Source organism: Streptomyces sp. NPDC085596, assembly GCF_044541565.1.
Classification (GTDB): Bacteria; Actinomycetota; Actinomycetes; order Streptomycetales; family Streptomycetaceae; genus Streptomyces.
On the sequence record NZ_JBITTC010000008.1, the window covers coordinates 54187 to 167873 of the forward strand.

Below are 113687 nucleotides of genomic sequence, written 5' to 3' on the forward strand. Positions count from 1 at the left end.
AGCAGCTCGCCGCGGCCATCGCCGGCAACCACCCCGAGTGCCGCCTGATGGTGCTGCTGCTGGACGAACGCCCGGAGGAGGTCACCGACATGCGCAGGTCCGTACGCGGCGAGGTGTACGCGTCCACCTTCGACCGCCCCGCCAAGGAGCACACCGCCCTCGCGGACCTCGTCGTGGAGCGGGCCAAGCGGCGGGTGGAGGCCGGGGAGGACGTCGTCATCCTGCTGGACTCGCTGACAAGGCTCTGCCGCGCGCACAACAACGCCTCGGCAGCGGGCGGCCGCACCCTCAGCGGAGGCGTCGACGCGGCCGCGCTCCTGGGCCCCAAGCGGTTCTTCGGCGCCGCGAGGCAGGCCGAGGAGGGCGGTTCGCTGACCATCCTCGCCAGCGCGCTGGTGGACACCGGCTCACGCGCCGACGGCTACTTCTTCGAGGAGCTGAAGGGCACCGGCAACATGGAACTCCGCCTGGACCGGGAGCTGGCGGGCCGCCGCGTCTTCCCGCCCGTCGACATCGACCGCACCGGCACCCGCCGCGAGGAACTCCTGCTCGACCCGTACGAGTTGACGGTCACCCGGGGCCTTCGCCGCGCTCTGCGCTCACAGGGGGACGCATCGCTGGAGACCCTGCTGCAACGGATGCGGGAAACCCCGGACAACGCCACATTCCTGCGCCGCGTCCAGCCGACCCTGCCGACGACCTGAGCGCCGTGCACGGCGAGTGGGGTGGCCGGCCGGGCCGTCACCCCGGACCCGCGTCAGAACTTGATGCTGCCGATCATGCTGGCGACGTTCGTGGTCAGCTCGCTGATCGTGGGTGCGATGGTCGAGGAGGCGAGATAGAAGCCGAGGAGCATGCAGATGGCGGCGTGCCCCCCCTTCAGTCCCGACTTCTTGATCAGCAGGAAGACGATGATCGCCAGCAGCACCACCGCCGAAATCGAGAGTGCCACGGCGGCTCACCTCCAATGAATCCCAGGGACACGGGGGGTTCGGACTATGGGGGTTGTGACTCGGTCCAGCCCCGGCGAACCGGCCCGAGAGCCAAGTCCACGCGGACGCCGCCAGGTTCATACCCACGCAGCGACAGTGATCATAACTATCCGTGCTCGCGCATCGCTCGGCGCACGGCCGCACAAGGGGGCGCATGGCCAATATGGTCGGGCCATGACGACCCAGACAGTCGACACCGACTCCTTCCCCCGGCGACACGCCCGGACCCAGCGCTTCTCGCTCGGCGCGCCGCGCGCGTTCACCGTGGCGCCCGACGGCTCACGTGTCGCGTTCCTCCGCTCGGGCTCCGGCACGGACCGCGCCAACTCCCTGTGGATTCTGGACACGTCGGACGGCACCGAGCGCCCCGCCGCCGACCCCCGCGCCCTCCTCGCGGGCGCGGACGAGGAGCTGTCACCCGAGGAACGGGCCCGCCGCGAGCGCACCCGCGAGGGCGGCGCCGGCATCGTCGGCTACGCCACCGACTCGGCCCTGGAACTGGCCTCTTTCGCCTTGTCGGGACGGCTTTTCACGGCCGAGCTGCGGGCCGGCACCGCGACCGAACTCACCGTGCCCGGACCGGTGATCGACCCCCGCCCCTCCCCCGACGGCACGCACATCGCCTACGTCGTCGGAGGCGAGCTGCGGGTCGTCGGCGCCGAGGGGGCCGACGACCGGCCGCTGGCCACCCCCGAGAACGACGCAGTGACGTACGGCCTCGCGGAGTTCATCGCGGCCGAGGAGATGGACCGTACGCGGGGCTTCTGGTGGTCCCCGGAGTCGGACCGGCTGCTGGTGGCGCGGGCGGACGACACGCCGGTGCGGCGCTGGTGGATCGCGGACACGTCACACCCCGACCGTGAGCCACACCACGTGCGCTACCCGGCGGCGGGCACCGCCAACGCGGAGGTGACGCTGTTCGTCATCGGTCTGGACGGCACCCGCACCGAGGTTCGCTGGGACCGCGAGCGCTACCCCTATCTGGCGCGTGTGCACTGGTCACAGGCAGGTTCCCCGCTGTTTCTGGTGCAGTCGCGGGACCAGCGCGGCCAGCTGATCCTGGCCGTCGACCCGGACACCGGCGTCACCCGGATGGTGCACGCCGACGAAGATCCAACATGGCTGGAACTTTTCGCTGGGGTGCCCGCCTGGACCCCCTCCGGACAGCTCGTGCGTGTCGCGGACGAGGGCGGCGCGCGGGTCCTCACCTTGGGCGAACGCCCGTTGACCGGGCCGCAGTTGCACATCCGCGCGGTACTGGACGTGTCGGCGGACGACGTACTGGTCTCGGCCTCCGCCGGCGAGGCTGCCCAGGACCCGGAAATCGGCGAGATCCATGTGTACCGGGTCAGCGAGCTGGGCGTGGAGCGCGTGTCCCAGGAGCCCGGCGTGCACTCGGCGGTGCGCTCGGGCGACGTCACCGTCCTGGTCTCCGCGACGCTGGACAGTCCCGGCGCCCGTGTCCAGGTGCTGCGTGACGGAAAACCGGCGCTCGGTGTCCGCTCGTACGCCGAAAACCCCGGTATGTCCCCCAGTGTGACCCTGACCGAGGGGGGCGCACGGCGAATTCCGTGCGCCGTGCTTATGCCATCGGACTACCCCGACGACACTCCCCTGCCCGTCCTGCTCGACCCCTACGGGGGCCCGCACGGTCAGCGGGTCGTCGCCGCCCACAACGCCCATCTGACCTCGCAGTGGTTCGCCGACCAGGGCTTCGCGGTGATCGTCGCGGACGGCCGGGGCACCCCCGGCCGCTCCCCCGAGTGGGAGAAGTCGATCCACCAGGACTTCACGCTTACCCTCGACGACCAGATCGACGCCCTGCACGACCTGGCCAAGCGCTACCCGCTCGACCTCTCCCGCGTGGCCATCCGGGGCTGGTCGTACGGCGGTTACCTGTCCGCGCTGGCGGTCCTGCGCCGCCCGGACGTCTTCCACGCGGGCATCGTGGGCGCCCCGGTCACCGACTGGCGGCTGTACGACACCCACTACACCGAGCGCTATCTGGGCGACCCCGAGGCCGACCCGGAGAGCTACGCCCGCAACTCCCTGATCACCGACGAGGGCCTGTCCGACGCCGCCGAAGCACACCGGCCCATGATGATCATCCATGGCCTGGCCGATGACAATGTGGTGGCCGCACACACTCTCCGGCTGTCCTCCGCCCTCCTCGCCGCCGGCCGCCCGCACGAGGTGCTGCCGCTGTCCGGCGTCACCCACATGACCCCGCAGGAACAGGTCGCGGAGAACCTGCTCCTCCTCCAGGTGGACTTCCTCAAGCGCGCCCTGGGGACCGGTGGGACGAACCAGCCCGAACGGCGTTAACGCACAGGCAACTTCACCGAAGTCGCTCCGATATAAGCACCCGCGAGTCTGATCCGCGTACGGCCGTGCGGGTGCCGTGAACGGGCCGGGATACGCCATGTCATCCCGGCCCGTTGCCGTGCCCCCCGTGCCCCTCCATGGCCCCCGGCACCACCCGCCGCTCCGCCGCGAACAGACACGCCGACGGATGCGCGCCCGGCCCCCCGGCCCCCCGGAACTCCTCCGGCACCGCCAGCGCCGGCACCTCCTTCGCACACCGCTCCTCCGCCTTCCAGCACCGGGTACGGAACCGGCACCCGGAGGGGATCGCGGTCGGCGAGGGCACATCACCGCTCAGGATGATCCGCTCCCGGTGCGCACGCGCCTCCGGATCGGGCACCGGCACCGCCGACAGCAGCGCCTGGGTGTACGGGTGCGTGGGGTGCTCGTAGATCTCCGCGTCCGTCCCGGTCTCCACGATCCGGCCGAGGTACATCACCGCGACCCGGTCCGCGATGTGCCGCACGATCGACAGGTCGTGCGCGATGAACACGTAGGACAATCCGAACTCCGCCTGGAGCCGCTCCAGCAGGTTGATCACCTGCGCCTGCACCGACACGTCCAGCGCGGACACCGGCTCGTCCGCGACGATCACCTCGGGGCGCAGCGCCAGCGCCCGCGCGATGCCGATCCGCTGCCGCTGGCCGCCGGAGAACTGGTGCGGGTAGCGGCCCAGGAACTCCGGGTTGAGCCCCACCACGTCCAGCAACTCCTGCACCCGGCGCCGCCGTTCGCCCTTGGGAGCCACCTCGGGGTGGATCTCGTAGGGCTCCCCGATGATGTCCCCCACGGTCATCCGGGGGTTGAGCGAGGTGTACGGGTCCTGGAACACCATCTGGATGTTCCGGCGGACCTCCTTCAGCCGGCGCCCGGACGCGCCCGTGATGTCCTCGCCCCGGAACCGGATCTCGCCCTCGGTGGGCCGCTCCAGATGGCAGAGCAGCTTGGCCACCGTGGACTTGCCGCATCCCGACTCGCCCACGATGCCGAGGGTCTCGCCCCGGCCGAGGGTGAAGTCGACGCCGTCGACGGCCTTCACCGAGCCGATCTGTTTGCGCAGGACGATGCCCCGGGTGAGCGGGTAGTGCTTGACCAGGCCGCGGGCTTCCAGGACGGGTTCAGCCATCGAGGCCATCGAGGCACTCCCTCCAGAAGTGACAGGCGCTCGCCCGGTCCGGGCCCGCCTGATACAGCGGGGGCTCGTCCGTGCGGCAGACGTCCCGTGCCATCGCGCAGCGCGGATGGAAGGCGCAGCCGGACGGGATGTGGGTCAGGCTGGGCGGCAGGCCCTTGATGGCGTACAGCTCGCGGCCCTTGTGGTCGAGGCGGGGGATGGAGTCGAGCAGGCCGCGCGTGTAGGGGTGGGCCGGTGCCTTGTAGATGTCGTGCACGGGCGCCGACTCCACGATCCGGCCCGCGTACATCACGGCGATCCGGTCGGCCACGTCCGCGACGACACCGAGGTCATGGGTGATGAGGACGAGCCCCATGTCGTACTCGCGGCGCAGCTCCGCGAGGAGGTCCATCACCTGGGCCTGCACGGTGACGTCGAGGGCGGTGGTGGGTTCGTCGGCGATGACGAGGGCGGGTTCCAGCGCGATCGCCATGGCGATCATGATGCGCTGGCGCATGCCGCCGGAGAACTGGTGCGGGTAGTCCCGCACCCGCTGGGCGGCGCCGGGGATGCGCACCCGGTCCATCAGCTCGACCGCCTTGGTCCGCGCGTCCTTGCGGGACATCCCCCGGTGGACGGTGAACATCTCCCCGAGCTGGTCGCCGACGGAGAGCACGGGGTTGAGGGCGGACAGGGCGTCCTGGAAGATCATCGCCATTCCGGCGCCCCTGATCTTCCGTCGTTCCTCCTCCTTCAGGTTAAGCAGGTCGCGGCCCTGGAAGAGGATCTGACCGCCGGTGATCCGGCCGGGCGGCATGTCGAGGATGCCCATCACGGCCTGCGCGGTGACCGACTTGCCGGACCCGGACTCCCCGAGCACCGCCAGGGTCTCGCCCGCGGCGACCTCGTACGACACCCCGTTGACGGCCTTGGCGATCCCGTCGCGGGTGCGGAACTCCACGTGCAGGTCGCGTACTTCGAGCAGCATGGGCGCCGTCACCTCAGCTTCGGGTCGAGGGCGTCGCGTACCGCGTCGCCGAGCATGATGAAGGCCAGGACGGTGATCGCCAGCGCCCCGGAGGGCCAGAGCAGGGCGTGCGGGGCGTTGCGGATGTAGGGGGAGGCGGCGGAGATGTCGATGCCCCAGGACACGCTGGGCGGCTTCAGGCCGACGCCGAGGTAGGACAGGGTGGCCTCCAGTGAGATGTAGGTGCCGAGCGCGATGGTGGCCACGACGATCACCGGGGCGACGGCGTTGGGCGCGATGTGCCGCAGCAGCAGCCGGGCGGGCGAGGCGCCGAGCGCGCGGGCGGCCTGCACGTAGTCGTTCTGCCGGGCGGTGATGACGGAGCCGCGGGCGATCCGGGAGATCTGCGGCCAGCCGAGCAGCACCATGAACCCGATGACCGGCCAGACGGTGTTGCTGGTGACCACCGACAGCAGCACCAAGCCGCCGAGGACGACCGGGATGGCGAAGAAGACGTCGGTGATCCGGGACAGCACCGCGTCCCAGGCGCCCCCGAAGAACCCCGCGAGCCCGCCGAGCACCGACCCGAGCAGCGCCACCCCGAGCGTGGCGCACACGCCCACGGTGACCGATGTGCGCGCGCCGTACACCGTGCGCGTGTACACGTCGCAGCCCTGGCCGTCGAAGCCGAAGGGGTGGCCGGGCGCGGAGCCGTCCTGGGCCTTGGCGAGGTCGCAGTCGAGGGGGTTGCCCGAGGTGATGGCCGAGGGCCAGACGGAGATGAAGACCAGGAAGACGATCACGAGCGCGGAGAGCAGGAAGACCGGGTTGCGCCTGAGGTCCCGCCAGGCGTCCGACCAGAGCGAGCGCGGCCTGTCCTGCGGGCCGCCGCCCTCCGGTTGGCCGGGCACCCGTTCCAGCGTGGCGGCCTCGCCGGTCGCCAGGTCCATCGCCCCGCCCATGCCGGTCCCGGCGATCGCCCCCCGCGGCTCGTACGACGACGGCTCAGGCATAGCGAATCCTCGGGTCGAGTACCGCGTAGAGCAGGTCCACCAGCAGGTTGGCGGCCAGGAAGACCAGGACCAGCACGGTGACGAAGCCGACCACCGTCTGTGTGTTCTGCCGCAGGATGCCCTGGTAGAGCTGGAAGCCGACGCCGTGGATGTTGAAGATCCGCTCGGTGACGATCGCGCCGCCCATCAGCGCGCCGATGTCGGTGCCGATGAAGGTGACCACGGGGATCAGCGAGGTCCGCAGCAGATGCCGGACGACGACCCGGCGCCGGGGCAGCCCCTTGGCGACGGCGGTACGGACGTAGTCGGAGCGCCGGTTCTCCGCGATGGAGGTACGGGTCAGCCGGGTGACGTAGGCCAGGGAGACCGACGCCAGCACCAGACCCGGCACGATCAGCTCGCCGAACGGCGCCTCCGGGGAGACCGACGGTTTGATCCACCCCCACTCCACGCCCAGCAGCAGTTGGAGCACCAGGCCGGTGACGAAGGTCGGCACGGAGATCACCACGAGGGTGAGCAGCAGCACGCCGGTGTCGACCGGCCGGCCCCGGCTCAGCCCGGTGAGCACGCCGAGGGTGATGCCGACGACCAGCTCGAAGAGGACGGCCACGATGGTCAGCCGGATGGTGACGGGAAAGGCCGCCGCCATCAGCTCGGTGACGGGCTGTCCGTTGAACGCCGTGCCGAAGTCACCGGTGAAGACGTTCCCCATGTAGGTCGCGTACTGCTGCCAGAGCGGCCGGTCGAGGCCGAACTCGCTCTTGAGCTGGGCGGCGGTCGCCGCGTCGCACTGCCGCTCGCCGCACAGGCCGGCGATGGGGTCGCCCATCACGTTGACCATCAGGAAGATCAGCAGGGTGGCCCCGATGAACACCGGCACCATCTGGAGCAGTCGCCGGACGACGTAGCGTCCCATGGCGGGTCAGCTGACCTTGATCTCGTTGTACACCGGCACGCTGAACGGGTTGAGCTGGACGCCGGTGAGCCGCTGGGAGTAGCCCGCGTTGCCGTTCTGGTACCAGAGCGGGATGGCGGCCATGTTGTCCCGGACGACCTCCTCGGCCTGCTGGAAGGTGGAGATGGCCTTGGCCGGGTCGGTCTCGGCGTTGGCCCGGTCCACCAGCTCGTCGAACTCGGAGTTGGACCACTTGCCGTCGTTGGAGGAGGCGCCGGTGAAGTACAGCGGCTGGAGGAAGTTCTGGATGAGCGGGTAGTCCATCTGCCAGCCGGCCCGGAAGGGGCCGCTCATCTTGTGCTGGCCGAGCTGGTTGCGGAAGTCGGCGAAGGTGCCGACCGGGTTGCCGACGCAGGCGTTGTCGTCGCCGAGGGCGTGGTTGACGGAGTTGCAGACCGCGTCGATCCACTCCCGGTGCGAGCCGGTGTCCGCGTTGTAGGTGAGCTTCAGGGTGCCGCCGGGGATGCCCCCGCCCTGCCGGACCAGCCGCTTGGCGGCCGCCGGGTCGTACGCGCAGGCGCGCCCGCACAGGCCCGCCTTGTAGCCGCCGTCGGTGCCGAGGACGGGTGAGGTCCAGTCGGTGGCGGGGGTGCGGGTGCGCTGGAAGATGGTCTTGGTGATCTGGTCCCGGTTGATGGCCATGGAGAGCCCGGTGCGCACCTTCTCCATGCCGGGCCGGTTCCAGCGCTCGTCGTAGTACGGGAAGGCGAGGGTCTGGATGATGCCGGCCGGGGTGTTGATGTACCGCTCGCCGAGATCGGTTCTGACGTTCTTCAGCTGGGCGGCGGGGATGTCGTCGGCGAGGTCGAGGTTGCCGGCCATCAGGTCGGTGTAGGCGGTGTTGTTGTCGGTGTAGACCTTGAGGATCACCCCGTCGTTGAGCGCCTTGTCGGCGCCGGGGTAGCCGTTCCACTTCCGCAGCGCCATCTGGGAGCCCTTGGTGTAGGAGTCGATGGCGTACGGGCCGTTGCCGACCGGGGTCTTCAGCCAGGCGGCGTGGTCGGTGAAGAAGGCGCGGGGCAGCGGGGCGAAGGCGGCGTAGCCGAGGGTGTCGGGGAAGCCGGAGAACTTCTGGTTGAGGGTGACGGTGAAGGTGCGGTCGTCGACGACCTTGAGCCCGGAGAGGGTGTTCGCGTGCTGGCTGCCCATCTCGGGGTGGACCTGGTCGTAGCCGTCGATGTAGCCGAAGAAGTAGGCGTTCTTCTGCTTGTTCTTCAGGCTCGCGCCGTAGTTCCAGGCGTCCGTGAAGGAGCGGGCCGTGACCTTCTCGCCGTTGGAGAAGGTCCAGCCGTCCTTGAGCTTCACGGTGTAGTGGCGGGAGTCGGTGGTCTCGATGGACTGGGCCAGCATGTTCTGGGCCTCGCCGGTCCTCGGGTCGTACCGCTTCAGGCCCCGGAAGACCATGTCGAGCACCTTGCCGCCCTGCACCTCGTTGGTGTTGGCCGGCTCCAGCGGGTTCTGCGGGTCGCCCCAGGAGGAGGTGAGCATCCCGCCGTCCGCGGCGCCGCTCGCTCCCCCGCCGCAGCCGGTGGCGGCGAGCGCCAGCGCGGCGGCGCCGGCGAACCATCGGGCGTGCCTGATTCCGCGCATGCGTGCCTCCTCAGCGATCACCTCACCGTTACCGGTCAATATCGGTCGGTACGGCGCATCCCGCATGCCCGGCGCCCGATTGCCTCGCCTTTCGAGGGACACGTCAGCCATATGCAGGCAGGTCCGGCATGGGCTCGGGTGACCTTGCGGACAAGACGCAATGGATCACCGCGCAACGTTGCCGAAACGTTGGATCGTGACGCGCCGGTGTACGCATTTCGACACCTCACCGTCCGCATATCGAACCCATTGGCCGATTGGCCCGAATAGTCCGAGGAGAAGCACGGATTGATTACGGTCGCGCTACACGCGTAGCTACGGATGCGTCAAGCAGAGGTAAAGAAGGTAAATAGAAGACCAAGTCGACCGAGAATTTATTGACCTTGAATGAATTGCGTTGAAAAAGTCCGGCGTAGCCCGTAGGGGAAGCGCCCTGCGGAGTCCTCAGACCCTCCCTCGGGCCAGGAGCACCAATGACCACCCCCACTCCATCGGCGGCTGCCCCGCTTGAGGTGACCGACGAGCCCGTCGAGAAGTCGGGTACTCCGGACGCCCCCAAGGGCAGCGAGAGCCGATCCCCCGGACGGCTCGCCTGGAAGCGCTTCAAGCGCGACCGCACCGGCGTCGTCTCCGCCTTCGTCGTCGCGTTCTTCTTCCTGATCGCCATAGCGGCGCCGCTCATAGCGAAGCTGTACGGCAAGGACCCGTACACCACCTACGCGAGCGAGCGGCCCGAGCTGCTGGACGCGTTCGCCTACCCCGTGGGCCCCAACGGCGGCATGAGCTCCGAGTTCTGGTTCGGCATCGAGCCCCAGCTCGGGCGCGACGTCTTCACCTTCCTGCTCTACGGCATCCGGACCTCGCTGGGCATCGCCCTCGCCGCCACGATCCTCACCACGGTCATCGGTGTCGTCGTCGGCGTCACGGCGGGCTACCTGGGCGGCAAGACCGACTACCTCGTCGGCCGGATCATCGACATCGTGCTGTCGTTCCCCTCGACGCTGTTCTTCATCGCCTTCATGCCGGTGGTCTACGGCATCTTCATCGCCGCCGACGACAACGTGCCCACCTGGCTGGTGGCGATGTCGCTGATCATCGTGCTGTCGGCGTTCGGCTGGGCGTCCATCGCGCGCCTCCTGCGCGGTCAGGTGCTGGGCCTGCGTGAGCGGGAGTTCGTCGAGGCGGCCAAGGTCACGGGAGCCTCCCCCCGGCGCATCGTCTTCAAGGAGCTGCTGCCCAACCTGTGGACGCCGATCCTCATCCAGTCCACGCTGATGCTCCCGGCCTATGTGACCGCGGAAGCCGGACTCGCCTTCCTCGGCGTCGGCATCACCGACCCGACCCCGGACTGGGGCGTCATGATCGGCCGCGGTGCCTCGTTCTACTCCCAGGACATCACCTTCATGCTCTTCCCGGGCATCTCCATGGTGCTCTTCGTCCTCGCCTTCAACTTGCTCGGTGACTCCGTGCGTGACGCTCTCGACCCGAAGTCGAAGCGGTAGCAGATCAGCTTCACCCGGCCCGGTTCGCAGACGTCCGGCTGGTTCCGATCGTCCGAAACTGACACTCACAGGCAGGCTCAGCATGGCTTTTTCTCGTAGGAACTTCCTGATCGCCACCGGTGTGGCCGCGGCCTCCACCAGCGTGCTGACCGCCTGCGGCAGCAGCGACAACAAGGGCTCCGGCCCCCAGGTCCCGTCCGTGAGCAAGGGCAAGACCATGAACATCCCGGTCGGCACCAAGGCCGACTCGACGGGTCCTGCCCCCGAGGTTCCGGGCGCGGTCAAGGGCGGGACGATCTACTCGCTCGACCAGTTCGACATGGACCACATGGACCCGGCCCAGATCTACGTCTCGACCGAGTCCGCCATCACGGTCCCGATCATGCGTGGTCTGACCGGCTACCGGATCGACGACAAGGGCGGCTGCACCCTCGTGGGTGACGCGGCCACGGACGCCGGCACCATGAAGGACGGCGGCCGCACCTGGTCCTTCACGCTCAAGGACGGCATCAAGTGGGAGGACGGTTCCGACCTCTCCATGGACGACGTCCGCCACACCTTCGAGCGCCTCTTCGCCTCCTTCATCGCCGAGGGTCCGCGCTACGTCCAGCAGTGGCTGGTGGGCGGCGACAAGTACAAGGGTCCCTACGACGGCAAGAAGCTCGACTCGATCGAGATCTCCGGCAAGACGGTCACCTTCCGCCTCACCGAGCCCCGCGCCGACTTCAACTACACGCTGGCCATGCGCGGCTTCTCCCTGGTGTCGAAGAAGAAGGACACCAAGGAGAAGTACGACAAGCGCCCGTTCTCCTGCGGCCCGTACCGCATCGAGAACCGCAGCATCGGCAAGTCGATGACCTACGTGCGCAACGAGCACTGGGACCCGAAGACGGACTCGATCCGCAACAACTACCCGGACAAGTACGTCTTCCAGTACGGCTTCCAGCCGGTCTCCTCGACCGACCGCTTCATGTCGGACCGCGGCAACGACCAGTACGCGATGTCGATCTTCAACGAGGTCGCCGCCGAGCGCGTCGCCCAGGTGCTGACCGACGCCAAGCTCAAGGAACGCGTCCTCACCGCGGTCGACACGGTCACCTACTACTGGCCGATCAACACCACCCGCATCAAGGACGTCAAGGTCCGCCAGGCCATCAACTGGGCGTGGCCGCACCAGCAGCTCCAGACCATCCGCGGCGGCCGCGCCACCAGCGAGATAGCCACCACCGTCCTCAGCCCGGTCACCCCCGGCTACCAGGACTTCGACCTCTACGGCGCGGAGAAGAAGCCCGGCGGCGACCCGGCCAAGGCCAAGGCGCTGCTGAAGGAGGCCGGCAAGGTCGGCCAGAAGTTGGTCATCGCCTTCCAGCAGTCGGACAACGCGGTGAAGCAGGCCGTCGCCATCAAGAACGCGCTCGAGGCGGCGGGCTTCGTGGTCGTCAACAAGCAGATCGACAAGTCGACCTTCTACACGCAGATCGGCAAGATCGACAACGACTACGACCTCTTCGCCGCCGGCTGGAGCCCGGACTGGCCGAACGGCTACTCCGTCTTCTACCCCTGCTGGAGCGGCAAGAACATCGGTGACGGCCGCAGCAACTACGCGCAGCTGAACGACCCGAGCGTGAACAAGGCGATCGACGCCGCCTCCAAGATCGCGGACGTCGAGGCCGCCAACAAGGCGTGGGGCGCCGTCGACCGCCAGATCATGGAGCTGGCCGCCGTCATCCCGGACTACCACTCCATCCGCAACTGGATGCACGGGTCCAAGGTCGGAAACGTCATCTACGACTCGGGCAACACCTGCGTCGCGCTCTGCAAGCTGTACGCCAAGAAGTAAGCGCGCACGACCCATCGGGGGCGGTCACGACCGGGCCGCCCCCTCCGGCCCCCCTCACCCCGGCGACGGCGCCCCGTCCGGAAAGTCACGCCCCATGCTCCGCTTCCTCGTCCGCCGAGTCTTCGGCGCGCTGGCGATTCTGTTGATCATCAGCGCCGTCACCTTCTGGCTCTTCTACGCCATCCCGCGTGACCCCGCCACGATGTCGTGCGGCAAGAACTGCACGCCCGACATGCTCGCGCAGGTGCGGCACAACCTGGGCATCGACCACCCGGTCCCGGTGCAGTACTGGTACTGGATCAAGGGCATCTTCGTCGGGCGCAGCTACGGCGACTTCGGCGACTGCAGCGCCCCGTGCCTCGGGTACTCCTTCGCCAACCGCGAGCCCGTGCTCGGCACGATCCTGGACCGGCTGCCGCTGACGCTCTCGCTGGCCTTCGGCTCGGCCGTCGTCTTCCTGGTCTTCGGTATCGGCGCGGGCATGATCGCCGCCGTGAAGCAGGGCAAGTGGCAGGACAAGCTGGCCAGTTCGGCCTCGCTGATCGCCTCCTCGCTCCAGATCTACTTCGTCGGCTACATCGCGATGTACTTCCTCGTCGCCAAGCTCGACGTCCTGGACAACCCGTCCTACACGCCGCTCACCGAGAACCCCGCCGCGTGGGCCTCGGGCCTGCTGCTGCCGTGGCTGGTGCTGGCGCTGATCTGGACCGCGAACTACACCCGTATGACGCGCTCGCAGCTGGTGGAGACGCTCAGCGAGGACTACGTCCGCACCGCCCGCGCCAAGGGCCTCTCCGCCCGCAACGTGTTCTTCCGGTTCGCCTGGCGCGGCGCGATGGGCCCGATCGTCACCATCTTCGGCATCGACCTGGCCACCCTCATCGGCGGCGCGATGATCACCGAGTACACCTTCAGCCTCCAGGGCGTGGGCCGGCTCGCGGTGGACTCGGTGGAGAAGAGCGACCTCCCCATGCTCATGGGTGTCACCCTGCTGTCGGCCGGCGCGATCGTCGTCTTCAACATCGTCGTCGACGCGATCTACGGCATGATCGACCCGCGCATCCGGCTCGCCTGACCTCCGTCCGTCCCCCTACCCCCCTCGCATCACCCCCAGGAGCGTCCCCGTGACGAGCACCCATCAGCAGCCGTTCCTCTCCGTCAAGGACCTCAGGGTCCACTTCTCCACCGAGGACGGCATGGTCAAGGCCGTGGACGGACTCAGCTTCGACCTGGCCAAGGGCCAGACGCTCGGCATCGTGGGCGAGTCGGGTTCCGGCAAGTCCGTCACCAACCTGACGATCCTGGGCCTGCACGACCGCGACCACACCTCGATCGAGGGCCAGATCCTGCTGGACGGCGAGGAACTGCTCGGCGCCCCGGACCGCACGCTGGAGAAGCTCCGCGGCAACAAGATGGCGATGATCTTCCAGGACGCCCTGGCCTCGCTGTCGCCGTACCACACCATCGGCACCCAGATCGGCGAGGTCTACCGCAAGCACACCGGCGCCTCCAAGAAGGCGGCGCGGGAGCGGGCGATCGAGATGCTGCGCCGGGTCGGCATCCCGCAGCCGGACCGGCGGGTGGACAACTACCCGCACGAGTTCTCCGGCGGTATGCGCCAGCGCGCGATGATCGCCATGGCCCTGGTCTGCGACCCGAAGCTGCTGATCGCGGACGAGCCGACCACCGCGCTGGACGTCACCGTGCAGGCCCAGATCATGGACCTGCTCAAGGACCTCCAGCAGGAGTTCGGCACCTCGATCATCTTCATCACCCACGACCTGGGCGTCATCGCGGACATCGCCGACGACGTGCTGGTGATGTACGGCGGCCGCTGCGTGGAGCGCGGCCCCAAGGAGGAGGTGCTGCGCACCCCGCAGCACCCCTACACCTGGGGCCTGCTCGGTTCCATGCCCAGCCTGGACGGCCCGGTCGACGTGCCGCTCAACCCGATTCCGGGCTCCCCGCCCTCGCTGCTGAACCCGCCCTCCGGCTGCCGCTTCCACCCGCGCTGCGCCTTCGCCGCCGAGGTCGAGGGCAACCGGTGCGCCACCGAGCGCCCGCCGCTCCAGATCGAGGACGGCCGCGGCAACGCCTGCCACCTTTCCGACGGCCAGCGCCGTGAGTTCCTCGCCGGCCTTGCCGCCAGCAAGGCCATCTGACGTACACGAGACGGGATTTCACCACCATGAGCAGCAACACTCCCCTCCTGGACGTCTCCGGGCTGACCAAACACTTCCCGATCAAGGGCGGCTTCCCGATCCGGCGCACCGTCGGCGCGGTCCAGGCCGTGGACGGGCTGGACTTCCAGGTGGCCGAGGGCGAGAGCCTGGGCCTGGTCGGCGAGTCCGGCTGCGGCAAGTCGACCACCGGCCGGCTGATCACCCGGCTGATGGAGCCGACCGCGGGCCGGATCGCGTACCGGGGCAACGACATCACGCACGCCGGCCGCAAGGAGCTGGCGCCGATCCGCTCCGAGATCCAGATGATCTTCCAGGACCCGTACGCCTCGCTGAACCCGCGGCACACGGTCGGAAAGATCATCGCCGGGCCGATGGAGATCAACGGCATCGAGCCGCCCGGCGGCCGCGAGAAGCGCGTACGCGAGCTGCTGGAGATCGTGGGTCTCAACCCCGAGCACTTCAACCGCTTCCCGCACGAGTTCTCCGGCGGCCAGCGGCAGCGCATCGGGGTCGCCCGCGCGCTCGCCCTGAACCCGAAGCTGATCGTGGCCGACGAACCGGTCTCCGCGCTGGACGTCTCCATCCAGGCCCAGGTCGTCAACCTGCTCCAGAAGGTGCAGCGGGAACTCGGCATCGCCTTCGTGTTCATCGCGCACGACCTGGCCATCGTCCGGCACTTCTCGCAGCGCGTCGCGGTGATGTACCTCGGCAAGATCGTGGAGATCGGCGACCGCGACGACCTCTACAACAACCCGCGCCACCCGTACACCCGCGCCCTGCTCTCCGCCGTCCCGGAGGCCACGGTGGACGAGACCCCGCGCGAGCGCATCCGGCTCGTCGGCGACGTGCCCTCCCCCATCGACCCGCCCTCCGGCTGCCGCTTCCGCACCCGGTGCTGGAAGGCGACGGAGAAGTGCGCGACCGAGGCCCCGCCGCTCGCGGAGGCCGAGGGCAACAAGCCCGGCCACCTCACGGCTTGCCACTACCCGGAGTCACAGGAGATCATTCCGGTCGCAAGCCTCTCCAAGACCCCCCAGGAAGCGGTCTGACACACCCCTTTACCGTCGACCGCCGCCTGCGGAACGGACTTTCACCGGCCCATTGACCCGAGCCCTGAACGTCCTGTTCCAGGGGACCGAAGGCCCGCGTCCACCCCGACGCGGGCCTTCCTCTCATCCCTGGCCGGAACCTTTCCCCGGCGCCCACGCGCGTACCGGCGACCGTGTGACACTGCCACGGTGACAACCCACCCGTTCAACGACCTCTCGCTCGCGGCGTTCTACGACACCCTCAACCCCTGGGGTCCGGGCGACGACTTCCACCTCGGCCTGATCCGGACAGCCGACTCCGTGCTGGACATCGGCTGCGGTACCGGGCAGCTGCTGCGCCGGGCCCGCGCCGAGGGGCATCCGGGACGGCTGACCGGACTCGACCCGGCCGCCGCGATGCTGGTCCAGGCCCGTAGGGGCACCCCGGACATCGAGTGGGTGCTCGGGGACACCCGGAGCGAGCGGTGGACGGGCGAGTTCGCGCTCGCGGTGATGACCGGGCACGCCTTCCAGCAGCTCGTCCTGGACGAGGAGATCCGGCAGTGCCTGGACGCCGTACGGGAGGCCCTGGCCGAGGGCGGCCGCTTCGTCTTCGAGACCCGCAACCCCGGGGCCCGCGCCTGGGAGCGCTGGACCCCGGACCGGGTGCACACCATCACCGGCCCCGACGGCGCCGAGATCCGGGTCCACCACGAGGTGACGCACGGCCCGGCGGACGGTGTGGTCGGCTTCTCCGAGACCTTCGAGTGCGAGAGCTGGCCGGCCCCGAGGACCGGCCACAACACCCTCCGCTTCCTCGGCACCGGCGAACTGGACCGCTTCCTCACCGAGGCCGGGCTGCGTGCCGTGGCCCGCTACGGCGACTGGGACCGAAGGCCGCTCACGCCTGACTCCCCGGAGATCATCACCATCGCCGAGGCGGCCTGATCCGGAAGAGAGGCCCGAGACACCCCCTAGTCCTTGGAGATGTCCTCCTCCAAAGCCACCAGCGCCGGGTCCAGGATGATGTCCTCGTCGCGGGCCTCGATCGTCGGCTCCTCGGGGAAGTGGCAGGCGGTCAGATGACCGGCTCGGTTCCCCGCGAGCTGGACCAGCGGCGGTTCCTCCGTCGCGCACTTGTCCTGCGCCTTCCAGCAGCGGGTGCGGAAGCGGCAGCCGGAGGGCGGGTCGATCGGGGAGGGCACGTCACCGGCCAGCCGGATGCGCTCACGCGCCGGGGCGTCCTCGCCCGCCACACTCACCTCGGGCACGGCGGAGAGCAGGGCGTGGGTGTAGGGGTGCCGGGGCCGGGTGTAGATGGAGTCGCGGTCACCTACCTCGATGATCTTGCCGAGGTACATCACCGCCACCCGCTGCGAGAAGTGCCGGACGATCGCCAGGTCGTGCGCGATGAACAGGAACGCGATACCCAGCTCCCGCTGCACCTTCTGCAGCAGGTTGACCACCTGGGCCTGGATGGAGACGTCCAGCGCGGAGACCGGCTCGTCCGCCACGATCAGCTTGGGCTCCAGCGCGAGCGCCCGCGCCACCCCGATGCGCTGCCGCTGACCGCCGGAGAACTCGTGCGGGAAGCGGTTGAAGTGCTCGGGGTTGAGACCCACGATCTCCAGCAGCTCGCGTACGCGCTTCTCGCGGCCGCCGGGCGGCTCGATGCCGTTGATCTCCATCGGCCCGGCGATGATCTTTCCGACCGTCTGGCGGGGATTGAGGGAGGAGTACGGGTCCTGGAAGATCATCTGGATCTCGGACCGGATCGGCGCCAGCTCCCGGCGCGAGGCATGGCTGATGTCCTTGCCCCGGTAGGAGATCGTGCCCGCGGTCGGCTCCATCAGCCGGGTGATCAGCCGGCCCGTGGTCGACTTGCCGCAGCCCGACTCACCGACCAGCCCGAAGCTCTCGCCCACCCGCACCGACAGGTCGATGCCGTCCACCGCCTGGACCGCGCCGACGGTCCGCCGGATCGGGAAGCCTCCCTTGACCGGGAAGTGCTTGGTCAGACCGGCGACTTCCAGCAGCGGTTCGCCACCCGCCTCGGCGCCCTCGTCCCGAGGAGCGGGCAGGAGCAGGTCCTTCGTCATGACGGTTTCTCCTTTACGCCCTAGCCCAGCCGGGGCTTGATCTCGTCCACGAAAATGTCCCGCTTCTGCGCCGGGGTCAGATGACACGCCGACTCCCCCTCGCCGAGCAACGGGCGCTCGGTCACGCACCGGTTGCCCTCGACCCGGTCCCGGAACAGGCAGCGGGGATGGAAACGGCATCCCGAGGGTGGGTTGAGCAGGGAGGGCGGGGCGCCCGGAATGGGGGTGAGCGCGATGGACGGGTCGGAGTTGAGCCGCGGCATCGAGTTCAACAGGCCCCAGGTGTAGGGGTGTTCGGGCGCGTGCAGCACGGTGTCGACCGAGCCGCGTTCCACCGCGCTGCCCGCGTACATCACCATGATGTCGTCGGCCATGTCCGCGATCACCCCCAGGTCGTGGGTGATGAAGATGATGCCCGAACCGAACTCCTGCTGCAGGTCCTTGAGCAGATCCAGGATCTGCGCCTGGACCGTCACGTCCAGCGCGGTGGTCGGCTCGTCCGCGATCAGCAGGTCCGGGTCGCAGATCAGGGCCATGGCGATCATCGCGCGCTGGCGCATACCGCCGGAGAACTGGTGCGGGTAATCGCCCGCCCGGGCCTTGGGGTTGGGGATGCCGACCTTGCCCAGCATCTCCACCGCGCGGTTCCACGCCTCCCGCTTGGAGGCGCCGGTGTGCTTCATGTACGGCTCGGCGATCTGCCGGCCGACCGTGTAATAGGGGGAGAGCGCGGTCAGCGGGTCCTGGAAGATCATGGCGACCTTGTTGCCGCGCAGCTTCTCCAGCTCCGACTCCCGCGCGGTCGTCAACTCCTGCCCCTCCAGCAGGATCTCGCCCTCGACGGTGGTGAACATCGGGTTGTGCAGGCCGAGGACGGTCAGGTTGGTGACCGACTTCCCCGACCCCGACTCCCCCACGATGCCGAGCGTCCTGCCGCGTTCCAGGTCGAAGGAGAGCCCGTCCACGGCTCGTACGATGCCGTCCTCGGTCTTGAAGCTGACGTGCAGATCGCGCACGGACAGCAGCGGACCGTCGCCCGCCGGGGCCGGAACACCGGCCTCCTTGGTCAAAGTGGTCACGACAGTGCTCCTAGGACAGCCGCACGCGCGGGTCGATGAAGGCGTACGCGGCGTCGACGACGATGTTGAAGAGCAGGATCATGGCGGCGGCGAACAGCATCACGCCGAGCAGCAGCGGCAGATCGCTGAAGTACACGGACTGCACGGACAGTTGGCCGAGGCCAGGCAGACCGAAGGTCCACTCGGTGATGATGGCGCCGCCGAGCAGGGAGCCGAGGTCGATGCCGAAGATGGTGACGATCGGGATCAGCGAGCCGCGCCAGGCGTAGCGGAAGAAGACGTACCGCCGGGACATGCCCTTGGCGCGGGCGGTGCGGACGTGGTCCTCCTGGAGCTGCTCGATCATCGAGGAGCGCGCCATACGGGTGTACTGCGCCGCGAAGATGGTGGAGAGGATCACCCAGGGGATGATCAGCCCCGTGAACCAGCTGATGGGGTTGGCGGTGAAGTCGTTGTAGGCGGGCTTGGCGAACCAGTGGGTCTGGTAGACGAGGAGCGCCAGGGCCAGCGGGCCGAGGAAGTAGATCTGCATCCCGCTGATGACCATCGCGCCGGCCGTGGCCAGCTTGTCGACCATGGTGCCGCGCCGCCAGGCGGCCAGCAGACCGGCGCCGATACCGAGGACGAGGAAGAACACCGCGCTGCCGATGGTCAGCGAGACGGTGGTGGGCAGCCGGTCGATCAGGGTGCCCCAGACCTGCTCGTTGGTGTGGTACGAGTAGCCGAAACAGGGCGCCGGGCACGGCCCCTGGGCGAAGCTGTCGCTGCCCATGGCGAGGTTGTGCAGGAAGATCAGGTACTGCTCGGGGATGGACTTGTCGAGGCCGAGCACATGGTGGATGTTCTCGATGGCCTCGGCGTTGCAGGTCTTGCCGCACATCAGCAGCGCCGGGTCGCGGGGCACCCCGAAGAACAGGACGAACGTGACGATGCTCAGCAGGAAGAGGATGACGACGGCACCGAGGGTCCGGCGGACGAGGAAGCGCAGCATGACAGGGGCAGCTCTCTGACGTCGGCGGTCCGGGGCCCGGCGCCCGGCGCACCCCGAGCGGGGCGCGCCGGATGCCGGGCGGGAGGCGGTTACTTGATGAAGAGGCGACGCGGGTCGACGCCGCTGAGCACGTCGTCGTAGACGAGTCCGCCGACCTTGGAACCGGCGATCTGGGTCTGCTTGTAGTACGCGGTCGGGACGACGTTGACGACGTCCTTCACGATGTACTGGTCGAGCTTCTCCCACTCGGACGCGGCCTTCGCCGGGTCGGTGATCTTGCCGATCCGGTCGATCTCGCTGTTGATCTTCGGGTCGTTGATCTGCGAGTAGTTCTGCGCGCCCTCGGCGATCACGCGGCCGTCGTACAGCGGCGGGATCACGGTCGAGGCGGACGGCCAGTCGGCACCCCACGCGGTGTGGAAGATGTCGTAGTTGTTGTCCAGCTTGGAGACCTGGTCGTAGAAGGTCTCGGCCGGGATCTCCTGCCGCTGGACGTCGAAGCCGGCCTTCTTCAGGCCCGCCGCCATGGCCGTGGAGTACTGCTGGCCCTCGGGGGTGTTGATGTAGCCGAAGGTCAGCTTCATGTTGAGCTTGCCGGCCTTCTTCAGCAGCTCCTTGGCCTTGGCCGCGTCACCGGCGGGCTTCTTCTTCTTGCCCCACGGGTCGAAGGCCGCGTCGTAGCCGGAGACGGTCGGGGAGATGAGACCGCCCGCGACCTCCATGGCGTCGGTGCCGCCGTAGGCACGGACGAACGGCGTGACCGGCAGGGCGTAGGCGATGGCCTCGCGGACCGTCTTGTCCTGCATGGGCTTGTGGCTCATGTTGATGTTCATCTGGCCGACGAACGACTGGTAGCCGGAGACCGTGCGGGACTTCAGCTTGGAGTCCTTGAGCACCGAGGACAGGTTGCCCGCGTCGACCTGGTTGTTGAAGCTGATGCCCGCCTGGTCCGCGCCGCCGTCGGCGAGCAGGGCCTTGGTGGACGCCTCGTACTGCTGGTTGAAGCTGAAGTTGAACCGGTCGATGTACTGGTGGCGGATCGGGTCCGTCTTCGGGTCCCAGTTGGTGTTCTTCACCAGCACCATCGACTTGCCGGACTTGAACGACTCGACCTTGTACGGGCCGGCCGACACGGGCGCCTTGTCGTAGCGCTCCTTGGTGTCGCCCTTCTGGGAGACGACTCCGTAGCCCGCCATGGCCAGCGCGTACGGCAGGTCGGCGTGCGGGGTCTTGAAGTGGAAGACGATCGTCTTGTCGTCCGGCGTCTCGAGCACCGAGCCGGGCAGGTGCTTGCCCTTGTACGGGCCGTCCTTGAGCAGCTTGCGGTAGGTAGCGCCCGGCGCGTCGGCCAGCCACTGCTGGAGGAAGGTCGGGCCCTGGTTGATGAAGGGCGCGAAGAGGCGCTCGACGGTGTGCCGGATGTCCTTGGACGTGATCGGCGTGCCGTCCTGGAACTTGATGCCGTCCTTGAGCGTGTACTTCCAGGTCTTGCCGCCGTCGGTGGTGGTGCCCGAGTCGGTGGCGAGGTCGCCGACGACCTCGTGCTTGCTGCCGTCGTCGCTGGTCGCCTTGTACCCGGTCAGCCCGCGGTGCAGCAGGGTGGCCAGCGAACCCTCGTCGGAGACGTAGATCTGCGCCGGGTCGAGGTGCGCGTAGCTGTCGCGCTGGAGCACTTCCAGGGTGCCGCCGGGCTTGGCCCCGGGCACCTCGGCGGCCGGTCCGGTGGACGCCTTCGCGTCACCGAACTCGATCAGCGCCTGCTGGCGCTGGGCGTTCTGCTGCTGCTTCTTGTCGTCGTCGCCGCCCTTGTCGCTGCCGCCCTTGCTGCAACCGGTGAGCACAAGCGCTCCGGCCGCTAGCACGGAGAGTGCGCCGTATGCGTGGCGTCCGCCCCTACTCATCACGAGGTTCCCACCCATCTCTGTGTCACCAGTGCGTTCTGTGTCACCAGTGCGGAGAAACTGCTGGTAGTGCTGTGCGTGAGGTGCTGTCGTGCTGTCGTACTGTGAAACGACCGGTCAGCGTGCGGTCTTGGGGTCGAACGCGTCCCTGACCGAATCCCCGAGCAGGTTGAACGCCACGATGAAAATGATCATCGAGATGCCGGGGAAGAACATGTAGGTGATGTCGTTCTGCATCACCAGCTCCGTGGACGCCTTGGAGAACATCTGTCCCCAGTCCGGCGTCGGTTCGACGATGCCCACGCCCAGGAAGGACAGTCCCGCCTCGGCGGTGACGAAGGCGGGGAGCAGGTAGGTCGCCTGCACCAGCAGCGGGGTGACCACGTTCGGCAGGATCTCCTTGCGGATGATCCGCCACGGCGAGGCCCCGCTGACCCTGGCCGCCTCGATGAACTCCCGCTCGCGCAGGGCGAGCGAGGTGCCGCGCAGGATACGGGCGAGACTCATCCAGCCGAGGAACCACTGGACGATGATCAGCGCGAGCACCCGGACGTAGGTGGGGGTCTCGTCGCGGGGGCTGACGAACAGCGAGACGACGACCGGCATGCTGGCGATGAAGAAGAGCTGCGCCGGGAAGGCGAGCAGGAAGTCGATGACCCGGCCGATGAAGAAGTCGGTGCGCCCGCCCAGGTATCCGGCCGCGACCCCGAGCAGGATGCCGGTGAGGACGACGGTCACGGTGACCGCGAGCGAGATCATCAGCGAGGTGCGGATGCCGTAGAGGAGCTTGGTGAAGACGTCGTAGCCGTTGCCGGGTTCGAGCCCGAACCAGAACTCGCCGCTGATCCCGCCGTTGGGCTGGACCGGGACGCCCGCACTGTCGAACAGCTCGGGACGCTCGTCCGCGTACACCGTGTACGGGTCCTTGCCGTACACCTTGGAGATCAGCGGGGCGAGCAGCCCGATCAGGAAGAAGAAGAGCACGACGCAGGCCGAGATCACGCCGGTGCGGTCACGCTTGAAGCGCGTCCACATCAGCCGGCCGGGAGAACGGCCTTCGAGCTGGACGGTCTCGGCCTTCGTCAGCGGCCCTGGTTCGCCGTCGACGACGACCGAAGTCCCGCCGCCCTCGATGTCGATAGGACTTGTCACGGTTCGTCCGTTTCACAGATATGAGTGCGGGAGGTTCCGGGAATGCTGGACAGCGCGAAACCGCAGCCGGACGCGCGTAGTTCTACGGCCGGATCACACCGCTGGAAGCGACGAACAGCTCCACCTGGCGCCTGTGACACCACGCATGGGGGTTCCTCCTCATGACTCCACGTGTTCACCAACAGGAGAGGGTTCCCGTCTTCCTCCCGACACCCCTGACGGAAGGTCAGACACCCCCTGGTGCTCGCGAGTCGGCACTGTCCCCACAGTGCGAGACCCATTGACCCGAGCGCTACGCGGCTAACTATCTGCCATGAGCCAAGTGGCGACCACTGTCTTTAAATCTCAATTCAGTCACGGCTGACGGGCGGAACTTCCAAAAACCGGACAAACAACTCCCCTACTGAAGGCCGCGAAACGGACGTGTTACATGGCTATCGGTCCGGGATCTCCGCGTTCCGGACACCGAGGGGACCGAAGCCGGGGAAAAACCGGTTGCGAAAAAGCCCGGCCGCCCCCGAGATGGGGACGGCCGGGCTCAACTACCCGGCGCTCAGGCCGGATTGTTCAGACGTCAGTTGTGCTTGGCACGGCTCGCGGTGCGGCCGCGCTCCTTCTGGTCGAGGACGACCTTGCGGATGCGAACGGCCTCCGGGGTCACCTCGACACACTCGTCGTCGCGGCAGAACTCCAGCGACTGCTCCAGGGAGAGCTTGCGCGGCGGGACGATCGCCTCGAACGAGTCGGCCGACGAGGACCGCATGTTCGTGAGCTTCTTCTCCTTGGTGATGTTCACGTCCATGTCGTCGGAGCGCGAGTTCTCGCCGACGATCATGCCCTCGTACACCTCGGTGCCGGGCTCGGTGAACAGCACGCCGCGCTCCTGGAGGTTCGTCATCGCGAACGCGGTGACGGCGCCGGAGCGGTCGGCGACGAGCGAGCCGTTGTTACGGGTCGTCAGGGTGCCGAACCACGGCTCGTGGCCCTCGTGGATGGAGTGGGCGATGCCCGTGCCGCGCGTACCGGTCAGGAACTCCGTACGGAAGCCGATGAGGCCGCGGGACGGGACGACGAACTCCAGACGGACCCAGCCGGAGCCGTGGTTCGACATGTTGTCCATCCGGCCCTTGCGGACGCCCATGAGCTGCGTGACCGCGCCCATGTGCTCCTCGGGGACGTCGATCGTCATGCGCTCGACGGGCTCGTAGGTCTTGCCGTCGATCTGCTGGGTGACGACCTGCGGCTTGCCGATGGTCAGCTCGAAGCCCTCGCGGCGCATCTGCTCGACCAGGATGGCGAGCGCCAGCTCACCACGGCCCTGGACCTCCCACGCGTCCGGGCGCTCGGTGTCGAGCACACGGAGGGAGACGTTACCGATCAGCTCGCGGTCGAGGCGGTCCTTGACCTGGCGGGCGGTGACCTTGCGGTCCTTGACCGCGGACTTGGCGTCCGCGCCCTTGCCCGTGCCACCGCGGCCGACCAGCGGCGAGGTGTTGGTACCGATGGTCATGGAGATCGCGGGCTCGTCGACCGTGATCAGCGGCAGCGCGACCGGGTTCTCGGGGTCGGCGAGGGTCTCACCGATCATGATCTCCGGGATACCGGCGACGGCGCAGATGTCACCGGGGCCGGCGACCTCGGCCGGCTTGCGGGTGAGCGCCTCGGTCATCATCAGCTCGGTGATGCGGACGTTCTGCACCGTGCCGTCGCGCTTGATCCAGGCGACCGTCTGGCCCTTGCGCAGCTCGCCCTGCTCGACGCGCAGCAGCGCGATACGGCCGAGGAAGTTGTCGGCGTCCAGGTTGGTGACGTGCGCCTGGAGCGGGGCGGCCTCGTCGTAGGTCGGGGCCGGGACGTGCTCCAGGATCGTGGAGAAGAACGGCTCCAGGCTGGTGGAGTCGGCGGGAACGGTCCCGTCCTCCGGCTTGGTCAGCGAGGCGACGCCGTCACGGCCGCACGCGTAGACGATCGGGAACTCGATCTGCTCCTCGTCCGCGTCCAGGTCGAGGAAGAGGTCGTAGGTCTCGTTGACGACCTCGTCGATGCGCGAGTCCGGGCGGTCCGTCTTGTTGATGCACAGGATGACGGGCAGGCGCTGCTGGAGCGCCTTGCGCAGCACGAAGCGGGTCTGCGGGAGCGGGCCCTCGGAGGCGTCGACGAGCAGGACGACCGCGTCGACCATCGACAGACCGCGCTCGACCTCGCCACCGAAGTCGGCGTGGCCGGGGGTGTCGATGATGTTGATCGTGATCGGGTCCCCGCCGTCCTTGGGGTGATACTTCACCGCCGTGTTCTTGGCGAGGATCGTGATGCCCTTCTCACGCTCCAGGTCGTTCGAGTCCATCATGCGGTCGTCGACGGAGTCGAGCTGATGGGCGGCGAACGCGCCGGCCTGCTTCAGCATGCCGTCGACGATGGTGGTCTTGCCATGGTCGACGTGGGCGACGATGGCGACGTTGCGGATGTCGTGGCGCGTGGCCATATTGCGGCGTACTCCCGGAGTGTGCGGACTGCCCTGCGCGGGATTCTGCTGCGCGGGACCTGCCGGGCTGGACACGCCACGGCCTCACCCCATGGTACGTGGCCCTGCGGGGGACGGCCTCCGCAGGGCCACGGGGCCCGCTTCCGGTCAGCTCCTGGACGGGCTCGGCGCGGCCTTCGCGCCCTTCTTCAGGAAGCCCATGTCCTCGTAGACGGGGGTCTGGAAGCCGAAGGCGCCCGCGTTGACCAGGGTCTTTCGGACGCCGACCAGCTGGGGGCGCTGGTAGAGCGGGATGGAGCCGGCGGCCGCCCAGATGCGGGTGTCGGCCTTGCGGATCAGGTCGCGCGACTCGTCCTCGTCCAGCGTCGAGGCGGCCTGGTCGAAGAGCTGGTCCACCTGGTCGGTGCCGACCCTGGTGTAGTTCTGCTCGACGTTCACCGAGCCGTCGGCGGCGGGCGCGGGCTTGGCGAAGATCGGGCGGGCGTCGGTGGCCGGGAAGGCGGAGGCGGGCCAGGAGTACAGGGCGAGGTCGAAGTCGCCGGCCGCGATGTGGTCCTTGAAGTAGCTCTCGTCCGGGACCTTGACGACGGTCGTGCGGATGCCGACCTTCTCCAGCATCGCGGAGATCCGCCCGGCGACGGTGTTCAGGGTCTCCGAGCCCGCACCGGTGGGAAGCACGAAGCGGAGGTTGAGCGCCTGGCCGTCCTTGGCGAGCGGGCCGTTGACCGCGCCCGCGGGGGCGGCGGTGCCCTTGGGTGCGTACGCGCCGGGGGCGCCGCCCTGGCCGGAGTACTGCTTGCCGTCCTGGGCGAGGTGGCGGCCACTGCCGTCGCCGTGCTCGTTCTTGTCGTCGCTCTCGCCGTCGTGGTTCTTGTCGTCCTCGCCGACGATGTACTCGCCGTCCTTGCCGCCCTCGGACTGCTCGTCCTCGTCCTTGGCGCTCTCGGGGCCGGCGGCCTTGTCGGCCTTCTTCTCCGCCTTGACCGGGCCGCCCGCCACCCAGCCCGCGTCGGCGAGCAGGGCCTGCGCCTCCTTGGTGTCCTGGCCGCCGAGGGCGCCGCTGTTGTCGGCATAGGCCGCCTGACCGGACAGCGCGAGGTGGCTGCCGACCGGCTCGGCGGGCAGGCCGAGCGGGGTGAGTACCAGCTTGGCCAGCTCCTTGCGGTCCAGCGCGCGGGCCACGGCCCGGCGCACCCGCTCGTCGGCGAGCAGCCCGCCGGCGCCGTTCAGGGCGAGCTGGGTGTAGGCGGGCTCCAGCGACTTGCGCACGTCGAAGGAGCGCAGCGCCTCCTGCTCCTCCAGGTACCGGGTGATGGCCTTGCGCAGCTTCTTCTGGCCCGCGTGCGCCACCTTCTCCGACTCCAGGCCGTGGGCGAGCGCCCAGGAGCGGAGCTTCTTGGCGGAGGTCTTGCCACCGCCCACGAGCGGGCTGCCGGCGCCCGTGCCGCCGGTCGCGGCGCCGATCCGCCCGGCCTCGGCCGCGTCGATGTCGGCGACGTCCACGGTCCCGTCGGCGAGCGCGGTGGCCCGGTTCTCGCGCGGGACGGTGTGCAGCACGAGCTTGTCGAGCTTGGCGGGCTGCCCCCACCAGCGCGGGTTGCGGGTGAGGACGACGTCCTTGGCGGCGGTGTCGACCTTGTCCACCCGGAAGGGGCCCGCGGTGGTCTTGAGCTTGCGCCGGGCGCCGTCGTTGAAGGCGTCCGGGGTGCCCATGACGTCCTTCGGGTACAGCGGGGAGAACAGCGACTTCCAGTCGGCGTACGGACGGGAGAAGGTGACCCGGACCTGGAGGTCGCTGGCGCCGCGCTCGATCTTGGCGATGCGGTCGTACCCGGCGTTGCGGGCGGTCCAGTAGGCGCTGTCCTTGCCGGACAGGGCGCGCCACTGGGCGACGAAGTCGGCGGCGCCGATCTCGCGGCCGTCGCTCCAGACGGCCTGCTGGTTCAGCTTGTACAGCACCACCTGGCGCGGCTCGGTCTCGATGACCTTGGCGGACTCCAGGTAGGCGGGGTTCACCGCCGGGCGGCCGTTCGCGTCGGGCTGGAACATCGAGGGGAGCACGGCCTGGGCGACCCGGGTGGTGCCCGCGTCGGCGTCGGCCTGGTAGGCGTTCAGGGTCTCCGGCAGCGCGTCCACGGCCCACTTGACGGTGCCGCCCTCGGCGACCTTGTCCCGGGTGACCTGGGCGATGTCCTGTCCGGCCAGCGGGCGGCTGGCCTTCTCGTCCGAGCCGCACCCGGTGAGGAGGGGCACCGCGAGGGCGCCCGCGGTGAGGAAGGCGGTCGCGCGCAGGACCGCACGTGAGCCGACGCCGTCGTGGGACATCTCTGCTACCTCCGGAAAGCCGCGGACGTGTTGATCACTTTTGGCGGTATATGGAGCTGATCAGATCTATGCACCCACTGAAAACGACCGCACCAGGGGAAACCGGGCGACGCGGCCGCGCCACGCGGCAAGCCCACCCATGCGGCGCAACCCCGCCCGCTCGCGGAGCCGCGAACCCGCCCATACGCTCCCAAAGGTGACGTCCTCCCTGGTCCGGGGCCGCCCCCGGCACGCCACGGCGCACATACGGGTGCGGGTCGCGCACGCGCTGGTGGGCGCGGTCGCCGGGGCGGGCTGGCTGGCGATCCCGGTCCTGGCGGCCCAGGAGCCGGCGACCGCTTCTCCGCCCCCGCGCACCGCCCACGCCGCCCCCTCTGTTCCTTCCGCTCCTTCCACTCCTTCCGCTCCCCGCGACGACGAGCCCTCCGCCGTCGACCTGATCCTCCCGGTCGCCGTGCTCGGCACCGCCGGGCTGCTGGCCGCGTACAGCTACGTACGCCGCGCCCGCCGCTCGCCCGGCGTCGTCTCCCCGGCGCCGGCCGCCCCCACCCCGGCCGAGTCCGACCGCCAGGCCCGTGCCGCCCTGGTCCAGGCCGACGACAGCGTCCGGGCGAGCGAGGAGGAGCTGCCCTTCGCGGCCGCCCTCACGGACGAGCGGACCCTCGCCCCGTTCCGCCGGGCGATACAGACCGCCCGCGCGGAACTGTCGGCCGCGTTCGCCCTGTGGCACCGGTACGAGGAGGGCGAACCCCAGGACCCCGGCGACCGGAGGCAGGCGTTGGCCGGGATCATCGGCCGGTGCGCGGAGGCGGGGCGGGTGCTGGACGCGCGGGCCGGTGAGCTGGACCGGCTGCGATGGGCGGAAGCGGGTCCGGCGCTGGGGGTGGCGGAGGGGACGTTCCGGCGGCTGGCCGCGCGGGCGGCGGGCGCGCGGGCCACGGCTTCGCTGCTGCGCGAGCGGTACGGGCCCTCGGTCGGCGCCCGGGTGGCGGGCCGCGTCGAAGAGGCCATGGACCGGCTGGTGTTCGCCACCTCACGGCTCAACGAGGCTCGCCGCGCCGCCGACTTGGGCGAGGACGGGCGCGCGGTACGTCGACTCCGGGCTGCCGAGGGCGCCATAGCCCAGGCCGGGATTCTGGTGGCCGGGGTGGATGACATGGCCCGTCGGCTGCGGGAGGCGGCCGCGCTGGTGCCGGCCGCGCTGACCGGGGCGGAGGCGGTGCTGGCGGCGGCGCGGGACGCGGGCACACCGGTGCCCTCCGCCGCCGACGACACCCTGGCCGCCGTACGCGAGGAGCTGACGGCGGGCCCGTACGACCCGCTGGCCGCACTGCGGCGCGTCACCCGCGCCCTGGCCCGGCTGCCGGGCGCCCGGACCGGGGTCCTGGACACCGCCGCCGGCCTGGTGGCGCGGGCCGAGGCCGGCGAGGCGGAGGACTTCGTCGCGGTGCACCGGGGCGCGGTGGGCGCCGACGCCCGCTCCCTGCTGGCGGCAGCGGTACGGACGCTCGGGGCACCGCACGCCGTCGAAGCGGCCGTACTGGCACGGCGGGCCCTGGAGTCGGCCGAGCGGGACGTACGGGCGCACGGCGTGCCGGAGACCGACGCCGAAGGGGTCGCCGGAGCGGTCCTCGGCGGCGTACTCCTCACCGGGGAACCGGACGGCGGCCCGCCGGTGGCCTTCGGCGGGCCGGGGACCCGCCGAAGGTTCAGAACAGACTGAGCAGCGCCTCCGCCGGGTCGGTGAGGGGGCTGTCGGCGCCGGGCAGCGGCAGCTCGAACCACACCGTCTTGCCGCGCGGCGTACGCCGGGAGCCCCAGGCCGCGCTGAGCAGCCCGACCAGTTGCAGCCCGCGTCCGCCCTCGTCGGTGTCCCGCGCGCGCCGCCTGCGGGGCTGGACCAGACCGGCGTCCCAGACCTCGCAGACCAGGGTGCGGTCCAGCAGCAGCCGGAGCCTGATCTCGCCCTCGCCGTACCGCAGGGCGTTCGTCACCAGCTCGCTGACCAGGAGTTCCGTGGTGTCGACCAGTGGCTCCAGGTCCCAGCTCAGCAGCTGCGCCCGCGCGTACTCGCGGGCCCGGCCCACACTGCGCGGCTCGCGCGGCAGCGTCCAGTCGCCGACCGACTCGGCGGGCAGGCCCTGGACGCGGGCCATGAGCAGGGCGATGTCGTCCTCGCCGTGCCGGGTGTCGAGACTGTTGAGGACGTGGTCGCAGACGTCCTCCAGCGGCCGGGAGGGGTCGGTGAGCGCCTGTACGAACGCCTGCAGCCCCTCGTCCAGCGGGTGGTCGCGGGACTCGACCAGGCCGTCGGTGTAGAGGGCGAGCAGGGCGCCCTCGGGCAGCTCGACCTCCACCTCCTCGAACGGCTCGCCACCCACGCCCAGCGGCATCCCCGGCGGCACGTCGAGCATCAGGGCGGGCTCGCCGGGCTCCACCAGCACCGGCGGCAGATGCCCGGCGTTGGCGAAGGTGCAGCGCCGGGTGACGGAGTCGTAGACCGCGTACACACAGGTGGCGAGGTAGACCTCGCACAGGTCGGCGTCGCGCGGCTGGCGGGCCGCGCGGGTGGCCTGCTGGACCCCGCCGGGGGTGCCGAGACCGCGGGCGATCTCGTCCAGCGCGGAGAGCACTTCGGCCGGTTCGAGGTCGAGCAGGGCCAGGGTGCGTACCGCCGTACGGAGTTCGCCCATCGCCACGGCCGCGCGCAGGCCGCGGCCCATCACGTCGCCGACCACCAACGCCGTGCGGTGGCCGGGGAGTTCGATGACGTCGAACCAGTCGCCGCCGACCTCGGTGGCCGCGTTGCCCGGCAGATAGCGGCAGGCGATGTCCAGGCCGGACGCCTCGGGGTCGCCGGGCGGGAGCAGGGACCGCTGGAGTATCAACGCGCGTTCGTGCTCGCGCCGGTAGAGCCGGGCGTTGTCGATGCAGACGGCGGCGCGCGCGGCCAGCTCCACCGCGAGGTCGCGGTCGCGGTCCCCGAACGGCTCGCTGCCCTTGGTGCGGGCGAACTGCACGATGCCGACGACCGTGTCGTGCGCGACCATCGGCACGGCAAGCGTGGACTGCACCAGCCCGCCCTCCTCGGCGGGCACCCGCTGCGGCCGGGCGGTGCGCAGGGCGTCCGCGCAAGGGGAGTTGAACGGGAAGCGGTGCACCGCGCCCAGCTCCACCCGTTCCTCCGAACCGCCGAAGGGCGCGTCGGAGACGGCACTGGCGAAGGCGACCCGGCGCAGTTCAGCGCTGCCGTCGGCCAGCTTGGGCGGGGCCTCGTCGCCGGTCAGCAGGGCCTGGTACAGGTCGACGGTGGCCAGGTCGCAGAAGCCGGGGACGACCACGTCGAGCAGTTGGCGGGCGGTCGTCTCCAGGTCGAGCGAGTTCCCTATGCGGGCGCCGGCCTCGTTGAGCAGGGCGAGGTTGCGCCGCGCGGAGGCGGCCTCACGGGCGGCCTCGCGCCGGGCGGTGATGTCGGTGCCGAGCCAGGCCACCCCGATGGGGCGCCCGCTGCCGCTGTGTACGCGGTAGAGGTTGATGGACCAGTGCCGGCGCTCGTCGGAGTCCGGTACGAAGCCGGTGACATGCATGTCCGTGATGGAGTCGCCGGTCTCCAGCACCCGGCGCATGGTGGCCGACACCCGGTCGGCCTCGGCGCGCGGGAGGAAGTCGTGCACGCCCTTGCCCCGGTGGTCTTCCGGGGTGCCGCCGAAGATCGAGGCGAACCGCGTGTTGGCCCGGCGCACCCGCAGATCGGTGTCGATCAGCAGGAACCCGAAGGGAGATTGGCCGAATATCGCCTGCGAGGCGGCGAGGTCGGTCTCGATGCTGCGCAGGGTCCGTACGTCCACCACGATGCAGACGGCGGCCTTGTCACCCTCGGCGGTGCGGGTGGGCATGACGTAGACCTCCGCCATGCCCTCCTCGCCGGGCGAGCCGTCCGGCGCGGCCGGCATCCGGAAGGGGACCACGCCGGTCCACTCCCGCCCGTCCAGGATCTCGGCCATCTTGCGCTGGCCGCGGCTGCGCAGGTCGGGGTCGACGAACGCCTCGATCGGGTCGAGCCCCACGGCCCGGCCGGCGGGGATGCCGAAGAGCTGTTCGGCGCGCAGGCTCCACTGCTCGATCAGCCCGCCGGGGCTGAGCGAGAAGGACGCGACCTTTATGTAGTCGTACATCGAGCCGGGCGGGCTGCTCTGCCACATGTCGGCGGGGGCCGCCTCTTCGGCGGCCCGGCCCCTCGCGCCGCCCGACGGGTCCTCGGACTCCGTGGCCTTCGCTGGTATCTCGCTCACGCGAACCGTCCCCTCCAGCTCACCGCGTCCGGCACCGGTCACCGGGGGCGGCTGCCCGCAGTATCCAGCACTACGGCGCCGCACAACACGGTGTTCACGATCACAGCTCGGTACAGGTGCCTTCCGGACCGGGCTGCGACAACACTTCCAGTCTTCTAACCAGGGAACACGGCCTCGAATCACGCGCCCGGCAACGCGCTTGCGCACCGGGGCACGAGCCGACCCACGCAGGGGCGCGCGCTCCCCCTCCGTACCCCCGGCTCACCCCGTCGTGCCCCTGATGCACCCGTCCGCGCTCCCGGCCACACGGGGACCGCGCGCATCATTCCGGGACCGTCAGCCGGGGACCGTCAGCTCGAACCAGACGGTCTTGCCCCGCCCGCCGGGCCGGGTGCCCCAGCGGCGGGAGGAGCCGGCGACCAGCTGGAGTCCCCGGCCGCTCTCGTCCTCGGGGCGCGCGACGCGCTCGCGCGGCGGGTCCGGCAACTGGTCGGAGACCTCCACCAGCAGGGCGCCGTCGAGCCCTTCGGGACGTACCAGCCGCAGCCCGATCGGGCCGTCCGCGTGCCGCAGGGAGTTGGTCACCAGCTCGCTGACCAGCAACGCCGTCAGATCGGCGAGGGAGTCCAGCTGCCAGCCGCCCAACTGGCCCCGGACAGCGGCACGGGCCGCGCGCGCGGCGCCGGGTTCCGGGGGGAACGTCCACTCGGCGCAGTCGCCCTCGGTGTCGAACACGCCGATCACTTCCCAGGCAAGCCAGCCCACCCATGTCCGATTTCATGGGGTTACTGGCCACATACCCGGTATCCAGGGAGCAGTACCGCGCGGGCCGGGGCACTGTGGCACGAACGGCGTACACGCCTCGAAGCCCGGCCCGGAGAACGCCCCGTACGCCGGGCGGCGCACCCCGTACGCCGGTCAGCGCGCCTGCGCGCCGAGGCGTGCGGCGATCTCGCGGACGGCCGGGACGTCCTGGTCGAGCCAGGGGACCTCCCAGAGGCGGTCGGGGGTGAGCCAGCGCAGCTCGTCGTGGTCCTGGAGGGCATCGGGCTCCGGGGAGCCCGGACGGAGCCGGGCCGTCCACACCCACAGCACGTAAGGGGACTTCAGGGGCCACTCCCCCGGCACGCGTTCGACCGCGTCGGCGTCGACGCCGAGTTCCTCGCGCAGTTCGCGTACGAGGGCGTCGTCGGGCCGTTCACCGGGCTCGACCTTGCCGCCGGGCAGCTCCCAGCGCCCGGCCAGCTCCGGGGGCGCGCTGCGCCGCGCGGCGAGCAGCCGGTCCCCGTCGAGCAGGGCGGCTCCCACCACCACGATCCGTTCGGTCATGGCCCGGAGCCTACGGGAGCGCACCCCTGGTCAGTCGCGTCAGTTGCGTGTGCTCTCGCCGTGCTGACTGACGCGCTCGACGCAGTAGAGCTGCCTGTGCCCGTGGCCGTCGAGACTGTCGGCGATCTTCTGGGCCTCGGCCCGTGTCGCGTACCGGCCGACCCGGTAGCGGTTGCCGTTGTCGTCCTGACGTATGACGAGCCAGGGCAGAACGACCGCACCCTCGTTCATCGCCCCCACCGTTTCCCTTCCCATGCCCCTTCGCACCCGCCCCACCCGCTTCCTGTTCCGGGGCCCCAAGGTGTCCCGCCCGAGGAAACCGCAATACGCATATGCCCGAGCGTACGCCCAACCTTCACACAGCGAATACGGCTTTTCACGAAGAGGTACGCAACCGGCCAGAACGCAGGGGGGCGCACGGAATCGAACGCGCCGCGTCCGGCGAGGCCGGGGAAAGAGGCGCGCGGACCGGGCCGACCCGCGGCCACCAGGCAGAACGGCCGGATCGCGGCGGGTCGGCGAAGTCAGGCGCGCGGTTCACACACCGGGGCGCACTCCAGGGGAGCGCGTCCCATGTGCGCTACCTCACCTAGGGGCTCTGTCGCGGCCCTATCGCACGGAGAGGTGGTACGCGACCTGATAGCGGTCGGCGGGGATGACGACGTCGGCGGTCTCCACCGGACGGCCCGAGGCGTAGTAGGTGCGCTGGATGACGAGGACCACATGGCCGGGGACGCCGCCGAGGAGGATCAGCTCCTCGGCGAGGCCGGGGCGGGCGCCGACCTCCTCGGTGACGTTGTCCACGATGACGTCGATGGCGCGCATCCGCTCGACGACGCCCATCCCGCCGAGCGGGCCCTCCTCGGGCAGCATGACCGGAGTGCGGCCGGTCACGGCGAGCGGCTCCCAGGAGGTGGAGAGCATCATCGGCTCCCCGGCGTCCCGGAACAGGTACTTGGTGCGCATCACGCGCTCGCCCGGCTTGAGACCGAGCCGCTCGGCGACCCCCGCCCCGGCCTCCGCCCGCTCACTGCTGGACTCCCAGGTGCCGCGTGCGGTCGCGTCGGCCTGCTCCTGCCGGAAGGGGGTGGCGCCGCCCGAGGGGCGGTACCCCGAGCGCGCCACACTGCGGGGCACCGGCCGCTCGCGCACGTACGTCCCCGAGCCGGACCGCCCCTCGACGAGCCCCTCGGCCATCAGCACCTTGCGGGCCTCCAGCGCGACCGTGTCCGAGACGCCGTACTCCTCGCGGATGCGGGCCTGCGACGGGAGGCGCGTATGGGGCGGCAGTGAACCGTCGACGATCTTCTGGCGGAGATCACCCGCCACACGCAGGTACGCCGGCTGCTCACCGAATGTCACTGGCCACTCCCATCAGGTTGTACAGACAGCAACAGCCTGGCAACCGTGGGTTGTGCCATGCAAGCAAAGGCCAGAGAATCACTCGATGTGATGACGGGGTGCCGCGCACACCTGCGTCCAGCGACTTTCTCCTGCGTCCAGCGACTTTCCCCTGCGGCCGGTGGCTTTCTCCTGCGGCCGGTGGCTTTCTCCGCCCATGACTCCCCCGTCCGGACGTGATCACACCTTGGCGTCCTCGTCCGCCGCGTCGTCACCCTCGTCCTGGACGCCGGGGCCGGGCGGGGTGGTCGCCAGCTTCAGCGCCTTGCGGGCGGGGACGGTGGTGTGCGGTTCGAGCAGGGTGAGACCTTCGTCGTAGGGCACGTAGAACGCGTCGGCGTCGGTGGCGCGGGCCGCCTTGTCCCAGAGGGCGCGGGCCTTGTCCAGGCGGGTGGCCTGGTCGGCCAGGGGCGTGCGGGCGGTGGCGGGCCAGGGGTGGGCGCGCAGGCTCCGTGAGCTGTCGGCCAGGGCGGTGGAGACGCGGTGGGCCCACGCCTTGTGGCCCGGCAGGTCGTCCTCGGCGTAGGTGGCGTCGGGCGCGGTGTCCATGGCCGCGTCGAGTACGTGAGCGGCCTTCAGATAGGCGACCTGGTCGGCGTCGAGGACGGACTCGTCGGCGCGGAGCGAGCCGGTCAGGGTGCCGCCCTCGGTGATGCTGCCGAGGACGCAGGTGACCTCGCGGTCGCCGAGCGACCAGGTCTCCTTCGACGGCGTCAGATGGAAGACGTCGACGTCGGCGGGGAGCGCCCAGTCGTCCATCGCGTAGGCGTCCCGCAGGCCGGCGCAGCGTTCGGCGGCGTCCGTCACGGCGTCGTCGTCGGGGTAGGCGCCGCCCTTGAGCGTGAAGGTGGCGAACACCTCGCCCTCATGCTTCCCGGAGCAGGGCACGGCGCGGATGCCGTCGACGGTGCCCTTCAGCTCGTCGTCGGCGTCGAAGCAGTCGCCCTTGGCCAGCGCGACGCTCACGCCGTCGCGCACGCCTTCCTTGACGTTCCGCCAGGCCCAGTCCGTGACCCCTGTGGTGAGTAGCAGTACGGCGAGGGCGAGACCGGTCCCGGAGAGGGCACTGCCGACGACGGCTGCGGCACGGCCGCGCTGGCCGCGCTTGCGGATCTGGGGGAGGGCGATGAGGCCGAGGAGGAGACCGACGCCGGGGAGACAGCAGAGGATGCCGGTGATCAGGGAGGCGACGGCGAAGGGGTTTACGGGGGTGGGGGTGCCGTAGGGGACGTGGGGGGCCGGGGGCCCGTAGGGGCTGGGCGACCCGTAGGGGTCTGGCGTCCCGTAGGGGTCCGGCGCTCTGTAAGGGTTCTGCGGCTCCTGCGGGTCCTGCGGGTCCTGCTGGGCCTCTTGGGGCGGGGCGTCCGGGGGCTGCGGGGACAGCTCTGACGGGCCCTCGGGCTCGCCGGGTGCGGAGGCAGGGGATATGGACACCGGTACCGTTTCTGGGACGAGTTGCGGCAGCGGGGGCGGACGAGGACTCTCGGCCGGGCTACCGTACGAATGCGCGCATGGTAAGCGGGTCCGGACAAGACCGGAAAACGGCCTGGGTCCTGAACGGGCGCCGCGCGGAACGGACATGGGGGCGGGCAAGGCGTGGGGGACGGAATGAGCGGCGCCGGCATACGGGCGGTCAACGGCCTCACCGCGCGGTGGGCGCGGACGGTCGCGGCGGACGACGGGACGGTGTTCTCGGCGGCCGGGGTGTGGCCGTTGCTGGCCTTCCTGGCGGACGGCGCGAGCGGCCAGGCGCGGGCGGAACTCTCGGAGGCGCTGGGCGCCCCCGCGGACGTGGCGGCCACGGCGGCCCGTCAACTCCTCGCCGAAATGGCCTCGGTGACCGGCCTGGACGCGGCACTCGGCCTCTGGACCCATCAGTCGCTACGGCTCCGGGACGACTGGCGGGCCGGGCTGCCCGCCGGGACGCAGGGCACCTTCGGGGACGACCTGGTCACCGCGCAGGAACGCCTCGACGCCTGGGCGGCCGAACGCACCGGCGGCCTGGTCGAGCGGATGCCGCTGAAACTGACGCGGGACGCCCAGGTGGTGCTGGCGAGCGCGCTGTCCCTGCGGACGACGTGGCGCCAGCCCTTCACCGAGCTGCCGCTGCGCCCGGAGCACGGGCCCTGGCGGGGACGTACCCTGCTCGGCCTGTTCCGCCGGTCGGTACGGCCGGACCGGGTGGGCGTGGCGGCGACACCGGACGGCCATGTCACCTCCCTGACCGTCCCCGGGGACAACGGCATCGACGTCCATCTGGTGCTCGGTGAGGAGGGCATGACGCCGGGGCAGGTCATCACGGCCGGCGTGGGCCTGGTGGAGCGCACGCTCCCGGTCACCGAGGGCGGCCGCCTGCCCCTGGGGCACGTGGGTCCGGGCCTGCATGTGGAGCAGCGCCCGTCCGCGACCCCGGAGCCGGTGGCCCTGGACGTCCGCACGGTGGCGTACGAGGTACGCGCCGACCACGACCTGCTGGCCGACCCGTCCCTCTTCGGCCTGGCCACGGCCCAGTACACCCCCGGCGCCCACTTCCCCGGCATGGCCGACGCGCCCCTGGCGATCGGCGCGGCCCGCCAGTCGGCGGTGGCCCAGTTCAGCGCGCAGGGGTTCCGGGCGGGAGCGGTGACGGCGGTCGCGGCCCGCCCAGGAAGCGCCCCGCAGCACACCCACACCACCACGGTCCTCAGCCTCACCTACGACCGCCCCTTCGCCTTCCTCACCACCACCCGCTCCCCCCGCCTCCTCCTCACCACGGGCTGGGTCACGAACCCGACCCCGTACCCGCCGATGCACCTCACCCCTGCGAGCACCTCATGAGCAAGCGACTGATCTCCCTGTACGCGGCGGTACTGGGAGCCCTGAGCATCCTGGCCGTCGTCCCCGTCGACGCGATCGCCCACCCCGCCATGACCGTCTGGACCCTGGCGGCCATGCCGTCCTCGGTGATGATGACCGTCGCCTGGATGGCCGCAGGCACCCTGTTCCCGTCCGGCTTCGAACCGGGCCCGGCACTCTCCGCCCTCCTCACTCTCACCGTCCACCTGACCGCGACCGCCCTCAACGTCAGCGCCCTGCTGCTCCTCAGGAAGGCATGCACCAAGTGCCGAGTCCTGGCCCGCGCATGACCCCCTCGGCCGCCCTGCTCCACCGCATCGAGCAGACCCCCACGCGGGCCGGCACCCGTACGACCTCCGCTTCGGCACCGTTCACCAGCCGAGCACCGCTATCCCTGGCCAAGGAACTCGAGGGCGCCACGGAGCCGCGTGCTCAGCCGACGCTGCGTGGCGCGGCTGTCGAGGCGTACGTCGAGCGGTCCCGGCACCCGCGCGTCCGCCCGGCGGCCGGCCGGCAGACGGGATACGTCGAGACCGTCACGCCGGGCGATGCGCACGCCGAGGTCGTAGCGGCTGAGAGCGTCGGGGCCGGCGAGGTGGAAGAGGCCGGCCGCGTCGGACCGGGTGAGTTCCCACAGGGCGGCGGCCAGGTCCCGGACGTGCACGGGGCAGCGCACGTCGTCGGTGAAGAGCACACCTTCCCGTGTGCCGGCGATCAGCGCGTGCACCAGGCGCTCGTGGTCGGACCGCCCGTCCCCGACGATCAGTGAAGTACGGACGACGGCCGCGCCCGGACGAAGAAGCCGCACAGCCGTCTCGGCAGCGGCCTTCGCCGCCCCGTACGGCGTGATCGGGTCCGGGTCGCAGGTCTCGTCGTAGCGGACCCGGCTGCCGGAGAAGACAGCGTCGCTGGAGACATGCACCAGCCGAATCCCGAGCTTCGCGGCGGCCACAGCGACGTGGACGGACCCGTCCGCGGTGACCTTCCAGTCGGCCCCGCCGCTGGTCACGTCGATCACCGCCCGCGGCGAAACCGCCTTCAGCACCGCCTCGACACGTACGGGATCACGAACGTCGAGCTGATGCCAGACACCGCCCGCAGGATCACCGGGCCGGGAATGGAACGTCGCAACCGCGCTCCACCCCGCCACTCGCGCCAGGCGCAGCAACTCGGTCCCCAGAAACCCACTGCCCCCGATGATCAGCACCGTCATGCCCCAAGACGCTAAGGCACCCCGCCTTGGCCTGGCGGCGAACCGAGAGACGGAACAGCGAAGGGACCTGGCTCCGGGGAATCGGGCCCTTCTCGCCTACACGCTTGCCAGATCGACACCGTGACGGCACGTCACCCTCCCAGCACGCCCTCCCGCCGGAAGCCGCCTCCATGGTCAGTAGTGGTAGCGAGCCGCAAGAATGACAATCTCTTTGTCGGTGACCAGGTACACGAGGCGGTGCTCATCGTCGATCCGCCTCGACCACGCCCCAGGCAAGTGGTACTTGAGCGGCTCGGGCTTGCCGATCCCCGTGAAGGGGTCACGCTTGACGTCGCCGATGAGCTTGTTGATCCGAGCGAGCATCTTGCGGTCGTTCTTCAGCCAGGACGTGTAGTCCTCCCAGCCCTGATCCTCGAAGACAAGCCTCACTCGGCACCCTCACGTGCCGCATCCGGCGAGTCAGGATCGATCAGCTCCCGCTCGGACACGTTGATGTGGGTCAAGGCGTTCTCGTACGCCTTGAGCAGTCGCCGTGCGTTCGCGGGCGAGCGCAGCAGGTACGAGCCCTCGCGCAGCGCCGCGTAGTCCTCGGCCGAGACGAGTACGGCGTTCCCGTGCTTGGAGACGATCTCGATGGCCTCGTGGTCGTCGTTGACCTTCTTGATCAGGGGAAAGAGGGCCTTGCGGGCTTCGCTCGCGGTTATCGACATGGGCTGACTCCCTCTACCAGTGGTACCGAATAACGTACCACTGGCGCTCACCTGAGTCGAAGCTGAACGAGTGCGGCCCGCCAGGAATCCCAGCACCGTCCCGGCATGGGACTGCCCCTCCGCCCGGTGCTTGAGCGGCAGGAAGACCGTGCGGCAGTCATCGCGGTGAGCCTTGGCGCTGACCTGCCAGCGGACCCTGGCGAAGCCAGACCGACGGCACTCGACGGAGAAGGCCAGGGCCTCGCTGGGGCGCCGGCCAGTACCCGACTGCAAGGAGACCGCGAGCCGGTACTGCGGGGCGATGTGCTCCGCGATCAGATCGACCTCGCCCAGCGCGGGAATCTCGCCCTCGTCCATCGCGCACGGGACCGCCCGGGATACCCGGACGCCGCGCGCGGGATTGTCCGGGATGCGCCCCAGCCTCGCCCCGCAGCCCCAGCGGGCCGTCGAGTCAGCGAGGCCCTCCTGACTGGACGCGCTCATGTCCTCCGCGCTCGTCGCCACGTGATCCATGCATCAGCACCGAAGGCCATACCGCAGTATGGTTGATGTATGGCTACCAAGAAGGTGACTATCACCCTCGACGAATCCCTGGTCGAAGCCCTGGCCGGAGCCGCTGAGGAAGAAGGCATCCCGCTCTCCCGCCTCGTCGCCGGAGCAGCCGAACGCGAGCTGCGCCTGCGGGCCGGCCGGGCCGTGATCCAAGAGTGGCAGGCAGAACACGGCGCCTTCACCCCGGAAGAACTCGCCGCCACCCGCGCGGAAATGGCCGCCGCCGACGCCGAGTACCTCAGCAACCCGGGAGCCTCGGCCGCGTGAACATCCCCTACCTGTACGACGCCGGGGCACTCATCGCCATCGACAACGACGACCGACGCATGTGGGCCCGCCACAGCCTGGCCCTGGAAGACGGCCGGGACATCCACGTCCCGTCCGTCGTCGTCAGCCAGGCATGGCGGGACTCCCGCCGTCAGGTCAGACTCGGCAAGTTCCTCGCCGGGTGCCACGTCGTACCCGTCGGTCTCGAAACCGCCAGAGCCGCAGGCATCCTCTGCGGCAAGGCCGGCACCTCCGACATCGTCGACGCCACCGTCGCGACCATGGCAGCCAGCCTCGGCGCCATCATCTGGACCTCGGACCCGAACGACATCCGCACCCTCATCGACGCCCAGGACATCGAGCCCGCCCCTGTCATCCGCACCGTCTGACCACCGACGGTCGCCGACGGCCGGCCGCACGCGCACGGTGCACCGCAGTTGTACGCATGCGTGATGCCACATCCAGGTGCTCGGGACTGAAATGACGAAGGGGCCGAGCTCGCGAGAGCTCGGCCCCGAATACGCACGTCAAACCAATCGCGTCAACGTTCAGTCGCGGTGCGATCAGACGTTGAAGCGGAATGTCTGAGGCCAGATTCTGACCTGCGGCGTAGCCCCATCCAGGGCTCTGACCTGGGATTTCCTGGTTGGCACGCGTTGGCTCCCGACGGCCGTTTGCGGGTGTCCTGCGGACTGGCTGCGGACTAGCCGGGCCGGCAGCGGCCAAGAAATCCATGGCGCACCAGCGGGACCGGCAAGGAGACTGCCCGGGTGAGCGACCGCTACCCCTGCCCATGCTGCGGGCACCGCGTGCTGGGCGAGATGCCCGGCTCGTACGAGATCTGCCCCGTCTGCTTCTGGGAGGACGACGGGGTCCAGTTCCGCTGGCCGACCCTGGGAGGCGGCGCGAACAAGGTCTCCTTGATCGAGGCCCAGCGGAACTACCAGGACTTCGGCGCCTGCGACCAGCACGGCCGCCGGTTCGTCCGCCCGCCGGCCGAAGACGAGCCGCTCGACCCCGCCTGGCGCCCCATCGATATGACCCGGGACTCCTTCGAGGACTGGGCAGCCGAAGACAGCGCCCCGTGGCCCGACAACAGCTCGGCTCTCTGCTGGTGGCTCCCCACCTTCTGGCGCCGGGATCGCTCCGCGTCATGACCTCCAACATCGAGACACTCGTCCAGCACCTCGACGGCAAGGCCGAGGAGTCCTACGACGCCCGTGCGGAGCTGATCTGGATCGGCGCCGACGCCATACCCGCCGTCATCGACGGCCTGCCTTCCCTCGGCGGCTTCGGTCAGCTGACCGCCATCGAGGTCTTCGAGGAGGTGAGCGATCCCCGTTGCGGCCCCACTCTCATCGGCCTGCTGGACAGCGACAACCCGACCGTCCGCGAATGGGCAGCGATGGCCCTGGCGAGCTTGAAGATCGACGGCGCGGTCGAGCCCGTGCGCCGCGCCTATCGCGCCTGCCTGGAACGGGCGACGCCACCCGACTGGAGCGAGCCGGAAGGCATCCGCTGGGCCCTGACCGAACTCGGCGCACGCAGCCCCGTCGTCCCGCCGCTCACCGCGCGCCTACGACCCACCACTGCGGACAACGCCCCAGGCTGGCCTTCAGCCCACTTCACCGAGATCATCAACGACCTGGCCGACCACGCCCAGGTGATCCTCTACTCCCAGTTCTGGCGCGTGGACGCCGGCGGCACATACGGCGTCTCCGGCCCCGTCCTGGACTGGGAACTCGACTGGACTGCGCCCTGGGAGCACCTGGTCGAGGAGTCCCGCACCTGGTCCCTGCTGGAAGCCTCCGAAGCCCCCACCGGCGACCACATCTTCGTCGCCCCTACCTGGATCGACCGTACCGACCTGCACCCGGAGAGGTGACCGATGCCGTTCCAGCACCCCGAGGAGATCGGCTACGGCTACGTGATCGAGCGATACGCGGCACGGAAGGACTCGGGCCACGCGCGCTACCTCGTCCTGAAAGGTGGTCGATTCCTGCGGCCCGAGTGGCCTCACGGCGAACGTTTCGCCCATCACCTCATCGACGACGCGGCCACGATCACCGATGCCGAATTGGAAGCCCTCCTCGGCTACGAGTGGCGCTCGCGCCTCACCGCCGCATGGCTGATCGGCGTCGACCGCCGCGAACGGTTCCGCGAACGCATCGGCGACCTGCTCCTGGCCAGCGAGGTCTGCTTCTCCGGCAGCGCCTACTGCTTCGCCCTGGCCCGCTTCGGCACCCACGCCGACGCCGAGATCCTCACCGCCTACCTCGACCATTACCTCCCCCGCACCGACCTCCGCTACGACCAGCCCGCCGCCCTCGGCGCCCTCCTCCGCCTCGACGCCCAACTCGGCACCCACCACGCCACCCGCTTCACCCAGCCCGACGGCCACTGGGACGAGTGGGTCATGGGCGTGGGACGCCTCGGCTACTCCAGCCACACCCCCGCCGAACTTCGCCGCTGGACAGACCTCCACTGCGACTTCGCCAACAGCTGGACCCGCACGTAGTGAGGTTGTAGCCCGCTCACTGGGAGCTGCCCGCCTCTCAACCCTGTAGGTGGCGAAGACGAGTGCGAGGAAGCCTTTGGTGGCTTCGACGCCCCAGGCGCCGCAGGGGATGTGGGACAGCGAGCCCGTGGTCAAGAGCTGGGAAGGACCGCCAACGTACACACGGGATGACATCTTCCTCGCCAGTAGTCTTAACGGATCCGCCCGGCGAGCCTCCGGAGACAGCATGCTGACCCGCCTCGAAGTCCACGGGTTCAAGAACCTTCTGGACCTATCCATCGACTTCGGCCCCTTCACCTGCATCGCAGGGGAGAACGGCACCGGCAAGTCGAATGTTTTCGATGCCATCCAGTTCCTCTCCCTACTCGCCGACCAATCGATGATGGAGGCGGCCCAGGAGGTCCGGGGCGTACACGGTGAGCGTCATGGTGACCCTCGTGATCTGTTCTGGAAGGGCTTCGCGCCTGGCCGTCACCGGATGCGGTTTGCCGCCGAGATGATCGTCCCGCTTAACGCTCAGGACGACTTCGGCCGAGCCGCCAAGGCCACAACCACGTTTCTGCGGTATGAGCTTGAAGTCGGCTACCAGGAGCCGTCCGGCCTGGACCGTTTCGGCCGCCTCACCCTCCTCCACGAGACGCTGAGCCACATCACCAAGGGCAAGGCCGCCCGGCACCTCCTCTTCCCCCACAGCGCGAAGGAGTTCCGCAACACCGTCATTCAGGGCCACCGCAGCGGCGCCCCTTTCATCTCGACGACGACTGAATCCGGCGAGTCGGTCGTCAAAATCCACCAGGACGGTGGCAGCCGAGGTCAGCCCAAGCCAGCCGCAGCGTCCCGGGCACCCGCAACCGTCGTCTCCACCATCACCAGCAGCGACGACCCGACCATCCTCGCCGCTCGCCGTGAGATGCAGTCCTGGCGACGGCTCGCTCTTGAGCCGTCAGCTCTGCGCAGGTCCGATCGGTACGTCGACCCGCAGGTGATGGGCGCCGACGGCTCCCACCTGCCCGCGACACTCTTCCGCGTGGCCCACGACACTCCAGGCGCGGATCCCAGCCAGGTCTACGCCAGGGTGGCGGGGCGTCTCTCGGACCTGACGGGAATCCACATCCGTGATCTGGATGTCGATCAGGACGAGGTCCGGCAGCTCCTCACGGTCAACGTGCGTGAGGTGGCCGGCATTACCCTGCCTGCCCGCAGCCTCTCTGAAGGAACCCTGCGTTTCCTGGCCCTGTGCGTCCTACTCGAGGACGCGTCCGTGCGCGGTCTGATCTGCATGGAGGAGCCCGAGAACGGCATCCACCCCGCCAACCTCAACGCCATGGTCGCCCTTGTCCAAGACCTTGCCGTCGACCCGTCGGAGGAACCTGGCACGGACAATCCGTTCCGACAGGTTCTGATCAACACACACTCACCAGGGGTCGTGCAGCTCGTCAATCCTGACGACCTCTTGTTCGCCGACACCGCGATCCACAAGGCGGAAGACGGCTCCCTGAATCGAGTACTGCGTTTGCGTCCGCTCGCCGAGACATGGCGCGCCACAAAGACGGGCGCCGACTTCGTGACTAAGGCCGACGTCCTGCCGTACCTCACCACACCTGCCGGAGCGCAGCTCACGCTGGACTGGGGGGCCGCGTGACTACTCGTATTCTCTTCATCGGCGAAGGCAGCAGCGACAACGGCCTCGTACGGCACGTCGAATCCATTGCCGCGCGCAAGGGGCTCGACGCTTCGATAACCGTTCCCGACTTCGGTCTGCTTCGGCCGCCACCTGGCCATTCCGTCCGGGACAAGCTGCGGGCAGCCCGTAAGCTCCACGGGACATACGACTTGGTAGTGGTCCAACGGGATGCCGACCGGGGTCCCGCCCAGGACCGCAGGGACGAGATCGCGGAGGCAGTACACGCCGAGTGGCCCGACCTCCAGCACGTCGCTGTGGTGCCCGTCCGCATGTTGGAAGCGTGGCTGCTTCTCGATGAGGCATGTCTGCGTCAGGTCGCCGAAAACCCGCGCGGCCGCGTCAGACTTGATCTCCCCAAGGGCACTGCAGCGGAAACGGTCGCCGACCCTAAACAGCTCCTCAAGGACTCGCTGGCGCAGGCAAGCGAGTACAAAGGACGTCGCCTCGTCCAGTTCCAGAAGCGTTTCTCGCAGCACCGGCTGCGCATGCTTGAACTTCTGGATCCCGAGGGGCCGGTGGCTGGCCTTCCGTCGTGGCAGCACTTCATCAAGGACCTCAACGAGGCTTTCGAGTCTCTCAGCCAATGACCCACTCAGCTAGGCCAGAGGTTCACGCGCCTGCCCCTGGGCTGAAGCAAGCCCGCGGCTCAGGCTGTAGAGCGCAGGGCCGGTCGGCGGTCGCTTCGCGCCGAACTGCTGAACTGGCTGGCTTCGTTCGCCGACATCGCCCGCCTGGACGTCGAGGGCGGCGTCGGCACGGCGCAGAATCTGGCCGCCGCCCGAACGGCAAGGCCAACACTCCACGACCGCATCGCGGACTTCTGCGACGCCGACGATCCACTGGTGAAGGAGGCCGCGCTCGCGGCCACCGCCCTGCTCCTGGCCGACCCCGCCCTCGCCTCGTCCGTACCCCGGTACGCGCCCGCCGTTCGCGAGGTCCTTGCCGTGAGCGCGGACTCGTACTACCGGTGGATCGCCCGAGAACGGCTGGCTGCCTGGGGGGAGGATGTCACTGGTCTCGTCACTGCGGAGAAGGAGCGCCGCGCGGCCCTGGACCGGGCAGGCGAGTTGGCGGAGGACCCGTTCGGCGGCCAGGAGCAGGAGCAGGCGATCCGCTGGCTGGAAGATCAACCCGAGGACACCGCTGCTCCGGAACGACTCGGCCGCCGGCGTGAGGACCGGACCGCTCCCATGCCGGCTGCCCTGCACGAGCCAGCACCCGAGCCGCCCGTGGCCGCCCCTGGAAGCGAGGCGGGGTACCGCGGCCCGTGGCGGATCGCCCGGGAGGAGGAGCGCGCCGAGTGGACGTTCACGCCGTACGTAGGAGTCGGCCCCCTGCACTTCGGGATGACCTTGGAGGAGATCACCGCGTCCTCGGCGAAGGACCGGCCGTCTCGTCCTACTCCCACCACGGCGAAGACCAGCAGCTCAACTACGCCGACTTCACTGAGAGCGGGATCAGGGCCCTCTTTCACGACGGCCGCCTGGGGTGCGTCGCCGCAGACGCCCTCACCGGCCCCCAGGTGAGACTGAACGCAGCCCCGCTGACCGGCTGCGCGCCTTCCCACGTGGAGGACTGGCTCGTCCACCGCACAACACGGCCTGGCAGCCTGGCGTACAGCGTCGCTGGCGATCCGGTCTTCGCCGACCTCGGCCTGGCGATCCGCTCCCAGCGGGCGGGCGACATCGTCCTGACCCGCCCCCTCTTCCTGCTCCACGACTGGCTCGACCTGTGGCACGCACTGCCCAGCGAGGAGTGGAACTGCTCGTGAAGCGTTGTTCGCCGGTCGGCCTCACCTGAGTGCGAGGCCGACCGGAGCGACATCTCTTCCACTCGAGCGATATCGGGGACGTAGACCACCGGCCGAGTGGGGAATCAACGTGAGCAGCTCTGCGCTGGCCGGGGTCAGCGGTGTCGACTGCGTTCTTCGGGCCTCATGGCCGCTGGTGTGGCCGGAGGGTGTTGCGTGGCGGACATGGCCGAGGTGGCGCTTCGCATGCGAGCCGCTTGCGTCCTCCGGTTCGGCTGAGCCGTGATACGCCAGTTGAGGACCTCGGCAGGGTGCTCGGCGCTGTCGAGTTCCCGCTGGGTGCCCACTTCGGCCAGGAGGCGTCGGGGGTTGTGGCCGGCGCTCTCGGCCTGGGCGAGGGCTGTGGTCAGAGCGGTCCAAGTGGGGTCGGCGAGGATCCGGTCGGCGTGGGCGGGGAGGGCCACGCGAACGTCTTGTTCGAAGCGGCTGGCGGTTGGGGCTCGTGGTGCGCGGCGGGCCAAGTCCGCCAAGACGGGTGCGGCGGCCTGCTGGTAGCCCGCCTGGAGGTGGCGGAAGGCTTCCTCGGCCGCAGCGGCCTGCTGTGCGTGGCCGCGCTGTTCGTGCCACTTGGCGGCGGCGCGGGCCAGGTGCACGGTGGCGAAGAGCAGGGCGATGGCGAGTCCGCCCGGCTCGTTGGAGGCGTAGGCGAGTTCCTTGGCGGCCTTGCGTAGGGCGGTGGCGGCCTGGTGGTCGGCGCGGGTGGCGGAGCGGCGGGCTCGGTTGAACGCCATTGCCGCCGCCCGCAGTTCCGCCCGGTGTGGGCTGCTCGTGGCGCTGGCGATGTTGTACAGGGCATCACCGAAGGCGGCCAGGTAGCCCTGGGCGGCGGCATCGTCGCCGGAGTCGAGGACGGTGTGCGCCGCGTGGATGGCGGTGGTGGTGTGCCGCCATGGATCGGCAGGGTCCGCCACATACCGCGGGCGGTCGGCCACCTCCTGGTCGGAGAGGCGCTCGCGTAGGCGGTTGACGGAGAGGTCGGGGGCGAGCTTCGAGCCGCCGTACCAGACGGGTTCGCCAGCCGCGTTGGTGTCGCCAGGTGCGGCAAGGCTGTAGCCGATCACGTCGCCGGTCTCGGGGCCGATGCGCGTCTTGACCTTGATGCCGAGGGACTGCAGCACGGCGAAGTAGTCGGCTTCGGTTCGTACGGCGGCGGCGACCGCGTAAGCCTGCTCGCGCAGCCAGTGCCGTGCCGTGACCGTCTGGCCCTGGCGCTCGGCCTTGGCGCGTTCGGCGCCGGTGGGGGTGCGGGGCGCGGTGAGGTCACCGGACTTCAGGCGGCGCAGGCCGAACTCGGCCTCGATCTTGCGGCATTCGGCTTGGGCTCGCTGTCCGTCGCGGTGGGTGCGCGGGCGGCGTCCGTCGGCGCGGACGGTGGTGGCCATGATGTGGATGTGGTCGTCGGCGTGGCGCACGGCGATCCACCGGCATGCCTTGTTGTCGCCTTCGGGGGCGATGCCTGTGGCGTGAACGATGCGGCGGGCGACCTCGGCCCACTCGGCGTCGGTGAGGTAGCGGTCGCCGGGCGCGGTGCGGACCGGGCAGTGCCAGACGTGCTGGGGTGGTTTCTTGCCGCCCAGTTCGCGGGTGCGCAGGTCGACTTGGTGGTCGAGGCGCTTGGCGAGCTGGGTGTAGGTGGCTGCCGGGTCGCGGCCGGGGTCGGGGGCGCCGGCCATGTCCCAGGCGGCGACGATGTGAGGGTCGGTGTGTTCGTCGCGGCGGCCGGGGCCGAAGAGGTAGACGATCAGTCCGCGAGTGTCGGAGCCGGTGGAGACGTCAGGAACCATGCGCGGTGCCTTCCGTCAGGAGCTGGTCGATCAGTCGGTAGCTGTTCTCGGCGGCTTGCTCGACGCGGTCCAGCACGGCCTCGGCGCGCTCGGGCACTGTTCCTCGGTGGATGGCTGCGGTGATCTGGTTGAGGTTCCTGCCGATGCGGTCGAGCGCGACCGTGTGTGCCTCGACGGCCTCGATCAGCGGGCGGACCGGGTCGTCCTCCGGGCTGCCAACCAGCCTCGTCTTGCCGAGGGCGACGGAGAGGGCGGCGTCGCCGACGAATCCGGCGAACTTCTGGCCGCGCTGGTGAGCGGCGGCGCTGATCACGCTCACAGCGGTTCGCGTGAAGCGGATGGTCTTCTCCTGGTCGCGTTTCTCCACGGTGCGCTTGCGGTTCATCAGTGCGGGCAGGGCGGGGGCGTCGAGGTCCCGCCAGGAGGGCTGCTCGGCGGGTGGTTGGACATCGGCCGGCGGCTGAGTGCGCGGGGCGATGGAGTCGGCTGCGGGCGGGCAGCTGGTCTCGGCTATGCCCTCCTCGGGCTCGGGCGCCCCCTGGCGCTCGGCCTTCTCCTCCGCCACCCCTGGGGCGGGGGCAAGCGCGGACGAAGCCTCGTTAGAGGCTCGTTCGCTCCAGCTTGCTGCTGGTCGGCGGGTCAGGCCGAAGAATCCCTTGCGGCGGCGGGTGGGGGTGCTGTCAGTGCTCGTTTTGGGCATGGTGGTGCTCCGGTGGTCGTGTGGGGTGGGGCTTCGTCACGTCCGTTGCATCCGTCCCATAGCTGGTTAGGACAGGTACGGAGGCGGTCGCAGGTACGGAGTGATCCGTATCGGCGAGGAACTCCGTCCCCGCGCTGACCTGCGCGGGGACGGATGCGACGGATTGATACGGAGCTGGTGTCAGCGTGTGAGTTTGGGGCTGGCAGGCCCGCCGGGCGGGCCGATGGGCAGCGTCCCGGACGGAGGGGCCGGCGGCTTGCCCTGGGTTCGACGTGCGGGCACGGTCTCGTTGGCTGCGGGGGCCGGTTGGGCGGGGTCGGGGCAGTAGCGGGCCCAGGCGTCGAGGAACTGGTTGCGGGCGTACGCCTTGGCCTGCCTGCCCTTCTCGAAACGGTGGTTGCCCGGGCTGATGCCGAAGTCGCGCAGCAGGTTGGCCAGGTGGTAGGCGTTCAGGCCCTTGGTGCCGTACTCGGCCCACGGCCCCTCGGCATCCTGAACGAGGGCGGCGAGCAGGTCCTGGCTGCGTAGAGCCTCCTTGTGGCCCTCCTGCTCGAACACGCGACGGACGTCTCGCAGCAGCCGCGTCTTCAGCGTCGTCTGCTCGTCCTGGACCACCTCGTTGCGGGTCATCGCCAGGCAGGCGGCACGGGCTCGCGAGGGCCAGTGCCCGCCGGCCAGGTCGGCGACGATCACCAGAGGCTCCCACGTGTCGGCGGCGCGGTCCTCGACCGGCATCTGTGGAACCAAGCCTGCGGCGGTGCTCCGTAGCGGGGTCAGCCAGGCGGTCAGCCGGTCGCGCAGCACGTGCAGTTCGGGCAGCGAGTACCGCGAGCGGAACGGGGTGATTCGCTCGCCCGGCTTGCGCTTCTGCATACGGATGACGACCGCCCGATCCATGATCGTGTCCGGTAGGTCGCCGATCCCGGCGAGCGCGGCCATGGCGAAGGTGGGAAACGCCGTCGGCTTGTGCTCCGGCCCGGAGATCCGCCAGGCGGGTCGGTTGCGCTGGTGCCCGGCGTTCAGCAGGCCACGGAGGTCCTCCTTGTCGCCGGCCTTGGGGCCGAAGATGGTGTCGGCCTCGTCCACCAGCAGCGTCGGCGGGTTCTTGCCGATGACACGGAAGACCACCGCAGGCGACGTGTTCACCGTCATCATCGGCTGGTGGACTGTCTCGTGGAGTACGTCGAGGACGCGGGACTTGCCACATCCCTTGGTCGGTCCCACGACCGCCAGCCGTGGCGCATGCTGGAGAGCTGGCTGAATGTGAGAGGCCGCCACCCACAACGTGACCGCCGTCAGAGCCTCGTCGCTCGGCAGCACCACGTACCGATCGATAGCCGCACGTAGGTCATTCAGCAGCGCGGCTCCTTCGTCGGCCGTCTCGCCGCCCGTACCTGTGCGGTCCCCAGTCCCCGATCCGCCGTCGGGGACCACGGTCTCCGCAGATGCGTGGGGACCGTGGCCCTCACCATCAGCTCGGAACACGGCGGGCGTGCCCGGGATTCGGGGAGCGGGTTCGGGGGCCGGCGGACTGAAAGTCTCCGCCTGGTCCCCGGCTTCCGCTCCTACGGGACCGGTCCCCAAGGCCCTTACCTGCACGCGTTCCGCGCTGAGGGTATTTCGGTCCCCGCCCAGAGCACCCTCCGAAGCGTGGTCGGTAGAGCGTGCAGCAGGGGACCGTGGCTCCGCGCGATCCTCGCTTCGGTCCCCGTTGCGCCCGGGGACGTCCTGGCCGGGGACCGCAACGGCAGGCCAGACGGCCTTGTGGGATGTGTTCGAGGTGGCGGGGGACATAGAGTCCTCCATAGACGTTCCTCTCAGGTGGGGGCGAGACGGGCAAGGTCCCGCCCCCACCGGTTCGTTCGTTCAGGGATGGGCGGCGTGCAGGGGAATCTCAGGCCCTCGGCGTTGGCGCGCCGGGGGCCGTTGCTGTGTCCAGGGCTGCCGGCGGCTCATGAGGCCAGGCCCCACTCATCTCGGCTGGCAATCAGCGTGCGCTCGTAGCGCATCAGCTCTGCCTCGGGGTACAGCACCCGCTTGCCGACCTTGATGCCGCGCGGCCCCTTCTTGATGTGGCGCCAGTAGCGGACGGTGCTCTCGGCTGTGCGATAGCGCTCGGCGACCTCGGCGGTGGTCAGGTATCGCATGCATTCCCATTCGGCTAGGCGATGATTCGATATGCATAACGTTGTACCCCGCGATCGGTGATTACCCAAATCGGGAAGCCCATGTTTCAATTTGGATAGCGATGGCAGTGATGGAGGTTCGATGGCCGGCGACAAGCCCGAGAGCGGCGAGGTGCCGCTGCTCTACAGCGAGGGAAACGTGGCCGCGCGCGTGGCCCTGGAGCGCGAGGTCAGAGGGTGGAGTACGACCGAGCTGGCGGAGCGAGTGACCAGAGCCGGCGTCAAGATGAACCAGACTGCGGTCTGGCGCATCGAGAACGGCACGCCTCGCCGGCGCATCAATCTCGACGAGGCCCTCGCCTTCACCCGCGTCTTCGAGCTCCCCCTCGAAGAGCTGATGTCCCCGCCCCTGGAGGGGCTCGACATCGACAGCCGGCGGCTCGTCCAAGAAGCCGTCGAGGCGTTCTACGAGGCCCGCGACGCACGCGACCGCCTCCACCACGCCGTGGTCGCCATCGCCGACCACATCAAGGCCCACCCCGACAGCTCGCGGGCCATCCACGAGCAGTGCCTCCGCCTCATGGGCGACGAGCGCGACGCTCGCACGCTCAGCAGTGACATCGAGGACGGCGGGCACTACTGACAACCGACACGAAGGAGAGGCCACTTGGCCAACATCCAGAAGTGCCCCAACGGCAAATGGCGTGCTCGCTACCGCGACCTCGACGGCAAGGAGCATGCGCGCCACTTCGACCGCAAGATCGATGCCCAGCGGTGGATCGACGAGGTCACAGCCAGCCTGGTCACCGGTCAGTACGTCGACCCGCGATCGGCGAAGAAGCCCTTCAAGGAGTACGCGGAGGAATGGCGGGTCATACAGCCGCACCGGCCTTCCACGGCCAAGGCGGTGGCCCAGCACCTGCGGTGCTATGCCTACCCGGCCTGGGAGAAGCGGGCACTTGGCGCCATCAAGCCCGGCGACGTGCAGAGCTGGGTCACCAGTCTGACCACCGCGCACGGCTTGGCCGCCAGTACCTCGCGGACGGTCTTCAACACGGTCAACGCCGTCTTCCGGGCGGCCGTCCGTGACCGGATGATCCCTCACAACCCGTGCGCCGAGGCGAAGCTGCCCTCGGTACCACGGAAGAAGATCGTGCCACTGGCCGTCGAGCAGGTGCGGACGCTGTCCGAGGAGATACCCGCCCGGTACAAGGGCCTCGTACTCCTCGGCGCGGCCACCGGGCTCCGCCCCGGCGAGCTCTTCGGCCTCCAGGGTCCGCCACCTCGACCTGCTGCACGCAACCGTCTCGGTCGAGCAGCAGATCCAGCAGACCGCCAAGCACGGCGTGTACGTCTGCCCGCCCAAGACCGCTCGCTCGCACCGCACGGTCCCGCTCCCCCGCATGGCGGTGGGTGCGATGAAGGCCCACCTGCGGGAGTTCCCCGCCGATGGGCCCGAGGGCTGGATCTTCACGGCGCCACAAGGCGGACCCGTGGTCTACACGCACTTCATGGATGGGTCCTGGCGGCCCGCCTGCGCGAAGGCTGGCATACCGAAGGGCACCGGACCCCACGCCCTCCGGCACCACTACGCCAGCCTGCTGATCAAGCACGGCGAGTCCGTGAAGACGGTCTCCGAGCGCCTCAGCCACACCAACGCGGCCATGACGCTGAACATCTACACCCACCTGTGGCCCGACTCCGAGGAGCGGACCCGGGCCGCCGTCGACAAGGCGTACGCGGACCAGTCCGCCGATGCCCAGCCGCAGGTCGACGAAGCGGCGTAGCCGCTCCCCCGCGCGCTGACCGAAGTCAGCACGCTGCGGACTCTGTGCGGACCACAAAGGCCGCCCAACCCGCTGCGTCGCAGGTCAGGCGGCCTTTCGCCAGGCGCTTTAGACGTTGAAGCGGAACTCCACCACATCCCCGTCCCGCATCACATACTCCTTGCCCTCCATCCGGGCCTTGCCCTTCGCGCGGGCCTCGGCGACCGAACCGGTCTCCACCAGGTCCTCGAAGGAGATGACCTCCGCCTTGATGAAGCCCTTCTGGAAGTCGGTGTGGATGACTCCGGCGGCCTCGGGGGCGGTGGCGCCCTTCTTGATGGTCCAGGCTCGGGATTCCTTGGGGCCGGCCGTGAGGTAGGTCTGCAGGCCCAGGGTGTTGAAGCCGACGCGGGCCAGGGTGGCGAGGCCGGGCTCCTCGGCGCCGACCGACTCCAGCAGCTCCATCGCGTCCTCCTCGTCCAGCTCGGCGAGGTCCTGCTCCAGCTTGGCGTTGAGGAAGATCGCCTCGGCGGGGGCGACCAGCGCGCGCTGGGCGTTCTTGAAGTCCTCGTCGGTCAGCTCGTCCTCGTCCACGTTGAAGACGTAGAGGAAGGGCTTGGTCGTGAGGAGGTGCAGGTCGTGGAGGAGTTCCGCGCGCTCCGAGCCCTGGAGGATGCCCTGGGAGAAGAGGGTGTCGCCCTTCTCCAGGATCTCCTTCGCCTCCTCGACCGCCTTCACCTTCGGCGCGACGTCCTTCTTGATCCGGGACTCCTTCTGGAGGCGCGGCAGGACCTTCTCGATGGTCTGGAGGTCGGCGAGGATCAGCTCGGTGTTGATCGTCTCGATGTCGTCCTTCGGCGAGACCTTGCCGTCGACGTGCACGACGTTCTCGTCCTTGAAGGCACGGATGACCTGGCAGATCGCGTCGGACTCGCGGATGTTCGCCAGGAACTTGTTGCCCAGGCCCTCGCCCTCGGACGCGCCGCGCACGATGCCCGCGATGTCGACGAAGTCCACCGTCGCCGGGAGGATGCGCTCCGACGAGAAGATCGACGCCAGCTGGGCGAGACGGCCGTCGGGGACACCGACCACGCCGACGTTCGGCTCGATCGTGGCGAACGGGTAGTTGGCCGCCAGCACGTCGTTCTTGGTCAGGGCGTTGAACAGGGTCGACTTGCCGACATTGGGCAGGCCGACGATTCCGATCGTGAGCGACACGTTGCGACTTCCCGTAGAGGAGTGGGCCAGGGGCTGCCAGGGCCCAGGGGACACCGGCCGATCCACCAGTTTACGGCGTCCGCGCGGGGCAATTAGCGGGAGCGTCCCCCGTCCGGCCGGACTGACCCCGCGGACATGTCTTCGGCGTGTCTGAAGGGCGATTCGGCACATAAACAGACCTAAGTTGGTCCAGTGGAGCAACACAGAACGCGACCTCCGGAAGACAGGCCGCGCCGCGGCACACCCACGCCCGCGCACCTTCCGCCCCAGGCCCGCCGTGGCCCGGACGCCCCGCGCGGCGTGGCCGAGGCGCCCGTCGCGGCCCGCCGCGGCCCCGAAGCCGTACGCGGCCCCCTCGCCGAGCCGCGCCCCGCGCCCACCGGCCGGCGCTTCCCGAACCCCCGGCTCACCGGGCTCGGCGGCGGCCTGTTCTGCGTGGCCTCGATGCTGCTGCTCGGCGCATTGGACGCCCTGCTGTTCGACTCGTCCCTGATCGGCTACGGGGTGCTGTTCCTGCCGGTCTGCGTGCTCACCGCGCTCTGGGTGCGCGCCGGCGACCTGCTCACCGCCCCCGTGGCCCTGCCGATCGCCTTCGGCGCCGGGCTCTTCCCCGTCGCCGACGGCAGCGCGGGCTTCCTCGGCTCCCTGATGGGCGTCTTCACCGGCCTCGCCACCCAGGCGGGCTGGCTCTACGGCGGGACGCTGACCGCCGGAGTCATCGTCCTCGTACGCCGGGTGCGCTGGGTACGCAGCCGCCGACGCCGCACCTGAGCCGAGAAGGCCCACCGGAGCGGCGCCACCGAGTTGTCCGAGCCAGGCTCAAACGCCGAGCCTGCCGGGGGCCTGCCCGGCATGGACAGGCCCCCAGCCCCACTACTCCGCGGCAGCCCGCTGCTCCGCGCGCATCGCCGCCCCCACGATCCCCGCGTTGTTCTGCAACTGGGCCGGGACGATCTCGGCCTTGATGCCGGTGATGTGCGGAAGGAACTTCTCGGCCTTGCGGCTCACCCCGCCGCCGATGATGAACAGCTCGGGCGAGAACAGCATCTCCAGGTGCGCGAGGTACTTCTCGACCCGCCGCGCCCAGTGCTCCCAGCTGAGGTCGCCGTCCTCCTTGGCCTTGCTGGACGCCTTCTTCTCCGCGTCGTGGCCGTTGAGCTCGAGGTGGCCCAGCTCGGTGTTGGCGACCAGGATGCCGTCGGTGAAGACCGCGCTGCCGATGCCGGTGCCGAAGGTGAGGACGATGACCGTGCCCCGCCGCCCGCGCCCGGCGCCGAACTGCATCTCGGCGATGCCGGCCGCGTCCGCGTCGTTGACCAGCGTCACCGGCAGCCCGCCCAGCCGTTCGCTGAACAGGGTGCGGGCGTTCGTACCGACCCAGCTCTTGTCGACGTTCGCCGCGGTGAGGATCGTGGCGCCGTCCTCGACCACTCCGGGGAAGGTCAGCCCGACCGGGCCGGTCCAGCCGAAGTGGTCGATCACTTCCTTGACGCCGTCGGCGACACCCTCGGGGGTCGCCGGATGCGGGGTGAGCACCTTGCAGCGCTCCTGGGCGAGATCGCCCTTGTCCAGGTCCACCGGGGCACCCTTGATCCCGGACCCGCCGATGTCCACGCCGAAGATCTGCATGGCCCCACGTTACGGCGTACGACTGACGGTCACGCCTCGGGAGTACCGCTGCCGCCGCGCTCGGCCGCCAGGGCCGCGGCTTCCTCGCGCAGGTCGCGGCGCAGCTCCTTGGGGAGGGAGAAGGTGATGGACTCCTCGGCCGCCTTGACCAGTTCCACGTCGCCGTAGCCGCGCTGGGCCAGCCACTCGAGGACCTCCTCGACGAGGACCTCGGGGACGGAGGCGCCGGAGGTGACGCCGACCGTGGTGACGCCGTCCAGCCAGGCTTCGTCGATCTCGCCGGCGAAGTCCACGAGGTGCGCCTCGCGGGAGCCGGCGAGCTTGGCGACCTCGACGAGGCGCACGGAGTTGGAGGAGTTGCGCGAGCCGACCACGATGACCAGCTCGGCCTCGGCGCCCATCTGCTTCACCGCGAGCTGGCGGTTCTGGGTGGCGTAGCAGATGTCGTCACTGGGCGGGGAGACCAGGCCGGGGAACTTCGCCTTCAGGGCGTCGACGGTCTCCATGGTCTCGTCCACGGACAGGGTGGTCTGGGAGAGCCAGACGATCTTGGACGGGTCGCGGACCTCGACCTTGGCGACGTCCTCGGGGCCGTCGACCAGCTGGATGTGGTCGGGGGCCTCGCCGGAGGTGCCGATGACCTCCTCGTGGCCCTCGTGCCCGATGAGGAGGATGTCGTAGTCGTCCTTGGCGTAGCGGACGGCTTCCTTGTGGACCTTGGTGACCAGCGGGCAGGTGGCGTCGATGGTGGCCAGCTGTCCGCGCTTCGCCTCCTCGTGCACGGTCGGGGCGACGCCGTGCGCGGAGAACATGACGATGTGGCCCGGCGGCACCTCCTCCGTCTGCTCGACGAAGATCGCGCCCTTCTTCTCCAGGGTCTGCACGACGTACTTGTTGTGGACGATCTCGTGCCGGACGTAGATCGGGGCCCCGTACTGTTCGAGGGCCTTCTCGACGGCGATCACGGCGCGGTCCACACCGGCGCAGTAGCCACGGGGGGCGGCGAGCAGGACACGGCGGCCAGGCGAAGCGGTCATGCGTCCCATCGTAAGGCCGGGGCCCGACCCCGTAGATCCCCCCAGGGGGTGTTCCCGGCGCACCCCCTTTGTCGGTGGCGGCCGTTACGCTCGCCGCATGGCTGTGAACACATCGCCCGAGGCCCCGCTCCCGGTCGGGGAGGTCTCCCGGCTGATCGGGCGCTGGATCGACCGGCTGGGCGCGGTGTGGGTCGAGGGGCAGATCACGCAGTTGTCGCGGCGGCCCGGCGCCGGGGTGGTGTTCCTGACGCTGCGCGACCCCTCGCACGACATCTCGGTGAGCGTGACCTGCTACCGGCAGGTGTTCGACGCGGTCGCGGACGTGGTCGGTGAGGGCGCCCGGGTCGTGGTGCTCGCCAAGCCGGAGTGGTACGCCCCGCGCGGGCAGCTCTCGCTGCGGGCCGCCGAGATACGGCCGGTGGGCGTGGGCGAGCTGCTGGCGCGCCTGGAGCAGCTGAAGAAGTCGCTGGCGGCGGAGGGGCTGTTCGCGGCGGACCGCAAGAAGCCGCTGCCGTTCCTGCCGCAGCTGATCGGGCTGGTGTGCGGCCGGGCCTCGGCGGCGGAGCGTGACGTGCTGGAGAACGCCCGGCACCGCTGGCCCGCCGTCCGCTTCGAGGTGCGCAATGTGCCGGTGCAGGGGGTGCACGCGGTGCCGCAGGTGGTCCAGGCGGTCAAGGAGCTGGACGCGCGGGACGACGTGGACGTGATCGTGGTGGCCCGGGGCGGCGGCAGCGTGGAGGATCTGCTGCCGTTCTCCGACGAGGAGCTGATCCGGGCGGTGGCCGGGTGCCGTACGCCGGTGGTCTCGGCGATCGGGCACGAGCCGGACACCCCGCTGCTGGACCTGGTGGCCGACCTGCGGGCCTCCACCCCGACCGACGCGGCCAAGAAGGTCGTACCGGACGTGGGCGAGGAGCTGGAGCGGGTACGGATGCTGCGCGACCGGGGCCGGCGCTGCGCGGGCGCCCTGCTGGAGCGGGAGGAGCGGGGGCTCGCCCACGCCCTGGCCCGGCCGGTGATGGAGCGCCCGCACCGGATGCTGGACGAGCGGACCGAGCAGCTGGACGCCCTGCTGGGCCGCGCCAGGCGCACGCTGGGCCATCTGCTGGACCGGGCGGAGTCGGAGCTGACCCACACGCACGCGCGCGTGGTCGCCCTCTCCCCCGCGGCCACCCTCAAGCGCGGCTACGCGGTCCTCCAGAAGGAGGACGGCCACGTGGTCCGCGACCCGGCCGAGGTGAGCGAGGGCGAGCCGCTGCGGGCACGGGTGGCGGCGGGCGAGTTCGCCGTCCGGGTCGATGTCGGCGGCGATGAATAGGGTGGGCGGATGAGCAGCAAGGTGGACGAGGCGCTGTCGTACGAGCAGGCGCGGGACGAGTTGATCGAGGTCGTGCGGCGGCTGGAGGCGGGCGGTACGACGCTGGAGGAGTCCCTCGCGCTGTGGGAGCGCGGCGAGGAGCTGGCCAAGGTGTGCCGCCGCTGGCTGGAGGGGGCGCGGGAGCGGCTGGACGCGGCGCTCGCGGAGGAGACGGAGGAAGAGGGGGGCGAGTAGCGGGACGGGGGCTCCGGCCCGGGACGCTTTGTTAAAGCTTGAACTTCCCTGGCGTAGGGTCGGGTCCGTCAGCCGGTTCCGCCCCGCGGGCCGTACGCGCACCCCAGGAAGTCACGCATGTCTCTCGTTCTCGACCCGGCCGCCCAGGACCTGCTGTTCCGCGAGGCCCGCACCGCGAACTCCTTCACCGACGAGCCGGTGACCGACGAGCAGGTCCGGGCGATCTACGACCTGGTCAAGTACGGCCCCACCGCCTTCAACCAGACCCCGCTGCGCATCACGCTGGTCCGCTCCCCGGAGGCCCGCGAGCGCCTGCTGGGTCACCTGGCCGAGGGCAACCGCGCCAAGACCGCGTCGGCCCCGCTGGTGGCGATCCTCTCCGCGGACAACGAGTTCCACCAGGAGCTGCCGGCCCTGTTCCCGGCGTTCCCGCAGGCCAAGGACGCCTTCTTCGCCGAGCGCCCGGTCCGTGAGCGGTCCGCCGCGCTGAACGCCGCGCTCCAGGCCGCCTACTTCGTCGTCGGCGTCCGCGCCGCCGGCCTGGCCGCGGGCCCGATGACCGGCTTCGACGGCGAGGGCGTCCGCAAGGAGTTCCTGGACGACGACCACACCCCGCTGATGATCGTCAACATCGGCCGCCCGGCCGCGGACGCCTCGCACCCGCGCGGGCCGCGCCTGTCGTACGACGACGTGATCACGACCGTCTGAGCAGGACCCTTTCGCCTGTTCACGGCACACACGAAGGCCCCCGGAATGCGCTTCCGGGGGCCTTCGCGCATCGTGAGAGGGGGCCGCTACCCCATCTTGAGCGCCGTCGCCATGGTGGTCAGGCGGTCGAAGGACGCGGTGCCCGACACCACCGTGGTGGAACCGGGGGTGTCCTCCAGGACGAGGGCGTCATAGCGGCCGCCGGTGTAGCGGGTCCAGGTGCGGCCGTCGATCTTCTCGGTCCGCTTGGTCGCCGAGGAGCCCTGGGTGGCCTGCTCGATGAAGTCGGAGCGCTTCTGGGCGGACTGCTCGACCTGTACGTACTGGCCCTCGGGGTCCTGGAAGCCGAGGTGCCAGCGGTCGGACTCCTCGCTCCGGAAGCGGACGGAGGTCGCCTTCCAGGTGTCCGGCAGCCCCTCGGGGGCCGCCACCGGGTAGCTCACGGCCCTGCGTGCCGTGGTCGTCTCGACCGTGTAGTCGACCCGAGGGAGGTCGGGCTTGTGGTCGTCGTGCGGGACGAACACGTAGATGACCGCCGCCGCGATTCCGATGAGGGCCAGGGAGAGGATCATGTCCCGGACCGTCTTCTGCTTGCCGTTCGAACCTGCCACGTCTCCTATGGTCTCAGGTGCCCTCCGCGCTCATCCGTGGGGCCCCCTGCTCATTTTGTAAGCCTGGCGATAGAGTCAGCCCATCTCATCCGGCCGTCGTCGTATCAGAAAGGTGCGCTCCGATGACCGAGCATCATCTGCCGTCCGAACTCGATGTCCCCTCCGAGGCCCCTGACCGCAACCTCGCCCTGGAACTGGTCCGGGTCACCGAAGCCGCGGCCATGGCCGCGGGCCGCTGGGTCGGCCGGGGCGACAAGAACGGCGCCGACGGCGCCGCCGTGCGCGCCATGCGGACCCTCGTCTCCACCGTCTCGATGAACGGCGTCGTCGTCATCGGCGAGGGCGAGAAGGACGAAGCCCCGATGCTCTTCAACGGGGAACGGGTCGGCGACGGCACGGGACCCGAGGTCGACATCGCCGTCGACCCGATCGACGGCACCACGCTGACGGCGAAGGGCATGGCGAACGCGATCGCCGTCCTGGCCGCCGCCGAGCGGGGCGCCATGTTCGACCCGTCCGCCGTGTTCTACATGGACAAGCTGGTCACCGGGCCCGAGGCGGCCGACTTCGTGGACATCGACGCGCCCGTGTCGGTCAACATCCGCCGGGTCGCCAAGGCGAAGCGGCGCACGCCCGAGGACGTCACGGTCGTCATCCTGGACCGGCCCCGGCACGAAGGGGTCATCAAGGAGATCCGGGACACCGGGGCGCGGATCAAGCTGATCTCCGACGGTGACGTGGCGGGGTCCATCCTGGCGCTGCGGGAAGGCACCGGGATCGATCTGCTGCTCGGTGTCGGCGGCACCCCCGAGGGGATCATCTCGGCCTGTGCGGTGAAGTGTCTGGGCGGAACGATCCAGGGCAAGCTGTGGCCCAAGGACGACCAGGAGCGGGAGCGGGCGATCGCCGCCGGTCACGATCTGGACCGGGTGCTGACCACGGACGACCTGGTGAGCGGGGAGAACGTGTTCTTCGTGGCCACCGGGATCACCGACGGGGAGCTGATGCGGGGGGTCCGGTACCGGTCCGAGACCGCCACCACCGACTCCATCGTGATGCGGTCCAAGTCGGGGACCGTGCGGAAGATCGAGTCCGAGCATCGGCTCAGCAAGCTGCGGGCCTACAGCGCGATCGACTTCGACCGGGCGAAGTAGCGATCAGGGGGGCGCGGGCACTTGCGCGGGTGACGGTCCGTCGTGGCTGGTCGCGCAGTTCTCCGCGCCCCTGAAGAACCTTCGGCTCAGCCCGCTATACGAGTTGCCGTCGCCTTCTGGATCTCCACCTCGCGCCGGCGCCTGCGGGCCAGGACCACTCGGCGTTCGGCCGCGGTCAGGCCGCCCCAGACGCCGTAGGGCTCGGGCTGGAGCAGGGCGTGTTCGCGGCACTCGAACATCACCGGACAGCGGGCGCACACCCGCTTCGCCGCCTCCTCGCGGGACAGGCGGGCGGCGGTCGGCTCCTTCGACGGGGCGAAGAACAGACCGGCCTCGTCGCGGCGGCACACCGCCTCGGTGTGCCAGGGCGCGTCCTGATCCCTGTCTCGCGCCGGCCCCCGCTGGGCCGGAACGGCGGCTACCTGCAGGGACGAATGCGGCGGTTGCAGCACGGTCTACTCCTGACGACGGATTCGCTAGCGAGAGACGATGCAGCAAGCCCTACCCGTTGTGCGCGCGCCTATGCACTGCGTTCCCAACCACCGGCGCGCAACGGCTTGTTCGCACCCTTCACACGAGCGCCCGCCGGGGTTCCGCGCCAGCGCGGAGCGGGGGCGGATTCACGACCGTCAACGGTCCAGGTGTTTGCGCAACTTCCGGTCGACCTTGTCCTGGACCCGGTCGAGGATGTCCGCCACGAACCGGCCACGCCGGGGCCGCGCCTCCACGTTGCCGAGCACCGACCAGCCGTCGACGTAGATCACGGGGGCGTCCGACTGGACCGAGTCCAGCGTGCTGACCTCGAAGTTCCCCAGCACGCTGCCGCCGGTGCCGCGCAGCGACACGTTCTCCGGGACGCGGATCTGGACGTCCCCGAAGACCGAGACCGCCTTGATCACCACATGCTGGTACTCGAAGACGGCCTCGCTGAGGTCTATCTCCACGCTGCCGAACACCGCGAACGCGTGCACCCGGCGGCCGGCGCGCCAGCGTCCCCGGCGCACGGCGCTGCTGAAGACGGCGACCACGCTGGTGTCGGCCTCGGCCGGGAGGGTGCCGGGCAGCGGACGGGGCGGGGCGGAGGTGTACGCGGGCCCGGCCGGGCGGTCGTGGGCGGCGGGCAGATCGCGTATGAAGACGTCCAGCTCGCCGACGGTCTTGGTGTGCAGCACCCCCTCCACGCGCTCGGCGTGCTCCTCGGCGGTCAGCCGGCCCTCGGCCAGGGCCTCGCGGAGGATGTCGGCGACACGGTCCCGGTCGGCGTCCGAGGCGCGCAGGTCGGCCGGGCGCGGGGCGGTGTCCGCGGGCTGGGGGTGCTTCTGAAGGTCCACGACAGCAGAGTACCGAAACGCGATAGATCGCGACTAGGGGCTGTGGACAACTACCGGACAACGTTGCCGGGGCACGGGCGTCCGCCAAGTGAGTCTTACCTCACCACAGCACTGTCGGCGGCGGGTTCTACGCTGGACAGGCTCGCCAGCGTCGGCGGGCGCCGTCCGTCGAGTGAGGAATGGGCTGAGATGCCTGAGTTCGCGTACACCGATCTGCTCCCGCAAGGAGAGGACACCACCCCCTACCGGCTGGTGACCTCCGAAGGTGTGTCCACCGTCGAGGGGCCGGACGGGCGGACGTTCCTCAAGGTGGAGCCGGAGGCGCTGCGCACGCTGGCCGAGGAGGCCATCCACGACATCCAGCACTATCTGCGCCCGGCCCACCTGGCCCAGCTGCGCCGGATCATCGACGACCCGGAAGCCTCCGGCAACGACAAGTTCGTCGCGCTGGACCTGCTGAAGAACGCGAACATCGCGGCGGCCGGTGTGCTGCCCATGTGCCAGGACACCGGCACGGCGATCGTCATGGGCAAGCGCGGCCAGAACGTGCTGACCGAGGGCCGCGACGAGGAAGCGCTGAGCCGCGGCATCTACGACGCGTACCTGAACCTCAACCTGCGCTACTCGCAGATGGCTCCGCTCACCATGTGGGAGGAGAAGAACACCGGCTCCAACCTCCCGGCGCAGATCGAGCTGTACGCGGCCGACGGCGGCGCCTACAAGTTCCTCTTCATGGCGAAGGGCGGCGGCTCGGCCAACAAGTCGTTCCTGTACCAGGAGACGAAGGCCGTCCTGAACGAGTCCTCCATGATGAAGTTCCTGGAGGAGAAGATCCGTTCGCTGGGCACGGCCGCCTGCCCGCCGTACCACCTGGCGATCGTGGTCGGCGGCACGAGCGCCGAGTTCGCGCTGAAGACCGCGAAGTACGCCTCCGCGCACTACCTGGACGAGATCCCGGCCGAGGGCTCGCCGCTCGGCCACGGCTTCCGGGACAAGGAGCTGGAGGAGAAGGTCTTCGAGCTGACCCAGAAGATCGGCATCGGCGCCCAGTTCGGCGGCAAGTACTTCTGCCACGACGTGCGCGTGGTGCGCCTCCCCCGCCACGGCGCGTCCTGCCCGGTCGCCATCGCCGTCTCCTGCTCGGCCGACCGCCAGGCCGTCGCCAAGATCACCGCCGAGGGCGTGTTCCTGGAGCAGCTGGAGACGGACCCGGCGCGCTTCCTGCCGGAGACCACGGACGAGCACCTCGACGAGTCGGCGGACGTCGTCAGGATCGACCTCAACCAGCCGATGGACACGATCCTCGCCGAGCTGACCAAGTACCCGGTCAAGACCCGCCTCTCGCTGACCGGCCCCCTGGTCGTGGCCCGCGACATCGCGCACGCCAAGATCAAGGAGCGGCTGGACGCGGGCGAGGACATGCCGCAGTACCTGAAGGACCACCCCGTGTACTACGCGGGCCCGGCCAAGACCCCCGAGGGCTACGCCTCCGGTTCCTTCGGTCCGACCACCGCCGGGCGCATGGACTCCTACGTGGAGCAGTTCCAGGCGGCCGGCGGCTCCAAGGTGATGCTGGCCAAGGGCAACCGCAGCAAGCAGGTCACCGACGCGTGCGACGCCCACGGCGGCTTCTACCTCGGCTCCATCGGCGGCCCCGCCGCCCGCCTCGCCCAGGACTGCATCAAGAAGGTCGAGGTCCTGGAGTACGAGGAGCTGGGCATGGAGGCGGTCTGGAAGATCGAGGTCGAGGACTTCCCGGCGTTCATCGTGGTCGACGACAAGGGCAACGACTTCTTCCAGGACCCGGCGCCCGCGCCGACGTTCACGAGCATTCCGGTGCGGGGCCCGGGCCTGGCCTGACCCCCTCCCAGGGGGCCGTGCCGGTCGGCCCCCTAGGGTGCCCGCATGACTTCTGAGGCTTATCTTTCCGGGTTGTTCTCGCTGGACGGGCGGGTCGCCGTCGTGACCGGGGGGAGTTCCGGGATCGGGCGGGGTATCGCGGAGGCGCTGGCGCGGGCCGGAGCCTCGGTGGTGGTCGTGGCCCGGGGCAAGGACGCGCTGGAGGCGACCACCGCCCAGCTCGCCGAACTCGGCTGCCGCGCGGGGTGGGTGAGCGCCGACCTGAGTACGCGGGACGGGGTTCGCGCTGCCGCCGAAGAGGTGGCCGGGGTGTTCGGGGAGCCCGACATCCTCGTCAACTGCGCCGGGATCAATGTGCGGCCGCCCTTCAGCGAGTTGAGCGACGAGGAGTGGGACCTCACCCTGGCCGTGAACCTCCGGGCGCCGCATCTGCTCAGCCGGCGGTTCGGGCCCGGTATGGCCGAGCGGGGCTTCGGGCGGATCATCCACATCTCCTCCCAGCAGGCGCACCGCGCGTTCGTCCGCTCCGGGGCGTACGGGGTGTCCAAGGGCGCGCTGGAGTCGCTCACGCGCTCCCAGGCCGAGGAGTGGTCCCCGTACGGCGTCACCTGCAACACCCTCGTGCCGGGCTTCGTGATGACACCGCTCAACGCGCGGTTGTCGTCCGACCCGGAGAAGGTGGCGGCGCTGGCCGCGCGGACGATGGTCGGCCGCAACGGCCTCGCCGAGGACTTCGCGGGTGCCGCCGTCTTCCTGGCGAGCGGTGCCTCCGCCTACGTCACCGGCCAGTCCCTCTTCGTGGACGGCGGCTTCTCGGTCCACTGAGACGCGTACAGCCCAGCCACGTCCGGCCCAGCCCAGGAACATCGCGGCCCCGCCGTTCGCTGTACCGGGTATGACCGACGAGTACCGCACCGAGCACGATTCCATGGGCGAGGTCCGCGTCCCCGCCCACGCCAAGTGGCGCGCGCAGACCCAGCGCGCCGTCGAGAACTTCCCGGTGTCCGGCCAGCGCCTGGAGCGCGCGCACATCGAGGCGCTGGCCCGGATCAAGGGGGCCGCGGCGAAGGTGAACGCCGACCTGGGCGTGCTGGACCGGGACGCGGCCGACGCGATCCAGGGGGCCGCCGAGGAGGTGGCGGACGGCAGGTGGGACGACCACTTCCCCGTGGACGTCTTCCAGACCGGCTCCGGCACCTCCTCCAACATGAACGCCAACGAGGTGATCGCCACCCTCGCCGGCGAGCGGCTGGGCCGGGACGTGCACCCCAACGACCAGGTCAACGCCTCCCAGTCGTCCAACGACGTCTTCCCCTCCTCGATCCACATCGCGGCCACCGCGGCCGTGGTCCACGACCTGATCCCGGCGCTGGAACACCTGGCCGCCGCCCTCACCCGTAAGGCGGAGGAGTTCGCGGACGTGGTGAAGGCGGGGCGCACCCATCTGATGGACGCGACCCCCGTGACCCTGGGTCAGGAGTTCGGCGGCTATGCGGCGCAGGTGACGTATGGCGTGGAGCGGCTGCGTTCCTCGCTGCCCCGGCTGGCCGAACTCCCGCTCGGCGGAACGGCGGTGGGCACCGGGATCAACACCCCGCCCGGCTTCTCGGCGGCCGTGATCGAGGAGGTGGCGCGGGCGACCGGGCTGCCGTTCACCGAGGCGCGCGACCACTTCGAGGCGCAGGGGGCGCGCGACGGGATCGTGGAGACCAGCGGCCAGCTGCGGACCATCGCGGTCGGCCTGACGAAGATCGCCAACGATCTGCGCTGGATGTCCTCCGGCCCGCGCACCGGCCTCGCCGAGATCCGGCTGCCCGACCTCCAGCCCGGCTCCTCGATCATGCCGGGCAAGGTCAACCCGGTCGTCCCGGAGGCGGTGCTGATGGTCGCGGCGCAGGTCATCGGCAATGACGCCACCATCGTCACGGCCGGCGCGGCCGGGAACTTCGAGCTGAACGTGATGCTCCCGGTGATGGCGAAGAACGTGCTGGAGTCGGTGCGGCTGCTGGCCAACGCCTCCCGCCTGCTCGCCGACCGCACCATCGACGGCATCACCGCCGACCGCGAACGCGCCCGCGAGTACGCCGAGTCCTCCCCCTCGGTCGTGACCCCGCTCAACCGCTACCTCGGCTACGAGGAGGCCGCGCGGATCGCCAAGAAGTCCCTCGCGGAGCGGAAGACGATCCGTGAGGTGGTGCTGGAGGACGGCTATGTGGAGCGCGGCGACCTCACCCTGGAGCAGCTGGACGAGGCGCTGGATGTCCTGCGGATGACGCGCCCGTGACGGCCCGCGAACACCACGGACGATTTCCCGCCACCTGTCCGGAAGGGTGACGCGCACCGCAGCATCGGGTGCTTCCGGCACCTAATATCTGTCCATGACGGACGACGAAGCGGTGAGACGAGCGGAAGCGGCCCCTACGGCGTACTGGACGCCCGGCACCCCGATCCTGTGGCGGTACCGGGAGAACGCGGGCAACGCGTTCCACATCGCGCGTCCCGTCACCGTCGTCCGGGACGACGCCGAGCTGCTCGCGGTGTGGCTGGCCCCCGGCACCGAGTGCGTCAAACCGGTCCTGGCCGACGGGACGCCCGTACACCTGGAGCCGCTGGAGTCCCGCTACACCAAGCCGCGCGTGGTGCGGCGGGACCGCTGGTTCGGCACCGGTGTGCTGAAGCTGGCCCGGCCCGGCGAGCCGTGGTCGGTGTGGCTGTTCTGGGAACCGGGGTGGCGCTTCAAGAACTGGTACGTCAACCTGGAGCAGCCGCTCGCCCGTTGGGCCGGCGGGGTCGACTCCGAGGACCACTTCCTGGACATCTCCGTCCACCCGGACCGTACGTGGCACTGGCGGGACGAGGACGAGTTCGCCCAGGCGCTGCGGGACGGCCTGATGGACGCGGAGACCGCCGAGGGGGTCCGGGCGGCGGGACGGCGGGCGGTGGAGATGATCCAGGCGTGGGGGCCACCGTTCACGGACGGCTGGCAGCACTGGCGGCCCGATCCGTCCTGGTCGGTGCCCGCGCTTCCGGAGGACTGGGACCGTACGCCCGCGCACGTGTCCTCATGAGACCCTTGATGCGCCCCCGGACCACAACCGTAGGATCGTCCTCCGCAAGGGCACCGAGGTACAACTACCGGAGTCTGCGCAGAGCCTGACCATATGTCACCGAGGGGCGGCAGCACGTGAGCGAGGGGTACGAGAGCGACGGCGGCGCGGCCACCGCGGGGTTCGCCCCGGCGGGGGAAACTGCCTCTGACCACGCGGGAATTCCGTTCCTGGGGCACGTATTCCGGGTATCGGGACTTCGGCGGCATCTCCTGCGCGCCCGGCGCGCAGCCCCGGACGGACGGATTCGACACGCGTGACGGAGCAGCCCACTTCCTCCTGCGGACGCCCCCAGCCGGGCGTCGACCCCGCCGCGCGCGGGGCGCTGCTGGGTGCCCCGGCCCAGGCACGGGGCGGCGCGGGCACGGGGAAGAACAAGAAGAAGGAGCGCCCAGTCAACGGCCCTGAGCACTCGCAGCCGGCCGCCGCCGAGCCCATGGGGGAACCTCCCGCGCGCGCGAAGTCCAGCGTGGGGGAACACCGTCCGATGCCGGCGCCGGAGTCCATTCCCGCCCAGCCGGGCGCCGAGCAGGAGCGCGCCCCGGGCGGCTCGGAGCGGCGCACCGGCCGCGGCGGCCCGCCGGGCCGCCCCATGCCCATGCGGCGCGACGGGGACCGGCTGCGGTTCGTCGGCGCGGCCACCCGGCGCATCGCGCGTGGTCTCGATCTGGACGAGATCGTGATGGGCCTCTGCCGGGCCACCGTGCCCACCTTCTCGGACGCGATCCTGGTCTACCTGCGCGATCCGCTGCCGGTCGGCGACGAGCGGCCCACCGGGCCGGTGGTGCTGCGGCTGCGCCGCACCGACCGGATTCCGGACGAGCGGGAGACCGAGGGCCTGCTGCTGCCGCCGCCGTTCCCGGACCCGGACGCCGAGCCGTCGGCGCTCGCCGCGTTCTCGGGACCGGCCGCGCTGACCGCCGAGCTGTGCGAGGTGCGCCCCGGCGGCGCGCTGAACGAGGTGCTGCGCGGGGTGCGCCCGGTGTTCGCGGACACCCCCGCCGCCCGTGCCGCGCTGCCCGAGCTGCTCGGTGAGGACGGCGAGGCGGTCGTACCGTCCGGACAGCGGGCGATCCTCGCGCCGCTGCGCGGGCGGCGCCGGGTGATCGGCGCGGCGGTGTTCCTGCGCCGTCCGGACCGGATCGCGTTCGAGGCGGAGGACCTGCTGGTCGCGGCGCAGCTCGCCACGCACAGCGCGCTCGGCATCGACAAGGCGGTGCTGTACGGCCGCGAGGCGTACATCGCGGACGAGTTGCAGCGCACCATGCTGCCCGAGACGCTGCCGCATCCCACCGGGGTGCGGCTGGCCTCGCGCTATCTGCCCGCGGCGGAGACGGCCCGGGTCGGCGGCGACTGGTACGACGCGATCCCGCTGCCGGGCAGCCGGGTGGCGCTGGTGGTCGGCGATGTGATGGGCCACTCCATGACCTCGGCGGCGATCATGGGCCAGCTGCGCACCACCGCGCAGACGCTGGCCGGCCTCGACCTGCCTCCGCAGGAGGTGCTGCACCACCTGGACGAGCAGGCGCAGCGCCTGGGCACGGACCGGATGGCGACCTGCATGTACGCGGTCTACGACCCGGTGGCGCACCGCATCACGATCGCCAACGCCGGGCATCCGCCGCCGGTGCTGCTGCACCTGGGCGGGACCGCGGAGGTGCTGCGGGTGCCGCCGGGCGCGCCGATCGGCGTGGGCGGGGTGGACTTCGAGGCGGTCGAGCTGGACGCGCCCGCCGGTGCCACGCTGCTGCTGTACACGGACGGCCTGGTGGAGTCCCGGCTGAGGGACGTGTGGACGGGCATAGAGCAGTTGCGGGAGAAGCTGACGGCGACCGCGCGGCTGACCGGCCCGGACCACCCGCCGCCGCTGGAGGCTTTGTGCGACGAGGTGCTGGACATGCTCGGCCCGGGCGACCGGGACGACGACATCGCCCTGCTCGCGGCCCGCTTCGAGGGGATCGCGTCGAGCGATGTGAGGTACTGGTCGCTGGACGCGGAGGACGCGACCCCCGGCAAGGCCCGCCGGCTGGCCCGCGCCGCGCTGGCCGACTGGGGCCTCGAGGACCTCACCGACTCGGTGGAGCTGCTGGTCAGCGAGGTGGTGACCAACGCGGTGCGGTACACCACGCGTCCGGTGACGCTGCGGCTGCTGCGCACGGACGTGCTGCGCTGCGAGGTCGGTGACGACGTGCCGCAGCTGCCCCGGCTGTGTCAGGCGAGAGCCACCGACGAGGGCGGCCGTGGTCTGTATCTGGTCAACAAGCTGGCCCGGCGCTGGGGCGCGACCCGGCTGAGCGTCGGCAAGGTCGTCTGGTTCGAGCTGCACGGGGGCTGATCCCCCGTCCGGTACGACGTGAAGGGCGCCCGGCGTACTGCCGGGCGCCCTTCACGTGCAACAGGCCCTACTGGTCGTCGTCCCGCTGGTCGGGGTCGAACGGGTTGCGCGGGGTGATGCCCCCGGTGGGCGGCTCCGTGGTCGGTGGCGCGGTCGGGCTCTGGGTGGGAGGCGTCGGGGTCGCGGTGTCGCTCGGGGTCTCGCTGGGCGTCTCGGACGGGGCCTCGGAGGTCGGCGGTTCGCTGCTCGGCGTCTCCGACGGCGTCTGGGACGGCGTCTCGCTGGGGGTCGGCGGCGGGGTCGGGGCGACGGCGGCACCCTGGGTGGTGTCGAGGTCGAACTCGGCCCGCCCGGTCACGCCGAAGGTGTAGGCCGCCCAGATCCGGGCCGGGGGCCCGCCGCCGTTGACGCGGCCGCCGCCCATGGCGCCCTTGAGCGAGACATGGGCGTACCGCTTGACCTTCTCGCCCTCGCAGCCGGTGCCGCCGGCCTTGGCCGCCTCGCCGAACAGGCCGACCGAGGTGACGAGATCGGGGGTGTAGCCGGTGAACCAGGCCGAGCGGTTGCAGTCGGAGGTGCCGGTCTTGCCCGCCACCTGCTGCCCGGCGCGCAGCGCGTTGTCGGCCACGGACTGCCGGGCGGTGCCGTCGTCGACGACGCCGGTGAGCACGGAGGTCACGGTGTCGGCGGTGGTGCGGTCGAGCACCCGCTCGCCGACCGGGTTCGGCAGCTGGACCGTACGGCCCTGCTGCTCGGCCGACTTGATGATGCTCGGGGTGACCTTGCGGCCGTGGTTGTCGAGGGTGGCGTACATGCCCGCCATCTCCAGTGGGCTCGCGCCCATGGAGCCGAGGGTCTGCGCGGGCACCGCCTGCATGCCCTCGGTGTCCATGCCGAGCCGCTTCGCGGTGTCCATCACCTTGTCCATGCCGACGTCCACGCCCATCTGCGCGAACACGGAGTTGACGGACTTGTTCATGGCCGTCTGGACGCTGATCGGACCGTAGTTCGCGTTGTCCTCGTTCGGCGGCGCGAAGCCGACGCGGGAGCCGTGGTCGAGGACCTGGCGGCGGCTGGTGCCGTCGTAGACGGTGCTCGCGCCGATGAGCGTCCCGCTCTGGGTGGTGGCGCCGTGCTCCAGCGCGGCGGCGAGGATGACCGGCTTGAAGGTGGAGGCGGGCTGGTAGTCGCGGCGGGCGGCGTTGCTGTAGAAGTGGTCGTAGTAGTCACGGCCGCCGTAGAGCGCCACGATGCGGCCGGACTTGGGGTCGACGGAGACCGCTCCGGCCTGGACGTCGGCGTCGACGGGGCGCCGCTTCGGGTCGAGCTTGCCGGTGAGCTGCGTCTTGACCGAACTCTCCAGCGCTGCCTGCTTCTTGCGGTCCACGTTGAGGGTGATGGTCCAGCCCTGCTCGTGGACCTTCGCCTCCGCCTCGGAGCGGGAGATGCCCTCCTGCTTCATGAGCTGGTTCTGGAGCTGGGAGTCGGCGAGCGAGACCAGGTAACCCTTCTGGCCCTCCATGCCGGGGGCGCCCTTGGGCTCCTTGGGCACCGGGAACTTCAGGGCGGCGCGCTTGCCCTGGTCGAGCCAGTGCTCCTTGACCATGTTGTTCAGTACGTAGTTCCAGCGGTCGGTGACCAGCCGCTTGCCGGTGGGCGTGGCGGCGGCCCAGTCGTACTGGCTGGGGGCCTGGAGGAGGGCGGCGAGGTAGGCGCCCTGTTCGACGGTGAGGTCCTGGGCGTCGACGTGGTAGTACGCCTGGGCGGCGGCCTGGATGCCGTAGGCGCCGCGGCCGTAGTAGCTGGTGTTGATGTAGCCGGCGAGGATGTCGTCCTTGGACTTCTCGCGCTCCACCTTCAGCGAGATGACCATCTCCTTGAGCTTGCGGGAGACGGTCTGGTCCTGGCTCAGGTAGTAGTTCTTGACGTACTGCTGGGTGATGGTCGAACCACCCTGCTTGCCGCGCCCCGCGAGGGTGTTGAGCATGCCGCGCGCGGTGCCCTTCAGGTCGACGCCGGGGTCGGTGTAGAAGGACTTGTTCTCGGCGGCGACGAAGGTCAGCTGGACCTTGCGAGGCACCTTGGAGAGGTCGACTATCTCGCGGTTGATCTCGCCGTCGCGGGCGAGGACCGTGCCGTCGGCGTACTTGTAGACGTTGCTCTGCCGCTGGGCGGCCGCGTTGCCCGCGGGCACGTCGACGGACATGTACAGCGCGGCGAAGCCGGCCATGCACAGCAGGCACAGACCGAAGACCGTGCCGACGATCTTCTTCCAGGTGAAGAGCCGCCGTATTCGGCCCTTGGCGGGCTTGCCGCCGGAAGCATCGGAGGCCGGGGCTGATGAACGGCGTCCGGGTGCCGCGCGGTGGCCGCCGCGCTGTCGCGCTCGTCTCTCGTCCGCTCGTCCCATGGGTCCCTTGGCTCCGCTTCCGTCTCGGGGTCAGCTCCGAAAGCTAACACCCCTCTATGTGACAAAGAGCGTCCGATCCACTCTTTTACGGACGTGAGAATGAGCACCCACTCCAAAGGAACCGACGGGCGGGAAGGGCCCGGGGTTGCCCACGGGAATGCCCGGAAAAGCGGAGTTTCCCCTTCCGAACCCCGCTATGCACGCGAGGTATACACCGTGTGTAGAGTGCTCGCCATGTCCATCGGTCACACCCTTCTAGGGCTCCTGGAGTCCGGCCCCCGGCACGGCTACGACCTCAAGCGGGCCTTCGACGACACCTTCGGCCACGACCGGCCGCTGCACTACGGACAGGTCTACGCGACCATGTCCCGGCTGCTGAAGAACGGCCTCGTGGAGGTCGAAGGCATCGAGGCGGGCGACGGACCCGACCGAAAACGCTACGCCATCACCGACGCCGGCATCACGGACGTCGAACGCTGGCTCGCCAGCCCGGAGAAGCCGGAGGACTACCTCCGCTCGACCCTGTACACCAAGGTCGTCCTCGCCCTCCTGACCCACCGCGACGCCGCCGACATCCTGGACACCCAGCGCGCCGAGCACCTGCGCACCATGCGCGTGCTCACCGACCGCAAGCGCAAGGGCGACCTGGCCGACCAGCTGATCTGCGACCACGCCCTGTTCCATCTCGAAGCCGACCTCAGGTGGCTGGAACTGACCGCCGCGCGCCTCGACAAACTTCGCACGGAGGTGGTCGCATGACCCCGCCCGACGGCTCCCTGCTCGTCGCCCACGACCTGCGCAAGTCCTACGGACCGACCGCGGCCCTCGACGGCGCCGCCTTCTCCGTCCACCCCGGCGAGGTCGTCGCCGTGATGGGGCCCTCCGGCTCCGGCAAGTCCACCCTGCTGCACTGCCTCGCCGGGATCGTCCGGCCCGACTCCGGCTCGATCACCTACGCCGGACGCGAGCTGACCACCATGAGCGACACCGAGCGCAGCGCCCTCAGGCGCGGCGAGTTCGGCTTCGTCTTCCAGTTCGGGCAGCTCGTCCCCGAGTTGACCTGCGTGGAGAACGTGGCGTTGCCGCTGCGGCTGAACGGCACTCCGCGCAAGGAGGCCGAGCGGGCCGCGCTCACCTGGATGGAGCGGCTGGAGGTGGACGGCCTCGGGCGCAAGCGGCCCGGCGAGGTCTCCGGCGGCCAGGGCCAACGGGTCGCGGTGGCGCGGGCGCTGGTCACCGGCCCGCGGATGCTGTTCGCCGACGAGCCGACCGGCGCGCTGGACTCGCTCAACGGCGAGCGCGTGATGGAACTGCTCACCGACGCCGCCCGCTCGACCAACGCGGCCGTCGTCCTCGTCACGCACGAGGCACGGGTGGCGGCCTGGTCCGACCGCGAGATCGTCGTACGGGACGGCCGGTCACGGGACATGGAGCGCAGCGGATGAGCGTGCGGCAGTACGCCCGTGACCTGGGGATGGGGGCCCGGTTCGCCGTGACCGGGGGGCGCGAGGGGTGGGTCCGTACGGCGCTGACCGCGGTCGGCGTCGGTATGGGCGTGGCGTTGCTGCTGCTCACCACCGCGCTGCCCGGTGTGGTCTCCGCGCGCCACGCTGTCGAGGACCGCCGGTCGGACTACACGTTCGGCGTGAACGAGCGGCCCAAGGGCAACGACACCCTGCTGCTGACGGCCACCGACACCTGGTGGCGGACCAAGTCCATCCGGGGCCGCCTCCTCGAACCCGAGAGCCCAGGGGCCCCGATGCCGCCGGGGATCAACCGCTTCCCGGCCAAGGGCGAGATGATGGTCTCCCCCGCGCTGGGCAGACTGCTCGCCTCCGGCGACGCGAAGCTGCTGCGCGAGCGGCTGCCGTACCGGATCGCGGGGACCATCGGCTCGAAGGGGCTGCTCGGCCCGCGCGAACTCGTCTACTACGCGGGCGCCGAGGGCCTGAAGCCCAGGGCGGGCGGTGCCCGCACCGAGCGGCTGCGCTCGTTCGGCCCCCTGCGGTCGGAGACCGAGCAGGCCGATCCGGTGCTGCTGATGATGGTGCTGGTCGTGTTCGTGGTGCTGCTGATGCCGGTCGCGGTGTTCATCGCCGCGGCGGTGCGCTTCGGCGGCGAGCGGCGCGACCGCAGGCTGGCCGCGCTCAGGCTGGTGGGCGCCGACAGCCGGACCACCCGGCGGATCGCGGCGGGCGAGGCGCTGGCCGGCTCACTGATCGGGCTCGTCATCGGCACCGGGCTCTTCCTGGCGGGTAGGCAGGTCGCGGGTTCGGTGACGGTCATGGGCGAGAGCTTCTACCCCGCCTACCTCGACCCTTCCCCCGCGCTCGCCCTGCTGGTCGCGCTCGCGGTCCCGGCGTGCGCGGTGCTGGTCACGCTGCTGGCCATGCGCGGGGTGGTCGTCGAACCGCTCGGCGTGGTGCGGACGGCCGTGCCCGCCCGGCGCCGGCTGTGGTGGCGGCTGCTGGTGCCGCTGGCCGGTCTGGCGATGCTCTACCCGATGCTCGGCAAGGGCCACTCGGACGGCGACTTCAACCAGTACCTGGTCACCGCCGGTGTCCTGCTGCTGCTGGTCGGCGTGACCGCGCTGCTGCCGTGGCTGGTGGAACGCGCCGTCGCCCGGCTCGACTCCGGCCCGCTGTCCTGGCAACTGGCCGTGCGAAGGCTCCAGTTGAGCAGCGGTACGGCCGCCCGCACGGTCAACGGCGTCGCCGTCGCGGTGGCCGGTGCCATCGCGCTGCAGATGCTGTTCGCGGGCGTGCAGAGCGAGTACGTGAAGAACACCGGGAAGGACCCGTCCCGGGCGCAGCTGGAGATCGACCTCACCGACCACACCCGCGTCGGTCCGGCCGCCGCCGCGGTCGCCCGGACCAAGGGGGTGCGGGCCTCGGTGGGGCTGGCCACCACCTCGCTCGGCGAGAAGCCGCGCGACGCGGACGCCTCGCTCGACGTCGTCGTGGGCGACTGCGCCTCGCTGCGCGAACTGGCACATCTGCCGTCCTGCCGTGACGGCGACACCTTCGCCCTGAGCAGCCCGGAGTACGGCACCGCCTTCGACCGCGAGTCGCGCGACTCCGTCCTGCGCCCCGGCCACACCGCCTACATCGACCCCGCGTTCGGCGAGATCCGGGGACTCTCGGTGCCGCTCACCGTCCCGAAGCACCTGCGGTGGGCGAAGTTCCGCAAGGACTCGCTGATGCCGCGCGCCAACGGCCTGCTGGTCACCCCGGCCGCCCTGCCGACCGCGGCCGAACCGGCCCTGCGCGGCGAGATCTTCGTACGGATGGACCAGTCGCTGCCGGACGTGCAGGAGTACGTGCGCAACACCGCCGCGCGGGTCGACCCGGCCGCGGACATCCTGGCGGTGACACCGACCGAGACGTCCGCCCGGTACACCTCCCTGCGCACCGGCATGCTGATCGGCGCGTCCTGTGTACTGGTACTGATCGGGGCGAGCCTGCTGGTCTCCCAGCTGGAGCAGTTGCGCGAGCGGCGCAGACTGCTGTCGGCGCTGGTCGCGTTCGGCACCCGGCGCCGCACGCTCGGCCTGTCGGTGCTGTGGCAGGCGGCGCTCCCGATCGCGCTGGGCCTGCTGCTGGCCTCGGTGGCGGGCGTGGGCCTGGGCGCGGTCCTGCTGAAGATGTCGGCGGCCGAGGTGACCGTGGACTGGCCCAACGTCCTGGCGCTGACCGGCGTGGGCGCGGGCGTCGTCCTGGCGGTCACCCTGCTCACCCTGCCGCCGCTGCTCCGCATGACCCGCCCGGAGGGGCTGCGTACGGAGTAGTGGTCAGTCCGCCGCGCCCACGATCCGTACGGGCAGCGGACGCATCTCCTCGCGCAGGGCCGCGGCCAGCTCCTCGTACTCGGCGGAGCGGGCCGCGGCCGTGCGCATGGCGAGGGCGATACGGCGGCTCGGGGCCGGGGCGGCGAAGGAGCCGGTGAGGACCTTGCTGCCCCGGGTCGCCTCCAGGCGTATGGCGGTGCGCGGCAGCAGGGTGCAGCCGAGCCCACCCGCGACCAGCTGGACCAGGGTGGAGAGCCCGGCGGCGGTCGTGGTGACCGGGGCCGCGCCCCCGCCCCGGATCTCCCGGCCGGCCTCCCGGCAGATCTCCAGCGCCTGGTCACGCAGACAGTGCCCCTCGTCCAGCAGCAGCAGGTTCAGCTCGCGCAGCGCCTCGCGCGGGATGCCGCTGCGGCAGCCCAGGTCGTGGCCGAGCGGGGTGACGAGCACGAAATCCTCGTCGAACAGCGGGAGTTCGGCCACGCCGGGCACACCGAGGGGCACGGCGAGCAGCAGCAGGTCGAGCCGCCCGGAGTGCAGCCCCTCCAGCAGGCTGGCGGTCTGCTCCTCATGTACCTGGAGGTCGAGCTGCGGATAGCGTTCGTGCACCAGACGCAGCACGGTCGGCAGCAGATACGGGGCGACGGTCGGGATGGCACCGAGCCGCAGCACCCCGGTGAAGGGCGCCCGGACCGCCTCCGCCTCCTCCAGCAGCGCCCCCATCTCGGCCAGCACCGCCTTCGCCCGCACCGCGAGCCGCTCCCCGGCGGAGGAGAGCAGCACCTTGCGGGTCGTACGCTCCACCAGGGCCACCCCGAGGGTCTCCTCCAGCGCGGCGACCGCCCCGGACAGCGCGGGCTGGCTCATCCCGATGGCGGCGGCCGCGTCCCGGAAGTGCAGATGCTCGGCGACCGCCGAGAAGGCGCGCAGCTGCGCCAGCGTCGGCTGCTTCCGCTTGCCACTACTGATGGTCACTGATAGCCACCTCCGATCAACCAGACCGAGTGTAGCTATTTCACTAATCAATCCACCCTGTGCCACCATCGGCCCAGTCCAACCCAAGGGAGACATCCCGCGACCCGGGGTGTCCCCGCGCTGCAAGGAGAGCACGTGCTCACTGTCGGTGACAAGTTCCCCGAGTTCGAACTGACCGCCTGCGTCTCGCTGGAGAAGGGCAAGGAGTTCGGAACGATCGACCACAAGACCTACGAGGGCAAGTGGAAGATCGTCTTCGCGTGGCCCAAGGACTTCACCTTCGTGTGCCCGACCGAGATCGCCGCCTTCGGCAAGCTGAACGACGAGTTCGCCGACCGTGACGCGCAGGTCCTCGGCTTCTCCGGCGACTCCGAGTTCGTCCACCACGCCTGGCGCAAGGACCACCCGGACCTGACCGACCTGCCGTTCCCGATGATGGCGGACTCCAAGCACGAGCTGATGCGCGACCTGGGCATCGAGGGCGAGGACGGCTTCGCCAAGCGCGCCGTCTTCATCGTCGACCAGAACAACGAGATCCAGTTCACCATGGTGACCGCCGGCTCCGTCGGCCGTAACCCCAAGGAGGTCCTGCGGGTCCTCGACGCCCTCCAGACGGACGAGCTGTGCCCGTGCAACTGGAGCAAGGGCGAGGACACCCTCGACCCGGTCGCGCTGCTGGCTGGTGAGTGACCCATGTCCCTCGACTCGCTGAAGTCCCGCGTCCCGGACTACGCCAAGGACCTGAAGCTCAACCTGGGCTCGGTCATCGGCAACTCCGACCTCCCGGCGCAGCAGCTGTGGGGCACCGTGCTGGCGACCGCGATCGCCTCGCGCTCCCCCATCGTGCTGCGTGAGCTGGAGCCGGACGCGAAGGCGAACCTGTCGCCGGAGGCGTACGACGCGGCCAAGGCCGCCGCCGCCATCATGGCGATGAACAACGTCTTCTACCGCACCCGGCACCTGCTGTCGGACCACGAGTACGGCACCCTGCGCGCCGGTCTGCGGATGAACGTCATCGGCAACCCCGGCGTCGACAAGGTCGACTTCGAGCTGTGGTCCTTCGCGGTCTCCGCGATCAACGGCTGCGGTCTGTGCCTCGACTCGCACGAGCAGGTGCTCCGCAAGGCCGGCGTCGAGCGCGACGTGATCCAGGAGGCGTTCAAGATCGCCTCCGTGGTTCAGGCGGTCGGCGTCACGCTCGAGGCCGAGGCCGTCCTCGCCGAGTAGTCCCGCTGTACCGGGGCCTCGCTCACTCCTGGTGGGCGAGGCCCTCGGTGTTCTCCGGGGCTTCCCCGGACGGCACCTCGGTCTCGACGGCCTCCGGTTCGGGATCGGGAGCTGCCTGCGCCTGCTGGGAGTACTGCCGCAGATACCCCACCACCGTGTTCGTCACCGCCACCAGCGGTACGGCCACCACCGCGCCGCCGACGCCGGCCACCATGGCGCCGGCCGCGACCGTGAGGACCACCGCGAGCGGATGGACCCGCACCGCCCGGCCCAGGATGAACGGCTGGAGGACGTGCCCCTCGATCTGCTGGACCGCGAGCACCACCGCCAGGGTCATCAGCGCGGTGAACACGCCCTGCGTCACCAGCGCCACGACGATCGCGAGCGCGCCGGAGGCGACCGCGCCGACCAGCGGGATGAACGAGAACAGGAAGATGAAGACCGCCAGCGGCACCGCCATCGGCACATCGAGGAAGTAGATCCCGAGTCCGATGAATATGGCGTCGATCAGCGCGACCAGCACCGTGCCGCGCACATACGCGGTCAGGGTGGCCCAGGCGCGCGGGCCGGCACCGGCCACGCCCGGACGGGCGGCGGCGGGGACCAGCTTCAGGAACCACTCCCAGATCCGCTTGCCGTCGTACAGCAGGAAGAGCGTCGAGAAGAAGACCAGCAGGATGCCGGTCAGCGCCTCGACGACGACCTGAACTCCCTCCAGACCGGCCGAAGTTATCTGGTCGGTGTTGGCTCCGACGGCCTCGCGGAGGTTCTTGGCGATCTGGTTGATCTGCTTGTCGGTGACATGGAACGGGCTCTTCAGCAGCCAGTTGCGCAGATCGTCGATGCCGTTCTGGATCTGGCTGGAGAGGGTGTCGATGTTCTCCATGACCTGCCAGGTCACGAACCAGCCCAGCAGCCCGATGATCACGAAGCCCGATATGGCGGTCAGCGCCGTCGACGGACCACGCGGCATGCCGTAACGCATCAGCCGGGCCACGGTCGGCTGGAGCAGCGCGGTGACCAGCAGGGCGACCACGAACGCGAACACCACGAGCTGGACGGCGCTGATGACCCGCATCAGCACCCAGACCGTGCCGGCCAGGACCAGCAGCCGCCAGCCCGCCTCGGCGGCGACCCGGACACCCCACGGCACGGCGTGCGCGGGATCGGGGCGCGGGGCGGGCGGAGCGGGACGCGGCGCGGGGACGGCCGCGGCCTCGGGCGGCACGTCCGGTCCGGCGTGCTCCTTCTCGACCTCGGCGCGGCGCTCGTCCAGGCGCTCACTCATCTCGGTCAGGCCGGCACCTACCCGGCCGAGCCATCCTGGCATTCGCGTCATGTTCCGTACCCTTCCCCCGCGTCCCGGGCCCACTCCGTCGCGCTTCGTCACACAGGGGGAGCCGTCCGAGGACGACCGTACAGTGCGAAAGCCCCTCACCCCAGGAGGGGGAGGGGCTGCGCGGGGCCGGGCGTCAGGAAGCCGCTCAGTACCAGTGGTTGGCCTGCCAGAAGGTCCATGCCTCGCACGGGCTGCCGTAGCGGCTGTCCATGTAGTTGAGGCCCCACTTGATCTGGGTGGCCGGGTTGGTCTGCCAGTCGGCGCCCACCGAGCCCATCTTGGAGCCGGGCAGCGCCTGGAAGAGGCCGTAGGCACCGGAGGAGGCGTTGACGGCGCGGTAGTTCCAGCTCGACTCGTGGTTCACGATGTTGCTGAAGCACTGGAACTGGCCGGCGCCCACCATCTGACGGGCCATGGCCTGGATCTGGGCGACGGAGTAGCTGCCCTGGGGGGCGAAGCTGGAGGCGTCGCGGACATCGTCGCGGCTGGCGGCGGCGGCCTTGGTCTCGGCACGCTCCTTGGCCAGCTCGGCCGCCTTCTCGGCGTCCTTCTTCTTGGCGATGGCCGTCTCGGCGGCGGCCTTGCGGGCCGCTGCCTCCGCGTCCTTCTTGGCGCTCGCGTCGGCCGCGATGGCCTGCGCGTCGGCCTGCTGCGTCAGGGACGCGGTCTGAACCTGCGCCTGCTGATCCGCGGGGAGCTCAGCGAGGAGCGTGGCGTCGGCGGCCGTCGGCTCGGCGTCGTTGTTCTGCGCGACGCTGCCCGAGGCAACTCCGACGACGCTTCCTACGGCGGTGACCGCGGTGGCGGAGGCCACTGCGAATCCCCGGACCGAAATCCGGCTCACACGGTTTCCTTCCAGCATCGCCCGCTTCGGTGACCGTGGCGGACGCAATCTTGCCCCCGACACTGGCCTCCCAACTGAAGGGTCACAGGAGACACGGGCCCGGTGGGCAACTCCCGCACGGGGAGCGCCGCGTGATGCTCGGGCGGCATACGACGACGCTATGGAGTTGGCGACTTGCTCCGTCGGATCGCGCCTGCCGGTGGGCTGGAACGTGCCTCGGGGTACAGGTGTGTCGTATGCGGGGCCTGACAGGACTGAGACTCTGCCGTAACCCGGCGGCGAGTGGCAATTCCGGGTTGCGTGTGAAAGCTCACACCTCGTTTGGCCCAAGGGAATTCCGGAAACACCCGCGCACGCAAACGCCGCCCGGCTAAGCTCTTCGGCTTCTCCGGGCGGCGCCTGCGGCTGTCCGATGACGGGTCAGATGTGGCCGTCCTCCAGCATTTCGGTCACCAGCGCCGCGATCTGGGACCTTTCGGACCGGTTGAGCGTGACGTGCGCGAAGAGCGGATGCCCCTTCAGCTTCTCCACGACGGCCACCACGCCGTCGTAGCGGCCGACACGCAGGTTGTCCCGCTGCGCCACGTCATGGGTGAGCACCACCCGCGAGTTGGCGCCGATCCGGGAGAGCACCGTCAGCAGCACGTTGCGCTCCAGCGACTGCGCCTCGTCCACGATCACGAAGGCGTCGTGCAGCGAGCGGCCGCGGATGTGGGTGAGCGGGAGGACCTCCAGCATCCCGCGCGCCGTGATCTCCTCTATGACCTCCCTGCTGGCGACCGCCCCGAGCGTGTCGAAGACGGCCTGGGCCCAGGGGCCCATCTTCTCCGCCTCGCTGCCCGGCAGATAGCCCAGCTCCTGCCCGCCGACCGCGTACAGCGGACGGAAGACCATCACCTTCTGGTGCTGACGGCGTTCCAGGACCGCTTCCAGGCCCGCGCACAGCGCCAGCGCCGACTTGCCGGTGCCGGCGCGGCCGCCCATGGAGAGGATGCCGACGTCCGGATCGAGCAGCAGGTCGAGCGCGATGCGCTGCTCGGCGCTGCGGCCCTTGATGCCGAACGCCTCCCGGTCGCCGCGCACCAGCCGGACGTTGCCCTCCGGGGTGACACGGCCGAGTGCCTTGCCGCGCTCGGACTGGATGGTCAGTCCGGTGTGCACGGGCAGCTCGGACGCCTCGGGGACGAACACATGGCCTTCCTCGAAGAGGATGTCCACCTGTTCACCGGGGAGCGTCAGTTCGGACATGCCGGTCCAGCCGGAGGAGTCCGTGATGGCGAGTTCGGCGCGGTACTCCTCGGCCAGCAGACCGACCGAGGACGCTTTGATCCTGAGCGGCAGGTCCTTCGACACGACGGTGACGTCGAATCCCTCGGCCTGGAGATTGCGGGCCACCGCGAGGATGCGGGAGTCGTTGTCCCCCAGGCGGTAGCCGCTGGGCAGCACGCTGGGGTCCGAGTGGTTGAGCTCGACACGGACGGTCCCGCCGAGTTCCCCGATCGGGATGGGGGCGTCGAGACGGCCGTACCTGACCCGGTAGTCGTCCAGCAGGCGCAGGGCCTGGCGGGCGAAGTAGCCGAGCTCGGGATGATGCCGCTTGGCCTCCAGCTCGGTGACCACGACGATCGGGAGCACTACCTCGTGCTCCTCGAACCGGGTCACGGCGTTGGGGTCGGCCAGCAGGACGCTGGTGTCGAGAACATAGGTGCGCCGGTCGGGCTTGTGGCGCTTTGTGCTGGTCACCACGGAAGGACGTACCCCCTCGGATGAGGTCGGGGAGCGACGAAGTGGAACTGGACCGGTCATAAGGCCCCCGCGTGCGGCGGGCCGGTGACCGGCCCTCCGCGGCTGCTTCCGTGCGGGCGACGCACGGTCGGGCTGGTGCAAAGGGCCTCCCGGGCGGGCGACCCCGTGCCGCCCGCTGAGTCCGACGCCCGTGGTTCGGGTGTCGGCCTGAGAGCGTTATGCCCTCGAACTCGCGCGACCATGCAGAAGCGGCCACCGGCAGGCCGGTGAACTCCCTGTTACTTCCGGGCGAGGCCGGGTACAAGGGACACCCCGCCGGGCCGGTGGCCGACGGGGTGCGTGGAGTGTCCTGGTACGAGGCGAGGGTGCCGGTCAGCCGCCGTAGCGGCGGTGACGCGCGGCGTAGTCGCGCAGGGCGCGCAGGAAGTCGACCTTGCGGAAGGCCGGCCAGAAGACCTCGCAGAAGTAGTACTCCGAGTGGGCGGTCTGCCAGAGCATGAACCCGGAGAGCCGCTGCTCACCGCTGGTGCGGATCACCAGGTCGGGGTCGGGCTGGGCGCCGGTGTAGAGGTGGCGGCCGATCATGTCGACGTCGACGGACTCGGCGAGGTCGGCCATGGTGACGCCCTTGTCCTGGGCGTCGGCCAGCATGGAGCGCACGGCGTCGGCGATCTCCTGGCGGCCGCCGTAGCCGATGGCGACGTTGACCACTATGCCGTCGACGTGGGCGGTGCTCTCCTCGGCCTCCTTGAGGGTCTGCTGCATCCCGGCGGGCAGCAGATCGCGGGTGCCGACGTGGTGCACGCGCCAGCGGCCGTCCTCGGCGAGGGTGCGGACGACTCCGTCGATGATGTCCAGCAGCGGACCCAGTTCGTCCTGCGGCCGGTCGAAGTTGTCCGTGGACAGCAGCCAGAGGGTGACGACCTTGACGTCGGTCTCGCCGCACCAGCCGAGGAATTCCTCGATCTTCTCGGCGCCGGCCCGGTGGCCGTGGACCGTGCTGGAACCCGCGGCCTTCGCCCAGCGGCGGTTGCCGTCCATGATCACGCCGATGTGCTCCGGCACCGCCGCGTGGTCCAGGTGACCTTCCACCCGGCGTGCGTAGAGCCTGACCAGCAGGGAGCGCAGCTTGTCGCGCAGGTTCACGTGAGAGCCCCTCCAAAACGGCCGCGGTTGCGGTCCCCGCGAGGGCCGAGCCTACCCGCGAGGCTCGCACCCAAGAAAAACGGGCCGGTCCGTGGGGGGGGGAGACGGACCGGCCCGAGGGGGGGTTTCCACCATAACCCTTTGTGAGGGCAGAAGCGCGACCCGGCGCGCCATAACTACTCTGCGGAGTTGCCCGGCGACGCCCTGGTAAGCCCGGAATGCTTGATTCAGGGGTGTCTGATGGCCGATTCGCATCGGATTCCCAGGCGATCCGTCCTCTCGGCGAACGATCATCAGGTTTTTACGCCACTTCAGCGACCTCGCCGAGCGCTGCCCGGGTCCCCCCGAAGGACGACCCCGCCGACGAACGGTGACTTGACGGTTCCGCTAAGCGACGACCGGTCTCCGGACGACGAAGAGATGGCGCGTGCTGTGCGCCACGAACGGGCCGTCGGCCATGATCCGCTCGTGCAGCGCGCGCAGCCGGTCCTCGTACGCCTCGACGGTGAAGTCCGGCACCATCCAGATCACCTTGCGCAGGAAGTGCACGACGGCGGCGATGTCGTGGAACTCCATCCGCAGCCGCGCCGCCCGCACCTCCTCGACCTCCAGCCCGGCCGCCCGCGCCCCGGCGCTCTCCCGGTCGGGGTGCCGGGCACCGCGCACCGCCTCCGGCTGAGGGCCGAGGAAGTACTCGACCAGCTCGAACGCGCTCGCCGGTCCGACGTGCTGCGCGAAGTACGTACCGCCCGGCCGCAGCACCCGCGCGATCTCCGGCCAGTCCGGGGTCACGGGGTGTCTGCTCAGCACCAGGTCGAAGGCGCCGTCGGCGAAGGGCAGGGGCGTGTCGTCCGGTGCGGCGACGACCACCACCCCGCGCGGGCCGAGCAGCGCGGTCGCCTTGGCGACGTTCGGCGGCCAGCCCTCGGTGGCCGCGAGCAGCGCGGGGCGGGCCGGGGCGGCCTGGTCCAGTGCGAAGCCGAGCACTTCGCCGCCGCCGGTCTGCACGTCGAGCACGGCTTCCGCCCGCGCCAGCCGCTCCCCCGCCGACCGGGCGTACCCCCACTCCGGCCGCTCCTCACTGGCCCGCCCCGCGAACCACGAGAAGTCCCACCCCTCGGTGGGCACGGACGCGCCTTCGGCCACCAGCTCCTCGAAAGACCTGTTCATGGGAGACATGGTTCTGGAGCGGGGGCCCGGCGTCATGGGGTTTTCGGGGCCTGGTGGTCTTTCGGGGTCTGGTCGTCTTTCCGGGCCCGGTGGTCGAGGGACAGGAGTACGTGGCCGTCCTCGTCGGCCGTCCCCACGCGCGCGAAGCCGTGCTTCTCCAGCAGGGCGACCGAGGCGGTGTTGCCGGCGAAGGGGTCGGCGTACAGGGGGCGTACGGGGTCCTCGGCGAGGAAGAGGCCGAGGGCCCGGCTGCCTATGCCCCGGCGCCAGTAGGGACGGCCCAGCCAGTAGCCGACGAAGCGTCTGCCGTCCTGCGTCCAGGAGACGACGTTGCCCGCGACCTCACCGCCCACGGTGACCGTCCGCACCAGGCAGTCGGGGTCGGGCAGGACGCGGGTGCGCCAGTGGGTGAGGAAGGCGTCCCTGGGGCGCGGGGCGAAACGGGACCTGCGGACGGCTTCCGGGTCGTGTTCGAAGGCGAGGAAGAGTTCGAGGTCGTCCTCGGTCACGCCGCGCAGGCGTACGTCTTCGGGCTCGGCTGTCATGCGTCGGAGTGTGGCAGGGGGCACTGACAGTCGCGTGGGGCGTGTGGACGGTGGGTACGGTCCCGGCGGAGGTGGGGCGGGATGGCACGCTGGCGGGACGGGCGGGGAACCCTGACGATCCATCGGGGTGGGGACGAGCTGTGTGTGCCGCTGGAGCTGGCGGTGTCCTATCGGGCGCGGACCAGGGGGCTGCTCGGGCGGGACTCGGTCGAGGGGGCGCTGCTGCTGTCGCCGGCCGCGAGTGTGCACACGTTCGGGATGCGGATGGCCATCGACGTGGCGTACCTGGACCGTTCGCTCCGGGTGCTCGCCGTCCGCACGATGGAGCCGGGGCGCCTGGGGCTGCCCCGGCTCCGGTCCCGGCATGTGCTGGAGGCGGGGGCCGGGGTGATGGCGGGGTGGGGGCTGGGGGTGGGGGTTTCCGTGTCGGTGGGGTAGGGCCCTACTGGGCGGTGCGGGGGAAGGAGACCTCCACGCGGCGGTTCTTCTTGCGGCCCGCTTCGGTGGAGTTGTCGGCGATGGGGTACTGCTCGCCGTAGCCGCGTACCTCGAAGGTGACGCCGGGGGCGTTGAGGTCCTGGTCCAGTACGGCCTGTACGGCGTTGGCCCTTCGCTTGGAGAGGACGTCGCCGTGGGCGGAGGAGCCGAGGTCGTCGGTGAAGCCGAAGACGCGTACGCGGGTGGCCTTCTGCTTCTCGATCTCGGCGGCGATGGTGGTGATGCGGGCGCGGGCGTCGGGGCCGAGCTTGGCGCTGTCCTTGCCGAAGAGGACTTCCGCCTGGAGGGCGAAGGTGACGTCGGCGTTGGTGTCCTCGCGGCGCTCGTCCCCGCTCTGGTCCTCGACGACGGACTTGATGTCCAGCACCTTCGCCCCCGCCAGCGTGGCCCCCTCCGGCAACTTCAGATCCGGATCGGTGGGGTCCACCTCGACGGGCGCGGACGCGCTGGGTTCGGTGCCGGGGGGTTCGCTGGGGCCGTCCGCGTGGGCGGGGGTGAGGGGAGTGAGGAGGGCTGCGGTCGCGGCGACTGCCAGGAGGCGAGCGAGACGTGTGGTGGTCACTTTGGCCTCAGCCGGAGATTTTGATGGGGGCACTGGAGAACGTCGGCAGCTGAAGAGTCACTTCGGCGGTACCGGCGGGCGGGGCGGGGAACTGGATGAAGACCGGGATGGTCTGGCCCGACTGGATCGTCGTCAGCCCGGTGGTCGTCAGCGGCCGCCCATCGGTGTCCCGCAGTACGTAGTAGCGCTTCTTCCCCTCGGGGTCCACGAGGGTCGCACCACCGAGTGATGTTCCGTGCTGCACGATCTCGGTCTCGTCACCGCGGAGGCCGGACGGAATGACGAGCGATTTGGCGCCGTCGTTCTTCAGGTTCCCGTTCACGGTGACGAACCCGCCCGAATCGCGGTCGGCGGAGATGACCTGGAGCAGCAGACCGTCCTGACCCCGCAGTTCCGCTATCGGGTCCTGCGATTTCCCTTCCTGAGTGCTCGGCCGTGATCCTTCGCTCCTGGCAGCCGAAGCCGAGGACTCGGGATTCTTGTCATCGCCACCACCTCCGCAACTCACCACACCAACGGCAAGACCAGTCGCAATGACCAAGGCGACCGCCCCCCTTCGAGCCCTTGCAGTGAATCCGATACTCATCGCTCCGCTTCCTTCATCGCTGGTCATTCACTGGTCAGTCAGCCAGGTGGACATCAAAGAGGTCTTCAGGTCCGGGCAGATCACCGTCACCGTCCGGCTTGAGGTTCCAGAGGATTCCACCGCAATCGAGCGAGGGCAGCGCGTGCCCCGTTCCAGGCGGGTCGAATGTGCAGAGCGGCTTGATCACGGCGGTGGCGGAGGCGGTGGACTTGAGGTCGTCCGTTCCGGGCACGACAGAATCCCCGACCGTTCTGTTGGTCGTGACGTCGGCGGTGTATTTCAGCGCGAGTCCGCCGCAGCCGTCCAGCCGCGCGTCGTTCTGGGCCGCCAACTCGCCCGCCCGCCAGCACGGGTCGTCGATGTGCACGGTGCCGGTGAATATCTCATGCCACTTGGTGGGATCGAGTACGTCATCCACCCAGGCAGCGGCCAACTGGTCGCGCGCGTTCTGCGCGGCCGCGAGGGCCGCGGCGTCGGCCGCCGTCTGGGCGCCACCCCGGTTGACCGCGGCCTGCCCGACCGCGAGATAGGCCAGGGCAAGAAAGAGCAGGCCCGCCACCACCGTGATGTAGATGGGGAAGGCCTGCCCGGCGTCGCCGTTTCGGCGAGGGATCATCACACGATTCTGTTGATCTGCGTCATGATCTTGTCGAGGATCGTCGAGCCGATACTCGTTCCCGTCACCGCGAGCACGATCGCCACCACCACCGCGATGATTCCCAGGTACTCGACGGCGGTCTGGCCTTTGTCGTTGGTGCGGCGTTGCATGGCAACCAGCAGCTTGAGGATCGGATCGCTCATGGTGTTCCCCTCCGGATTCGCCTCCGATCCGGGCACCGTACGGCGGGGGAAAGAGGGGGGACCAGGGTCCGTGGGCCCAGATTCGGGCCCAGTGGGGGTTGCTCGCGCGCATCTCACACCACCCCCAACCACTTGGCGGTCGCCTGGGATCTGTTGGTGGTGTGGAGTTTGGCGAAGATGTGGTTGATGTGGTTCTTGACGGTCTTCTCGCTGATGAAGCAGGTGGCGGCGATCTGATGGTTCGTCATGCCGGACGCGACGAGGTCCATGATCTCCGCCTCTCTGGTGCTCAGTTGAAAACTCGACCGGAATGACTGTCCCACAGGGGATTGCAGTTGCGAAAGGGCTTTTGCAAACATCTCCCTGGAGGGATAGGGAAGTTCGGGGTGCGTGTGTGCAGTCGCACTCGGGATCGATGGCGGAGGCAACAGGGCCCGCGCTGCCGACGGCGTCACATGCGGACGCCCCTCGCGTACATCCCGCACCGCCCGCACCAACTGCTCCGTACCGAATTCCCCGTGCACCAGATATCCCCCCGCCCCCAGCCGCAAAGCCTCCCGCACGGTCTCCGTCTCATGGCTGTAGGTCAGCATCATGACGGGCGCCAGCCGGACCAGGTGCGGCAATGCCGAGATTCCGTCGACGCCGGGCATCCGGACGTCGAGGAGGATGACGTCGGGCCGGTGCAGCAGCGCGGCCTCGTACGCCTCGCGCCCGTCCGCCGCCTCGGCCACCACCGTGGTGTCCTCGCGGCCGGTGAGGAGCGCGGTGAGGCCGGCGCGGACCACGGGGTTGTCGTCGGCGACCACGAGACGCAGCGGGGCGGCGGGGGTTGGCGGCGGGAACATCGGAGTCTCCTTTCGTGGGCTGGGCTGGGCTCAGGCGGGCAGGGGGAGTTCGACGCTGATCCCGGTGCCGGACGCGTGGTCGCCCCGGCCGATACGGATACGTGCCCCGACGGACGCCGCTCGCTCCACCATGCCGAGCAGCCCGAAGTGACCCGCGCCGCGCAGATCTTGGAGGGTGATGTCCGCCGGGAGGCCCTTGCCGTCGTCGTGGATCGAGAGGGAGAGGCGGCCGTCCTGGATGCCCGCGGTCACGACGACCTGCGTGGCGTTCGCGTGGCGGTGGGCGTTGTCCAGGGCTTCGGCGGTGAGGGCGAGGAGGGCACGGGTGGCGGCTGGAGGGAAGTACGGGATCGGGTCGCCGGTGCGGTGGCAGGTGACGGGGAGACCGGTGCGGGTCGTGAAGTCGGCTGCCTGGAGGTTGAGTTGCGGCCAGAACGGGGTGTGCGGCGCCTCTTCGCGCAGGTCGGTGAGGAGTTCGCGGGACTCCGCCGCCGCCCGGCGGGCCGAGCGGGCGACCAGTTCCGCCTCCTGGCGCAGGCGGGCGGGGTCGGGGGTGGCGGACGAGGCGGTGACGGCGAGAGCGTCGGAGGCGAGGGCGACGCCGTGCAGGGTCTTGGCGAGGGAGTCGTGCATCTCACGGGCGAGGCGGGCCCGTTCGGTCTGCACGGCCTCGGCGGCGGCCAGCCGGGCGCGTACGGCCGTCAGGGCGTGGGTGGCGGTACCGAGCCGGAGCATCAGGTTGCGCAGGGTGGAGCCCATCGCGCCGGTGATGACGCACAGGCCGGGCAGCAGCAGGGTCTCGGCGAGGCCGGTGTGGCGTCCGGCGTCCAGGGTGGCGTGGACGAGGAGCAGGATCAGCGACTGGAGCGAGGCGAAGCAGGCGGCACCGCGCCAGCCGTAGAGGAGCCCGGCCAGCAGGGGGGTGCAGACGCTGACGTAGGCGAGGGTGGTGTCCGGGCCGGCGGAGACGAGGAGGAGCGAGCCGAAGAGGGTGTCGGCGGCGAGGAGGCTGGGGTGGCGCAGCAGGAGGGGCCCGAAGCGGCCCCAGTCGCGGAAGAGTACGTACGACACCATGAACGTGACGACGACGGCGGCCCCGACCAGCCGGGCCCCGAGTCCGGGCGCGGCGTTGAGCAGCGCCGCCGGAGCCGCCAGCACGATCATCGCCAGCCGGAACCCGAACACCTGCCGCCCCACGGCCTGCAGAGCCCGGACCTGCAGCCCCTCGGAGGGCTCTGGAAGTCCGGCGCCGGGACCGGCAACCGGTGACCCGTCCTCGCCGACTCCCGGACTCGGCGCCCCCGGCCCGCCGTCCGCGCCCGGCCACGGGCCAAGACCGCCAAAAGCCTCGTCAGATCCTGCCTCGCGGGCCGGAGAACCGGCCGCGCCCGGCGCTGAACGCCCCCCGAAAACCCCGCCACCCGGCCCCGGACCCGGCTCCCCCGGTCCGGCCGGCCCGTGCGAGGGCCCGTCCGCCCGGCCCGCGTCGGCGCCCTCCGCCCCCGGCAGCCGCGCGCCGAACGCCCGCGCACCCGACCTCCGTGTCATGGCCCGACCTCCCCCCGTACTCATTCCCCCCTCACTCCCCCGCCAACGACCCGAAGTCCACCCCCGACCCCAGCAGCAGCCCCGCCCCCAGGAGCAGCATCGTGGCCGGGACCATGAACGTGGTGATCATCAGCGTGGCCTTGGGGACCGCGCGGGCGGCCTTGCGGCGGGCGTTCTGGGCGTCCGTGCGGCGCATGTCCTTGGCCAGGGAGACCAGGGTGTCGACGATGGGGGCGCCGAGTTCCTCGCCCTGCTGGAGGGCGGTGACGAACATGGCGACCTGTTCGGAGTCGTTACGGCGGCGGAGTTCGGTGAACGCCTGGCGGCGGGTCATGCCGAGGTCCATCTGGCGCAGGGTGATGCGGAGTTCGTCGGCCCAGGGGCCCTCGTAGTGGGTGGAGACGCGGTCGAGGGCCTGGCGGAAGCCGAGGCCGGCGCTGACGACGACGGCGAGGACGTCGAGGAAGTCCGGCAGGGTCCGTTCGATCACGTCCCGGCGGACCCGGATCGCGGACCAGATGCCGACCTCGGTCCAGAAGGCGCCGAAGGCGAGCAGCAGCAGGGCGACGAACCACTGGCCGCGCAGGAGGAAGACCAGGAAGCCGAGGGTGCCGAGCGCGCCGTAGACCGCGCGGCGGGCGGCGTAGCGGTCGATGGTGAGGCCGCCGGGGTTGCCCGCGAGGTCGATGCGGCGGCGGTAGCGGGCGACCAGCCCGGGGCCCATCAGGCGCAGCACGAGGGGCGCGTACCGCATGCCCATGCGGTCGATGACGGAGCCGACCGCGCCGGTTCGGGTGGCGCCGATCTCCAGGGCGAGGGCGAGGTCGCCGGGCAGCTTGGTCTCGGCGCGGTACATGCGGACGCCCGCGAAGGCGCCCCAGACGCCGAGGGCCGCCAGCAGGGCGAGCAGGAGTGTCATCCGGTCCGTCATCCCCTCACACGTCGATCCGGCTCATGCGGCGGATGAGGACGAACCCGACCGCGTACAGGGCGAAGGCGATGATCACGCAGCCCTGGCCGACCGGTGAGCCGGTCAGGCGTTCCAGGGCGCCGTCCTTGACGCCGTTCATCAGGAAGAGCGCGCCGACGCCGAGGGCGGGGACGGCGTACGAGGTCATGGTGACCTGGGAGAGCTGGGTGCGGATCTCGCGCCGGGTCTCCTTGCGCTCCTCCAGGGTCTCGGTGAGGTTGCGCAGCGCCGAGACCACCTGGCCGCCCGCCCGGTTGGACAGCACCAGGGTGGTGACCAGGACGACGAGTTCACGGGAGGGCAGCCGGGCGGCGAGTTCACCGAGCGCGTCCTCCATGGAGTGGCCGATGGCCAACTGATCGGCCACTTGCGAGAGTTCCTCTCCCGCCGGGGCCTCCAGCTCCTCGGCGGCCATGCCGATGGCGGTGCGCAGGGCGAGTCCGGCCTGGGTGGCGTTGGCCAGGATGCGGGAGAGTTCCGGGAGTTGGCTGATGAAGCGCTCGATGCGTTTCTGGCGCTGCCAGTTGAGGAACTGCACGGCCGCCCAGATGCCGAGGAGCCCGGCGATGGGGCCGAAGAAGGGTGCCAGGGTGGCCTGTCCGACGAGCCAGAGCGCGGCGACCGCGGCGAGCATCCCGGCGAAGAACTCACCGGGGGTGAGGTCGAGTCCGGTGGCGGCGAGCCGGAGTTCCAGCGCGCGGCCCAGCGAGGTGCGGCGCAGTCTGCGGTCCAGCCCCCGGAAGCGGCGCCTGCGCCCGCCCGCCGACACCTGGTCCGCGTGCGCGAGCCGGTCCTCCAGGGCGGCGCGCCGGGCCCGGCCGGAGGCGTAGGTCTGGAGGCCCGCGACGGCGAGGACGCAGGTCAGCAGGGTGACGCCGGTGGTGAGCTGGACGAGGGTGGACAGATCCATGGGCCTACCTGGCTTCTCGGGTGGCGAGCTGGTCCGCGGTGCGGGCGACGCCGAACGCCTGGGGCACGGGCTGGCCGGCCATGTAGAGGCGGTCGGCGGTGCGGCGGGGCAGCGGGAAGTACTGGAAGGCGCCGTGGACCTGGCCGTCGGCGGTCATGGGGCGGGCGTCGAAGCGGGCGACGGTCGCCAGCCGGTACGGCTCGCCGCCGTGGCTGTCGAGCAGGGCGACCTCGGTGATGCGGCGGGCGCCGTCCGCGAACCGGGTGAGCTGGACGAGTACGTCGACGGCGCTGTTGATCTGGTCGTGCAGCGCGGCGAAGGGCACCTCCACGTCGGACATGGAGGCGAGGGTCTGGAGCCGGGTGAGGGCGTCCTCGGCGCTGTTGGCGTGCACGGTGGCGAGCGAGCCGTCGTGGCCGGTGGACATGGCCTGGAGCATGTCCAGGGACTCCCCGCCGCGGACCTCGCCGACCACGATGCGGTCGGGCCGCATGCGCAGGGAGTTGCGTACGAGGTCGCGGATGGTGACCTGGCCGCTGCCCTCGACGTTGGGCGGCCGGGACTCCAGGCGGACCACGTGGGTCTGCTGGAGCTGGAGTTCGGCGGAGTCCTCGATGGTGATGATGCGCTCGTGCGCCGGGATCAGTCCGGACAGGGAGTTGAGCAGGGTGGTCTTGCCGGTGCCGGTGGCGCCGGAAACAATCACGTTGAACTTGGCCTGCACAAGACCGGCGAGCAGCAGCAGTATGTGGTCGTCGAGCGAGCCGAAGCCGATCAGCTCTTTCAGGGTGTAGGAGCGCGGGAAGCGGCGGATGGTGAGGACGGGGCCGCTGAGGGAGAGCGGCGGGATGATGACGTTGACGCGTTCGCCGGACGGCAGCCGGGCGTCGACCATCGGATTGGACTCGTCCACACGGCGGTTGACGGTGGAGACGATGCGTTCGATGGTCTGCATCAGCTGGTCGGCGGAGGCGAAGCGCAGGGGCAGCCGTTCGACGCGGCCGCCGCGCTCCACGAAGATCGAGTCGGGGCCGTTGACCATGATCTCGGTGACGGAGGCGTCCTCCAGGAGGGGTTCCAGGATGCCGAGGCCGAGTGCCTCGTCCACCACGCGCCGGATCAACTGGGCGCGTTCGGCGGTGGAGAGCACCGGGCCCTCGCGGCTGATGATGTGGCCGAGGACGCGTTCGAGCCGGGCCCGGCGCTCGGCGGCGGCGAGCGAACTCATCTCCGCCAGGTCGATCTCCTGGAGCAGCTTGGCCCGGTAGGAGGCGACCAGGTGTTCGTCCTCGCCCCGGCTGCCCTGCTCCTCGGGGGAGTTGATGCGTGCCCGCAGGCTCATGGGCGGCTCCTCGCTCCTGGTCGGTGGTCGGGCGCGGTGGTCGGGCGTCGATGGTCGGGCGTCAGTGGTCGAGCGGCATGGTGGCGGACTTGACGGCGTTCCCCAGGTCCCAGCCGGGCACGACGTCGGGGATCTGGACGGTCGCCGTCACGGTGACCGAGGCGCCGTCCCCGCCGCCGCCCGAGCAGGTCACGGTGAGCCCGCCGCTGACCGCGCCCGCGCACGCCCCCTGCGCGTCCTGGCGCAGCGAGGCGGCGCGCGCCCCGGCCCGCGCGGCGGTGCCGGCCTGCTCGGCGGCGTAGGCGACGGCGCCGATCTGGATGCCGGCGAGCCCGACGATCAGCAGGACGGGGACGAACCCCAGGTACTCGATGGCGACCTGGCCCCGGTCGCGGGGGCGCGTACGGCTGCGGCGCATGTCAGGCATCTCAGTCCTTCACCTCCTCCACGGCACCGGCGTGGCCGCGCACCGTGACCGGGAAGTCGATGGAGCCGGGGAAGAGGACGGGGACCTTCAGCGACACGTCGGCGGTGACGTAGCCGGTGCCGCCGCAGCTCACCGACGCCCCGTCCCGCCACGCCCCGGACAGATGCTTCAGCCCGGCGTCCGAGCAGGCCCCGTCGCGGGCCCCCCTCGGGGCGGCGGTGCCGGCCCGTACGGCCTCGTCGGCGGCGTTCCCGGCGAGTGTGAAGGCGTAGCCGACCAGCACGCACTGCCACATCAGGACCAGGGTCAGCACGATGAGCGGGGTCATGCCGAGGAACTCGATCGCCACCTGCCCCCGGTCCTCCCGTAACCTGCCGCGGCGCCTCATGCCTACTCCTTCCGCCGCCGGAAGCCCACGGCTCCCCGGTCGCCGCCGCGCTGCCGGCCGCCCCGGTGGGCGGGGCCGTCGGGCGCCTTGGCCAGGCCCAGTTCCCCGGCGAGGGCCCACAGGGCCTGGCGTACGGTGCTGCGGGCGTCGAGTTCATGGACGCGTCCGGCGTCCACCACGCCCTGGAGCTCCTTGAAGGCGGCGGGCACGGTGGTGCGGGCCAGGGCGGTGCCGGTGATGCGCTGGATCAGCGCGGGCTGGATCTCGGTGACGCGGGTGTGGCGGTTGACCACGACGGTGGTCTCCTCGGCCTTGCGGATCTGGAGCCGGTCCCACATCCGCACGGTCCGCTTGGCGGCGCGTACGGAGACCACGTCGGGCGTGGTGACCAGCAGCGCGGTGTCGGCGCCCTCCACGGCGGCCGCGGTGGCCCCGGTGAGCTGGGCGCCGCAGTCCAGGACGACGACCTCGTAGCGGGCGCGCAGGGCGTGGATGATCTGGCGGACGGCGCGGTCGGTGACCTCCTCGCCGCGTTCGCCCTCGCCGGGCGCGAGGAGCAGGGCGAGGCCGGTGTCGTGGCGGTAGACGGCGTCGGCGAGGACGCGGGGGGAGATGTCGGCGATGGCGGCGAGGTCGGCGACCGAGCGGCGGAACTGGATGTCCAGGAAGGAGGCCACGTCGCCGGTCTGGAGGTCGAGGTCGGCCAGCGCGGTGGACTTCCCCGAAGCCTGGGCGGCGAGGGCGAGTTGGAGCGCGACCGTGGTGGCGCCGGTGCCGCCCTTGGCCCCGCTGACCGTGATCACCGTGCCGCCGGGACCGCTGAGCACGTCGGCCCCGCCGTGCCCGAGATGGCGGCGCACCCCGCTGGACCACTGGGCGACGGCCTGCACCCGGTGCGCGAGGTCCTCGTACGCCAGTGGCAGCCCGACCAGGCCGCGGGCGCCGGAGTCCATCGCGGCGGCGAACAGCGCGGGGCCCGCGTCGGTGGTGACCAGGATGACGCCGACGGCCGGGAAGCGCAGCGCTATCTCCCGGATCAGCTCCAGCGCCGGTACGGGACCGATGCGTTCATGGACGACGACGACCTCGGGGAGTTCGTCGACCGACTCCGCGGCGAGCCGGGCCAGGGTGTCGATCAGCTGGGTGGAGTCGGTGACCGGCGGGACCGGTTCGGCGTCCGGGAGCTGGCTGAGCAGGGTGGTGAGGGAGCGTACGGCGTCCGGGTCAGCGCCGGCCGGCAGAATCCTGGTGGGCATGCGGGCCGCCTCTCACTTGTCCGTCGCTAGTTCATAGGTGCGCTCGCGGTCCGGTATGCCGGTCTCGCCGCCGGGGGCGACCAGGGCGAGCCGGACCCGCTGGGCGAAGGACTCGGCGTAGGTGACGCGCTGGGCGTCCAGGGCGGACAGCGCGAAGGTGATGGGGACGGCCTCGGTGGGCTGACGCTGCTGGTCGCGGTCCCGGTCGGGGTCGAGCGCGGTGATCCTGCCGACGTCGAGGACCCGCGCGTCCGTGACGATGATCTTCGACTGGTCGGGGTCGGTCTCCTTCTTCCCTTCGAAGGTGGCGTAGACGTTGACCCGCGCGCCGGGTGTGATCTTGCCCGCGACGCCCGTGGCCGCGTCGATCATGATGGCGACCTCCTGCTGCCCCGGGCGCAGTTCGGGCTGGTCGACGACCATGTCGGTCTGGAGCAGGGAGCCCGCGCGCAGGGTGGTCACGGCGATCTTGCCGCGCAGCTGGGCGAGATCGGTGACGGCGTTGGCGGACAGCCACCGCTTGGGCATCCGGATCTTCTCGAACTGGTCCGCGCCCAGCGCGGTGTACGGCTGGACCGCGGACTTGACCCGGAACGCGGTCACCTCGGGGCCGACCTTGGAGCGCACGTCCTGGATGACGGAGAGCACGCCCGCGAAGGCGCCGAGGGCGCACAGGACGGAGAGGATCAGGAGTATGACGCCGCGGCGCTGACGGGAGTTCATGAACCGTGCAACCTCATTGGGGGAATCGGTCGTGCGGGACGGGAGCGTGGTCCGGGTCGGTTCAGGCGGGGGCGCGCCCCCGCAGGGCGCGCGGCGGCGGCAGCGGGTGCTCGGGCGGGGAGGCGGAGCAGAAGACACAGCGGTCGCCGATGACGTCGAGACCGCACCAGTGACAGCCGGACTGCCGTACGGAGGTGACGAGTTGGTAGAGCACCGAGAGGTCGGCGAGATAGCCGCAGAACTCGATCATCCGGCCGGTGCCCCACCAGGCGGGCGACTCGGCGGGCAGCGGGGTCTCGCGCAGTCCGTGCACGCCCCAGTCCTTGGCGAAGCCGGTGATCCAGTCGGACTGCAACTGGCCCTTGGCGAGCAGCATCCAGGTGCTGAACTCGGGACCCTTGAGGGTGGCGCCGGGCACCGCCTTGACGAGCTGGGGCTCGGGGTGCGCGACGACGGCGAACTGGGCGCCCGGGACCCAGGACTTGGCGTGCGCCTTGAGCCCTACGGGGACGTGGTCGAGCCGGGCGACCGAGCCGAGTACGGCACCGGCGTGGATGTAGTGGGTGAGCAGGCGCCCGGCGGAGGCGAGCACACCGGGACTGAGGTCGCAGGTGGCCAGCTGGCGTAACTGTCGGGCCAGGACCGCGACACCGAGCGGGGGCAACTCCGGCCGGAACACGGCGATACGGTCGCTCTCCAGCAGGGAGCGCAGGGTGTGCAGCCGGCGCAGCACCGGCTCGGGGGTGGCCTTCGAGCACAGGACGACGAGATAGCCGGACTGGTCGATGACCGCCTGGAGTTCGGTGAGGGTCTGGTCCAGCGGGCGCCGGTCGAGTTCGCGCAGCACGACGGCGGGCATGGTCCGCTCGTCCTGCGCCGGCAGTGCCAGGTCGGCACTGGTCACGGCGATGGCAGTTGGCACGCGCAGCTCCCCGCTCTTCGCACCCTCCGGCCCACCGGCACGGTTCCCCTCGGGCCATGACGACTTCGTTGCGTGACTACGTGAGCACTGTATCCACGCCTGGATCACGGGAGAACAGCGTTTGTGTAGCTCGTGGGGAACTCTCCGGCCACAACTCCCGGCAAAACGGGACAGCTTGCACCGGGCGAGCGCAAGCGATCCGGACGCCGCCCCTTGACAGCCGGATTGGTCTGGACCAACTTGTACGCCAGAGGCGCGCTCTGTACGCCAGAGGCGCTCTTGGGGCGCGCACCCCCTCTCCCCCGCGAACTCCCCCACTGGAGGCTCCAGTTGGACCTCATATCTGTCATGCCCGCGCGCGGCGGACGCGGCCGGGCCCGTGCCTGGTCGATGACCGCCGCTCTCGCCCTCGCCATGGCGGGGCTGGCCGCCGCTCCCGCCACCGCGGCGGACGTCAACAACGCCAGGAACGCCGGCTTCGAGTCGGGCCTGTCCAGCTGGACCTGCTCGGCGGGCAGCGGGACGACCGTCTCGTCCCCGGTGCACGGCGGCTCCGCCGCGCTGAAGGGCACCCCGGCCGGGCAGGACAACGCCCAGTGCGTCCAGTCGGTGGCGGTCAAGCCCAACTCCACGTACACGCTGAGCGCCTGGGTGCAGGGCGGGTACGCCTACCTCGGGGCGACCGGCACGGGCACCACCGACGTGTCGGCCTGGACCCCGGACAGCTCGTCGTGGAAGCAGCTCTCGACGACGTTCACCACGGGCTCCGGCACCACCTCGGTCAGCGTGTACACCCACGGCTGGTACGGGCAGGCCGCGTACTTCGCCGACGATGTGCAGGTGCAGGGACCGGACGGCGGCGGGGGCGGTGACCCGGCGCCGACCGTGCCGGGCGCGCCGGGCGGTCTCGCGGTGTCCGGGACCACCTCGTCCTCGGTCTCGCTGGCCTGGAACACGGTCTCGGGCGCGACCGGCTACAACGTCTACCGCAACGGCACCAAGGTGACGGCGGTGAGCGGTACCTCGGCCACGATCAGCGGGCTCGCGGCGTCGACCTCGTACTCCTTCCAGGTCACGGCCACCAACTCGGCCGGTGAGTCCACGAAGTCGGCGGCCGTGAGCGCGACCACCACCTCCGGCGGCACCACCCCCAGGGGCGACCTGCCCAAGCACGCGGTGACCGGGTACTGGCAGAACTTCAACAACGGCGCAGCCGTGCAGAAGATCTCCGACGTGCCCTCCGCCTACGACATCATCGCGGTGGCCTTCGCGGACGCCACCTCCACGCCGGGCGCGGTGAGCTTCAGCCTGGACTCGGCCGGGCTGAACGGCTACACCGTCGACCAGTTCAAGGCCGACATCAGGGCCAAGCAGGCCGCGGGCAAGAAGGTGATCGTCTCCGTCGGCGGCGAGCGCGGCACGGTCGCGGTCAGCGACACCGCTTCCGCGAACAACTTCGCCAACTCGGTCTACTCCCTGATGCAGACCTACGGGTTCGACGGAGTCGACATCGACCTGGAGAACGGCCTCAACCCGACGTACATGTCGCAGGCGCTGCGGTCGCTGTCGTCGAAGGCGGGCTCGTCGCTGATCATCACGATGGCGCCGCAGACGATCGACATGCAGTCGACGTCCGGCTCCTACTTCCAGACGGCCCTGAACGTCAAGGACATCCTCACGGTCGTCAACATGCAGTACTACAACAGCGGTTCGATGCTGGGCTGCGACGGCAAGGTGTACAGCCAGGGCTCGGTGGACTTCCTGACCGCGCTGGCCTGCATCCAGCTGGAGGGCGGGCTCGCCCCGTCGCAGGTGGGCCTCGGTCTGCCGGCTTCCACCAGGGGCGCGGGCAGCGGCTATGTCTCGCCGGCCGTGGTGAACAACGCGCTGGACTGCCTGGCCAAGGGCACCGGCTGCGGCTCCTTCAAGCCGTCCCGGACCTACCCGGACCTGCGGGGCGCGATGACCTGGTCGACCAACTGGGACGCGACGGCGGGCAACGCCTGGTCCGGCGCGGTGGGGCCGCACGTGCACGGAATGCCGTAGCGGTACCGGAAACGGGCGGTGCCCCGGCCTCCCTTACGGGGAAAGCCGGGGCACCGCCCGTCGTTCACTCCGACTCGAAGTAGGCGTCCAGTACCGCGTCCATCTCGGCCTCCCACTCCGTGAACTGCGAGCGGGACGCGGCCTCGATCTCGATCGGGTACCAGCGGCGGTCCGGGGTGTGCACCGTGACGGTGAAGCGCTTGCCGAAGCGGGCCGTCTCCGTCGCCACGGCGGCGATCTCCGGCCAGCCGAACTCGCACTCCTCCGCGTCCAGGCTGAGCCGCACGCCCTGCCGGTCCGCGACTATCCGCGCCCGGCGGTCGGCGGCCTCGAAGACGGGCCCGTCTGCCGCGGACTCCTCCTCGGCGGGCTCTTCCCCGGCGGACGCCTTCTCGGCGGACTCCTTCGCGGAGGAATCCACTTCGGCGTCGACCGCCTCGGCCTCCGGAACGGATTTCTCGGGGGCCGAACTCCCTTCCGCCTCGGCCGAGTCGGCCGCTTCGGCCGTCGGCTTGGCGTCCTCCGCTTCCCCCTGGGCGGCGGAACCCGTCAGACCGGGGATGAAGGCCGGGTCGAACCCGGCACCCGTGACGGGCTCGCCCTTCAGGGGCTGGCTGCTCGATCCTATGCGCTGCTCCACGGCGGCAGTATGGACGACTTACCTGTGCCGGAACCACCCGGCGCTCCATTCCCGCCTGTATCCCACCGGTAAGTCCCCCGTCCTGTCCGCCGGAGGAACAGTCAGACGAACAGGCTCACCACGGCGGCGACCGCGAACCCCGCGACGGAGAGGACCGATTCGAGGACCGTCCAGGTCTTCAGGGTGTCGCGTTCGGTGATGCCGAAGTACTTGGCGACCATCCAGAAGCCGCCGTCGTTGACGTGGGAGGCGAAGATGGAGCCGGCGGAGATGGCCATGATGACGAGAGCGGTGAACGCCTGGGAGTGGTGGCCCTCGGCGAGCAGGGGGGCGACGATGCCGGCCGTCGTCACGATGGCGACCGTGGCCGAGCCCTGGGCGACGCGCAGGACCAGCGAGATCAGGTACGCCAGCACGATCACCGGCAGGCCGACGCCGTTGAAGGTGTCCGACAGGGCCTGGGCGACCCCGCTGGCCTTGAGGACGGCGCCGAAGACCCCGCCCGCGCCGACGACCAGGAGGATGTTGCCGACCGGCTTGAGGGAGGCGGTGGAGACGTTCTCCAGGGACTTGCGGGACCAGCCGCGCCGGATGCCGAGCAGGTAGTAGGCGAGCACCAGGGCGATGGTGAGGGCGACGAAGGGGTGCCCGAAGAACTCGATGACCGAGCGCACGGTGGACGGGTCCAGCGCGACCGAGGAGAAGGTGGCGGCCAGGATCAGGATCAGCGGCGTACCGATGATGGCGAGGACCGTGCCCAGCGGGACCGGCTTCTCGGCCGGCTCCACGCCCGAGGCCCGCTGCTCGGCGAGGACCGCCTGCCGTGCCTCCTCCGCCGCCTCGACCATGTCCTGCGGGACGGGCACGAAGATGCGCCGGCCGACCCACGCGGAGAACGCCCACGCGGCCAGCACCGCCGGGATGCCGCAGACCACGCCCATGAGGACGACCCAGCCGAGCTGCACATGCAGCAGTCCGGCCGCGGCCACCGGGCCGGGGTGCGGGGGCAGGAAGGCGTGGGTCATGGACAGGCCCGCGAGCAGCGGCAGACAGTACAGCAGGATCGACTTGCCGCCCCGCTTCGCGGCCGCGTAGACGAGCGGCGCGAGGACGAAGATGCCCACGTCGAAGAAGACCGGGATACCGAAGATCAGACCGGTCAGGCCCATCGCCAGCGGCGCCCGCTTCTCGCCGAACAGCCGCAGCAGGCGCCCCGCGAGGACCTCGGCGCCGCCGCTGACCTCCAGGATCGCGCCGAGCATGGTGCCGAGGCCGATGATGACGGCGACGTGGCCGAGGATGCCGCCCATGCCGGACTCGAGGGTGGAGACGGCGTCGGAGCGCTGGACGGTGCCGAAGAGTTCGGTGACCGAGAGACCGGCGAGCAGGCCGACGGTTATGGAGACCGTGAGCAGCGCGACGAACGGCTGGAGCCGGACCTTGATGATCAGGAAGAGCAGCAGGGCGATGCCGATACCGGCGACGGTCAGCAGGCCGGGGGTGCCGTCCAGCAGGAGGAGCAGTCCTCCGGTGTGGGGTGGCGCGGCGGGTGCGGGTGCGGCGAGCGGAAGGGACATGAGAGGGAGGTCCTCTGCGTGAGTGAGGTAAATGCATCGGGCTTTCAGGCAGGGTGGAGCGCGGCACGGCACCCCAGGGGATGCCGTGCCGTGTGCGTCGTGCGGGTGGTGCGGTCTTGAGGAGGCGGTCAGCCGAGGACGGCGAGCGCGTCGATCTCGATGAGGAGCCCGGCGGGCAGGCCGACGTAGACCGTGGTGCGGGCGGCCGGGGGCTGGGTGAGGCCCTGCTCGCCGAAGTAGGTGTTGTAGATGTCGTTCATCTCGGCGAAGTGGTCCACGTCGGTCAGGTAGACGCGGATCATCATCACGTCGTCCCAGCTCGCGCCGCCCTCTTCGAGGATCGCCTTGACGTTGGCCAGGGTCTGGAGGGTCTGCTCGCGCAGGGTGGGTCCGGCGGGGGTGGGGGCCTTGCCCTCCTCGGCGGGCAGGAAGCCGACCTGGCCGGCGACCTGGAGGATGTTGCCCTTCCTGACGCCGTGCGAGAACTTCGCGGGCGGCACCGTGTGGGTCTTCGGGGTGAGCGCGGTCTTTTCGGTCATGCGGTGGGGTCCTTCACTGGGGTTCTTCCGGAGTACTCGCCGCTGATCGCGTCCGCCGTGCGGCGCACCCGCGGGAGCAGGCTGAGGAGTTCGTCGGCGGTGACGACGACGTTCGGCGCGGAGACCGACATCGCGGCGACCACCCGGCCGTCGGCGCCCCGGATGGGGGCCGCGACACAGTTGATGGACTCCTCGTGGCCACCGAGGTCGGTGGCCCAGCCCTGTTCGCGCACCTTCTCCAACTCGCGCAGGAACGCTCCCGCGTTGGGGGTGGAACGGGCCGTGTAGAGGGGGTATTCGAGCTTCTCCGCCAGCGCCCGGCGCTCGGTCTCGGGCAGATCGGCCAGCAGCAGCTTGGCGACGGCGGCGACCGTGATGGCGACGGGCTTGCCGACGCGCGAGTACATGCGCACCGGGTAGCGGCTGTCGACCTTGTCGATGTAGAGCACCTCGTTCTCCTCGTGCACGGCGAGGTGCACGGTGTGCCCGCACGCCTCGTTGAGCCGGACGAGGTGGGGGTGGGCGATCTCGCGGATGTCGAGGTTCTCCATCGCCTCCTGGGCGAGGGCGAAGAGCCGGGCGCCGAGCCGGTAGCGCTGGTCGGACTGGCGGTAGACCAGGCCGTGTTCGTGCAGGGTGCGCAGCAGGCGCAGCGCGGTGGACTTGTGCACGCCGAGCCGTTCGGCGACCTGGCCGAGGTCGGCGGGGCCCTCCGCGAGCAGCGGGAGGATGCTCAGGGCGCGGTCGACGGTCTGGCTCATGCGGTGCTCGTTCCTTCGATGACCTGGTCGGCACCCGTCCAGCCGGGGCCGAGTCGCAGTCTCCCCCACGCTTCGTCGTCCAGGGCGGCCAACCGGTCGGCGTGGTCGCGGGCAGGCGGGTCGGCGAGGTCGCCGGGGACGGTGAGGGCGGCGGCGGCCATGAGGTGGCCGTGCCGGAGCCGGTCGCGTACGGGCAGCCCGCGCAGGGTGGCGGAGAGGAAGCCGGCGGCGAAGGCGTCGCCCGCGCCGACGGTGGCCACGACGTCGACGGTGAGCGCGGGGACCCGTACCGTCCGCTCCCCGTCGGCCGTGCGCTCGAACACCGTCGTGCCGAGCGGGCCCTCCTTGACCACCAGCACCCGGGGTTCGGGCAGCAGCAGCCGGACGGCCTCGACACCGCCCCGCGTGCCCCAGGCGTCCTCCGCCTCGTCGGTGCCGACGAACACGATGTCGGCCCGGCGGGCCAGGTCCAGCAGCACCAGGGCGTCGTCGGCCGCCCGCCACAGCCCGGGCCGGTGGTTGACGTCGAAGGACACCACCGGGCGCCCCTCGCGCGGCGCGGTCAGCTCGTGCAGCAGCTCCAGGCACCCCGGCGACAGCGCGGCCGTGATCCCGGACAGGTGCAGCACGCGTCCGGCGTCCAGCGCGGCGAGGTCGGTGTTGTCGGCGGCCATCGCGGAGGCGGCCGATCCGGCGCGGTAGTAGGCGACTTCGTGGGCGTCGGTGGCCCGGTCGGCGGCGGTGCGGAAGTACACCCCGGTGGGCCGGGCGGGGTCCACACGGACGGCCCCGGTGTCGACGCCGTAGGAGCCGATCCGCTCCACCAGGTGCTGCCCGAAGCCGTCCGCGCCGACCCGGCCGACCCAGCGGGCGGAGTGCCCGGCGGCGGCGAGGGCGCAGACGACGTTGGACTCGGCGCCGCCGATGCCCCGTTGGAAGGCGGGCACGTCGGCGAGGCGGCCGGGACGGTCGGGGAGAAAGGTGACCATGGACTCGCCGAGGGCCACGACATCCACCGTGTCGGGGGCGGCGCTGGACTGTCCGTCGGCGGTCACGATGGTCTCGGCTCCTCGTCCGTGGTCCGGAAGGTGGGTCCGGGGTGACGACTTCGTTGACCCCGTGTTGGCCGAGATGTTAGACAGCACAGAGCGACATACGCAATGGACGTTGCACGCTATGCAACGCTGCTGATCAGGAGGCTCGTATGGCTCGTGAGACCGGCTCCGAAGCCCTGGCACAGCTCGCCGGGGAACGGGTCGACCACCGTTTCAAGGGCCTCCCTCCGGACGCCGCCGGACTGACGGTGGGCGAGCTGGCCGCCGAGCGCCGCAACCTGTTCACCGGGGGCTTCGCCACCCCCGTCCTCGCGCTGTCGGCCGAGCGCCTGGAGCACAACCTCGCGCTCATGGAGACGTACGCCGCCCGGCACGGCCTCGCCTTCGCCCCGCACGGCAAGACCTCGATGGCGCCGCGGCTCTTCGCCCGGCAGATCGAGCACGGCGCCTGGGGCATCACCGTCGCCGCACCCCATCAGGTGTGGGTGGCGCGGGAGTTCGGCGTCGAGCGGATCTTCCTCGCCAACGAGCTGGTGGACGCGGCCGCCCTCGGCCGTATCGCCGCCGAGCTGGCGGCCGACCCGGACTTCCGCCTCGTGACCTACGTCGACTCCGTGCGCGGGGTCGAGCTGATGGACGCGGCCCTCACCGGCGCCGCCCGCCCGCTGGACGTGGTGGTGGAGCTGGCGGCCGGCGAGGGCGCCCGCACCGGCGTCCGCACCGAGGCGGAGTGCGCGGCGGTGGCCGCCGCCGTGGCCGCCACGGACACCCTGCGCCTGGTCGGCGTGGCGGGCTACGAGGGCGAGGTGCCGAAGGCCGACCCGGAGCGGGTCGCGGGCTATCTGCGCCGGCTCATCGCGCTCGCCGCCGCCCTCGACGCCGAGGGCCGGTTCGACAAGGCGGACGAGATCGTCGTGAGCGCGGGCGGCAGCGCCTGGTTCGACACGGTGGCCGAGGTGTTCGCGGAGGTCCCCGGACTGTCCCGCCCGGTGCTGAAGCTGCTCCGCTCGGGCGCCTACGTCTCCCACGACGACGGCCACTACCGCCGCATCACCCCCTTCAACCGGGTCCCCGAGGAAGGCGCGCTGGAGCCCGCGTTCCGGCTGTGGGCCCAGGTGGTCTCCCGCCCCGAGCCCGGCCAGGCGTTCGTCAACGCGGGCAAGCGGGACGCCGCCTACGACCTGGACAAGCCCGAGGCGCAGGTGATCCGCCGGGACGGCGCCGAGCGCCCGGCGACCGGTGTCGAGGTGACCGCCCTGTCGGACCAGCACATGTGGCTGGCCACCACACCGGAGGCCGATGTCATGGTGGGCGACTGGATCGGCTTCGGTCTGTCCCACCCCTGCACCAGCTTCGACAAATGGCAGCTCATCCCGGTGGCCGAGGCGGACGGCACGGTCGTGGAATACATCCGCACGTTCTTCTAGGAGGTCAGGGGCATGGAAGAACTCGTCGTCCGGGACGTCGACGTGGTCGACGGCAGCGGGGCGCCCGCCTACCGCGCCGATGTGGTGGTCGACCGCGGCCGGATCGTGTCCATCGTCAAGGAGGCCGCGGGGGCGGGCTGTCAGCGCCCGCGCGCCCGGCGCGAGCTGGACGCGGAGGGGCTGGTCCTCTCCCCCGGTTTCATCGACATGCACGCCCACTCCGACCTGGCCCTGCTGCGCGACCCCGACCACAGCGCCAAGGCCGCCCAGGGCGTCACCCTCGAAGTGCTGGGCCAGGACGGCCTGTCGTACGCCCCCGTCGACGACCGCACGCTTCAGGAGGTGCGCCGGGCCATCACCGGCTGGAACGGCTACGGCGACGACCTCGACATGGACTGGCGCTCGGTCGGCGAGTACCTGGACCGGCTGGATCAGGGCATCGCGGTCAACGCGGCCTACCTGATCCCGCAGGGCACGGTCCGCGCGCTGGTCGTCGGCTGGGAGGACCGCCCGGCGACCCCGGCCGAGCTGGACCGGATGCGCCAATTGGTCGCGGAGGGCCTGGAACAGGGCGCGGTCGGCCTCTCCTCCGGCCTCACCTACACCCCCGGCATGTACGCGAACGACGCCGAACTGACCGAGCTGTGCCGGGTGGTGGCCTCCTACGGCGGCTACTACTGCCCCCACCACCGCTCCTACGGCGCGGGCGCCCTTCAGGCGTACGCCGAGATGGTCGCCCTCACCCGGGAGGCGGGCTGCCCGCTGCACCTGGCGCACGCCACCATGAACTTCGGGGTCAACGAGGGCCGCGCGCCCGAGCTGCTGGCCCTGCTCGACGCGGCCCTGGACGCGGGCGCCGACCTCACCCTGGACACGTATCCCTACACCCCCGGCTCCACCACCCTCGCCGCGCTGCTGCCCAGTTGGGCGAGCGAGGGCGGTCCGGCGGAGATCCTGGCCCGGCTCACCGAACCGGCGACCGCCGAGCGCGTCCGGCACCACCTGGAGGTCACCGGCTCGGACGGCTGCCACGGCGTACCGGCCCAGTGGGAGACGATCGAGGTCTCCGGCGTGACGAACCCGGCGCTGGCCCAGTACGTGGGCCGCACGGTGAAGGAGGCGGCGGCGATGCGCGGCGAGGAGCCGTGGGCCACCGTCCGGCACCTGCTGGTCGAGGACCGGCTCGGCACCACGATCCTCCAGCACGTCGGCCACGAGGAGAACGTCCGCGCGATCATGCGGCACCGCGCGCACACCGGCGGCTCGGACGGCATCCTCCAGGGCACCAAGCCGCACCCGCGCGCCTACGGCACCTTCCCGCGCTACCTCGGCACCTACGTCCGCGAGCTGGGCGTGCTGTCACTGGAGGAGTGCGTGGCCCGGCTGACCTCGCGGCCCGCGGCCCGGCTGCGGCTGCCGGACCGGGGCCTGGTGCGCGAGGGGTACCGCGCCGACCTGGTGCTGTTCGACCCGGCCACCGTCGCCGCCGGCGCCACCTTCGCGGAGCCGAGGACGCTGCCGACCGGGATTCCGCACGTCCTGGTGGACGGACGGTTCGTCATCGAGGACGGGCGGCGCACCGACGTGCTGGCCGGCCGGTCGGTGCGCCGTACCCCGGTGTGACGGTCAGGGCTGACGGTCAGGGCTTGGGCAGGGTGCAGCCGGCGGCGCTGAGATCGAGCTTGTTGCCGGTCGTGAAGCAGGCCGGTATCTGGTAGGTCTCCTGGGCGTAGTTGATGCCCTGGCGGACGGTGACCTTGCCGTTCTCGTCGACCTCGCACGGGTTGTTCTCGGTGCAGGACTGGCCGTCCTCGTTGCCCGTGTTGTTGACGGCGACGACCTTGCCGGTGGCGGTGTCGATCACCGGGGAGCCGGAGGTGCCGCCGATGGTGTTGCAGGCGGCGGTGTAGCGCAGCGAGTCCTTCCAGGTCCAGCCGCCCTCCTTCAGCCGGTACACGAACCCGTCCGCGTTGCAGGAGTAGATCCGCTTCCAGTAACCGGAGACGACCTTGATGCCGCTCCCGGCGACCGGGTGGGTGTCGCTCAGGGGAAGCGCGTTGATGCCGTACGAGCTCCGAATCGCCGCGTAGCTGGTGGTCAGCCGGTACAGGGTGACGTCGGTGTCGGTCATGGTCGAGTAGACGACCTGGTTGGCGCGGAGCGTGGCGACCTTGGTGCCGGCGGAGTTCAGCAGGCCGAAGGTGCGGCTGGAGGACTGGCCGGTGATGACCTGGCCGGGCTGCGGGAAGCCCGTCTCCAGGCAGTGCCCGTTGCTCAGCACCAGCGCGGGGTCGCTGTCCGCCGAGTTCGGCAGCCGGACGACGGAGCCGGAACAGTTGCTGAGCGACACGGTCCCGGCGAAGTCGACGGTCACCGCCTTGGCCTGCGGCGCGGCCACGGCGGGGGCCGCGCCGAACCCGGCGAGCGCCAGGGCGGAGAGCGCGGCCAGGAGAGGCTTGTTCATGTGGGGGTCCCCTCTTCGTGATTGTCATGCACATTGTCACGAGGGGGGCGAGGGAGGACAAGAGTGCCGACCCGAGGGGCCCCTTCCCGGCGGAGCGTCAACCCATGCCTCGAAAAACGGAGTTGGCACCCGATCCCGGTGTGCCCGCTCGCCAGTCCGACCGATACGGGTGATACCACCGCGAACTCGCCCGTCCCACGAGGTGGAACACGTGGTGGAAGACACCGCCCACCTGGCACGGGCGGGCCGTAAGCTCGCGGGCATGCAGGTGATCCAGTCGACCAAGCTCGCCAACGTCTGTTACGAGATCCGGGGCCCGGTGCTCGAGGAGGCGATGCGACTGGAGGCGGCCGGTCACCGCATCCTGAAGCTCAACACCGGCAACCCGGCCGCCTTCGGCTTCGAGTGCCCCCCGGAGATCCTGGAGGACATCCTCCGCAACGTCTCCACGGCCCACGGGTACGGCGACGCCAAGGGCCTGCTGGCCGCTCGCCGCGCGGTGGTCATGCACAACCAGAACCTCGGCATCGAGACCGACGTGGAGCACGTCTTCATCGGCAACGGCGTCTCCGAGCTGATCGTCATGGCCATGCAGGCCCTGCTCGACGACGGCGACGAGGTCCTCGTGCCCGCCCCGGACTATCCCCTCTGGACGGCGGCCGTCTCACTGTCCGGCGGCACCGCCGTGCACTACCGGTGCGACGAGCAGGCCGACTGGATGCCCGACCTCGCGGACATCGAGCGGAAGATCACCGACCGCACCAAGGCCCTGGTCATCATCAACCCGAACAACCCCACGGGCGCGGTCTACGACGAGGCGATGCTCAAGGGCCTCACCGACCTCGCCCGCCGCCACAACCTGCTGGTCTGCTCCGACGAGATCTACGACAAGATCCTCTACGACGGCGCCGTCCACACCCCCACCGCCAAGGTCGCCCCCGACCTGCTCACCCTCACCTTCAACGGCATGTCGAAGGCGTACCGGGTGGCCGGGTACCGGGTCGGCTGGATGGCCGTCTCCGGCCCGCGCGCACACGCCGACTCCTACCTCGAGGGCCTGACGATCCTGGCCAACATGCGGCTGTGCGCCAACATGCCGGGCCAGCACGGCGTGGTCGCGGCGCTCAGCGGCCGCCAGACGATCAACGACCTGGTGCTGCCGGGCGGCCGGCTGAAGGAGCAGATGGACACGGCGTACGAGCTGCTCACGCAGATCCCCGGCGTGAGCTGCGTACGCCCCAAGGGCGCGCTGTATCTCTTCCCGCGGCTGGACCCGAAGGTCTTCAAGGTCAAGGACGACCGGCAGCTGGTCCTGGACCTGCTGCGCGAGGAGAAGATCATGGTGGTCCAGGGCACCGGCTTCAACTGGCCCGAGCCCGACCACTTCCGCGTCGTCACGCTGCCCAACGTGGCCGATCTGACGGACGCGGTCACCCGGATCGGGACGTTCCTGGACGGCTACGGCCAGCCATAGGCGAGCGAAGGCGGCACCGGCCGTAGCCGCCGGGCCGCCGTCCGTGACTCGGCTCAACTTTAGACTGAATCCAAGCTAGGATAGTTTCCTGTCCGCGCAGAGGAGGCCGTCCCATGTACGAACCGATCCGCACCAAATCGGTCCACAGCACCCCGGCGGCCTCGGACTTCCCGCACCGCTCCCGCGAAGAGGAGCTGGACATCCAGCTGGCCGGACACCTCGCCGCCCTGCTCGCCGTCACGGACGAACTGCGCGGCCCGGCCCCCGGCCCCGAGCTGGACGCGGCCGCCGAGCGGCTGTCCGCCGCGGTGAGCCGGCTGCGCGGCGGCCGGCCTCCGGTACGGGCGGTGCCGGGAGCGGCCGCCGATCCGGCGCCGCTGCACCGCCGGGCGCACACCCTCGCCGGCCGCGCCCTGATCGTCGCCGCCTCCCGCGCGGACACGGCGGCCGCGATCCTGGCCGCCGAGCGGATGGAAGCCCACACGGCCGCGCTGGCCGCACCGGCCGCGCCGAGGGAACTCAGCGCGGCCCGCTGACCCGGCTCAGCCGAGGCGCTCGACCAGCGCCCGGTACTGGTCCCACAGCTCCTTGGGCGTGTGATCACCGAAGGTGTTCAGGTGCTCGGGCACCAGGGACGCCTCCTCGCGCCACACCTCCTTGTCGACGGTGAGCAGGAAGTCCAGCTCGGCCTCGGTCAGGTCCAGGCCCTCGGTGTCCAGGGAGCCCTTGGCCGGCAGCACGCCGATCGGGGTCTCGACGCCCTCGGCACGGCCGTCAAGACGGTCCACGATCCACTTCAGGACGCGGCTGTTCTCACCGAAGCCCGGCCAGACGAACTTGCCCTCGCCGTCCTTGCGGAACCAGTTGACGTAGTAGATCCGCGGCAGCTTCTCCGGGTCCTTGTCCTTGGCCACGTCGATCCAGTGGGCCATGTAGTCGCCCATGTTGTAGCCGCAGAACGGCAGCATGGCGAAGGGGTCCCGGCGCAGCTCGCCGACCTTGCCCTCGGCGGCGGCGGTCTTCTCGCTCGCCACATTGGCGCCGAGGAACACACCGTGGTTCCAGTCGAAGGACTCGGTGACCAGCGGCACCGCGCTGGCCCGGCGGCCGCCGAAGAGGATCGCGGAGATCGGCACCCCGCGCGGGTCCTCCCACTCGGGCGCGATGATCGGGCACTGGTCGGCGGGGACCGTGAAACGGGCGTTGGGGTGGGCGGCCGGGGTGCCGGACTCCGGCGTCCAGTCGTTGCCCTTCCAGTCGGTCAGGTGGGCGGGCTGCTCCTCGGTCATGCCCTCCCACCACACGTCGCCGTCGTCGGTGAGGGCGACGTTGGTGAAGACCGCGTTGCCCCACAGGGTCTTCATCGCGTTGGCGTTGGTGTGCTCGCCGGTACCGGGCGCGACGCCGAAGAAACCGGCCTCGGGGTTGATCGCGTACAGCCGGCCGTCCTCGCCGAAGCGCATCCAGGCGATGTCGTCGCCGATGGTCTCCACGCTCCAGCCGGAGACGGTGGGCTCCAGCATGGCGAGGTTGGTCTTGCCGCAGGCGCTCGGGAAGGCGGCGGCGACGTACTTCGGCTCCCCGTGCGGGGGCGTGAGCTTGAGGATGAGCATGTGCTCGGCCAGCCAGCCCTCGTCACGGGCCATGACGGAGGCGATGCGCAGGGCGTAGCACTTCTTGCCGAGCAGGGCGTTGCCGCCGTAGCCGGAGCCGTAGGACCAGATCTCGCGGCTCTCGGGGAAGTGCGAGATGTACTTGGTGGAGTTGCAGGGCCACGGCACGTCCTGCTCGCCCGGCGCCAACGGGGCGCCGAGGGTGTGCACGGCCTTGACGAACTCACCGTCCGCGCCCAGCTCCTCCAGCACGGCGCTGCCCATGCGGGTCATGGTGCGCATCGAGGCGGCGACGTAGGCGGAGTCGGTGATCTCCACGCCGAGCGCGGAGAGCGGGGAGCCGAGCGGGCCCATGCAGAAGGGCACGACGTACATGGTGCGGCCGCGCATGGAGCCCCGGAACAGGCCGCCCTCGCCGCCGTCCCCCTGGAAGATCTCCCGCATCTCGGCGGGGTCCTTCCAGTGGTTGGTCGGGCCCGCGTCGGCCTCCTTCTGCGAGCAGATGAAGGTCCGGTCCTCGACCCGCGCGACGTCGGTCGGGTCGGAGGCCGCGTGGTACGAGTGGGGACGCTTGACGGGGTCGAGCCGGGTGAAGGTGCCCTTGGCGACGAGCTCCTCGCACAGGCGCTCGTACTCGGCCTCGGAGCCGTCACACCAGACCACGTTGTCCGGCTGCGTCAGTTCGGCGATCTCGTCGACCCACGAGATCAGTTCCTGATGGGTGGTCGGGATGACGGTGGGAGCCGCGTTGTCGCGCGCCACGATCGCTCCTAAGTGAGGGTTTATGGCCCTGGGTGAGGGATTTTCTCGGCCCCTTGGGGGCTGCGGCCCGAATGCCCGGCGGCAACCCCGATCGGGGTCGACGCTCATCCGGTACCGACCGCACTCATTTGATCATCCGATGCGAGTGCGCATATGTCCAGAGGGCGTCACAGGTGAGCGAGTACCCCCGAACCGGCGCGTTTCGCGTCCGCCCAGCTGACATGCGCACCTCTTTGCGCGCACCTGGGACGCACATGGCGAATTCTTTGCGCGCGGGGCACATGGCGGCCGTGAGACGATGGATCTTGGCGCGGCCCCGGCCACCCACCCCAGGGGGCTGATCCGTAACTTACGGTTGCGTAGGTACGATGCGGTTCATGACTGCGTCCGTTTCCGCCGCGCTCTCCCTGCCGGAACCCGTCAAGCCCCGGCTCCGTGGCTGGCTGCACCTGGGCATGTTCCCGGCCGCACTCATCGCGGGCCTGGTGCTGACCGCCCTCGCCGACTCCCCCCGAGGCCGCGTCGCCTGCGGGATCTACGCCCTGACGGCGTGTCTGCTCTTCGGTGTCAGCGCGCTGTACCACCGAGGCGACTGGAGTCCCCGGATGGACGGTGTCCTGCGCCGCCTCGACCACTCCAACATCTTCCTGATCATCGCCGGCACCTACACCCCGCTCACCGTGCTGCTCCTGCCGGGCAGCAAGGGGCAGTGGCTGCTGTGGGGCATCTGGGCCGCCGCCCTCGCCGGCATCGCCTTCCGCGTCTTCTGGGTCGGCGCGCCCCGCTGGCTGTACACCCCGTGCTACATCGCCATGGGCTGGGCCGCCGTCTTCTTCCTGCCCGACTTCATGCGCACCGGCGGCGTCGCCGTCCTGGTCCTGGTGGTCGTCGGCGGGCTGCTGTACAGCGCCGGGGGCGTGGTCTACGGCATCAAGAAGCCCAACCCCTCACCGCGCTGGTTCGGCTTCCACGAGGTCTTCCACTCCCTCACGCTCGCCGCGTTCATCGTGCACTACATCGGCATCTCGCTGGTCGCGTACCAGCACTCCTGACGCCGTGGACGGCGGGTCCGGCGGCCGTGCCATCCTGGCCGGGTGAACGGACCCGTGATCCACCTGGAAGTCGCCCCGGACCTGCACCTGTTCGTGCCGCACGCGCACCGGGCGGGCATCGCCGAACTCGGCATCGACGGCGTCTCCTCCCTCGGCCATGCCGTGGAGTCCCTCGGCATCCCGCTGACCGAGGTCGGCACCCTGACCGTGGACGGCCGGGAGGTCCCCCGCGCCCACGTCCCGGCCGACGGCGAGTCCGTCCACGTAGGCCCGGTCCGGCGCCCCCAGCAGGTGCCCGGCGCCCCGCTGCGCTTCCTGCTCGACGTCCACCTCGGCACCCTCGCCCGCCGGATGCGTCTGCTCGGCGTGGACACGGCGTACGAGTCCACCGACATCGGCGACCCGGCGCTCGCCGCGCGCTCGGCGGCCGAACGCCGGGTCCTGCTCAGCCGCGACCGGGGCCTGCTGCGCCGGCGCGAGCTGTGGGCCGGGGCGTACGTGTACAGCACCCGGCCCGAGCAGCAGCTCCGCGACGTACTGGAACGCTTCGCCCCGGACCTGGCCCCCTGGTCCCGCTGCACCGCCTGCAACGGCCCGCTGCACCCCGCCACCAAGTCCCAGGTGGCCGACCGCCTGGAGGCCGGCACCCGGGACACGTACGACGTGTTCGCGGCGTGCGGGGACTGCGGGCGGGCGTACTGGAAGGGGGCGCACCACGAGAAGCTGGAGGCGATCGTGGCGGAGGCGGTGCGGTTCCGGGCGGGACTTTCCTAGCGGCAGAGACTAGTTCTTGGTGCCGTCCACGATGACCGGGGTGCCGCCGGAGCCGCTGCCGCACGGGACGGCGTACACCGGGTGGGACTTGGCGGCCTCCCGGTAGGCGTCCAGGCACTGGTTGTACAGCACCTTGTCGCTCAGGGAGCGCTCCAGGATCTTGTTGGCGCGGGCGGTGCCCTCCGCCTCGATCCGCTTGCGCTCCGCCTCCGCCTTGGCCGTCCGCGCGGCCTCGACGGCGCGCTCGGTGGCCTGCTGCTGCTGGATCTTCTTGTCGATCTGGACCTGCAACTGCTTCGACGGCCGGACATTGCGCAGATTGACGGTGGTCACGTCGATCCCGCGCGGTGCCAGCCGCTCCTTCACCAGGCGCTCGATCTCCGCGCTGACCCGCTCACGAGCGGAGGCGTACCCCTCCTCGCTGGTGTGCTTGGCGAAGACATTGCGGACGATCTCGCGGCTGTCGGGCAGCACCAGCCGCTCCTGGACGGCGTCCTCGCTGCCGGCCAGCCGGTACAGCTCGACCGCCTTGCGCGGTACGACGGCCCACTTGATGGTGACGTCCGCGTACAGCACCCCGCCCTGCGAGGAGCGGACCTCCACCACGTCGTCGCCGCCCAGGTCGAGGTCCACCGGGCGGGTGGAGAAGGAGGTGACGTCGGTGAACGGCGACTTGAGGTGCATGCCGGAAGTCAGCGGCGTACCGACCCGGCCGAACGTCACCGGCACGCCGACCTCATAGGCGCTGACCACATAGACACAGGCGAAGACACCGGCCAGGACCCCACCCAGGGCGCCGAGCGCGGCCCCAAGCTTCCAGCCGGTCTCGCCCCGGCCACGTCCGACGAAGAAGAGCACGACCGCGGCGATGAGCAGCAGTATGGACAGCACGAACACGGGCTTCCCCCCACAGGATGCGCCACCCTGTGTGCGGGCGGCGGGCAGCGCATCGTAGCGGGCACAGGTGTACGGGAAGTAGCCGTCTATCGTGCCCAGTTCGGCCGGTCAGGGACCTTCCAGCGCCGTGCGCAGCGCGTCGGGGCCGGTCACCGGGGCCTCACAGGTGAAGTTGCGGCAGACATAGGCGGCCGGGTCGCCGCCGACGAGGGGGCGGTGGGCGAGGAGGGGGAACTCCTCCCCGTCCGGGGTGCCCGCCGCGACGACCGCGCCGGGGGCGGTGGCGAGGAGGGCCGCGCGGTGCAGGGCAGCAGTGTGCTCGTCGGTGAGGGACGGGCCGACGACCGCGACCTCGCGGGGGCCGTCGAGCTGCGCCTCGGCCGCGGCGAGGCCCCAGCCGACGAACCGGGGCACCCTCGGCCCGAGTGCCTTGACCACGCCGAGGGCGCGCTCGGCGGCGGTCCGGTGGGCCTCGGAGCCGGTGTGCGCGGCGTAGGACAGCAGGGCGGCGGCCGCGGCGGACCAGCCGGAGG

General features: G+C 70.5%; 106 protein-coding genes and 2 pseudogenes (2 of these 108 only partly in view). 45 read left to right on the top strand and 63 right to left on the bottom strand.

Translation table 11 applies throughout. From position 1 onward, the window contains the following. A protein-coding gene (gene rho / locus ACIGA3_RS22955; RefSeq protein WP_399718678.1) for a transcription termination factor Rho crosses the window boundary here: on the top strand, window positions 1-704 show its 3' portion. 445 nt of this gene lie to the left of the window's left edge; the window shows 704 of its 1149 coding nt (coding positions 446-1149); its start codon lies off the left edge, out of view; the stop codon is at window positions 702-704. Between the two features lie 53 nt (window positions 705-757). On the opposite strand, the gene ACIGA3_RS22960 is transcribed toward rho, so the two are convergent. Continuing rightward, complete coding sequence (locus ACIGA3_RS22960; protein ID WP_018544306.1) at window positions 758-952, bottom strand: hypothetical protein; 195 nt, start codon at window positions 950-952, stop codon at window positions 758-760. A 214-nt stretch (window positions 953-1166) separates the two neighbouring features. On the opposite strand from ACIGA3_RS22960, the gene ACIGA3_RS22965 reads away from it, so the two are divergent. Next, a complete protein-coding gene (locus ACIGA3_RS22965; RefSeq protein ID WP_399718681.1) occupies window positions 1167-3317 on the top strand; it encodes a prolyl oligopeptidase family serine peptidase in 2151 nt (716 codons plus the stop codon). Between the two features lie 100 nt (window positions 3318-3417). Here the strand turns inward: ACIGA3_RS22965 and ACIGA3_RS22970 are convergent, their stop codons facing one another. The 5 genes from ACIGA3_RS22970 to ACIGA3_RS22990 are packed head-to-tail and all read right to left on the bottom strand — an operon-like array spanning window position 3418 to window position 8995. Next, entirely contained in the window at window positions 3418-4491 is a 1074-nt protein-coding gene (locus tag ACIGA3_RS22970; protein ID WP_399718684.1) for an ABC transporter ATP-binding protein, read from the bottom strand. Beyond that, window positions 4475-5458 carry an ABC transporter ATP-binding protein gene (locus ACIGA3_RS22975; RefSeq protein WP_399718687.1) on the bottom strand — a complete coding sequence of 328 codons (984 nt, stop codon included), beginning with the start codon at window positions 5456-5458 and terminating at the stop codon, window positions 4475-4477. Before ACIGA3_RS22975 ends, ACIGA3_RS22970 begins: the two co-directional genes overlap by 17 nt. 8 nt (window positions 5459-5466) lie before the next feature. Further along, window positions 5467-6450: an ABC transporter permease gene (locus tag ACIGA3_RS22980; RefSeq protein WP_399718690.1), complete on the bottom strand. Its 984-nt coding sequence runs from the start codon at window positions 6448-6450 to the stop codon at window positions 5467-5469. Continuing rightward, on the bottom strand, window positions 6443-7366 hold the full coding sequence (locus ACIGA3_RS22985) for an ABC transporter permease (RefSeq protein ID WP_399718692.1): 924 nt from the start codon (window positions 7364-7366) through the stop codon (window positions 6443-6445). Before ACIGA3_RS22985 ends, ACIGA3_RS22980 begins: the two co-directional genes overlap by 8 nt. A 6-nt stretch (window positions 7367-7372) precedes the next feature. Continuing rightward, window positions 7373-8995, bottom strand: coding sequence for an ABC transporter substrate-binding protein (locus tag ACIGA3_RS22990; protein ID WP_399718695.1), 1623 nt, complete (start codon window positions 8993-8995; stop codon window positions 7373-7375). A 473-nt stretch (window positions 8996-9468) separates the two neighbouring features. Here ACIGA3_RS22990 and ACIGA3_RS22995 point away from each other — a divergent pair, with 473 nt between their 5' ends. The 6 genes from ACIGA3_RS22995 (at window position 9469) to ACIGA3_RS23020 (ending at window position 16496) form a co-directional block, all read left to right on the top strand. Beyond that, the gene (locus ACIGA3_RS22995) at window positions 9469-10497 is read left to right on the top strand and encodes an ABC transporter permease (RefSeq protein WP_399718697.1); all 1029 of its coding nucleotides are present in this window, start codon (window positions 9469-9471) and stop codon (window positions 10495-10497) included. An 82-nt stretch (window positions 10498-10579) separates the two neighbouring features. Beyond that, the gene (locus tag ACIGA3_RS23000) at window positions 10580-12337 is read left to right on the top strand and encodes an ABC transporter substrate-binding protein (RefSeq protein ID WP_399718700.1); all 1758 of its coding nucleotides are present in this window, start codon (window positions 10580-10582) and stop codon (window positions 12335-12337) included. Between the two features lie 94 nt (window positions 12338-12431). After that, entirely contained in the window at window positions 12432-13412 is a 981-nt protein-coding gene (locus tag ACIGA3_RS23005) for an ABC transporter permease (RefSeq protein ID WP_399718702.1), read from the top strand. Window positions 13413-13461: 49 nt separating this feature from the next. Continuing rightward, window positions 13462-14499 carry an ABC transporter ATP-binding protein gene (locus ACIGA3_RS23010; protein WP_399718704.1) on the top strand — a complete coding sequence of 346 codons (1038 nt, stop codon included), beginning with the start codon at window positions 13462-13464 and terminating at the stop codon, window positions 14497-14499. Window positions 14500-14525: 26 nt separating this feature from the next. After that, window positions 14526-15569, top strand: coding sequence for an ABC transporter ATP-binding protein (locus tag ACIGA3_RS23015; protein ID WP_399718706.1), 1044 nt, complete (start codon window positions 14526-14528; stop codon window positions 15567-15569). A 189-nt stretch (window positions 15570-15758) separates the two neighbouring features. Continuing rightward, a complete protein-coding gene (locus tag ACIGA3_RS23020) occupies window positions 15759-16496 on the top strand; it encodes a class I SAM-dependent methyltransferase (protein ID WP_399718708.1) in 738 nt (245 codons plus the stop codon). 26 nt (window positions 16497-16522) lie between these two features. On the opposite strand, the gene ACIGA3_RS23025 is transcribed toward ACIGA3_RS23020, so the two are convergent. The 7 genes from ACIGA3_RS23025 to ACIGA3_RS23055 form a co-directional block, all read right to left on the bottom strand. After that, the gene (locus ACIGA3_RS23025) at window positions 16523-17647 is read right to left on the bottom strand and encodes an ABC transporter ATP-binding protein (RefSeq protein WP_399718711.1); all 1125 of its coding nucleotides are present in this window, start codon (window positions 17645-17647) and stop codon (window positions 16523-16525) included. Window positions 17648-17667: 20 nt separating this feature from the next. After that, complete coding sequence (locus ACIGA3_RS23030; protein WP_399718713.1) at window positions 17668-18726, bottom strand: ABC transporter ATP-binding protein; 1059 nt, start codon at window positions 18724-18726, stop codon at window positions 17668-17670. A 10-nt stretch (window positions 18727-18736) separates the two neighbouring features. Beyond that, window positions 18737-19717, bottom strand: coding sequence for an ABC transporter permease (locus tag ACIGA3_RS23035; RefSeq protein WP_399718715.1), 981 nt, complete (start codon window positions 19715-19717; stop codon window positions 18737-18739). Between the two features lie 89 nt (window positions 19718-19806). After that, window positions 19807-21618, bottom strand: coding sequence for an ABC transporter substrate-binding protein (locus tag ACIGA3_RS23040; protein ID WP_399718717.1), 1812 nt, complete (start codon window positions 21616-21618; stop codon window positions 19807-19809). Between the two features lie 117 nt (window positions 21619-21735). After that, window positions 21736-22770, bottom strand: a complete 1035-nt coding sequence (locus ACIGA3_RS23045; protein ID WP_399718719.1) for an ABC transporter permease — start codon at window positions 22768-22770, stop codon at window positions 21736-21738. A gap of 574 nt (window positions 22771-23344) precedes the next feature. Then, window positions 23345-25252: a translational GTPase TypA gene (gene typA / locus ACIGA3_RS23050; RefSeq protein WP_399718722.1), complete on the bottom strand. Its 1908-nt coding sequence runs from the start codon at window positions 25250-25252 to the stop codon at window positions 23345-23347. Between the two features lie 147 nt (window positions 25253-25399). Continuing rightward, on the bottom strand, window positions 25400-27577 hold the full coding sequence (locus tag ACIGA3_RS23055) for an ABC transporter family substrate-binding protein (RefSeq protein ID WP_399718725.1): 2178 nt from the start codon (window positions 27575-27577) through the stop codon (window positions 25400-25402). Between the two features lie 196 nt (window positions 27578-27773). On the opposite strand from ACIGA3_RS23055, the gene ACIGA3_RS23060 reads away from it, so the two are divergent. After that, window positions 27774-29300, top strand: coding sequence for a hypothetical protein (locus tag ACIGA3_RS23060; RefSeq protein WP_399718726.1), 1527 nt, complete (start codon window positions 27774-27776; stop codon window positions 29298-29300). Here ACIGA3_RS23060 and ACIGA3_RS23065 read toward each other — a convergent pair. From ACIGA3_RS23065 to ACIGA3_RS23090, 6 genes are all read right to left on the bottom strand, one after another. Next, on the bottom strand, window positions 29287-31869 hold the full coding sequence (locus ACIGA3_RS23065; RefSeq protein WP_399718728.1) for a SpoIIE family protein phosphatase: 2583 nt from the start codon (window positions 31867-31869) through the stop codon (window positions 29287-29289). The genes ACIGA3_RS23060 and ACIGA3_RS23065 overlap by 14 nt on opposite strands. Before the next feature lie 336 nt (window positions 31870-32205). Continuing rightward, the gene (locus tag ACIGA3_RS23070; protein WP_399718730.1) at window positions 32206-32634 is read right to left on the bottom strand and encodes an ATP-binding protein; all 429 of its coding nucleotides are present in this window, start codon (window positions 32632-32634) and stop codon (window positions 32206-32208) included. A gap of 153 nt (window positions 32635-32787) precedes the next feature. Further along, entirely contained in the window at window positions 32788-33198 is a 411-nt protein-coding gene (locus ACIGA3_RS23075; protein ID WP_399718732.1) for a (deoxy)nucleoside triphosphate pyrophosphohydrolase, read from the bottom strand. A 39-nt stretch (window positions 33199-33237) separates the two neighbouring features. After that, entirely contained in the window at window positions 33238-33429 is a 192-nt protein-coding gene (locus ACIGA3_RS23080) for an SPOR domain-containing protein (protein WP_391294784.1), read from the bottom strand. A 378-nt stretch (window positions 33430-33807) separates the two neighbouring features. Then, the gene (locus tag ACIGA3_RS23085; RefSeq protein ID WP_399718735.1) at window positions 33808-34560 is read right to left on the bottom strand and encodes a GntR family transcriptional regulator; all 753 of its coding nucleotides are present in this window, start codon (window positions 34558-34560) and stop codon (window positions 33808-33810) included. 219 nt (window positions 34561-34779) lie between these two features. Next, complete coding sequence (locus ACIGA3_RS23090) at window positions 34780-36033, bottom strand: DUF4190 domain-containing protein (protein ID WP_399718737.1); 1254 nt, start codon at window positions 36031-36033, stop codon at window positions 34780-34782. 174 nt (window positions 36034-36207) lie between these two features. Between ACIGA3_RS23090 and ACIGA3_RS23095 the strand changes: the two genes are divergently transcribed. Beyond that, window positions 36208-37416, top strand: a complete 1209-nt coding sequence (locus tag ACIGA3_RS23095; RefSeq protein ID WP_399718739.1) for a serpin family protein — start codon at window positions 36208-36210, stop codon at window positions 37414-37416. Further along, on the top strand, window positions 37413-37724 hold the full coding sequence (locus ACIGA3_RS23100; RefSeq protein ID WP_399718741.1) for a hypothetical protein: 312 nt from the start codon (window positions 37413-37415) through the stop codon (window positions 37722-37724). The genes ACIGA3_RS23095 and ACIGA3_RS23100 overlap by 4 nt, the downstream gene beginning before the upstream one ends. Before the next feature lie 98 nt (window positions 37725-37822). On the opposite strand, the gene ACIGA3_RS23105 is transcribed toward ACIGA3_RS23100, so the two are convergent. The 3 genes from ACIGA3_RS23105 to ACIGA3_RS23115 all read right to left on the bottom strand — a co-directional run bounded on the left by ACIGA3_RS23105 (window position 37823) and on the right by ACIGA3_RS23115 (window position 39357). Beyond that, a complete protein-coding gene (locus tag ACIGA3_RS23105; RefSeq protein WP_399718743.1) occupies window positions 37823-38647 on the bottom strand; it encodes an SDR family oxidoreductase in 825 nt (274 codons plus the stop codon). 174 nt (window positions 38648-38821) lie between these two features. Beyond that, on the bottom strand, window positions 38822-39076 hold the full coding sequence (locus ACIGA3_RS23110; RefSeq protein WP_399718746.1) for a Txe/YoeB family addiction module toxin: 255 nt from the start codon (window positions 39074-39076) through the stop codon (window positions 38822-38824). Then, a complete protein-coding gene (locus tag ACIGA3_RS23115) occupies window positions 39073-39357 on the bottom strand; it encodes a type II toxin-antitoxin system Phd/YefM family antitoxin (RefSeq protein ID WP_399719250.1) in 285 nt (94 codons plus the stop codon). The genes ACIGA3_RS23110 and ACIGA3_RS23115 overlap by 4 nt, the downstream gene beginning before the upstream one ends. 552 nt (window positions 39358-39909) lie before the next feature. Here ACIGA3_RS23115 and ACIGA3_RS23120 point away from each other — a divergent pair. From ACIGA3_RS23120 to ACIGA3_RS23160, 9 genes are all read left to right on the top strand, one after another. Beyond that, entirely contained in the window at window positions 39910-40176 is a 267-nt protein-coding gene (locus ACIGA3_RS23120; protein WP_399718749.1) for a hypothetical protein, read from the top strand. Beyond that, the gene (locus tag ACIGA3_RS23125) at window positions 40173-40565 is read left to right on the top strand and encodes a PIN domain-containing protein (RefSeq protein WP_399718752.1); all 393 of its coding nucleotides are present in this window, start codon (window positions 40173-40175) and stop codon (window positions 40563-40565) included. The genes ACIGA3_RS23120 and ACIGA3_RS23125 overlap by 4 nt, the downstream gene beginning before the upstream one ends. Before the next feature lie 381 nt (window positions 40566-40946). Further along, complete coding sequence (locus ACIGA3_RS23130; protein WP_399718755.1) at window positions 40947-41333, top strand: CPCC family cysteine-rich protein; 387 nt, start codon at window positions 40947-40949, stop codon at window positions 41331-41333. Beyond that, window positions 41330-42061, top strand: coding sequence for a HEAT repeat domain-containing protein (locus ACIGA3_RS23135; RefSeq protein ID WP_399718757.1), 732 nt, complete (start codon window positions 41330-41332; stop codon window positions 42059-42061). The genes ACIGA3_RS23130 and ACIGA3_RS23135 overlap by 4 nt, the downstream gene beginning before the upstream one ends. A gap of 3 nt (window positions 42062-42064) precedes the next feature. Further along, window positions 42065-42694: a DUF6000 family protein gene (locus ACIGA3_RS23140; RefSeq protein ID WP_399718760.1), complete on the top strand. Its 630-nt coding sequence runs from the start codon at window positions 42065-42067 to the stop codon at window positions 42692-42694. 226 nt (window positions 42695-42920) lie between these two features. After that, window positions 42921-44336, top strand: coding sequence for an AAA family ATPase (locus ACIGA3_RS23145; RefSeq protein WP_146465475.1), 1416 nt, complete (start codon window positions 42921-42923; stop codon window positions 44334-44336). Beyond that, window positions 44333-44965: a hypothetical protein gene (locus ACIGA3_RS23150; RefSeq protein WP_399718762.1), complete on the top strand. Its 633-nt coding sequence runs from the start codon at window positions 44333-44335 to the stop codon at window positions 44963-44965. The genes ACIGA3_RS23145 and ACIGA3_RS23150 overlap by 4 nt, the downstream gene beginning before the upstream one ends. Before the next feature lie 255 nt (window positions 44966-45220). After that, entirely contained in the window at window positions 45221-45904 is a 684-nt protein-coding gene (locus ACIGA3_RS23155) for a hypothetical protein (RefSeq protein WP_399718765.1), read from the top strand. Continuing rightward, window positions 45901-46149: a hypothetical protein gene (locus ACIGA3_RS23160; RefSeq protein WP_399718768.1), complete on the top strand. Its 249-nt coding sequence runs from the start codon at window positions 45901-45903 to the stop codon at window positions 46147-46149. Before ACIGA3_RS23155 ends, ACIGA3_RS23160 begins: the two co-directional genes overlap by 4 nt. A gap of 134 nt (window positions 46150-46283) precedes the next feature. Here the strand turns inward: ACIGA3_RS23160 and ACIGA3_RS23165 are convergent, their stop codons facing one another. From ACIGA3_RS23165 to ACIGA3_RS23180, 4 genes are all read right to left on the bottom strand, one after another. Next, window positions 46284-47972, bottom strand: coding sequence for a relaxase/mobilization nuclease domain-containing protein (locus ACIGA3_RS23165; RefSeq protein WP_399718770.1), 1689 nt, complete (start codon window positions 47970-47972; stop codon window positions 46284-46286). Further along, window positions 47962-48537 (bottom strand): hypothetical protein, encoded by a 576-nt coding sequence (locus ACIGA3_RS23170; protein ID WP_399719253.1) that lies wholly within the window; start codon window positions 48535-48537, stop codon window positions 47962-47964. Before ACIGA3_RS23170 ends, ACIGA3_RS23165 begins: the two co-directional genes overlap by 11 nt. A 315-nt stretch (window positions 48538-48852) precedes the next feature. Beyond that, complete coding sequence (locus tag ACIGA3_RS23175; protein WP_399718773.1) at window positions 48853-50106, bottom strand: DUF3631 domain-containing protein; 1254 nt, start codon at window positions 50104-50106, stop codon at window positions 48853-48855. Window positions 50107-50624: 518 nt separating this feature from the next. Continuing rightward, window positions 50625-50819 carry a helix-turn-helix transcriptional regulator gene (locus tag ACIGA3_RS23180; protein ID WP_399718775.1) on the bottom strand — a complete coding sequence of 65 codons (195 nt, stop codon included), beginning with the start codon at window positions 50817-50819 and terminating at the stop codon, window positions 50625-50627. A gap of 121 nt (window positions 50820-50940) precedes the next feature. On the opposite strand from ACIGA3_RS23180, the gene ACIGA3_RS23185 reads away from it, so the two are divergent. Both ACIGA3_RS23185 and ACIGA3_RS23190 read left to right on the top strand, forming a co-directional pair. After that, window positions 50941-51441 carry a helix-turn-helix transcriptional regulator gene (locus tag ACIGA3_RS23185; RefSeq protein WP_399718778.1) on the top strand — a complete coding sequence of 167 codons (501 nt, stop codon included), beginning with the start codon at window positions 50941-50943 and terminating at the stop codon, window positions 51439-51441. A 24-nt stretch (window positions 51442-51465) separates the two neighbouring features. Further along, window positions 51466-52585 (top strand): annotated as a pseudogene (locus ACIGA3_RS23190) (tyrosine-type recombinase/integrase). 108 nt (window positions 52586-52693) lie between these two features. Here ACIGA3_RS23190 and ychF read toward each other — a convergent pair. Continuing rightward, window positions 52694-53782 (bottom strand): redox-regulated ATPase YchF, encoded by a 1089-nt coding sequence (gene ychF / locus ACIGA3_RS23195; RefSeq protein ID WP_399718781.1) that lies wholly within the window; start codon window positions 53780-53782, stop codon window positions 52694-52696. A 300-nt stretch (window positions 53783-54082) separates the two neighbouring features. On the opposite strand from ychF, the gene ACIGA3_RS23200 reads away from it, so the two are divergent. Next, complete coding sequence (locus ACIGA3_RS23200) at window positions 54083-54553, top strand: DUF6542 domain-containing protein (RefSeq protein ID WP_399718782.1); 471 nt, start codon at window positions 54083-54085, stop codon at window positions 54551-54553. A 102-nt stretch (window positions 54554-54655) separates the two neighbouring features. Here the strand turns inward: ACIGA3_RS23200 and ppgK are convergent, their stop codons facing one another. Both ppgK and ACIGA3_RS23210 read right to left on the bottom strand, forming a co-directional pair. After that, the gene (ppgK, locus tag ACIGA3_RS23205; RefSeq protein WP_399718785.1) at window positions 54656-55411 is read right to left on the bottom strand and encodes a polyphosphate--glucose phosphotransferase; all 756 of its coding nucleotides are present in this window, start codon (window positions 55409-55411) and stop codon (window positions 54656-54658) included. A gap of 29 nt (window positions 55412-55440) precedes the next feature. Then, window positions 55441-56457, bottom strand: a complete 1017-nt coding sequence (locus tag ACIGA3_RS23210) for a 4-hydroxy-3-methylbut-2-enyl diphosphate reductase (RefSeq protein ID WP_399718788.1) — start codon at window positions 56455-56457, stop codon at window positions 55441-55443. A gap of 88 nt (window positions 56458-56545) precedes the next feature. Here ACIGA3_RS23210 and xseA point away from each other — a divergent pair, with 88 nt between their 5' ends. The 3 genes from xseA to ACIGA3_RS23225 all read left to right on the top strand — a co-directional run bounded on the left by xseA (window position 56546) and on the right by ACIGA3_RS23225 (window position 58708). Further along, complete coding sequence (xseA, locus tag ACIGA3_RS23215) at window positions 56546-57766, top strand: exodeoxyribonuclease VII large subunit (RefSeq protein ID WP_399718790.1); 1221 nt, start codon at window positions 56546-56548, stop codon at window positions 57764-57766. Window positions 57767-57775: 9 nt separating this feature from the next. Beyond that, window positions 57776-58000: an exodeoxyribonuclease VII small subunit gene (locus tag ACIGA3_RS23220; RefSeq protein WP_399718793.1), complete on the top strand. Its 225-nt coding sequence runs from the start codon at window positions 57776-57778 to the stop codon at window positions 57998-58000. Window positions 58001-58117: 117 nt separating this feature from the next. Further along, complete coding sequence (locus ACIGA3_RS23225) at window positions 58118-58708, top strand: malonic semialdehyde reductase (protein WP_399718795.1); 591 nt, start codon at window positions 58118-58120, stop codon at window positions 58706-58708. An 86-nt stretch (window positions 58709-58794) separates the two neighbouring features. Here ACIGA3_RS23225 and ACIGA3_RS23230 read toward each other — a convergent pair whose 3' ends face one another. Then, window positions 58795-59319 (bottom strand): DUF4245 domain-containing protein, encoded by a 525-nt coding sequence (locus ACIGA3_RS23230; RefSeq protein ID WP_399718798.1) that lies wholly within the window; start codon window positions 59317-59319, stop codon window positions 58795-58797. Window positions 59320-59441: 122 nt separating this feature from the next. Between ACIGA3_RS23230 and glpX the strand changes: the two genes are divergently transcribed. Next, window positions 59442-60473: a class II fructose-bisphosphatase gene (gene glpX, locus ACIGA3_RS23235; RefSeq protein WP_399718800.1), complete on the top strand. Its 1032-nt coding sequence runs from the start codon at window positions 59442-59444 to the stop codon at window positions 60471-60473. Between the two features lie 86 nt (window positions 60474-60559). On the opposite strand, the gene ACIGA3_RS23240 is transcribed toward glpX, so the two are convergent. After that, window positions 60560-60925, bottom strand: coding sequence for a WhiB family transcriptional regulator (locus tag ACIGA3_RS23240; protein WP_399718801.1), 366 nt, complete (start codon window positions 60923-60925; stop codon window positions 60560-60562). Between the two features lie 177 nt (window positions 60926-61102). Continuing rightward, complete coding sequence (locus ACIGA3_RS23245; RefSeq protein ID WP_399718803.1) at window positions 61103-61804, bottom strand: DUF1707 domain-containing protein; 702 nt, start codon at window positions 61802-61804, stop codon at window positions 61103-61105. Window positions 61805-61993: 189 nt separating this feature from the next. On the opposite strand from ACIGA3_RS23245, the gene ACIGA3_RS23250 reads away from it, so the two are divergent. From ACIGA3_RS23250 to ACIGA3_RS23270, 5 genes are all read left to right on the top strand, one after another. Next, a complete protein-coding gene (locus ACIGA3_RS23250; protein ID WP_399718806.1) occupies window positions 61994-63664 on the top strand; it encodes a fumarate hydratase in 1671 nt (556 codons plus the stop codon). A gap of 45 nt (window positions 63665-63709) precedes the next feature. Further along, window positions 63710-64489: an SDR family NAD(P)-dependent oxidoreductase gene (locus ACIGA3_RS23255; RefSeq protein WP_399718809.1), complete on the top strand. Its 780-nt coding sequence runs from the start codon at window positions 63710-63712 to the stop codon at window positions 64487-64489. Between the two features lie 70 nt (window positions 64490-64559). Continuing rightward, window positions 64560-65948, top strand: a complete 1389-nt coding sequence (locus ACIGA3_RS23260) for a class II fumarate hydratase (protein ID WP_399718812.1) — start codon at window positions 64560-64562, stop codon at window positions 65946-65948. 94 nt (window positions 65949-66042) lie between these two features. Next, on the top strand, window positions 66043-66732 hold the full coding sequence (locus ACIGA3_RS23265) for a DUF402 domain-containing protein (protein WP_399718814.1): 690 nt from the start codon (window positions 66043-66045) through the stop codon (window positions 66730-66732). A 295-nt stretch (window positions 66733-67027) separates the two neighbouring features. Then, window positions 67028-69106 (top strand): SpoIIE family protein phosphatase, encoded by a 2079-nt coding sequence (locus ACIGA3_RS23270; RefSeq protein ID WP_399718817.1) that lies wholly within the window; start codon window positions 67028-67030, stop codon window positions 69104-69106. A gap of 67 nt (window positions 69107-69173) precedes the next feature. Here the strand turns inward: ACIGA3_RS23270 and ACIGA3_RS23275 are convergent, their stop codons facing one another. Beyond that, complete coding sequence (locus tag ACIGA3_RS23275; RefSeq protein ID WP_399718820.1) at window positions 69174-71516, bottom strand: transglycosylase domain-containing protein; 2343 nt, start codon at window positions 71514-71516, stop codon at window positions 69174-69176. A 234-nt stretch (window positions 71517-71750) separates the two neighbouring features. Here ACIGA3_RS23275 and ACIGA3_RS23280 point away from each other — a divergent pair, with 234 nt between their 5' ends. The 3 genes from ACIGA3_RS23280 to ACIGA3_RS23290 are packed head-to-tail and all read left to right on the top strand — an operon-like array spanning window position 71751 to window position 75303. Continuing rightward, complete coding sequence (locus tag ACIGA3_RS23280; RefSeq protein ID WP_399718822.1) at window positions 71751-72275, top strand: PadR family transcriptional regulator; 525 nt, start codon at window positions 71751-71753, stop codon at window positions 72273-72275. Beyond that, window positions 72272-72961 (top strand): ABC transporter ATP-binding protein, encoded by a 690-nt coding sequence (locus tag ACIGA3_RS23285; protein ID WP_399718825.1) that lies wholly within the window; start codon window positions 72272-72274, stop codon window positions 72959-72961. The genes ACIGA3_RS23280 and ACIGA3_RS23285 overlap by 4 nt, the downstream gene beginning before the upstream one ends. After that, window positions 72958-75303 (top strand): FtsX-like permease family protein, encoded by a 2346-nt coding sequence (locus ACIGA3_RS23290; protein WP_399718827.1) that lies wholly within the window; start codon window positions 72958-72960, stop codon window positions 75301-75303. The genes ACIGA3_RS23285 and ACIGA3_RS23290 overlap by 4 nt, the downstream gene beginning before the upstream one ends. Window positions 75304-75306: 3 nt before the next feature. On the opposite strand, the gene ACIGA3_RS23295 is transcribed toward ACIGA3_RS23290, so the two are convergent. Then, window positions 75307-76275, bottom strand: a complete 969-nt coding sequence (locus ACIGA3_RS23295) for a hydrogen peroxide-inducible genes activator (RefSeq protein WP_399718829.1) — start codon at window positions 76273-76275, stop codon at window positions 75307-75309. Between the two features lie 135 nt (window positions 76276-76410). Here ACIGA3_RS23295 and ACIGA3_RS23300 point away from each other — a divergent pair, with 135 nt between their 5' ends. Further along, the gene (locus ACIGA3_RS23300; protein WP_388996134.1) at window positions 76411-76965 is read left to right on the top strand and encodes a peroxiredoxin; all 555 of its coding nucleotides are present in this window, start codon (window positions 76411-76413) and stop codon (window positions 76963-76965) included. Between the two features lie 3 nt (window positions 76966-76968). Continuing rightward, window positions 76969-77502, top strand: coding sequence for an alkyl hydroperoxide reductase (locus ACIGA3_RS23305; protein WP_399718831.1), 534 nt, complete (start codon window positions 76969-76971; stop codon window positions 77500-77502). 22 nt (window positions 77503-77524) lie between these two features. On the opposite strand, the gene ACIGA3_RS23310 is transcribed toward ACIGA3_RS23305, so the two are convergent. The 6 genes from ACIGA3_RS23310 to ACIGA3_RS23335 form a co-directional block, all read right to left on the bottom strand. After that, on the bottom strand, window positions 77525-78841 hold the full coding sequence (locus tag ACIGA3_RS23310; protein ID WP_399718834.1) for an AI-2E family transporter: 1317 nt from the start codon (window positions 78839-78841) through the stop codon (window positions 77525-77527). Window positions 78842-78986: 145 nt separating this feature from the next. Further along, window positions 78987-79703: a transglycosylase SLT domain-containing protein gene (locus ACIGA3_RS23315; RefSeq protein ID WP_399718837.1), complete on the bottom strand. Its 717-nt coding sequence runs from the start codon at window positions 79701-79703 to the stop codon at window positions 78987-78989. 402 nt (window positions 79704-80105) lie between these two features. Further along, window positions 80106-81431 carry a PhoH family protein gene (locus ACIGA3_RS23320; RefSeq protein ID WP_399718839.1) on the bottom strand — a complete coding sequence of 442 codons (1326 nt, stop codon included), beginning with the start codon at window positions 81429-81431 and terminating at the stop codon, window positions 80106-80108. A gap of 372 nt (window positions 81432-81803) precedes the next feature. Further along, on the bottom strand, window positions 81804-82577 hold the full coding sequence (locus ACIGA3_RS23325) for an isoprenyl transferase (RefSeq protein ID WP_399718842.1): 774 nt from the start codon (window positions 82575-82577) through the stop codon (window positions 81804-81806). Window positions 82578-82964: 387 nt separating this feature from the next. Continuing rightward, window positions 82965-83756, bottom strand: a complete 792-nt coding sequence (locus ACIGA3_RS23330; RefSeq protein ID WP_399718845.1) for a methyltransferase domain-containing protein — start codon at window positions 83754-83756, stop codon at window positions 82965-82967. 23 nt (window positions 83757-83779) lie between these two features. Beyond that, the gene (locus ACIGA3_RS23335; RefSeq protein WP_399718848.1) at window positions 83780-84292 is read right to left on the bottom strand and encodes a GNAT family N-acetyltransferase; all 513 of its coding nucleotides are present in this window, start codon (window positions 84290-84292) and stop codon (window positions 83780-83782) included. A gap of 81 nt (window positions 84293-84373) precedes the next feature. On the opposite strand from ACIGA3_RS23335, the gene ACIGA3_RS23340 reads away from it, so the two are divergent. Next, on the top strand, window positions 84374-84730 hold the full coding sequence (locus tag ACIGA3_RS23340; protein WP_399718850.1) for a DUF192 domain-containing protein: 357 nt from the start codon (window positions 84374-84376) through the stop codon (window positions 84728-84730). A gap of 4 nt (window positions 84731-84734) precedes the next feature. Here the strand turns inward: ACIGA3_RS23340 and ACIGA3_RS23345 are convergent, their stop codons facing one another. The 14 genes from ACIGA3_RS23345 to ACIGA3_RS23410 form a co-directional block, all read right to left on the bottom strand. After that, window positions 84735-85352 carry an OmpA family protein gene (locus tag ACIGA3_RS23345; RefSeq protein ID WP_399718853.1) on the bottom strand — a complete coding sequence of 206 codons (618 nt, stop codon included), beginning with the start codon at window positions 85350-85352 and terminating at the stop codon, window positions 84735-84737. 7 nt (window positions 85353-85359) lie between these two features. Continuing rightward, window positions 85360-85938, bottom strand: coding sequence for a hypothetical protein (locus ACIGA3_RS23350; protein ID WP_399718856.1), 579 nt, complete (start codon window positions 85936-85938; stop codon window positions 85360-85362). A gap of 34 nt (window positions 85939-85972) precedes the next feature. Beyond that, complete coding sequence (locus ACIGA3_RS23355; protein WP_399718859.1) at window positions 85973-86554, bottom strand: pilus assembly protein TadG-related protein; 582 nt, start codon at window positions 86552-86554, stop codon at window positions 85973-85975. Continuing rightward, entirely contained in the window at window positions 86554-86739 is a 186-nt protein-coding gene (locus ACIGA3_RS23360; RefSeq protein ID WP_399718862.1) for a hypothetical protein, read from the bottom strand. The genes ACIGA3_RS23355 and ACIGA3_RS23360 overlap by 1 nt, the downstream gene beginning before the upstream one ends. Before the next feature lie 113 nt (window positions 86740-86852). Beyond that, window positions 86853-87587, bottom strand: a complete 735-nt coding sequence (locus tag ACIGA3_RS23365; RefSeq protein ID WP_399718864.1) for a response regulator — start codon at window positions 87585-87587, stop codon at window positions 86853-86855. A gap of 30 nt (window positions 87588-87617) precedes the next feature. Beyond that, window positions 87618-89096, bottom strand: coding sequence for a sensor histidine kinase (locus ACIGA3_RS23370; protein WP_399719256.1), 1479 nt, complete (start codon window positions 89094-89096; stop codon window positions 87618-87620). Between the two features lie 70 nt (window positions 89097-89166). Next, complete coding sequence (locus ACIGA3_RS23375) at window positions 89167-90054, bottom strand: DUF5936 domain-containing protein (RefSeq protein WP_399718867.1); 888 nt, start codon at window positions 90052-90054, stop codon at window positions 89167-89169. Window positions 90055-90070: 16 nt separating this feature from the next. Continuing rightward, a complete protein-coding gene (locus ACIGA3_RS23380) occupies window positions 90071-91015 on the bottom strand; it encodes a type II secretion system F family protein (RefSeq protein WP_399718870.1) in 945 nt (314 codons plus the stop codon). 4 nt (window positions 91016-91019) lie between these two features. Then, complete coding sequence (locus ACIGA3_RS23385) at window positions 91020-92357, bottom strand: CpaF family protein (RefSeq protein ID WP_399718872.1); 1338 nt, start codon at window positions 92355-92357, stop codon at window positions 91020-91022. A gap of 61 nt (window positions 92358-92418) precedes the next feature. Beyond that, window positions 92419-92784 (bottom strand): TadE/TadG family type IV pilus assembly protein, encoded by a 366-nt coding sequence (locus ACIGA3_RS23390; protein ID WP_399718874.1) that lies wholly within the window; start codon window positions 92782-92784, stop codon window positions 92419-92421. A 1-nt stretch (window position 92785) separates the two neighbouring features. Further along, the gene (locus tag ACIGA3_RS23395) at window positions 92786-93172 is read right to left on the bottom strand and encodes a TadE family protein (RefSeq protein ID WP_399718877.1); all 387 of its coding nucleotides are present in this window, start codon (window positions 93170-93172) and stop codon (window positions 92786-92788) included. Between the two features lie 2 nt (window positions 93173-93174). Next, window positions 93175-94428 carry a CpaE family protein gene (locus tag ACIGA3_RS23400; protein WP_399718880.1) on the bottom strand — a complete coding sequence of 418 codons (1254 nt, stop codon included), beginning with the start codon at window positions 94426-94428 and terminating at the stop codon, window positions 93175-93177. A gap of 12 nt (window positions 94429-94440) precedes the next feature. Continuing rightward, entirely contained in the window at window positions 94441-95151 is a 711-nt protein-coding gene (cpaB, locus tag ACIGA3_RS23405) for a Flp pilus assembly protein CpaB (RefSeq protein ID WP_399718883.1), read from the bottom strand. 61 nt (window positions 95152-95212) lie between these two features. Beyond that, complete coding sequence (locus tag ACIGA3_RS23410) at window positions 95213-96073, bottom strand: hypothetical protein (RefSeq protein WP_399718884.1); 861 nt, start codon at window positions 96071-96073, stop codon at window positions 95213-95215. A 348-nt stretch (window positions 96074-96421) separates the two neighbouring features. Here ACIGA3_RS23410 and ACIGA3_RS23415 point away from each other — a divergent pair, with 348 nt between their 5' ends. Beyond that, the gene (locus ACIGA3_RS23415; protein ID WP_399719259.1) at window positions 96422-98119 is read left to right on the top strand and encodes a chitinase; all 1698 of its coding nucleotides are present in this window, start codon (window positions 96422-96424) and stop codon (window positions 98117-98119) included. A gap of 64 nt (window positions 98120-98183) precedes the next feature. Here ACIGA3_RS23415 and ACIGA3_RS23420 read toward each other — a convergent pair whose 3' ends face one another. From ACIGA3_RS23420 to ACIGA3_RS23440, 5 genes are all read right to left on the bottom strand, one after another. Further along, window positions 98184-98759: a hypothetical protein gene (locus tag ACIGA3_RS23420; protein WP_399718887.1), complete on the bottom strand. Its 576-nt coding sequence runs from the start codon at window positions 98757-98759 to the stop codon at window positions 98184-98186. Between the two features lie 101 nt (window positions 98760-98860). Further along, on the bottom strand, window positions 98861-100336 hold the full coding sequence (locus ACIGA3_RS23425; RefSeq protein ID WP_399718890.1) for a GntP family permease: 1476 nt from the start codon (window positions 100334-100336) through the stop codon (window positions 98861-98863). Between the two features lie 128 nt (window positions 100337-100464). Next, a complete protein-coding gene (locus tag ACIGA3_RS23430; RefSeq protein WP_399718893.1) occupies window positions 100465-100875 on the bottom strand; it encodes a RidA family protein in 411 nt (136 codons plus the stop codon). After that, complete coding sequence (locus ACIGA3_RS23435) at window positions 100872-101636, bottom strand: IclR family transcriptional regulator (protein ID WP_399718896.1); 765 nt, start codon at window positions 101634-101636, stop codon at window positions 100872-100874. The genes ACIGA3_RS23430 and ACIGA3_RS23435 overlap by 4 nt, the downstream gene beginning before the upstream one ends. Continuing rightward, entirely contained in the window at window positions 101633-102691 is a 1059-nt protein-coding gene (locus ACIGA3_RS23440) for a sugar kinase (RefSeq protein ID WP_399718899.1), read from the bottom strand. The genes ACIGA3_RS23435 and ACIGA3_RS23440 overlap by 4 nt, the downstream gene beginning before the upstream one ends. 149 nt (window positions 102692-102840) lie before the next feature. Between ACIGA3_RS23440 and ACIGA3_RS23445 the strand changes: the two genes are divergently transcribed. Both ACIGA3_RS23445 and ACIGA3_RS23450 read left to right on the top strand, forming a co-directional pair. Beyond that, window positions 102841-104118 (top strand): alanine racemase, encoded by a 1278-nt coding sequence (locus ACIGA3_RS23445; protein ID WP_399718901.1) that lies wholly within the window; start codon window positions 102841-102843, stop codon window positions 104116-104118. 12 nt (window positions 104119-104130) lie between these two features. Continuing rightward, entirely contained in the window at window positions 104131-105741 is a 1611-nt protein-coding gene (locus ACIGA3_RS23450) for an amidohydrolase family protein (RefSeq protein WP_399718904.1), read from the top strand. Window positions 105742-105757: 16 nt separating this feature from the next. On the opposite strand, the gene ACIGA3_RS23455 is transcribed toward ACIGA3_RS23450, so the two are convergent. Beyond that, on the bottom strand, window positions 105758-106582 hold the full coding sequence (locus ACIGA3_RS23455; RefSeq protein ID WP_399718906.1) for a trypsin-like serine peptidase: 825 nt from the start codon (window positions 106580-106582) through the stop codon (window positions 105758-105760). Between the two features lie 262 nt (window positions 106583-106844). Between ACIGA3_RS23455 and ACIGA3_RS23460 the strand changes: the two genes are divergently transcribed. Together ACIGA3_RS23460 and ACIGA3_RS23465 are read left to right on the top strand one after the other, a co-directional pair. After that, on the top strand, window positions 106845-108056 hold the full coding sequence (locus ACIGA3_RS23460; RefSeq protein ID WP_399719262.1) for a pyridoxal phosphate-dependent aminotransferase: 1212 nt from the start codon (window positions 106845-106847) through the stop codon (window positions 108054-108056). 113 nt (window positions 108057-108169) lie between these two features. Then, window positions 108170-108592 carry a hypothetical protein gene (locus tag ACIGA3_RS23465; RefSeq protein WP_399718909.1) on the top strand — a complete coding sequence of 141 codons (423 nt, stop codon included), beginning with the start codon at window positions 108170-108172 and terminating at the stop codon, window positions 108590-108592. A gap of 6 nt (window positions 108593-108598) precedes the next feature. Here ACIGA3_RS23465 and ACIGA3_RS23470 read toward each other — a convergent pair whose 3' ends face one another. Further along, the gene (locus ACIGA3_RS23470) at window positions 108599-110431 is read right to left on the bottom strand and encodes a phosphoenolpyruvate carboxykinase (GTP) (protein ID WP_399718912.1); all 1833 of its coding nucleotides are present in this window, start codon (window positions 110429-110431) and stop codon (window positions 108599-108601) included. 368 nt (window positions 110432-110799) lie between these two features. On the opposite strand from ACIGA3_RS23470, the gene ACIGA3_RS23475 reads away from it, so the two are divergent. Then, window positions 110800-111483 carry a hemolysin III family protein gene (locus ACIGA3_RS23475; RefSeq protein WP_399718915.1) on the top strand — a complete coding sequence of 228 codons (684 nt, stop codon included), beginning with the start codon at window positions 110800-110802 and terminating at the stop codon, window positions 111481-111483. Between the two features lie 42 nt (window positions 111484-111525). Further along, window positions 111526-112257, top strand: coding sequence for a Mut7-C RNAse domain-containing protein (locus ACIGA3_RS23480; RefSeq protein WP_399718917.1), 732 nt, complete (start codon window positions 111526-111528; stop codon window positions 112255-112257). Window positions 112258-112266: 9 nt separating this feature from the next. Here the strand turns inward: ACIGA3_RS23480 and ACIGA3_RS23485 are convergent, their stop codons facing one another. Both ACIGA3_RS23485 and ACIGA3_RS23490 read right to left on the bottom strand, forming a co-directional pair. Further along, complete coding sequence (locus ACIGA3_RS23485) at window positions 112267-113148, bottom strand: prohibitin family protein (protein ID WP_399718919.1); 882 nt, start codon at window positions 113146-113148, stop codon at window positions 112267-112269. 114 nt (window positions 113149-113262) lie between these two features. Further along, window positions 113263-113687, bottom strand: a pseudogene (locus ACIGA3_RS23490) (thioredoxin domain-containing protein) (it continues 1629 nt past the right edge of the window).

Coding starts and splice junctions, on each gene's coding strand:
- ACIGA3_RS22965 (WP_399718681.1), top strand. CDS start 1,167: ATGACGACCCAGACAGTCGACACCGACTCCTTCCCCCGGCGACACGCC.
- ACIGA3_RS22970 (WP_399718684.1), bottom strand. CDS start 4,491: ATGGCCTCGATGGCTGAACCCGTCCTGGAAGCCCGCGGCCTGGTCAAG.
- ACIGA3_RS22975 (WP_399718687.1), bottom strand. CDS start 5,458: ATGCTGCTCGAAGTACGCGACCTGCACGTGGAGTTCCGCACCCGCGAC.
- ACIGA3_RS22980 (WP_399718690.1), bottom strand. CDS start 6,450: ATGCCTGAGCCGTCGTCGTACGAGCCGCGGGGGGCGATCGCCGGGACC.
- ACIGA3_RS22985 (WP_399718692.1), bottom strand. CDS start 7,366: ATGGGACGCTACGTCGTCCGGCGACTGCTCCAGATGGTGCCGGTGTTC.
- ACIGA3_RS22990 (WP_399718695.1), bottom strand. CDS start 8,995: ATGCGCGGAATCAGGCACGCCCGATGGTTCGCCGGCGCCGCCGCGCTG.
- ACIGA3_RS22995 (WP_399718697.1), top strand. CDS start 9,469: ATGACCACCCCCACTCCATCGGCGGCTGCCCCGCTTGAGGTGACCGAC.
- ACIGA3_RS23000 (WP_399718700.1), top strand. CDS start 10,580: ATGGCTTTTTCTCGTAGGAACTTCCTGATCGCCACCGGTGTGGCCGCG.
- ACIGA3_RS23005 (WP_399718702.1), top strand. CDS start 12,432: ATGCTCCGCTTCCTCGTCCGCCGAGTCTTCGGCGCGCTGGCGATTCTG.
- ACIGA3_RS23015 (WP_399718706.1), top strand. CDS start 14,526: ATGAGCAGCAACACTCCCCTCCTGGACGTCTCCGGGCTGACCAAACAC.
- ACIGA3_RS23025 (WP_399718711.1), bottom strand. CDS start 17,647: ATGACGAAGGACCTGCTCCTGCCCGCTCCTCGGGACGAGGGCGCCGAG.
- ACIGA3_RS23035 (WP_399718715.1), bottom strand. CDS start 19,717: ATGCTGCGCTTCCTCGTCCGCCGGACCCTCGGTGCCGTCGTCATCCTC.
- ACIGA3_RS23040 (WP_399718717.1), bottom strand. CDS start 21,618: ATGAGTAGGGGCGGACGCCACGCATACGGCGCACTCTCCGTGCTAGCG.
- typA (WP_399718722.1), bottom strand. CDS start 25,252: ATGGCCACGCGCCACGACATCCGCAACGTCGCCATCGTCGCCCACGTC.
- ACIGA3_RS23055 (WP_399718725.1), bottom strand. CDS start 27,577: ATGTCCCACGACGGCGTCGGCTCACGTGCGGTCCTGCGCGCGACCGCC.
- ACIGA3_RS23075 (WP_399718732.1), bottom strand. CDS start 33,198: ATGACCGAACGGATCGTGGTGGTGGGAGCCGCCCTGCTCGACGGGGAC.
- ACIGA3_RS23080 (WP_391294784.1), bottom strand. CDS start 33,429: ATGAACGAGGGTGCGGTCGTTCTGCCCTGGCTCGTCATACGTCAGGAC.
- ACIGA3_RS23095 (WP_399718739.1), top strand. CDS start 36,208: ATGAGCGGCGCCGGCATACGGGCGGTCAACGGCCTCACCGCGCGGTGG.
- ACIGA3_RS23100 (WP_399718741.1), top strand. CDS start 37,413: ATGAGCAAGCGACTGATCTCCCTGTACGCGGCGGTACTGGGAGCCCTG.
- ACIGA3_RS23105 (WP_399718743.1), bottom strand. CDS start 38,647: ATGACGGTGCTGATCATCGGGGGCAGTGGGTTTCTGGGGACCGAGTTG.
- ACIGA3_RS23115 (WP_399719250.1), bottom strand. CDS start 39,357: ATGTCGATAACCGCGAGCGAAGCCCGCAAGGCCCTCTTTCCCCTGATC.
- ACIGA3_RS23120 (WP_399718749.1), top strand. CDS start 39,910: ATGGCTACCAAGAAGGTGACTATCACCCTCGACGAATCCCTGGTCGAA.
- ACIGA3_RS23135 (WP_399718757.1), top strand. CDS start 41,330: ATGACCTCCAACATCGAGACACTCGTCCAGCACCTCGACGGCAAGGCC.
- ACIGA3_RS23140 (WP_399718760.1), top strand. CDS start 42,065: ATGCCGTTCCAGCACCCCGAGGAGATCGGCTACGGCTACGTGATCGAG.
- ACIGA3_RS23145 (WP_146465475.1), top strand. CDS start 42,921: ATGCTGACCCGCCTCGAAGTCCACGGGTTCAAGAACCTTCTGGACCTA.
- ACIGA3_RS23165 (WP_399718770.1), bottom strand. CDS start 47,972: ATGGTTCCTGACGTCTCCACCGGCTCCGACACTCGCGGACTGATCGTC.
- ACIGA3_RS23180 (WP_399718775.1), bottom strand. CDS start 50,819: ATGCGATACCTGACCACCGCCGAGGTCGCCGAGCGCTATCGCACAGCC.
- ACIGA3_RS23185 (WP_399718778.1), top strand. CDS start 50,941: ATGGCCGGCGACAAGCCCGAGAGCGGCGAGGTGCCGCTGCTCTACAGC.
- ppgK (WP_399718785.1), bottom strand. CDS start 55,411: ATGCAGATCTTCGGCGTGGACATCGGCGGGTCCGGGATCAAGGGTGCC.
- ACIGA3_RS23210 (WP_399718788.1), bottom strand. CDS start 56,457: ATGGGACGCATGACCGCTTCGCCTGGCCGCCGTGTCCTGCTCGCCGCC.
- xseA (WP_399718790.1), top strand. CDS start 56,546: ATGGCTGTGAACACATCGCCCGAGGCCCCGCTCCCGGTCGGGGAGGTC.
- ACIGA3_RS23220 (WP_399718793.1), top strand. CDS start 57,776: ATGAGCAGCAAGGTGGACGAGGCGCTGTCGTACGAGCAGGCGCGGGAC.
- ACIGA3_RS23225 (WP_399718795.1), top strand. CDS start 58,118: ATGTCTCTCGTTCTCGACCCGGCCGCCCAGGACCTGCTGTTCCGCGAG.
- glpX (WP_399718800.1), top strand. CDS start 59,442: ATGACCGAGCATCATCTGCCGTCCGAACTCGATGTCCCCTCCGAGGCC.
- ACIGA3_RS23250 (WP_399718806.1), top strand. CDS start 61,994: ATGCCTGAGTTCGCGTACACCGATCTGCTCCCGCAAGGAGAGGACACC.
- ACIGA3_RS23255 (WP_399718809.1), top strand. CDS start 63,710: ATGACTTCTGAGGCTTATCTTTCCGGGTTGTTCTCGCTGGACGGGCGG.
- ACIGA3_RS23260 (WP_399718812.1), top strand. CDS start 64,560: ATGACCGACGAGTACCGCACCGAGCACGATTCCATGGGCGAGGTCCGC.
- ACIGA3_RS23265 (WP_399718814.1), top strand. CDS start 66,043: ATGACGGACGACGAAGCGGTGAGACGAGCGGAAGCGGCCCCTACGGCG.
- ACIGA3_RS23275 (WP_399718820.1), bottom strand. CDS start 71,516: ATGGGACGAGCGGACGAGAGACGAGCGCGACAGCGCGGCGGCCACCGC.
- ACIGA3_RS23280 (WP_399718822.1), top strand. CDS start 71,751: ATGTCCATCGGTCACACCCTTCTAGGGCTCCTGGAGTCCGGCCCCCGG.
- ACIGA3_RS23285 (WP_399718825.1), top strand. CDS start 72,272: ATGACCCCGCCCGACGGCTCCCTGCTCGTCGCCCACGACCTGCGCAAG.
- ACIGA3_RS23290 (WP_399718827.1), top strand. CDS start 72,958: ATGAGCGTGCGGCAGTACGCCCGTGACCTGGGGATGGGGGCCCGGTTC.
- ACIGA3_RS23305 (WP_399718831.1), top strand. CDS start 76,969: ATGTCCCTCGACTCGCTGAAGTCCCGCGTCCCGGACTACGCCAAGGAC.
- ACIGA3_RS23310 (WP_399718834.1), bottom strand. CDS start 78,841: ATGACGCGAATGCCAGGATGGCTCGGCCGGGTAGGTGCCGGCCTGACC.
- ACIGA3_RS23315 (WP_399718837.1), bottom strand. CDS start 79,703: ATGCTGGAAGGAAACCGTGTGAGCCGGATTTCGGTCCGGGGATTCGCA.
- ACIGA3_RS23330 (WP_399718845.1), bottom strand. CDS start 83,756: ATGTCTCCCATGAACAGGTCTTTCGAGGAGCTGGTGGCCGAAGGCGCG.
- ACIGA3_RS23335 (WP_399718848.1), bottom strand. CDS start 84,292: ATGACAGCCGAGCCCGAAGACGTACGCCTGCGCGGCGTGACCGAGGAC.
- ACIGA3_RS23340 (WP_399718850.1), top strand. CDS start 84,374: ATGGCACGCTGGCGGGACGGGCGGGGAACCCTGACGATCCATCGGGGT.
- ACIGA3_RS23350 (WP_399718856.1), bottom strand. CDS start 85,938: ATGAGTATCGGATTCACTGCAAGGGCTCGAAGGGGGGCGGTCGCCTTG.
- ACIGA3_RS23355 (WP_399718859.1), bottom strand. CDS start 86,554: ATGATCCCTCGCCGAAACGGCGACGCCGGGCAGGCCTTCCCCATCTAC.
- ACIGA3_RS23360 (WP_399718862.1), bottom strand. CDS start 86,739: ATGAGCGATCCGATCCTCAAGCTGCTGGTTGCCATGCAACGCCGCACC.
- ACIGA3_RS23365 (WP_399718864.1), bottom strand. CDS start 87,587: ATGTTCCCGCCGCCAACCCCCGCCGCCCCGCTGCGTCTCGTGGTCGCC.
- ACIGA3_RS23375 (WP_399718867.1), bottom strand. CDS start 90,054: ATGACACTCCTGCTCGCCCTGCTGGCGGCCCTCGGCGTCTGGGGCGCC.
- ACIGA3_RS23380 (WP_399718870.1), bottom strand. CDS start 91,015: ATGGATCTGTCCACCCTCGTCCAGCTCACCACCGGCGTCACCCTGCTG.
- ACIGA3_RS23385 (WP_399718872.1), bottom strand. CDS start 92,357: ATGAGCCTGCGGGCACGCATCAACTCCCCCGAGGAGCAGGGCAGCCGG.
- ACIGA3_RS23390 (WP_399718874.1), bottom strand. CDS start 92,784: ATGCCTGACATGCGCCGCAGCCGTACGCGCCCCCGCGACCGGGGCCAG.
- ACIGA3_RS23395 (WP_399718877.1), bottom strand. CDS start 93,172: ATGAGGCGCCGCGGCAGGTTACGGGAGGACCGGGGGCAGGTGGCGATC.
- ACIGA3_RS23400 (WP_399718880.1), bottom strand. CDS start 94,428: ATGCCCACCAGGATTCTGCCGGCCGGCGCTGACCCGGACGCCGTACGC.
- cpaB (WP_399718883.1), bottom strand. CDS start 95,151: ATGAACTCCCGTCAGCGCCGCGGCGTCATACTCCTGATCCTCTCCGTC.
- ACIGA3_RS23415 (WP_399719259.1), top strand. CDS start 96,422: ATGCCCGCGCGCGGCGGACGCGGCCGGGCCCGTGCCTGGTCGATGACC.
- ACIGA3_RS23425 (WP_399718890.1), bottom strand. CDS start 100,336: ATGTCCCTTCCGCTCGCCGCACCCGCACCCGCCGCGCCACCCCACACC.
- ACIGA3_RS23430 (WP_399718893.1), bottom strand. CDS start 100,875: ATGACCGAAAAGACCGCGCTCACCCCGAAGACCCACACGGTGCCGCCC.
- ACIGA3_RS23435 (WP_399718896.1), bottom strand. CDS start 101,636: ATGAGCCAGACCGTCGACCGCGCCCTGAGCATCCTCCCGCTGCTCGCG.
- ACIGA3_RS23445 (WP_399718901.1), top strand. CDS start 102,841: ATGGCTCGTGAGACCGGCTCCGAAGCCCTGGCACAGCTCGCCGGGGAA.
- ACIGA3_RS23450 (WP_399718904.1), top strand. CDS start 104,131: ATGGAAGAACTCGTCGTCCGGGACGTCGACGTGGTCGACGGCAGCGGG.
- ACIGA3_RS23455 (WP_399718906.1), bottom strand. CDS start 106,582: ATGAACAAGCCTCTCCTGGCCGCGCTCTCCGCCCTGGCGCTCGCCGGG.
- ACIGA3_RS23460 (WP_399719262.1), top strand. CDS start 106,845: ATGCAGGTGATCCAGTCGACCAAGCTCGCCAACGTCTGTTACGAGATC.
- ACIGA3_RS23465 (WP_399718909.1), top strand. CDS start 108,170: ATGTACGAACCGATCCGCACCAAATCGGTCCACAGCACCCCGGCGGCC.
- ACIGA3_RS23475 (WP_399718915.1), top strand. CDS start 110,800: ATGCGGTTCATGACTGCGTCCGTTTCCGCCGCGCTCTCCCTGCCGGAA.